The sequence below is a fragment of the Paenibacillus sp. V4I7 genome, assembly GCF_030817275.1.
In the GTDB taxonomy this organism is placed as follows: Bacteria; Bacillota; Bacilli; order Paenibacillales; family NBRC-103111; genus Paenibacillus_E.
This window is the reverse complement of the sequence record NZ_JAUSZD010000002.1, coordinates 3,111,379-3,226,721: the sequence shown is the minus strand read 5'-3', so window position 1 is coordinate 3,226,721 and position 115,343 is coordinate 3,111,379. Positions and strand designations below refer to the sequence as shown.

General features: G+C 43.2%; 107 protein-coding genes and 7 pseudogenes (1 of these 114 running past the window's edge). 16 read left to right on the top strand and 98 right to left on the bottom strand.

The features are described from left to right. Positions 1-125: 125 nt before the first annotated feature. Positions 126-356 (bottom strand): annotated as a pseudogene (locus tag QFZ80_RS15960) (transposase); the annotation flags it as partial. A 123-nt stretch (positions 357-479) separates the two neighbouring features. Between QFZ80_RS15960 and QFZ80_RS15955 the strand changes: the two are divergent. Continuing rightward, positions 480-650: a hypothetical protein gene (locus tag QFZ80_RS15955; protein WP_307559930.1), complete on the top strand. Its 171-nt coding sequence runs from the start codon at positions 480-482 to the stop codon at positions 648-650. On the opposite strand, the gene QFZ80_RS15950 is transcribed toward QFZ80_RS15955, so the two are convergent. The 5 genes and pseudogenes from QFZ80_RS15950 to tnpA form a co-directional block, all read right to left on the bottom strand. Next, positions 642-1,316, bottom strand: a complete 675-nt coding sequence (locus QFZ80_RS15950) for a hypothetical protein (RefSeq protein WP_307559928.1) — start codon at positions 1,314-1,316, stop codon at positions 642-644. The genes QFZ80_RS15955 and QFZ80_RS15950 overlap by 9 nt on opposite strands. 61 nt (positions 1,317-1,377) lie before the next feature. Continuing rightward, positions 1,378-3,240: a glycoside hydrolase family 5 protein gene (locus QFZ80_RS15945; RefSeq protein WP_307559927.1), complete on the bottom strand. Its 1,863-nt coding sequence runs from the start codon at positions 3,238-3,240 to the stop codon at positions 1,378-1,380. 250 nt (positions 3,241-3,490) lie between these two features. Next, positions 3,491-5,045: pseudogene (gene tnpC, locus QFZ80_RS15940) on the bottom strand (IS66 family transposase). A gap of 70 nt (positions 5,046-5,115) precedes the next feature. Then, positions 5,116-5,469: an IS66 family insertion sequence element accessory protein TnpB gene (gene tnpB / locus QFZ80_RS15935; protein ID WP_307559924.1), complete on the bottom strand. Its 354-nt coding sequence runs from the start codon at positions 5,467-5,469 to the stop codon at positions 5,116-5,118. Next, positions 5,463-5,807 (bottom strand): IS66 family insertion sequence element accessory protein TnpA, encoded by a 345-nt coding sequence (gene tnpA / locus QFZ80_RS15930; RefSeq protein WP_056634133.1) that lies wholly within the window; start codon positions 5,805-5,807, stop codon positions 5,463-5,465. The genes tnpB and tnpA overlap by 7 nt, the downstream gene beginning before the upstream one ends. A 594-nt stretch (positions 5,808-6,401) precedes the next feature. Between tnpA and QFZ80_RS15925 the strand changes: the two genes are divergently transcribed. Further along, complete coding sequence (locus QFZ80_RS15925; RefSeq protein ID WP_307564356.1) at positions 6,402-6,542, top strand: hypothetical protein; 141 nt, start codon at positions 6,402-6,404, stop codon at positions 6,540-6,542. Positions 6,543-6,625: 83 nt separating this feature from the next. On the opposite strand, the pseudogene QFZ80_RS39060 reads toward QFZ80_RS15925, so the two are convergent. The 11 genes and pseudogenes from QFZ80_RS39060 to QFZ80_RS15875 form a co-directional block, all read right to left on the bottom strand. Next, positions 6,626-6,892: pseudogene (locus QFZ80_RS39060) on the bottom strand (endo-1,4-beta-xylanase); the annotation flags it as partial. A gap of 95 nt (positions 6,893-6,987) precedes the next feature. Next, a pseudogene (locus tag QFZ80_RS39055) lies at positions 6,988-7,191 on the bottom strand (endo-1,4-beta-xylanase); the annotation flags it as partial. A gap of 311 nt (positions 7,192-7,502) precedes the next feature. Next, the gene (locus QFZ80_RS15915) at positions 7,503-8,441 is read right to left on the bottom strand and encodes a carbohydrate ABC transporter permease (RefSeq protein ID WP_373460100.1); all 939 of its coding nucleotides are present in this window, start codon (positions 8,439-8,441) and stop codon (positions 7,503-7,505) included. 22 nt (positions 8,442-8,463) lie between these two features. After that, a complete protein-coding gene (locus QFZ80_RS15910) occupies positions 8,464-9,378 on the bottom strand; it encodes a carbohydrate ABC transporter permease (protein WP_307559920.1) in 915 nt (304 codons plus the stop codon). After that, positions 9,375-11,927, bottom strand: coding sequence for a DUF5696 domain-containing protein (locus QFZ80_RS15905; RefSeq protein ID WP_307559918.1), 2,553 nt, complete (start codon positions 11,925-11,927; stop codon positions 9,375-9,377). Before QFZ80_RS15905 ends, QFZ80_RS15910 begins: the two co-directional genes overlap by 4 nt. Before the next feature lie 15 nt (positions 11,928-11,942). After that, positions 11,943-12,578 (bottom strand): YIP1 family protein, encoded by a 636-nt coding sequence (locus tag QFZ80_RS15900; protein ID WP_307559916.1) that lies wholly within the window; start codon positions 12,576-12,578, stop codon positions 11,943-11,945. Further along, positions 12,559-14,013, bottom strand: coding sequence for a hypothetical protein (locus tag QFZ80_RS15895; protein ID WP_373460406.1), 1,455 nt, complete (start codon positions 14,011-14,013; stop codon positions 12,559-12,561). Before QFZ80_RS15895 ends, QFZ80_RS15900 begins: the two co-directional genes overlap by 20 nt. 17 nt (positions 14,014-14,030) lie before the next feature. Then, on the bottom strand, positions 14,031-14,909 hold the full coding sequence (locus tag QFZ80_RS15890; protein ID WP_307559912.1) for a carbohydrate ABC transporter permease: 879 nt from the start codon (positions 14,907-14,909) through the stop codon (positions 14,031-14,033). Beyond that, positions 14,906-15,871 carry a carbohydrate ABC transporter permease gene (locus tag QFZ80_RS15885; protein WP_307559910.1) on the bottom strand — a complete coding sequence of 322 codons (966 nt, stop codon included), beginning with the start codon at positions 15,869-15,871 and terminating at the stop codon, positions 14,906-14,908. Before QFZ80_RS15885 ends, QFZ80_RS15890 begins: the two co-directional genes overlap by 4 nt. A 17-nt stretch (positions 15,872-15,888) precedes the next feature. Then, positions 15,889-18,789 (bottom strand): extracellular solute-binding protein, encoded by a 2,901-nt coding sequence (locus tag QFZ80_RS15880; RefSeq protein ID WP_307559908.1) that lies wholly within the window; start codon positions 18,787-18,789, stop codon positions 15,889-15,891. A gap of 94 nt (positions 18,790-18,883) precedes the next feature. Beyond that, positions 18,884-20,284 carry an extracellular solute-binding protein gene (locus QFZ80_RS15875; protein ID WP_307559906.1) on the bottom strand — a complete coding sequence of 467 codons (1,401 nt, stop codon included), beginning with the start codon at positions 20,282-20,284 and terminating at the stop codon, positions 18,884-18,886. A gap of 261 nt (positions 20,285-20,545) precedes the next feature. Here QFZ80_RS15875 and QFZ80_RS15870 point away from each other — a divergent pair, with 261 nt between their 5' ends. Continuing rightward, entirely contained in the window at positions 20,546-21,346 is an 801-nt protein-coding gene (locus QFZ80_RS15870) for a response regulator transcription factor (RefSeq protein WP_307559904.1), read from the top strand. Between the two features lie 183 nt (positions 21,347-21,529). Here the strand turns inward: QFZ80_RS15870 and QFZ80_RS15865 are convergent, their stop codons facing one another. Next, the gene (locus tag QFZ80_RS15865; protein WP_307559902.1) at positions 21,530-22,750 is read right to left on the bottom strand and encodes an RHS repeat domain-containing protein; all 1,221 of its coding nucleotides are present in this window, start codon (positions 22,748-22,750) and stop codon (positions 21,530-21,532) included. Between QFZ80_RS15865 and QFZ80_RS15860 the strand changes: the two genes are divergently transcribed. Further along, positions 22,728-23,417 (top strand): TIGR03943 family putative permease subunit, encoded by a 690-nt coding sequence (locus QFZ80_RS15860; RefSeq protein WP_307559900.1) that lies wholly within the window; start codon positions 22,728-22,730, stop codon positions 23,415-23,417. The two genes, QFZ80_RS15865 and QFZ80_RS15860, sit on opposite strands and share 23 nt — an antisense overlap. A gap of 151 nt (positions 23,418-23,568) precedes the next feature. On the opposite strand, the gene QFZ80_RS15855 is transcribed toward QFZ80_RS15860, so the two are convergent. The 11 genes and pseudogenes from QFZ80_RS15855 to QFZ80_RS15805 form a co-directional block, all read right to left on the bottom strand. Continuing rightward, positions 23,569-24,930 carry an IS1182 family transposase gene (locus QFZ80_RS15855; protein WP_307559899.1) on the bottom strand — a complete coding sequence of 454 codons (1,362 nt, stop codon included), beginning with the start codon at positions 24,928-24,930 and terminating at the stop codon, positions 23,569-23,571. Between the two features lie 128 nt (positions 24,931-25,058). After that, positions 25,059-25,325 carry an FIMAH domain-containing protein gene (locus tag QFZ80_RS15850; RefSeq protein ID WP_307559897.1) on the bottom strand — a complete coding sequence of 89 codons (267 nt, stop codon included), beginning with the start codon at positions 25,323-25,325 and terminating at the stop codon, positions 25,059-25,061. After that, the gene (locus QFZ80_RS15845; protein WP_307559895.1) at positions 25,252-25,698 is read right to left on the bottom strand and encodes a family 43 glycosylhydrolase; all 447 of its coding nucleotides are present in this window, start codon (positions 25,696-25,698) and stop codon (positions 25,252-25,254) included. Before QFZ80_RS15845 ends, QFZ80_RS15850 begins: the two co-directional genes overlap by 74 nt. 46 nt (positions 25,699-25,744) lie before the next feature. Beyond that, positions 25,745-28,006: an endo-1,4-beta-xylanase gene (locus QFZ80_RS15840; protein WP_307559893.1), complete on the bottom strand. Its 2,262-nt coding sequence runs from the start codon at positions 28,004-28,006 to the stop codon at positions 25,745-25,747. A gap of 58 nt (positions 28,007-28,064) precedes the next feature. After that, a complete protein-coding gene (locus QFZ80_RS15835; RefSeq protein WP_307559891.1) occupies positions 28,065-28,955 on the bottom strand; it encodes an ABC transporter ATP-binding protein in 891 nt (296 codons plus the stop codon). Positions 28,956-28,958: 3 nt separating this feature from the next. Then, positions 28,959-31,826, bottom strand: a complete 2,868-nt coding sequence (locus QFZ80_RS15830) for an ABC transporter permease (protein ID WP_307559888.1) — start codon at positions 31,824-31,826, stop codon at positions 28,959-28,961. Between the two features lie 48 nt (positions 31,827-31,874). After that, entirely contained in the window at positions 31,875-32,942 is a 1,068-nt protein-coding gene (locus tag QFZ80_RS15825; RefSeq protein ID WP_373460405.1) for an efflux RND transporter periplasmic adaptor subunit, read from the bottom strand. Then, positions 32,905-33,633 carry an ABC transporter ATP-binding protein gene (locus QFZ80_RS15820; protein ID WP_307559884.1) on the bottom strand — a complete coding sequence of 243 codons (729 nt, stop codon included), beginning with the start codon at positions 33,631-33,633 and terminating at the stop codon, positions 32,905-32,907. Before QFZ80_RS15820 ends, QFZ80_RS15825 begins: the two co-directional genes overlap by 38 nt. Before the next feature lie 199 nt (positions 33,634-33,832). Beyond that, a pseudogene (locus QFZ80_RS15815) lies at positions 33,833-34,848 on the bottom strand (endo-1,4-beta-xylanase). Next, positions 34,848-36,389, bottom strand: a complete 1,542-nt coding sequence (locus QFZ80_RS15810) for a glycoside hydrolase family 43 protein (protein WP_307559882.1) — start codon at positions 36,387-36,389, stop codon at positions 34,848-34,850. Before QFZ80_RS15810 ends, QFZ80_RS15815 begins: the two are co-directional and overlap by 1 nt. 25 nt (positions 36,390-36,414) lie before the next feature. Next, entirely contained in the window at positions 36,415-37,920 is a 1,506-nt protein-coding gene (locus QFZ80_RS15805) for a glycoside hydrolase family 43 protein (protein ID WP_307559880.1), read from the bottom strand. Between the two features lie 290 nt (positions 37,921-38,210). On the opposite strand from QFZ80_RS15805, the gene QFZ80_RS15800 reads away from it, so the two are divergent. Both QFZ80_RS15800 and QFZ80_RS15795 read left to right on the top strand, forming a co-directional pair. Beyond that, positions 38,211-38,450 carry a hypothetical protein gene (locus QFZ80_RS15800; RefSeq protein ID WP_307559878.1) on the top strand — a complete coding sequence of 80 codons (240 nt, stop codon included), beginning with the start codon at positions 38,211-38,213 and terminating at the stop codon, positions 38,448-38,450. Continuing rightward, positions 38,431-38,907 carry a hypothetical protein gene (locus QFZ80_RS15795; RefSeq protein ID WP_307559876.1) on the top strand — a complete coding sequence of 159 codons (477 nt, stop codon included), beginning with the start codon at positions 38,431-38,433 and terminating at the stop codon, positions 38,905-38,907. The genes QFZ80_RS15800 and QFZ80_RS15795 overlap by 20 nt, the downstream gene beginning before the upstream one ends. Here QFZ80_RS15795 and QFZ80_RS15790 read toward each other — a convergent pair. The 8 genes from QFZ80_RS15790 to QFZ80_RS15755 form a co-directional block, all read right to left on the bottom strand. After that, positions 38,904-39,161 (bottom strand): helix-turn-helix transcriptional regulator, encoded by a 258-nt coding sequence (locus tag QFZ80_RS15790; RefSeq protein WP_307559874.1) that lies wholly within the window; start codon positions 39,159-39,161, stop codon positions 38,904-38,906. The two genes, QFZ80_RS15795 and QFZ80_RS15790, sit on opposite strands and share 4 nt — an antisense overlap. An 18-nt stretch (positions 39,162-39,179) precedes the next feature. Next, the gene (locus QFZ80_RS15785; RefSeq protein ID WP_307559872.1) at positions 39,180-39,599 is read right to left on the bottom strand and encodes an AraC family ligand binding domain-containing protein; all 420 of its coding nucleotides are present in this window, start codon (positions 39,597-39,599) and stop codon (positions 39,180-39,182) included. 109 nt (positions 39,600-39,708) lie between these two features. Continuing rightward, on the bottom strand, positions 39,709-41,247 hold the full coding sequence (locus tag QFZ80_RS15780; RefSeq protein WP_307559870.1) for a glycoside hydrolase family 43 protein: 1,539 nt from the start codon (positions 41,245-41,247) through the stop codon (positions 39,709-39,711). Positions 41,248-41,259: 12 nt separating this feature from the next. Continuing rightward, positions 41,260-42,900: a response regulator transcription factor gene (locus tag QFZ80_RS15775; RefSeq protein WP_307559868.1), complete on the bottom strand. Its 1,641-nt coding sequence runs from the start codon at positions 42,898-42,900 to the stop codon at positions 41,260-41,262. After that, positions 42,893-44,641 (bottom strand): sensor histidine kinase, encoded by a 1,749-nt coding sequence (locus tag QFZ80_RS15770; RefSeq protein WP_307559866.1) that lies wholly within the window; start codon positions 44,639-44,641, stop codon positions 42,893-42,895. Before QFZ80_RS15770 ends, QFZ80_RS15775 begins: the two co-directional genes overlap by 8 nt. Before the next feature lie 56 nt (positions 44,642-44,697). Further along, entirely contained in the window at positions 44,698-46,347 is a 1,650-nt protein-coding gene (locus QFZ80_RS15765; RefSeq protein ID WP_307564136.1) for an extracellular solute-binding protein, read from the bottom strand. A 154-nt stretch (positions 46,348-46,501) separates the two neighbouring features. Continuing rightward, the gene (locus QFZ80_RS15760) at positions 46,502-46,750 is read right to left on the bottom strand and encodes a hypothetical protein (protein ID WP_307559864.1); all 249 of its coding nucleotides are present in this window, start codon (positions 46,748-46,750) and stop codon (positions 46,502-46,504) included. A gap of 372 nt (positions 46,751-47,122) precedes the next feature. After that, positions 47,123-47,482 carry a hypothetical protein gene (locus tag QFZ80_RS15755; RefSeq protein WP_307559862.1) on the bottom strand — a complete coding sequence of 120 codons (360 nt, stop codon included), beginning with the start codon at positions 47,480-47,482 and terminating at the stop codon, positions 47,123-47,125. Between the two features lie 342 nt (positions 47,483-47,824). Here QFZ80_RS15755 and QFZ80_RS15750 point away from each other — a divergent pair. Beyond that, positions 47,825-49,030, top strand: a pseudogene (locus QFZ80_RS15750) (IS110 family RNA-guided transposase). A 214-nt stretch (positions 49,031-49,244) separates the two neighbouring features. Here the strand turns inward: QFZ80_RS15750 and QFZ80_RS15745 are convergent. The 5 genes from QFZ80_RS15745 to QFZ80_RS15725 form a co-directional block, all read right to left on the bottom strand. After that, positions 49,245-49,586 carry a hypothetical protein gene (locus QFZ80_RS15745; protein WP_307559859.1) on the bottom strand — a complete coding sequence of 114 codons (342 nt, stop codon included), beginning with the start codon at positions 49,584-49,586 and terminating at the stop codon, positions 49,245-49,247. A 27-nt stretch (positions 49,587-49,613) separates the two neighbouring features. Next, positions 49,614-49,925: a hypothetical protein gene (locus QFZ80_RS15740; RefSeq protein WP_307559857.1), complete on the bottom strand. Its 312-nt coding sequence runs from the start codon at positions 49,923-49,925 to the stop codon at positions 49,614-49,616. 582 nt (positions 49,926-50,507) lie between these two features. Then, complete coding sequence (locus QFZ80_RS15735) at positions 50,508-51,044, bottom strand: NAD(P)H-dependent oxidoreductase (protein WP_307559855.1); 537 nt, start codon at positions 51,042-51,044, stop codon at positions 50,508-50,510. A 27-nt stretch (positions 51,045-51,071) separates the two neighbouring features. Then, a complete protein-coding gene (locus QFZ80_RS15730) occupies positions 51,072-51,392 on the bottom strand; it encodes an NIPSNAP family protein (RefSeq protein ID WP_307559853.1) in 321 nt (106 codons plus the stop codon). Positions 51,393-51,581: 189 nt separating this feature from the next. After that, a complete protein-coding gene (locus QFZ80_RS15725; protein ID WP_307559851.1) occupies positions 51,582-51,974 on the bottom strand; it encodes a winged helix-turn-helix transcriptional regulator in 393 nt (130 codons plus the stop codon). A gap of 116 nt (positions 51,975-52,090) precedes the next feature. Here QFZ80_RS15725 and QFZ80_RS15720 point away from each other — a divergent pair, with 116 nt between their 5' ends. Beyond that, a complete protein-coding gene (locus tag QFZ80_RS15720) occupies positions 52,091-53,302 on the top strand; it encodes an MFS transporter (protein ID WP_307559849.1) in 1,212 nt (403 codons plus the stop codon). Here the strand turns inward: QFZ80_RS15720 and QFZ80_RS15715 are convergent. The 13 genes and pseudogenes from QFZ80_RS15715 to QFZ80_RS15665 form a co-directional block, all read right to left on the bottom strand. After that, positions 53,262-53,585 carry a M48 family metalloprotease gene (locus tag QFZ80_RS15715; RefSeq protein WP_307559847.1) on the bottom strand — a complete coding sequence of 108 codons (324 nt, stop codon included), beginning with the start codon at positions 53,583-53,585 and terminating at the stop codon, positions 53,262-53,264. The two genes, QFZ80_RS15720 and QFZ80_RS15715, sit on opposite strands and share 41 nt — an antisense overlap. A 357-nt stretch (positions 53,586-53,942) precedes the next feature. Continuing rightward, on the bottom strand, positions 53,943-54,803 hold the full coding sequence (gene sigJ, locus QFZ80_RS15710) for an RNA polymerase sigma factor SigJ (protein WP_307559845.1): 861 nt from the start codon (positions 54,801-54,803) through the stop codon (positions 53,943-53,945). A 269-nt stretch (positions 54,804-55,072) separates the two neighbouring features. Then, the gene (locus QFZ80_RS15705) at positions 55,073-55,429 is read right to left on the bottom strand and encodes a DUF3221 domain-containing protein (RefSeq protein ID WP_307545499.1); all 357 of its coding nucleotides are present in this window, start codon (positions 55,427-55,429) and stop codon (positions 55,073-55,075) included. 148 nt (positions 55,430-55,577) lie between these two features. After that, positions 55,578-56,039: a hypothetical protein gene (locus QFZ80_RS15700; RefSeq protein ID WP_307545496.1), complete on the bottom strand. Its 462-nt coding sequence runs from the start codon at positions 56,037-56,039 to the stop codon at positions 55,578-55,580. 608 nt (positions 56,040-56,647) lie between these two features. Beyond that, the gene (locus QFZ80_RS39050) at positions 56,648-57,022 is read right to left on the bottom strand and encodes an IS3 family transposase (protein WP_373460098.1); all 375 of its coding nucleotides are present in this window, start codon (positions 57,020-57,022) and stop codon (positions 56,648-56,650) included. Between the two features lie 195 nt (positions 57,023-57,217). Beyond that, positions 57,218-57,481, bottom strand: coding sequence for a helix-turn-helix domain-containing protein (locus tag QFZ80_RS39045; protein ID WP_373460097.1), 264 nt, complete (start codon positions 57,479-57,481; stop codon positions 57,218-57,220). After that, complete coding sequence (locus QFZ80_RS15695; RefSeq protein ID WP_307559844.1) at positions 57,373-57,894, bottom strand: transposase; 522 nt, start codon at positions 57,892-57,894, stop codon at positions 57,373-57,375. The genes QFZ80_RS39045 and QFZ80_RS15695 overlap by 109 nt, the downstream gene beginning before the upstream one ends. Positions 57,895-58,076: 182 nt before the next feature. Then, positions 58,077-58,475 (bottom strand): annotated as a pseudogene (locus QFZ80_RS15690) (glutamate--tRNA ligase family protein); the annotation flags it as partial. Between the two features lie 11 nt (positions 58,476-58,486). Further along, positions 58,487-59,047: a hypothetical protein gene (locus QFZ80_RS15685; protein WP_307559842.1), complete on the bottom strand. Its 561-nt coding sequence runs from the start codon at positions 59,045-59,047 to the stop codon at positions 58,487-58,489. A gap of 17 nt (positions 59,048-59,064) precedes the next feature. Next, positions 59,065-59,682 (bottom strand): hypothetical protein, encoded by a 618-nt coding sequence (locus QFZ80_RS15680; RefSeq protein WP_307559840.1) that lies wholly within the window; start codon positions 59,680-59,682, stop codon positions 59,065-59,067. Positions 59,683-61,264: 1,582 nt separating this feature from the next. Beyond that, a complete protein-coding gene (locus tag QFZ80_RS15675; protein WP_307559838.1) occupies positions 61,265-61,837 on the bottom strand; it encodes a hypothetical protein in 573 nt (190 codons plus the stop codon). Positions 61,838-63,435: 1,598 nt separating this feature from the next. Further along, complete coding sequence (locus tag QFZ80_RS15670; RefSeq protein WP_307559836.1) at positions 63,436-64,581, bottom strand: hypothetical protein; 1,146 nt, start codon at positions 64,579-64,581, stop codon at positions 63,436-63,438. A 342-nt stretch (positions 64,582-64,923) separates the two neighbouring features. Beyond that, a complete protein-coding gene (locus QFZ80_RS15665; protein ID WP_307559833.1) occupies positions 64,924-65,649 on the bottom strand; it encodes a stalk domain-containing protein in 726 nt (241 codons plus the stop codon). Positions 65,650-67,266: 1,617 nt separating this feature from the next. Between QFZ80_RS15665 and QFZ80_RS15660 the strand changes: the two genes are divergently transcribed. Beyond that, positions 67,267-67,653, top strand: a complete 387-nt coding sequence (locus QFZ80_RS15660) for a hypothetical protein (RefSeq protein ID WP_307559831.1) — start codon at positions 67,267-67,269, stop codon at positions 67,651-67,653. A gap of 52 nt (positions 67,654-67,705) precedes the next feature. Here QFZ80_RS15660 and QFZ80_RS15655 read toward each other — a convergent pair whose 3' ends face one another. The 13 genes from QFZ80_RS15655 to QFZ80_RS15595 all read right to left on the bottom strand — a co-directional run bounded on the left by QFZ80_RS15655 (position 67,706) and on the right by QFZ80_RS15595 (position 79,983). Continuing rightward, positions 67,706-69,067: a fibronectin type III domain-containing protein gene (locus tag QFZ80_RS15655; RefSeq protein ID WP_307559829.1), complete on the bottom strand. Its 1,362-nt coding sequence runs from the start codon at positions 69,065-69,067 to the stop codon at positions 67,706-67,708. 1,744 nt (positions 69,068-70,811) lie between these two features. After that, entirely contained in the window at positions 70,812-71,264 is a 453-nt protein-coding gene (gene lepB / locus QFZ80_RS15650) for a signal peptidase I (protein ID WP_307564135.1), read from the bottom strand. A gap of 236 nt (positions 71,265-71,500) precedes the next feature. Next, positions 71,501-72,184: a hypothetical protein gene (locus QFZ80_RS15645; RefSeq protein WP_307559827.1), complete on the bottom strand. Its 684-nt coding sequence runs from the start codon at positions 72,182-72,184 to the stop codon at positions 71,501-71,503. A 15-nt stretch (positions 72,185-72,199) separates the two neighbouring features. After that, the gene (locus tag QFZ80_RS15640) at positions 72,200-73,183 is read right to left on the bottom strand and encodes a class I SAM-dependent methyltransferase (RefSeq protein WP_307559825.1); all 984 of its coding nucleotides are present in this window, start codon (positions 73,181-73,183) and stop codon (positions 72,200-72,202) included. Between the two features lie 336 nt (positions 73,184-73,519). Continuing rightward, entirely contained in the window at positions 73,520-73,993 is a 474-nt protein-coding gene (locus QFZ80_RS15635) for a hypothetical protein (protein WP_307559823.1), read from the bottom strand. A gap of 190 nt (positions 73,994-74,183) precedes the next feature. Further along, positions 74,184-74,588 (bottom strand): hypothetical protein, encoded by a 405-nt coding sequence (locus QFZ80_RS15630; RefSeq protein WP_307559821.1) that lies wholly within the window; start codon positions 74,586-74,588, stop codon positions 74,184-74,186. 232 nt (positions 74,589-74,820) lie between these two features. Beyond that, positions 74,821-75,111 (bottom strand): hypothetical protein, encoded by a 291-nt coding sequence (locus QFZ80_RS15625; RefSeq protein ID WP_307559818.1) that lies wholly within the window; start codon positions 75,109-75,111, stop codon positions 74,821-74,823. A gap of 105 nt (positions 75,112-75,216) precedes the next feature. Continuing rightward, positions 75,217-75,612, bottom strand: a complete 396-nt coding sequence (locus QFZ80_RS15620; RefSeq protein ID WP_307559816.1) for a hypothetical protein — start codon at positions 75,610-75,612, stop codon at positions 75,217-75,219. A 116-nt stretch (positions 75,613-75,728) separates the two neighbouring features. Continuing rightward, on the bottom strand, positions 75,729-76,208 hold the full coding sequence (locus tag QFZ80_RS15615; protein ID WP_307559814.1) for a GNAT family N-acetyltransferase: 480 nt from the start codon (positions 76,206-76,208) through the stop codon (positions 75,729-75,731). 535 nt (positions 76,209-76,743) lie between these two features. After that, a complete protein-coding gene (locus tag QFZ80_RS15610) occupies positions 76,744-77,655 on the bottom strand; it encodes an ADP-ribosylglycohydrolase family protein (RefSeq protein ID WP_307559812.1) in 912 nt (303 codons plus the stop codon). A 186-nt stretch (positions 77,656-77,841) separates the two neighbouring features. Then, complete coding sequence (locus QFZ80_RS15605) at positions 77,842-78,390, bottom strand: hypothetical protein (protein ID WP_307559810.1); 549 nt, start codon at positions 78,388-78,390, stop codon at positions 77,842-77,844. A 369-nt stretch (positions 78,391-78,759) separates the two neighbouring features. Next, complete coding sequence (locus QFZ80_RS15600; protein ID WP_307559808.1) at positions 78,760-79,260, bottom strand: DUF4367 domain-containing protein; 501 nt, start codon at positions 79,258-79,260, stop codon at positions 78,760-78,762. A gap of 153 nt (positions 79,261-79,413) precedes the next feature. Continuing rightward, the gene (locus QFZ80_RS15595) at positions 79,414-79,983 is read right to left on the bottom strand and encodes a hypothetical protein (protein WP_307559805.1); all 570 of its coding nucleotides are present in this window, start codon (positions 79,981-79,983) and stop codon (positions 79,414-79,416) included. Between the two features lie 518 nt (positions 79,984-80,501). Between QFZ80_RS15595 and QFZ80_RS15590 the strand changes: the two genes are divergently transcribed. Next, complete coding sequence (locus QFZ80_RS15590; protein WP_307564133.1) at positions 80,502-80,726, top strand: HNH endonuclease; 225 nt, start codon at positions 80,502-80,504, stop codon at positions 80,724-80,726. A 184-nt stretch (positions 80,727-80,910) separates the two neighbouring features. On the opposite strand, the gene QFZ80_RS15585 is transcribed toward QFZ80_RS15590, so the two are convergent. Together QFZ80_RS15585 and QFZ80_RS15580 are read right to left on the bottom strand one after the other, a co-directional pair. Next, the gene (locus QFZ80_RS15585) at positions 80,911-81,366 is read right to left on the bottom strand and encodes a hypothetical protein (protein ID WP_307559803.1); all 456 of its coding nucleotides are present in this window, start codon (positions 81,364-81,366) and stop codon (positions 80,911-80,913) included. Positions 81,367-81,784: 418 nt separating this feature from the next. Further along, positions 81,785-83,293, bottom strand: coding sequence for a stalk domain-containing protein (locus QFZ80_RS15580; RefSeq protein WP_307559801.1), 1,509 nt, complete (start codon positions 83,291-83,293; stop codon positions 81,785-81,787). A 304-nt stretch (positions 83,294-83,597) separates the two neighbouring features. On the opposite strand from QFZ80_RS15580, the gene QFZ80_RS15575 reads away from it, so the two are divergent. Both QFZ80_RS15575 and QFZ80_RS15570 read left to right on the top strand, forming a co-directional pair. Next, complete coding sequence (locus QFZ80_RS15575) at positions 83,598-83,819, top strand: hypothetical protein (protein ID WP_307545596.1); 222 nt, start codon at positions 83,598-83,600, stop codon at positions 83,817-83,819. Continuing rightward, the gene (locus QFZ80_RS15570) at positions 83,816-84,874 is read left to right on the top strand and encodes an IS110 family RNA-guided transposase (RefSeq protein WP_307559799.1); all 1,059 of its coding nucleotides are present in this window, start codon (positions 83,816-83,818) and stop codon (positions 84,872-84,874) included. Before QFZ80_RS15575 ends, QFZ80_RS15570 begins: the two co-directional genes overlap by 4 nt. 735 nt (positions 84,875-85,609) lie before the next feature. Here QFZ80_RS15570 and QFZ80_RS15565 read toward each other — a convergent pair. The 8 genes from QFZ80_RS15565 to QFZ80_RS15530 form a co-directional block, all read right to left on the bottom strand. Next, complete coding sequence (locus tag QFZ80_RS15565; protein WP_307559797.1) at positions 85,610-85,873, bottom strand: hypothetical protein; 264 nt, start codon at positions 85,871-85,873, stop codon at positions 85,610-85,612. Next, positions 85,870-86,130 carry a hypothetical protein gene (locus QFZ80_RS15560; RefSeq protein WP_307559795.1) on the bottom strand — a complete coding sequence of 87 codons (261 nt, stop codon included), beginning with the start codon at positions 86,128-86,130 and terminating at the stop codon, positions 85,870-85,872. The genes QFZ80_RS15565 and QFZ80_RS15560 overlap by 4 nt, the downstream gene beginning before the upstream one ends. A 328-nt stretch (positions 86,131-86,458) precedes the next feature. Beyond that, positions 86,459-86,662, bottom strand: a complete 204-nt coding sequence (locus tag QFZ80_RS15555; RefSeq protein WP_307545589.1) for a hypothetical protein — start codon at positions 86,660-86,662, stop codon at positions 86,459-86,461. 93 nt (positions 86,663-86,755) lie between these two features. Then, a complete protein-coding gene (locus tag QFZ80_RS15550) occupies positions 86,756-87,190 on the bottom strand; it encodes a hypothetical protein (protein ID WP_307559793.1) in 435 nt (144 codons plus the stop codon). Positions 87,191-87,404: 214 nt separating this feature from the next. Further along, positions 87,405-87,665 carry a hypothetical protein gene (locus tag QFZ80_RS15545; RefSeq protein WP_307545585.1) on the bottom strand — a complete coding sequence of 87 codons (261 nt, stop codon included), beginning with the start codon at positions 87,663-87,665 and terminating at the stop codon, positions 87,405-87,407. Positions 87,666-87,850: 185 nt separating this feature from the next. Continuing rightward, positions 87,851-88,135, bottom strand: a complete 285-nt coding sequence (locus QFZ80_RS15540; protein WP_307545584.1) for a hypothetical protein — start codon at positions 88,133-88,135, stop codon at positions 87,851-87,853. A 182-nt stretch (positions 88,136-88,317) separates the two neighbouring features. Then, positions 88,318-88,767, bottom strand: a complete 450-nt coding sequence (locus tag QFZ80_RS15535) for an NUDIX hydrolase (RefSeq protein ID WP_307545583.1) — start codon at positions 88,765-88,767, stop codon at positions 88,318-88,320. Positions 88,768-89,055: 288 nt separating this feature from the next. Then, complete coding sequence (locus tag QFZ80_RS15530) at positions 89,056-89,628, bottom strand: GNAT family N-acetyltransferase (RefSeq protein ID WP_307443646.1); 573 nt, start codon at positions 89,626-89,628, stop codon at positions 89,056-89,058. 224 nt (positions 89,629-89,852) lie between these two features. On the opposite strand from QFZ80_RS15530, the gene QFZ80_RS15525 reads away from it, so the two are divergent. After that, entirely contained in the window at positions 89,853-90,128 is a 276-nt protein-coding gene (locus tag QFZ80_RS15525; RefSeq protein WP_307443648.1) for a hypothetical protein, read from the top strand. A 497-nt stretch (positions 90,129-90,625) separates the two neighbouring features. Here the strand turns inward: QFZ80_RS15525 and QFZ80_RS39040 are convergent, their stop codons facing one another. From QFZ80_RS39040 to QFZ80_RS15430, 20 genes are all read right to left on the bottom strand, one after another. Continuing rightward, positions 90,626-90,814 carry a DUF3973 domain-containing protein gene (locus QFZ80_RS39040; RefSeq protein ID WP_373460017.1) on the bottom strand — a complete coding sequence of 63 codons (189 nt, stop codon included), beginning with the start codon at positions 90,812-90,814 and terminating at the stop codon, positions 90,626-90,628. A gap of 344 nt (positions 90,815-91,158) precedes the next feature. Beyond that, entirely contained in the window at positions 91,159-91,338 is a 180-nt protein-coding gene (locus tag QFZ80_RS15520) for a hypothetical protein (RefSeq protein WP_307443650.1), read from the bottom strand. A gap of 224 nt (positions 91,339-91,562) precedes the next feature. Further along, positions 91,563-91,955 (bottom strand): hypothetical protein, encoded by a 393-nt coding sequence (locus QFZ80_RS15515; RefSeq protein WP_307545581.1) that lies wholly within the window; start codon positions 91,953-91,955, stop codon positions 91,563-91,565. Between the two features lie 211 nt (positions 91,956-92,166). Then, the gene (locus QFZ80_RS15510; protein WP_307559790.1) at positions 92,167-93,945 is read right to left on the bottom strand and encodes a cache domain-containing sensor histidine kinase; all 1,779 of its coding nucleotides are present in this window, start codon (positions 93,943-93,945) and stop codon (positions 92,167-92,169) included. 105 nt (positions 93,946-94,050) lie between these two features. Further along, complete coding sequence (locus QFZ80_RS15505; protein WP_307545578.1) at positions 94,051-94,884, bottom strand: carbohydrate ABC transporter permease; 834 nt, start codon at positions 94,882-94,884, stop codon at positions 94,051-94,053. Positions 94,885-94,913: 29 nt separating this feature from the next. Continuing rightward, positions 94,914-95,807, bottom strand: coding sequence for a carbohydrate ABC transporter permease (locus tag QFZ80_RS15500; protein ID WP_373460095.1), 894 nt, complete (start codon positions 95,805-95,807; stop codon positions 94,914-94,916). A gap of 44 nt (positions 95,808-95,851) precedes the next feature. Further along, positions 95,852-97,228, bottom strand: a complete 1,377-nt coding sequence (locus QFZ80_RS15495) for an ABC transporter substrate-binding protein (RefSeq protein ID WP_307545576.1) — start codon at positions 97,226-97,228, stop codon at positions 95,852-95,854. A gap of 159 nt (positions 97,229-97,387) precedes the next feature. Beyond that, entirely contained in the window at positions 97,388-100,780 is a 3,393-nt protein-coding gene (locus tag QFZ80_RS15490) for a polysaccharide lyase family 8 super-sandwich domain-containing protein (protein ID WP_307559788.1), read from the bottom strand. 110 nt (positions 100,781-100,890) lie between these two features. Continuing rightward, the gene (locus QFZ80_RS15485; RefSeq protein WP_307559786.1) at positions 100,891-102,984 is read right to left on the bottom strand and encodes a heparinase II/III domain-containing protein; all 2,094 of its coding nucleotides are present in this window, start codon (positions 102,982-102,984) and stop codon (positions 100,891-100,893) included. Further along, a complete protein-coding gene (locus tag QFZ80_RS15480; RefSeq protein ID WP_307545570.1) occupies positions 102,981-104,636 on the bottom strand; it encodes a response regulator transcription factor in 1,656 nt (551 codons plus the stop codon). The genes QFZ80_RS15485 and QFZ80_RS15480 overlap by 4 nt, the downstream gene beginning before the upstream one ends. Before the next feature lie 527 nt (positions 104,637-105,163). Continuing rightward, entirely contained in the window at positions 105,164-105,853 is a 690-nt protein-coding gene (locus tag QFZ80_RS15475; protein ID WP_307559784.1) for a hypothetical protein, read from the bottom strand. A gap of 412 nt (positions 105,854-106,265) precedes the next feature. After that, a complete protein-coding gene (locus QFZ80_RS15470; RefSeq protein WP_307559782.1) occupies positions 106,266-106,751 on the bottom strand; it encodes an SMI1/KNR4 family protein in 486 nt (161 codons plus the stop codon). Positions 106,752-107,457: 706 nt separating this feature from the next. Beyond that, positions 107,458-107,913, bottom strand: a complete 456-nt coding sequence (locus QFZ80_RS15465) for a DinB family protein (protein WP_307545565.1) — start codon at positions 107,911-107,913, stop codon at positions 107,458-107,460. A gap of 51 nt (positions 107,914-107,964) precedes the next feature. After that, complete coding sequence (locus QFZ80_RS15460; RefSeq protein ID WP_307545563.1) at positions 107,965-108,306, bottom strand: immunity protein TriTu family protein; 342 nt, start codon at positions 108,304-108,306, stop codon at positions 107,965-107,967. A 189-nt stretch (positions 108,307-108,495) separates the two neighbouring features. Continuing rightward, positions 108,496-109,029 carry a hypothetical protein gene (locus QFZ80_RS15455; protein ID WP_307559779.1) on the bottom strand — a complete coding sequence of 178 codons (534 nt, stop codon included), beginning with the start codon at positions 109,027-109,029 and terminating at the stop codon, positions 108,496-108,498. 72 nt (positions 109,030-109,101) lie between these two features. Beyond that, the gene (locus QFZ80_RS15450; RefSeq protein WP_307545559.1) at positions 109,102-109,548 is read right to left on the bottom strand and encodes a hypothetical protein; all 447 of its coding nucleotides are present in this window, start codon (positions 109,546-109,548) and stop codon (positions 109,102-109,104) included. A 344-nt stretch (positions 109,549-109,892) separates the two neighbouring features. After that, positions 109,893-111,119 (bottom strand): immunity 26/phosphotriesterase HocA family protein, encoded by a 1,227-nt coding sequence (locus tag QFZ80_RS15445; RefSeq protein ID WP_307559777.1) that lies wholly within the window; start codon positions 111,117-111,119, stop codon positions 109,893-109,895. A 562-nt stretch (positions 111,120-111,681) separates the two neighbouring features. Continuing rightward, positions 111,682-112,272, bottom strand: a complete 591-nt coding sequence (locus tag QFZ80_RS15440; protein WP_307545555.1) for a hypothetical protein — start codon at positions 112,270-112,272, stop codon at positions 111,682-111,684. A 147-nt stretch (positions 112,273-112,419) separates the two neighbouring features. Next, positions 112,420-112,794: a hypothetical protein gene (locus QFZ80_RS15435; protein WP_307545552.1), complete on the bottom strand. Its 375-nt coding sequence runs from the start codon at positions 112,792-112,794 to the stop codon at positions 112,420-112,422. A gap of 331 nt (positions 112,795-113,125) precedes the next feature. Further along, positions 113,126-113,800: a hypothetical protein gene (locus QFZ80_RS15430; protein WP_307559776.1), complete on the bottom strand. Its 675-nt coding sequence runs from the start codon at positions 113,798-113,800 to the stop codon at positions 113,126-113,128. Positions 113,801-114,120: 320 nt separating this feature from the next. Here QFZ80_RS15430 and QFZ80_RS15425 point away from each other — a divergent pair, with 320 nt between their 5' ends. From QFZ80_RS15425 to QFZ80_RS15415, 3 genes are all read left to right on the top strand, one after another. Continuing rightward, entirely contained in the window at positions 114,121-114,969 is an 849-nt protein-coding gene (locus QFZ80_RS15425) for an IS110 family transposase (RefSeq protein ID WP_307559774.1), read from the top strand. A gap of 75 nt (positions 114,970-115,044) precedes the next feature. Next, positions 115,045-115,236 (top strand): hypothetical protein, encoded by a 192-nt coding sequence (locus tag QFZ80_RS15420; RefSeq protein WP_307559772.1) that lies wholly within the window; start codon positions 115,045-115,047, stop codon positions 115,234-115,236. 65 nt (positions 115,237-115,301) lie between these two features. Beyond that, positions 115,302-115,343, top strand: partial view of an IS3 family transposase gene (locus QFZ80_RS15415; RefSeq protein ID WP_307559770.1) — the 5' portion only. The gene runs 354 nt beyond the window's last position; only the first 42 of its 396 coding nucleotides appear in the window; it begins with the start codon at positions 115,302-115,304; its stop codon lies off the right edge, out of view.

Sequence of the window (115,343 nt, the reverse complement as noted above, 5' to 3'; positions counted from 1 at the left end):
TACTGTCATTTTATTACCAATACTATGTTGCCTCTACCGTTACGCCGACTTCGGAATGACACTTTGACGACTTATTCTTTATTCCAGAGTAAAGGGCTATTTCAGCCCCTCCGGGTAAAATATAGTTAGGCTTCCTTTAGCGCATGAGTTCGGTACTGTACCGGGCTCATGCGTTTTAGTTTTGCCTTTATTCGCTTGTGGTTGTAATAGTGGATATATTGATCAAGTTCTACTTTGAATTGCTCAATGCTATCAAATTCTTCTGTATATAAAAACTCGGATTTTAGGATCCCAAAGAAATTCTCCATAACAGCATTGTCGTAACAGTTCCCTTTACGTGACATGCTTTGTGTTATATGCAACGGAAGGGTTCATGGTAAGGGCATTCGATCCGAATCCACAAGCATATGATACCGGAGACACGGCATCGAACTCGGCTCTGAGCTGAAACACCTTCAGCAAAGAAGGAATGGACTTCGGTGAATTTCAAGAGCGAAGCCTATAAAAATTTTGCAGACACCATGTTCCGCTGGCAGAAAGACGGCATTATCCCGAAGAACGCATTGTCACAAAAAGAAAAATCATATCAGTTGTTTGAGGCAGGGAAATCCGCGGTGGCTATCTCGTCGCTCGATCAGATTTCAAAGTGACCGTAAATTAAGCATCCTAATTTGATTATCACTAGTTGATCCCAGAGACTCTGCTTCGAAACCTGATAACCCAAAAACGAGTTGATCCCATTGCTGAAGTGTCCTTGAGGCAAATAACGATTCCAAGTTCCACTTATCGTGATGGCCTGAAACTTCGAAATAGTCCATGCCGAGTTCCCTCATCCTTGGCGTGATACTCTTTGTTAAAAAGTGATCAAGCTCGTTGATAAAAGCATAATTGTTGTGGTCACCAATAAGGTAAAATCCCTTCATTCCCTTGCTCCAAATTAAAGCAGTCCTTGGTGAGTCCATTTGATCGTGAACGGATCTCGGTCGGAATTCGGACGGAATGTCTGTAAAATTCCCGCCTGCAGGAATATACTTCATGCATTCCTTGGTTTCCGGATCAGGCTTCGAGTAATCCTGTTGATTCGGCAAACTCCATAGCAGATATTTCAATTTCTCTCTTACCGTTACATGGTTGCTCTTCTTATGATTCGGACTAGGCAGGCAGCTGAGTATTGCGACATCTATCGGCAGTTGATGGATGAACAAGCCGTACGAGATATGGCCACGATCCAGCAGAAGAACACCATTGGCGAGTACCACTTTTGGACACAAGAATCTGTTGTCTTTTCCATGCTGGACTACACATAATATAGACATTTTACCTGAAATACCTCCGAACCACTCCGGTCGGAGGTATCCAGTTCCTGAAGATGCTTATTTATTTTCCTGACTGATCATGGGGAACCGTAACGGTGACATCTGCTTCCGTAACATTCCCTGCTTGATCTATCGCTTTATAAGTTATTGTATAAACTAGAGGCTCTTTACCTTTTGCTTTTTTGGCCAACAGCTTGAATTCCGTATCGAATGTGCCGAAATCGGCTTCTTGTACCATGGATTCATAGCTGCCAACGGCTACGCTCGGCGTAATGGACAGCAATTCCACCTGAGAGAGCTCATCCCCGGTTTCAACGGTTGCCGTTACCTTGACCAAACGGTTGTTGGCCGGCCACAATGTTTCCTTATCCAGGACAACATTCAGAACAGGAGCAACCGTATCTATGGTCAAGCTTCTGTACGCCCACTCCGACCAGGCGCCCCGATTATCCTTCGCACGAACCCTGATCGACCAATCTCCGTCCGCCAATCCATTCAAGGTGTATGAACCGGATGCGCCCGCCAGTTCGCCGCTGTCCACATCAACCGTCTCCCAATCGTTGCTGGAAGCTTGAACCTGATAGGCGGCTTGAACATCCGCATCGTCGGCGTCAAGGAACGTCCAGTTAATTTGCGGACTATTCAGATTGATTGCCTGGCCATCCTGATACGAGGTGATCGAGGCGGTTGGAGCCGAATTCGCCTTGACAGCCATAAGCTGCTCAAGCAGCACCTTATCATTCATTTCAAATATATCTCGGTTGTAATGTAGATTTGTAACATCCCATAAAACCGGGGTAATTCCTCGGGAATATGCGGCACTGTTCACCGACGAAAGATAGAGCCGTATCATTTCTTGCGTCTTATTTTTTGTAGCTACACCAAACTCCCCCATGATAACGGGGATACCATTGTCGATGAAACGTGTTTTCACCATATCCATGAGCCTGTTTAGCTCGGCGAAGTCTTCATCTGTTCCCCACTCCGTACGCGCTGTTCCCCAACTCACATCCTCTTCTATGAGGGCGAATGTTACAGGAGTGTAATAATGGACCGATACTGCACAGCGATTTTGAGGATCGTTTGGCAGCTTATAGAGTTCATCAACGGTCTTCTCAAAATCGGTTACATAACCGCCAACCAACAGATGTCGCCGTTCATTGTTGCCTCCAGAACCACGTACAATATCTACAAATGTCTGATTGATCTCGTTTAGCAACGCATAGGCTTCTTCCCTGCCGCCGACTTTGGCTTCGGTACCGCTGTGAAAGTCATATAAATCAGGCCATATGCCTTCTTCATTGAAAGACTCGAACATCAGATGATCGTCATAGTTTTTAAAAGCTTCTGTCAGTTGTGTCCATATGCGTGTATATTTGTACATAGTTTCTTCTTTTTCTGACGGAAATTTCTCAAACCAGCCGCCGTCCCAATGAATATTCAGAATAACATACATACCGCTATCCAGTGCCCAATCCACAACTTCTTTTGCCCGGGCCAGATAACTAGGATTGATTGTGTAATCCTCGCCCATCATATTTGACCACGCTACGGGAATTCGAAGGACGCCAAAACCTTCGTTTGCATAACCTTTAATCATTTCCTCCGTAATAACGGGACTGCCCCAGGCAGTTTCATAATTTGTAACACTGGTGCCATTAATCCAGCTGCCTGTGGCTTCAAGCGTGTTGCCCAAATTAATGCCGATTCCCATTTCTTTGACAAGCTCCATTGTTGTGATCTCTCGCATTTCGGCCGTTGCTTCGCTTCCGGTCGAATCCTCTGCGAATGCCTTATCGGGGATCGCCGTCAACGAAGAGCCCATGCTTACTGTCAACGCGGCGGCCATCAGCAGAAGTGAAGCTGACTTACATAAGGAAATGATTGATTTGGTGAATCCACGCGACTTTTTACTTGTTTTCATCAACTAGTCTCCTTTATTAATTTTTCTTTGAAAGCGTATAGATTTCTGCTTTCTGATTGATTATAAGTCATCGTTTGATTATTAAGTACCCTTCATATTATATAGAATAGCACGATAAAGACATGAAAAAACGGCGTATTTTTAAGCAACTCCCATTCAATACCATGCCAAGAAAGCCGAGGCAATAGCAGATCCCGCTTTACCATTCGGATGCGCATCGAACTCGCTCGACATATATTTTTTGCGATACCTATCCCATAACGCGACAAGTAATCGGAAGCATAGATGACCATGGCAAATAAGGCTCGAGCGCCTCTGGATTTTGTGAATCCGGAAGCTGCGGAAGCTGCTCGAACAGGTACTTTAAATATTGAAATGGAAGAAGTCCGTTTTCCTTCGCCGTCTCGATGACGCTGTAGATCGCCGCACTTGCCTTCGCGCCGCGAGGCGTATTCGCAAATAACCAGTTCTTTCTCCCGATTACGAATGGCTTGATCGAGCGCTCACTGCGATTATTATCGATCTCGAGCCGACCATCCTTCAGGAAGGCAGTCAATTTCTCCCACTGATTCAGGCTGTAAGCAATCGCTTTTCCAACCAGACTCTTCGGCAGTGTTTGAGAGCGCTGTTGCTTGAGCCATACCGAATAAGCCTCCAGGATCGGAAGGCTTCGCTTCTTTCGCTCGGCATATCGTTCTTCTGGCGAAGCATCCTTCAGCTCGCGCTCAATGGCGAAGAGAGCATTGCAGTAAGCCAGTCCTTGACTAGCTACCGAATCCTTGTTACCTCTCGTCGCTGGCGGGGCTGCTTTCAACGCTTCATCGTATTTACGCCGCGCATGTGCCCAGCACCCCACAAGAGTCACACCAGCAACCTTATGATAGCCCGCATAACCATCGACATGCAGGTAACCTTTGAACCCGGATAAGAAGATTTGTGGATGCTCGCCGCCACGTGTCTTCTGGTAATCGTAGATGACCGCCGGCGCTACACCGCGTCCGGTGCGATACAGCCACAAATACGAGGACGATTGAGCAGACTTCCCAGGCTCACGCAGCACCTGTAGCGTCGTCTCATCTGCATGAAGCACATCCTGCCTTAGCAGATATGCTTTCATCACGGAGACCAATGGCATTGAGCCATTTCTGTGCACCATAGATCATCCAATTGGCCATCGTCTGACGAGATAACGTATATCCAAGACGCGCGAAATGCTGCTCTTGCCGGTATAACGGCAAGCTGTCGACGTATTTCTGGCTCATAACGTAAGCCATGCTCGACGGTGATGCCAAACTTCCCGGATAAACAGGTTTTGGCATCGCAGCTGTGACGATCGGGGTTTCAATATCTTCACGTTCACAATGACGGCAGGCATACACATTTCGCACGTGACGGATGACCTTCACTTGTGGCGGTACAACGGCAATTTCATTGCGCGTCTCTGTACTCATCTCGTGAAGGAACCCACCGCAGCACGCACATACTTGCTCGCCTTCCTCCAGTGAATAGGTGATTGTTTCTACTGGAAGCTTGGAGAGATCCTCTGTTCGCTTGCCGGATGATTTGCGCCGCTCGTAGGTAATTTGTTCAGACCGCGGCTCTTCACCAGCAGGTGCTGCAATCATTTCGGCTATGTTGAACAACGGGAGTTCTAATTGATCCGGATGCGTCTGCTCGCTGGAAGCACCGAAACGCTTCTTCTGTGCTAAGCGGAACTGCTCTTCGTACCATTTGAGCTTGGCCGATAGTTCGATGATTTGTTGTTGTAGGGATTCGATGGTTGGCGTATCTGCATGTTTTTCCATACTTTACTCATTAGATAGAAAAAACCCAATCCCTGTAAGTGCCTATGACGAAATGATTACAAAGATGTGTCTAAATGACGGTAACGGCATTAACCTTGGGATGGGCTTGCCGCTGGCTAAGTGAAAGACCATCCAGCAGCCAGCGAAGCTCCCTGCTGGAAATGGCTACTACTTCTTCCTTGCCTGCAGGCCATTGAAATCTGCCACGTTCTAGGCGGCGATAGTAAAGCCAGAACCCATTGTGATCCCAATATAGAATTTTGAGCTTGTTGCATGCCCGGTTACAGAATACGAATAAGCAGGAGGAGAACGGATTCAGACCAAAGCTTTCCTGAACGATGGCAGCAAGTCCGTCGATCGACTTGCGCAGATCGGTGGAACCACAAGCAAGAAACACACGCTGATTGCTTGGAAAGGTCAGCATGGTGAAGTAAGCGCGTGAATCACTTCGCGCAAAAGCATTGGGTCAAAGCCGGAATGAAGCTCGATACTAGCTTCACCGATATGAAGGATTAGAGAAGGAGCAGGAGAAACGCTGCCAGGTGGATCTACAGTGGTGGCAAGAGGTACAAACTGTACGGGAGAAGTCTTTGGATCTGGAGTAGCTGAGGATGATACACGCTTTATTTTGTACAGCCAATATTTCAATTGTTCGACAGAACAATGATTTGCGTAGCACCAAGCTTTCATCGTGAGGCCACTTGCCCGATAGGCTTCGATACGTGTGTGCCAATCTTGTCTGCGTTGTTCTTTGGCATTCATGAGTTACCCTCCGTATTCAGGTTAATCTCATGATCTCATAGCTAGGTTAGTAGTTGAAGGTGTGGAGAGTTTGACGCTTACGAAACAACCAATTGGTTTTGGGCAGCTGCTTCCGTTTTTGTACTTCGTTGGATTCAGGGCTTTGTCTTCTGCTACCCAAGCAACATACCCTTCAATCCGTTTCCGGTCTGCTTCTGGAAGGTCTGAAAGCTTCTTCTTCACCAATTCCCCTGTAAACGGTTCAGCAACGGTAACTTCCCCTGTCCATACGTTGAACGTTTCCCAATCCGGTCTTCCGTGTATACCAGATTCATTGCTCCACGTTCCCCTTCACGTTGGTTTGACTTACACCAAGCAATGTTGGACGGGAACAACGTTTGGGACATTTGCCGAACCTGTTTTTTATTTACTTTGGATATTGTTTAGTTGCACATAGGAATTACCCGAAATTGCACATAGGTGATATAGCGGCGGCTTACCGATATCCTGCCGCTGTACCTGTTGGAATTACGTTGGTCTATATTCCCAACAAACAACTAGCCAACTTTTGACCGTTCAGTTGGCTATATAGTGTAGGGCTAAGGGGTTGTTACTTTGAACAAAGCAACTGCAAAGTGTATGGAACTTGGTCTTCACGACATTCAGAAAGTCTTGGAAAACAAGAACTTACCGGAACAAACGAAGGTTCGACTGATTACCCTTATCGTTGAAGGTGACCCTGCCCCGAATAGATAGACACATAGAAAACCTCTATAATCGAGCATCTCTTTCACCAGTTCATACAGACGGTTCCGCTTCTTCGGGTCATCCGTTCCATAATCGTTAATATACAGCTTAATCCCGGGTCCGCCCGCCTCCCTTGCAGCACGGAAGGCTGTCGCAATATAATCGGTTCCCGTAATTTTATACCAGTTGCTGTTCCGCATGCCTTCTGGATCAGAAGGCTCAATAACTTCATTAACAACATCCCAATATTTAATATCCTCCTTGTAGCGACTAACAATGGCCCGGATATGAGCATCCAGTCGGTCCAGCAGAAGCTTCTTATTCGCTTCCCGCTTTTTGGCATCGGTCTCATCCACCATCGGTTTGCCATTCGCGTCCAGAAAGAACCAATCCGGTACTGGTTGTGCCATACAAGCGTATGGAAGCGGACAGCCATGCCATTCTCCTTGGTGAAAGCTACAATCTGATCCGCCTGATCCCAATTGAAATGTCCCTCTACCGGTTGGATAGAAGCCGGCTTCATCGCATTTTCGGCGACTAGCATATTCACTTGCTTCTTCATCAGATCTGCCGATAATCCGCTCGTCTGGTTCGGCTCCAGGGCAGCTCCAATGGAAAAATCATTCTTGAAAGTTTCCGCCAGCAACGGTAAATCCATCTGCACAGAAGGCACTACGGCTTCAGCCGGCTGCTTCGATGGCTCCGTACTGCGTTCCGGCTCTTGTGGTGCTGTTGATTCTGTTTGATGCGTTGTTTGAACAGGATCCTCTGTGGTCTGACCGGTTTCTCCGGATTTGTTCAACGCCAGCATTATTATGATTACAGCGAGGAGAGCCACTGAGAGGATAATAGTGAAAAAAACTTTCTTCCGCACTTGCAGCATAAGAAACCCGCCTTCTTGTGAAATAAGAAACACCTAGTGAGAATGCTGTGACCAGCAAGTTCTCACCAGGTGAATCGCGAGCCCAATTACCCAACAAGTCCTGTCCGCTCGATACTTTCGACGAAGTAGCGCTGCACGAACAGATACATAATGATAAGAGGCAGAATAGCAAGCAGAATCCCTGTATCCTGCACCATACTCAAGTAGAACGGATCCTTCGCAAATGCGTCATTCCCCAGGAATATAGTCAGATTGTAAGGCAAGGACGACAGCTGCGTTGACATCACATGGCTCGATGTCAGATAGGTTGTTGTAAAGAAGCTGTCATTCCACTGCCAAACGAAGGAGAAGAGCAGTACCGTTATAATGGAAGGAATCGCGTTAGGCAGCATGATCCGCAGGAACGTCTGACCAACACCTGCTCCGTCTATATAGGCGGCTTCTTCAACCTCCCTCGGAATTCCCCGGAAGAACTGCCGGAATATGAAGATATATAATCCGGCTTTCAAGGAATTTGCCGTGATGGATGTTAAGATAAACGGCCAGTAGGAATTCAACAGATTCACAGATTTCCCCGTAATAAGCGGGATCAAGCCCATCAGACTGAAGTCTTTCAGATTCAGATACATAGGAATAAGTATCGTCGTTGGCGGTACCATAATGGTCAGAATGACACCTGCAAACAGCAGATTACTGCCCTTGAACTTCAATCTTGCGAACGCATAGCCTGCCAGTGCGCAAGATATCGCGGTCAGAATCGTGGTTGTTGACGACAACGTGAATGTATTGAGCAGCGTCTTCCAGTAATCCATGATGGATATGGCGTTCTTGACGTTTTCAAACGAATAATGCTCGGGTATCCAAACGACAATGGGTGAATATAGATCCGTTTTTGCTTTTATTGCGGTAGATATTTTTTGAATAATTGGATACAGGATAACAAATGAAAGTCCGGCAATCAGTACTAGTCGAACGAACGACCAAAGCCAGCGCTTCCAGCTTTCAATCGATAACAATCGGGCCATGATCAACGAAATCACCTTCTTTCTATTCCTGGTAGAAGACCTTCCTGGAAACGATATAGGAACTGATGAGCAGGATCAGCATAATCGAAACGAAATAAAGCCAAGCCATTGCCGAGCTTAGTCCAAAGTCAAAGTTGGCAAACCCCGTCTCTTTAATCAGATCCGTCATCTCATTCCTGGAGAAGGAATCAATAATGGTATAGATCATATTAACAAGAATAAGAGGGCTGAGCATCGGGAAGGTAATCTTCCAGAACGCCTCGTAGCCTGTTGCCCCTTCCATCTTGGAAGCTTCATACAGCTGCGGGGAGATGGTCTGAATGCCTGCCAGGAAAATCAGAATTTGTACCCCGGATTGACTGACGATCTGGTAGATTCTCTCTACCGCACTGGTCAAATAATTAACGATACTCTCACTCACGCCTGCATCCAGCATGAGTCCCGCCAGCTCATAAGCGCCTAAAGCATGAATAGCACCGCCAGAGCCTTGGTTCTGATCGTTAACCGCTTGAACCAGGCTCGATGTCTCCAGCGTCATAATGACACCGGAAGCCAGGATAACGGGAAGGAAAAAGATGGAGCGCGCAATGGAGCGGCCAATAAACTTCTGATTAAGCAGAACGGCCAGGAACAAGCTGAATATAACGATTAACGGGACATTAACAACCATGTTAATGATGGACTCCGTCAGCGTACGGTTAAAGCTTGTGTTCACGGTCAGAGCATTGATATAGTTCTCAAAGCCGATGAAACTGATTTTCATGCCGGAGGAGTTTGCTTCAATCTTGCTGAGACTATATCGGAAAGAGTTAACCAGCGGAATAATAAAGAAAAAGATAAACCCGAGCAGCCAGGGCAGCACAAACAGAAATCCCAACAGCGCCTTCTGCTCTGCATAGGTTCGATGCTTCATGCCGAGCTTTGATATGAGTTTCAAGATTGGTCACCACCCGTCATGTAGCTCTCGGCTTCGATGGTCTTGCCATCTATCGTCACTTGTGAACGGTTATAGTTAACAACGACATACATGCCATTTCCATATACCGTCTTATAGACGCCTTGCTGCAGCTTCTCATGCCCGATAATCGGCTCATTCCGGACATTCTTCAGTACCTTGTTCACTTCCTGATACAAGCCGGCAGCTTTTTCAATCCACAGCTTGTAGTTCACCGCAAATAATTCGTTATGATCGGTATCCTTCACCGTATAATTTGGTTCGTAAATCCATTCGAAGTACACATTAGAGCCGAATTCCAGACACTGCAAAATATATTGTTTCTCATTCGTATAATTCGATAGATTATAAGGAGCTCCCGTATACTCGGCATACCCACGGACAACCATCTGATAGAACGGAATTTGCTCATCTTCCAGCTTGAAGCCGCTATTTCCCATAGGGGCATTTGTTATGTCGGACAAGTAGGAAAGCGCATAAGCATTACCGCCGTTACCCATCACCTGCAAATTTCCGCCCTGCAGCTTCGCCAGCGCCGCCCGGGATATCTCCTCGGACTCCGTCCTGTCGATCTGGTTGTGCTTCCGGTAATCACTGTTCAGCTGATCGGCAAGATCCCTGACCGAAATACCTTCCGTATTAAATTTGCTGATACCTTTCAAGGTTGAATCAACATAGCTCTCAACAAGCCGAGGCGAAACGATATAAGATGGCGGCTTGTTCCTATCTCGCCTATTCAATGCCAAATCAACCGGATACAACGCTGCCGGATCCCCTCTTAACGTTCTCGATGCTGATTTGGATTCATCAAAATCCGCACCGGTATTCGCGGTTAGTACCGCTACGTCCGGATAAAGCGCAACACCGTTGCCTGCTGCAAATGATGCCAAATCCTTCAGCCCTTTGCTTCCGCCAATCTTTCCGTCTACCGAAATGGATTTGGGCACTTTATGATCAAGTCCCCCGTTAAACCACCCGGCATACTTCAGCTTAATATTATGAATATCCAGCTGCTTCATCTGATTGATAATCGTCTTGGCTTCACTGAAGGTTGTCAGTGTCTCAAGCGCTCTGTACGGTATACCCATAAAATGCTTTTTATCTGAAATACTTCCGTCCAGCTGGAGATAGAACGGGATATTATCCTTATCTGCAGCTTTCTCCTGAACAGGAAGCGCCTTGTTATTAATCAGATATTCTTTATAGTAGCTGGCCATTCCCTGATAGGTGGCATCCTCCCCGTTCAGGAAGGCATACCGGACAACAAAATCAGACTTCATCGGATTTTCCTGGAACTTCGGAAGCGAACGCTGCTGGCCATTGGCATCCAGCGTTACCTGGCCTTTATTGATGACATAAAAGCTTGGATAAACATAGTTATAGCTGTTCAGCCTGCCGCTAATATCCGCATGAATCGTTGCAGCAGACTCGCCTTGCTCAATAATGCCAAGGAAAGCACTGTTCTCGCGGATGACGCCAAATACTGGAAGCCTGACTGCTTCTTCTCTTGCAGCATCTTCCGTTCTTGCCATCGTGTTGTCCTGACCATAGACAAGCTGCTGATAGGAAGGGTATCTGGTTTTCCCGCTGTTAAAGTTAATAAGTGCACCTGAACCGTCCGGAACAAGCATCGTCCCTTTCTCGTCTTTCCCGCCGGCTCCAAAGAAATTAAGGAAAGAAACACTGTTTACCGGATACTCTTCAGGGTAGTGAATATCTTCCACCGGGACGGCGGCAACCAGACTGTTGCCATCCAGGGTGTACTCGATTGTAGCTTCAAATATTCTCGGGACTGTTTTCTCCTGGGAGAAATGGAGTTCCTCCATATCCTTCTTCAGATCTTCCTCCGAATAGCCAGCAGCTTCGATCGCTTTCAGAGCTCGGTCAAGCTGAAGCCCGTTTAACGCGCTGTCATTTCGTTCATACGCCGTCTGTTCCTTATTTTCTTTATAGGCGATTTTTAACGCACGTTGTCCCGTTTTGTCCAGCTTCTTGTTTAATGCCTCAAACCGCTGGGCACTCATCATCTTGGGCATATCTTCAAGCGTCTTCTCCGCCTTGCCGAATTGATAAGTAACGCTGAGACCATTCGGAAGCTTCTCCATGTTGATCTGTTTGTTAACAGCGCTGTCCGAATAGGAATTAATCGAGTTAAGCTGTCCGAAATTATTGTAGAAGTCCAGCTTGATCTGGGATGATAATAAGTCCTTATTCACGCCGGCAGCAAGGGTATCCCCGCTGCTGCCTGGCGGGTTGCTGCGCCAAACATCTCCGCTTTGCTTATTAAGAACTGCGATAGCGCCGGTCTGATCATCTGCGAATAACCGAAGTTGATTATTCTCGGCCACCCCTTTCATGTCGACAAAGCGGGGATCAGTGAAGGACGCGCTCAAAGCCTTTCCCTGCTTAAATGTCATTGCGGCTTGATCCGCTTCTCCCGCCTGTTTACCCGGTGTGGAATCCGAGCATCCGGTAAGCATGATCCCAACCAGACAGCATGCGGTCAGCAGGGCCATTCTGGCCTTATTCATCTTCTTGCCTCCTCCCTAACTCCTGAGTACGATTTCTTGGTGAATAACTTGCACGAAAGCAATCATCTGCTGAATCAAACTAAAGAATAATAAGCATAAGAAAGCCATAAACGCCATAGCTACAATGGTGAGAATAATAGTTCCGATTGTCTTCGACGGTGAATATTGCTGCACCGTCATATTGCCGACAAACAGGAGATAGGCACACCAGAGCAAGGACAAACTATTGAAAAAATGATAGAAAGACGCTTCTTCCAGCGAAATGAGGTTACTCAGCCCGATCCAAGGCAGCTGAATGACCAGGAGAGGTACCAAGGCAAAGCAAGTCGAGGTAAATATCTCGACAAATTTCCCTTCCCCGTCCATTAAGGTTGTCAGCGACCAATTCGCTACACACCAGAACAGGACAGGCACCACGACATATAACGTCTCCATCAGACTGTTCATACTGTCTGGATATACAATGTTGACAAGAAATCCGCTGTACTGTGTCTGCATAATCTTCATGACAATCAGCAGGATCAAGATGACAAAGGAGATAATCAGATTCAGCTTCCGGCTGCGTTCATATTTTAATTCCCAGAAGCCATTAAAGGGATGCAGTATCAAATATAATGGATATTTGTACGGCTCACTGTTCCATGAAGGCAATCTTCTTCCCCCCTTTCCGTTTCCGGTACTTGCTGATCCCAAACCAACTAACAATGAATAGAAGAACGCCTGTCATAATCCAGCGGAAATACTCGCGAAGCACTTCTTTACGGTAAAGCAGGAAGGCCTTGGAATATCCCTTCTGATTCATACTCTCCTTGAAATATTTCATGGCTTCGTGATAATCGCCTTGGCGCAGCAGCGCTTTCCCAATCCCCGCATACGCGAATTCCAGATTGGCGTTCATGCTGATTGTCTGCTGATATAAGCTATAGGCTTTATCTTCATCACCGTTATAGTAGCTTGTGACAGCCTCATTCAGCGTGCGGCCGTATTCGGTTGTCTGGAATACGGTAATCTCGCCAAGCGCCTTATCAAGTACGAGGAATTCATCGCCAAGCCGCTCAATGGCAACCGGCGTATTGAATTGACCCATTTGATTGCCCATCCCGCCGAACACATACAGCAAATGGCCATCTCCATCGTAAGTGAAAACTCTGCCGCGCTTGCCATCCAGAATGGAGAAAATCTCGCTGTCGCCAACGTCAATATCAATTAACCGGGAGGGTCCGTCAGCATTCATATAGCGGATGTCGCCCTCCGGAGCAAAGTAACCATCTCTGCGCAATATATCATTGCCCTGGGCATTCAGTTTTTTGACATTCTCGCTGTCCTGGCCGTTTGTTGCATAAATAAAGCCTTCCTGATTAATGTCCAGATTGGTAAATTCAGTTGGCGTAAACATGACCATCTGGCTTCTCTGCGCTTTGGTCGACAGCATCTTCCATAAATAATCCGTCGGATTAAAGGAAACCCGGTTCGCGCCAACAAATGAGGTAAACGTACCGTCCGGACTAAATTCCATAAATCCGTCGTACACGCCGGCGGACATGACATAAATCCGCTGCGCCTTATCAACAGCAACCCGGACCGGCTGAAAATCAAATTTCCCGGACAGCATATCGGATTTTGGAGCTTCGATAATCTTCACCAGATGGTTGCTTTGATCAAGCTGAACAATCCGTTTATTGCCTGTGTCCGCTACTACAAGCTGTTTATTGTCGGTTACGAATAACCCTTGAGGGTTATTGAAGGTCTCCTCTTTGCCGTCATGGACAAACGAGCTGATCGTCTGTACTAGCTGAAACTTGTCATCCAGCACGACAACCCGGTTATTGCCTGAATCGAGCACATAGATTTGTTGATCATCTGTCACATGGAAATCGCTCGGCTCTTTAAAAGCTCCTGCCCCTATGCTTTCGCCGTTCCACAAGACATTAGCCTGGTATGCTGCAGGAGCTGCGGTTGTTAACTCCCAATAAGAATAGTTATAGGATTCTGCGCCATCTGCTGCCTGAACCATTGTTCCTCCTGCGCTTGTGCCAACTAAGCAGCATAGGGCAATGAGGAGGTATATTTTTTTTTGTACCCACATCATGCTTCGGCTCCCTTCTACTCTTTCATCCCGGACGTTGCCATCGTCTGGATGACACTGCTCTGGGATATGATGAAGAGCGTGATTGGAACGACCATCAGGATGAGCGCAACGGCAGCCCCAACGCCAGCCCTGGCAATTCCCCCAAGCGATATTTGCCCCAATGCGTAATGCAGCGTCTTCAGATTTTCGCTGTAGATAAAGTTGCCTCCGTCAGAGCCCCACAGCATAGGGAATTGCAGAATCATAAGGGTCAGCCAGGCAGGCTTTACATTGGGCATTACAATCTGCCAATAGATCCGATACTCGCTTGCTCCATCAATCTTGGCAGCTTCCACTAGTGCATCCGGGATCTGTTCCATGAACTGCTTCATTAGGAATAGACCCAGCGGGAAAGCAAGCGATGGAATAATAATCGATAAATGCGTATTAATCCATCCCAGCCAAGACATCATCATATAGTTCGGGATGGCAGTAACCGTGCCAGAGAACATCAGTGACAAGACTACGGTGGAGAAAATGATTTGAGAGCCCGGAAACTTATGCTTGGCAAGCGGATAGGCAGCTGCTGACGCAAGAAGAATATGCCCAAACGTTCCTACAAGCGTAATAACAAGCGTATTCGCAATATAGCGGGACAGCGGAACCCAGGAATTGCCCATTAAAGCAAATAAGTCAAAGAAATTATCCAGCGTCGGATTATTTACCATTATCCTAGGCGGGAAAATAAACAGCTCATCAAGCGGTTTGAAGGCATTGTTCACTGCGTACACAAGCGGAATGGCCATAAAAAGGCCGAACACGGCAAGGAGCAGGAAGAGTAAAAAACTGACGGTAAAGGAGCGGTTAAGTTTTTTCTGAATACGGAAAACCGCCGTCCAACTGTTCAAAATCACTCACCGACCTTTCTAAGCAATTTCTGGGTCAGCTTGTTGGCACCCACCATAATCAGGAATAGAACCGTTGCAATGGCTGAGGCATAACCCATCTCAAAGCGGATCGTGCCATAATCCATCAGATGCGTGACAATCGTGTGCGCCGCGTAGTTTACACTTGGGAAGCCCGCCAAGGCAATTGAAACATCCGCAACGGCGAACGAAGCCGTAATTTGCAGGACAGCGCCGAATAACAGCTGCGGCCTCATCGATGGAAGCGTAATGAACCATAGCTCCTGCCAACGGTTCCGGATTCCGTCAACTGCGCCTGCTTCTACAAGCGTTTTATCAATCGTCTGAAGCCCTGCGATAAAAGCAAGGAAGCTGGTACCGAGGCTCAGCCACAACTGAACGATAATGACGATAGTCAGAATATACTTCTCGTTCGAAAGCCATTGGATCGGCTCCAGAACAAAGCCGATTTTGATCAGGAAACCGTTCAAGTAACCGTAACGGTCTCCCGAAAATACGATCAGCCATATAAAATACACATTTCCTGATATCGATGGCGCATAAAAAATCAAAGTCATAATCGCCCGGATCTTCGGAGACAGCTCATTAATAATCCAGGCAAACAGGAAGCAGGCGAGATAGCTGATTGGTCCTGTAATGACAGCGAACATGAACGTATTCCGCAGGGCAATCATAAAGACATCATCATTCAGAAACAGCCTGGAATAATTGTCCCATCCTACGAACCTTGGAAATTCGAGCATATTGAAATAGAAAAAGCTGAGACAGATCGAGAATACAACCGGAATAATGGTAAACAGGATAAAAATAATCATGTACGGGCTCATCAGGATATAATAGTGCTTGTTTCTCTTGATCTCTTGGATCGTTTGCGCCAATCTTGATACCTTGACAGGCTGCCTAATGAGATCAGGCACAGGCACGGTTACGGTTTGACTCGTTTCAGGCATCGGATTTCACCCCCAAGCTAGTTCGATAAATTAAATTCTTTTCGCTTAATTGCGATTTCATCATTGATATACAAGAGATAATCTGATAAGGCTTCGCGAGGATTCTCATTGCCGTTGACTACTTTTCGGAAGGCGTTGTCCAGATGGCGTCCTGTGAAATACCCGCCCGGAACCTGAGGAATTCCTTCCACCCATTGCCACTGGCTTTGAAGATTTTGATAATCCTTCACCGGCCATGGTAATTCTTCAAGCGCTTCAATATTAGCGGTCGGATAACGAGCGGCTTCTCCGAGCAGCCCTTCCATCTCACGGCCATAAGCAATTTGTGCCTCCTTGCTGGTCCACCATTTCATGAACTCCCATGCTGCAGCTTTATCCTTGGCATTCTGGAGCATCATCACCGAGGTTGTATGGCTGGCTACTTCATGATTGACAGTACCGTCTGGCATTTCTGTTCCTGGCACCATCGTAAAGTCCCATAGTCCTTTAATCTCTGGTGCCATCACCGTTAAATTGTTGTAAGTCGTATAATCTGCGATCCCGATTGGCATCTCACCGGTACGGAACCTGTTCGGGAAATCCGCCTTCAGCGGGAATTTATAGTTGGTATAGAACTGCGTCCATTTCTTAAAGACTTCCATGGAGATATCCGAATCTAATGCGCTCTTCTTATCGTCATCTGAATAAAACTTTCCACTGTTCTGATAAAGCAGCATAGAGAAGGTTGCATTCGGGATAAGATTTGCGTTGTTTGTTACATCGTCGTTTGGCAGGAAGAACTCCATATTATGCTTCTGGAGTACCGAGATCATGTTGTACACGTCCTGCCAGGTTTGTGGCGGTGTTAATCCGATTTCGGCTAGAACGTCTTTCCGGTAGAACAGCATCGGGAAGGTCTGCTGCTCCGGCAAGGCGTATATTCCATTGCTGTATTCATAAGGAACCAATGCGCTTTCGTTAAATCTGGAGGCAACTTCCTTGAAGTCAGGGAATACAGACAAATCCGCCGCAGCTTTCCTCATCGCATAGTTGACAGGTACATCTTCACCAATCTGCATGGCAACATCAGGTCCCTCATCAGCAAGCGTTGCAGGAAGCAGAATATTCCCTGGTACAAGTCTTAGCTTCACGGAAATATTCGACTCCGGTGTAAAACTCTCATCGATCAAGCTCTTTAATACTTGTGCCTGATCCCGGCCGGTCGTAATCCATACGGTAATGGACTTGTCGCTTTGCTTCGTATTGCCGATGCTGTCATAGTCCTCCGTATATGAAGCAGCTAGCCCTCCCAGCTCATGCTTAACCTTTTGGAAAAAGGTCGCCCCTGCCCGCGGAAGCTTCGCACCGGGTGAAGATACAATTAAATAGTCCAGCGTCAGCGGCTGTACGCGTACGTTCAGAATCCATGTACCAAGTCCGCCTACATTGGTCTTGAAGGAGGTCAACCGTTTAGCAACCGTCTCAGGTTTGGCAGCCATCTCTTCAAGTTGATTCACCAACATATGGAGAACCGCTACTTTATCACTTTGCTCACCTGTCGTTTGTTTGAGATAATCGGCAACACCTTTTATCGTGGCTGCCTGTGTTTTGAACACTTCCATCATCTCCGGAACCCGCTTCTCTAACTGGTAATCACGGTACGGATCAGGCGAATTGGAGGTAATGATCAGAATCTTTCTGTATATCTCATTAAGCTGCAGGACGCTTGATTCAATCGTCTGTAGCAGCGGAGCGATCTCGCCCAGGGATACGGACAAACGAAGCACATGCTTGCCTTTGGTCAAATGGAACAAATAGGGCTCATCGCCGCCCATGACGTCCATCTTCCAGTCCATATCGAAATTAAACGGAATCTGCTTCATTTCTTTAAACGGATATTCGCCGTCAATCATCAGACTGCGTGTGCTGTATACACCGCGAAGCTGATCCTGTTTTCTCTTTAATGCGATCTGATATAATCCTTCCTGTTGTACATCCACTTCCCACTCGAGCCACTGCCCCGGCAGCTTCCAGTTCACGCCGCCAATTGCGTTAATCCTGATCTTGGACACATCATACGGGATTACGGCAGGGCTTGACTTGTCAGACAATGGATATAGTGTGGGAGATGATTTAAGCACCGCGTCCTCCGCCTGAATCATCATATATTGATCCTTGGCAGGCTTTAATCCTTCAACTTCATAATCCTTCTTCAAGTCCTCATAGGATTTGACCGTCTGATCCTGATACAGCTCGATATAGTCGATGGCCATCGGCTCTCGGGAAGCCGTCAGCGTAAGCTTCTGTATACCCTTGTCGAAATGGAACAAATAAGGTTCTTCATAATACTCTTCACTATCCATGAATGGCTTGAGCTGCCAAGCCGGCTTCTCAATCTGTCTTGGACGAAGATCATTTCCCCGGTCATCTCTTTGGATCTCGGCATCACGGTTGCCCCATAACCGGTCAAACAACAGATTTTCAGCTCCTGTAAACGGCTGCTCATCATTAATAGTGAGCGTACGTTCAATGGCTGAGCTTTTCCCCTCAATCGGGTAGTAATGAATCCGAAGATTATAGAGTCCGGCTTGCTCAACAGGAACGTTCCAGCTGATTGAGCCGGCATCCGGCGTAATAATTGCTTTTCCGTCCAGTCCTTCCGGATGATCGGCCACCTCAAATCCTTCTCCATCGCTATGAGCGAAGCTTTCGCCTTCTATACGAATGACTTGAGAGGGTCTGTCATCAGCTGAATAACTTTTCAAATACTCGTTATAGCCGCCATTGTCATCTGAATCTGTAATCGCCTGAAATCCGCCCATCGCCTGCGCGTGTCCGTTATGCAGCTGACCCGAAGGGTAGAAAGTCCAAATGGACAAAAAAAATACGAGTAGAACCAGTATGGCAATTCCGTAGCGCTTTCTTCTTTTGTTGCTCAACTCTTCTCCCCTCCTGCGGCAAGAGATTTCACTTCAGCGGGCAGTCCCCATTGCAATATTCCAAATGGGGACTGCCCGGCATCAACTTCAATTGTTACTTTTTGTAAACTTCGTCAATAGCAGCTTGAGCCTTCGCTTTATAGGTATCGACCACCGTAGATACCGACTTGCCTGAGGTCAGATCGCCGATTATTTCGTAGTAAGGGAATTTCGGGAAAGTACCGCTGTCAAGCACCAGCATGCCTGCGTCTGCATCACGGGCGTTTTGGATATCGTTCTCATCCGTGAAGTTGCTCTCAAGCGATGCTTGATCCGCATAGTCGTAGATCGAATCGATATCATTGATTTTTTCCCAGATGTATATCAGTTGATCAGGATTCTCGACACTCTTCGGAATGGTCAGAGCCTGGAATGCCGCTTCACTGGAATGGTAAGCCGTTGCGCTTGGACCTTTCGGGAATGGCACAAAGCCGATATCGTAGTCCTTCATATCCTTTTTCAAACCGCCAATTTCCCACATGGCACCTGCATACATAAGCGTATTGCCTTGACGGAAGAATTGTCCTTGTTCTGTCCAGTCTCCGCCTTCTGTTGGGCGGGCGGCTTTCTCTGTTGCCAGTTTGGAGAGGAAATTAAATACCTCAACGGTTTTTGGATCGTCCAGATTTTGCTTATCTCCATTGGTCAGGCTCGTTTCATTGGAGACAAGTGCATTATCCATAAATCCGGCTGATGCAAGTCCCCATGTATCCAGCTTTCCGTCATTATTCGTATCTTTGTTCGCGTCTTTAGCAACTTGAGTGAATGTATCCCAGTTCCAGTTGTTCTCCTTCACATAGTCTTGAGGAGACTTAATACCAAGCTTGTTAAGAAGAGTACGGTTATAGAAAATACCGGTAATCAAGTTACCTTGACCCTCAGTAAAGGCGTAACCGCGGCCCTTATATGACATGTATTCGGTAACCTTGGGATTAAATACTTTCGTGTTTTTCGTGTATTCATCAACCGGCCATAACAGGTCTTGCTGCACGAGGGTAGGAATGGTGTAGTTTTTGCCCAATCTCACAATATCGCCAAGCGGTTCGCCTGCAAGCAGGGATGCGACAACTTTTTGCTGGTATTCGCCGTAGTCAACCGCTACGAATTCCATCTTGAAGTTATGCTTCTTCTCAAGCGCCTCCAGGTTCTTCTTGCGCTGGATATTGTCAGGATTGTCTTCTCCAATTGTCATATCCCACCAGGATACAACCTTGATCGTTCTGCCGCCCATGTCGAAGTCCATTTCTGGCGAAGAGGTATCCTCTTTGGTAGTGCCGGTATTATTCGGCGCCGCAGCGTTATTGGGGGCTGCTGCTTTATTGTTTGCAGTCGCATCCGGATTGCTGCCATTGACGTTCCCTTTCCCATTGCCGTTGTTGCCGCCACTTTCACATGCTGTTAATGAAGCAGCTAACATCAAAGTCGAAAGCATCATAACCGTCTTTCTTACTCTCACATTGGTCCCCCCTAAATTGGTTTACAGGAAAAGTGTAGCGCTTACATTTCTGACCAACAACCTGCCTGTAAATAGGACAATGACCTGTCAATTTATAGGTTTCGCGGAATAACGCGGATTGTCAGGCAGCTATTAAGCCAAGAGGTAAACAAATGGATGATGGATAAAGAAATGCACATTGTCACCTGTCCACAGAATGAACAATAATTAAAACTATAACTCATCAGTGTGACGATTCCTATCGAAAGGGAGGTTCATCCTTTGTACAAGGCGTTGCTAGTTCAACCTGACCATTATTCCGCAGCAGAAACCAGACTTATGTTTCATTGGGAGCAGCATGGCTTCATGCTTCAAGCCGATGCGGATTCTCTCGTTGACGCTCAAGCCAATATCCGTACACAGCCAGTCGACCTTATTCTTATCGATCTTAAACATTCGCAGGCCAGCGGGATGCTGCTCTGTGAACGGATCCGCGAGCATAGCCGGGTTCCTATTATTCTTCTTGGAGGCAGGCATGATTTCCAACTGCTGCGGGAAGCGATGGCCTTTCAGGTAAGCGATTACATTGCGGATCCGGTACAGCCGGAGGATCTGGCTTCCAGCCTTCGCAAGGTCAAGAAAGAGCTCGACGTTCAATCTGTTCACTCCCATCGGCTAATCTTAAATCATGAGAATAAAAAAAGTCAGAAACCGTCCAACATTGATCTTGTCAAGCAATATGTACAGGAGCAATTGAATCAGAACATTACCTTAAAAAAAATCTCAAGCCTGCTGCATTTCAACTGTGCCTATCTTGGCCAGAAATTCAAAGACCAAGAGAATATGTCGTTTAACGAATATCTTCTTCAGCAGCGAATGGAGAAGGCTAAAATTTTGCTCGAAAGAACAGATATGCGGATCTATGAGATTGCAAATGAGGTAGGTTATACGGAAATTGACTGGTTCTATAAGAAGTTCAAGGAATACACCGGCGCGAGCGCTAATGAGTACCGCAAGCAAAGCTCGGTTAATGCGCAATACGAAATGTCATTTTGGAAAGCGCTTGCAGTCGCAAAAAAATAAACCGGCTAAAGCTTTGGACTTATTCATAAGTCCCTAACTTTAGCCGGTTTCCTCCGCTTGAGCATATGTCAAAGCGTTAATATGGCTTCCTTATTTGACCATACTGTGAGCATCTCAACCGTCTGCCAACAGAGATACGACTACTCTTCCGTTACCCGACCCTGCCGCATTATTATGCGAACTCTATCTCCCAGCCAGCTTCAGAAGTCCAAAGCCCGAAGTGTTCGTGTAGGACAGACCGGAACGGTCATTCCATATCGCCACACGACGGCCCATAACGTCATAGCCGTATGCGGTCACGCGGACGGATCCGGTTGTGCGGTCGGTCTCCTGACTTTGCTGAAGCCGGCCGTGCTTATCGTACGCGTAGTCCGTAACGAGGCCTGACGGATCAGTCGTTTGCAGCAAATCACCCTCTGGCGAGTATTTGGAAACCGTAGTTGCCCAAGCCCCATCGTTCAGCTCGCGCTTCTCCTGCCATACGTTACCCCATGCATCGACGCTGTAGGCAATCGTTTGCGTGCGTCCGGTACGATCAACTTGCTCGACGCGCTGCTTTGTTCGTCCGTAAGCGTCGGTAACGTAGCTGATTTGCTGACCCTCTTCGTTAATTGTCAGCTTCGTATGCCCGAATGCATCATAGGTCACACTCGTCGTTCCGTTCGCTTCATTCACGGAACGTACGACATTCCCTCCCGTGTCATAAGTAGTTTGGCTCGACACAACCACACGGTTTCCGTTAAGTCCGATCGTTGGCGTCAATGTCTTTACCGTTCGACCCGAGTAGCTGTATGTTACCGTTTGCCCGTTACCGTCTGTCTCGGACACGACCCGACCAAGCTTATCGTACAAATAGGATTGGGAGCTAATCACTTGGTTGCCCGGATAAAGCGGATCGGCAGCACCCGAAGCAAGCGGGGTACCGTTCCAGCTTGGAACCAACCCGCCTTGCGACTGCTTCACGACTTGGCCATTGCCGTCGTAAACGTTACGCATCCAAGCCCCATTAGGGCTTTTCTCTTCCACGAGCCGTCCGACAGAGTCGTATCTGCGCTCCGTCACGGCAGTTTGCGCTTGCTCCGCGAGTCCGCTTAAGTTAATGGGAAGACCAGCGGGCACGTGCGCGCGAATCGTTGCTTCCTCCCGGATGACCCGGTCCCATGCGTCATAGGAATATACCGTGCGGCCGCCGTCAGCCGCTGTAACGGCCGATTGCCGGCCAGCCGCGTCGTATTCGAAGGTCGTTGTGGTGGGGTCGGGCAAAAAACGAGTGCGGATGTACGGATTGCAATCCCGTATCGACGTCCCGTGCGGCCAACGGTGTGTTTTACTCTTTGTTCGCGATTCTCTGCTGCTGGGATTACTTCTGCCCGATGTGGCCATGAAAAGCAATTTGGCTGCCAAGAAGGGAGTCAGCCTTACGGGGAACGTCAATCAAAAGGCAACTGCCCTGACAGCATCCAATAAAACGGATTCCGTCTCTGTATCGATTGATACCGTGACACCAGGTTCTCCGACACCTGCTCCATCTGTCATTGCTTCAACTGAGCAAACTGCGCCTTCTTTGAAAGCTGCTGATTCGAACAAATTGCCAACCTCAACCGTCTCAGACCCGCTGGATACGTTGTTTCCGCATGATGAATACTCGGAGGATCTCGCGAAACTGGGTAAAAAACTGTATAAGAAAGATTTCATTTCTATCGGGGAAAAAGGATTCATGGAAATCATCTCGTCCATGGACTTTTACATGGAGAATTTCATGGGGAAAAAGGTGGATATCAGCGGCTTTGTCTATAGGGAGAATGATATGAAGGAAGACCAATTTGTCGTATCCCGATTTGCCGTTCAGTGCTGTTCCGCTGATGCAGCCCCCTACGGTTTGATGGTCGAATCTGCAGCAGGAAAAGAGCTTAAGAAAGATACCTGGGTAAAAATCACCGGAATACTTGAAAAGACGAACTATAACGGAAATGAAATCATGAAAATCCATGCTAGCAAAATTGAGAAAATTCCAGCACCTAACTCTCCCTATACTTATCCGGACTTTGACTATTTCGAAAAAAGTTCCTGAAAATAAAAAAAATTGCTCGGCGAAAATGGAAAAGCCCGCTAAAATGGGACTGTTGACAAAGTGAGGCTAGGGAATTATTTCCCTAGCCTCACTGCTATTTCCGTATTTTATTTTGAATTAATGCGACTTTCGGTGTGTGTATCCTTCGCTTTTATACCACCTTTACTATACGTTTTATGTTTAATGCCAATGCGGAAAGAAGGAAATGCTCGGTGGCGTTCCGAATGCCCTTCTTGTATGTATAGGCTAGGTTATGGCATCTTTTCATCGTTCCAAAACTGCCCTCGCACCACACACGCCTTGCTTTCTGAATCGTACGGTATTCGGCTGTCTTTTTACGCGCTACATTTCGTTCTTTTGCTTCTTGAAATAACGGACGCCGAATTGTTTTATTGGCCCCTGTTTTACCAAAGCAGCTTGAACGCAACGGACATTGCTTACAATCCTTACTTTGTGAAGCATATATCTTACTGTAAGTTTGCTTTTCCGTATGCCAGCTTATGTATGAAAATCGAAGGGATTTTCCTTCAGGACAGTTATATGTGTTACTGATTTTGTCGTAAACAAAACCGAGTTTTTGTAAATGATTTTCATCAGAATCAATAGTCGTTATATATCCTTCGATTTCAAGCTTCTCAAGCGCATGATGAACAGGAGAACGATCATAGCCTTTATCTGCACCAACCTTTTGAATTGGTAAATTAAACTTTCTTTTTTGTTCTTTTAACCGAGCGGCAAATGGTTCGTGATCATTCATATTTGCTGGAGTAACATGGATATCTGTTATGATTCCATGTTTCGTGTCAAAAGTCGTATGTGCCAAATAGTGAAACCCTTTCGGTTTATTAGACCTGCTTAATAATCCTGCTTCAGGATCGATTTTACTCTGTATGATTTCTTTTTCAGAACGTTCCTCTTTTGGCTTTCTCCCGCGCTTCTTCTTATTCGGATCATCATCCAATTCGTTTTCGATCCGGCGAGCTTCTTGTTCTAACTCCTTGAAATATTCCGAAGGTTTCCTTTCCACTACGACTTTCTCTGCTTTGCTGTTGGAGGCATTGGCCTTTAAATGAGTAGAGTCTACAACGACAATTTCACCCGTCACGATACCTTTCGTGATACACTCCGAAACAATGTGATCGAAGATTTCCTGGAATATCTGACTATCCCTAAACCTCCTGCGACGGTTATGACTTAACGTAGAATGGTCCGGTACTGCCTCAGTCAGGTCCAGACCAAGAAACCAGCGATAGGCAAGATTTACAACGATATCTTGTTCTAATTTTCTCTCCGAAGGAATTCCAAACAAGTATCCAATAAGCAGCATCTTCATCAAAAGAACAGGATCAATGGATTTACGTCCAATAGGTGAGTAGAGGTGTTGTACTTTTTTGTAAATGAATGAAAAGTCGATTTTATTTTTGATCTCTCGAAGCAAGTGATCTTTAGGCACAAGATCATCCAGACTTATATACATCAATTGATTTTGTTTGTCCTTATCTACACCCATCATAGCTTAACCCTCCAAATGAAAGACCGTATAGAAATTAATTCTATACGGCCCTTTAAAAAACCTATTCAATTGGATAGATTGTCAACAGTCCCAAAATAGCGGGCTTTTATTTTCAACCAAAATACATACTATCTTTTCGTAGTGTCAGCACTATTCCACTGTTGAATCAACTGCTGGGCATCTGCATTCAGAACCGTTTTCACTTGATTAGCCGAATCATTACCAAGGGCCTCGTTGTTCAAGTGCTTCACGAAATCCTCCATATGCTTGGCGGCCTGATCCGGCTTCCCGATATCCAGCTGATGCTGTGCCTGATCCAGATTATTGGAAAATTGCGAGGTCAGGGAGCCCTTCAGCAGCCCTTCCTTCACGTAACGGTCCATAAGCTGCTTCATGTAATGAGCCAACCACAATATAAAATTTACCTTTATTATATCTTATGGCGCTTGCCCAGGAGCCTTGCCCATATTCGTTTTCTCCATTTAATAGAGCTTGTTTGTCATTAGCAGCAAGTATATCATATGCATAATTAACAATTTCCCAATTTACGAGATCCGTAGATTTCATAATCGGAACTCCCGGATTCATATGCATTGTTGTACTAGTCATATAGTAGGCATCACCTACCCTGATGATATCTACGTCCGGTACATCTGCCCATATGACCGGATTCTGAACAGTTGTACCAGTAGCAAACACAGATATACCTGGTCCAAGGCTCAGTAATAATGTAAATGTTAATAAAAATGCAATAAACTTCTTATACATTGACAATTCCTCCTCAATAATTTTACTTCCATTTACACACGTTTTTCTATAGACGTCCTGCATCCCACAGCGTTCTAACCTTTGCTTTTGCCCCATTGGTCCCTTGCACCCAGCGGTCAGTTGATAATATATTTGCCTTGCTCCATAGGGAATCCATATTGCCGTCTATAACTGGCGTGCCCACCAGAGCCTCCGAATATTGTGGACCCTCAATCAGGGTTAACACGCCATATTTTGACGTATCCGTATCTTGTGATCCCGTTCTGTCGTTCCAGGAAATATTCGTTACCGTGCTGTCAGCCTTGTTTTCAATACGGACATCAAATCCAAGCTTGTCGTTCAGCGATACGCCATCAACCGGAATTGCCGCTTCGATCCGGTATCCGTCTGCAAGCTTAACCACTTTATATGCAGCAGCCTTGCCCGGATTTGCTCCACTCCGGCGGAAGGTATATTTCTTGTCATCCGCTTCATATGCTGATGTCTTACCGTTATTGCCGTCGATAAATACTTCTACTGCATCATTTCCGTTCGTGCTTGCATCCGATACATCAACAGTAATATAGAGATGGTCTGCATCCCATAACGTTTTGAACTTCGCGACAGCTGCCCCTTCGCTGAGTATGGATACGGCAGATGCCTTGCTCCAGGCATCCTCCAGCTTACCGTCAATGTCAGCACCGGCATTTGCTGCTGTTGTATTCTGAATATCCACAGGCAGCTTGCTTGGATCTACCAAAGCCCAATAGGCGTATTTCGCCTGAAGCCGCTCATCAAACAGCAGAGGCCAGTTGTTGCGGTTGACCGGGAAGGTGCGCAGCCAAGTATTCAGATCATCCTTGCCCCAGAAAATAACAGCCGTTAACTGGTCCGCATGCTTCCTGAACACATCAAAAATATCCTTATACCGTTTCGCCTGCTTAATCTGCAGGTCAAGCGGGAATGTCTCATAGGCATCATTATCATTCGTGTACACGCTCATATCAAGCTCGGTAATCTGCTGTTCAATGTTCAGATCAGTAAAGGCCTGAATCATATCATCAAGCTCTTGAACCTGCGGATACGCAATACCGATATGGGTCTGATGGCCAACGCCGTCAACAGGAATCCCTTTATCCTTCAGCCTTTTTATCAAATCATGCAGGTCCTGCCGCTTGACTGGCATATTCGTGTTGTAATCATTGATATAGAGCTTCGCATTCGGATCTGCTTCATGTGCATATTCAAATGCCTTCTCTATAAACTCTTCGCCTGCAATCTTGTACCATAAGCTGTTGCGGAGACCGCCCGGCTGATTATCACCTGGCTCAAGCACCTCATTCACAACATCCCAGGCGTAGATTTTACCCTTGTACCGGCCAACCACGGCCTCAATATGATGCTTCATCCTAGCAAACAGCAGCTCTTTGCTTGCAAGGTTACCCAACTCATCGTAGAACACCCAATTCGGGGTTTGAGCATGCCAGATCAGCGTATGACCACGCATGGCAATGCCATTCCCAACTGCAAAATCAACGATTTTATCCGAACGTGTGAAGTTGAACTGTCCTTCCTGCGGCTCGGTAGCATCCCATTTCAGCTCATTGCCAGCCGTCAAGCTGTTGAAATGCTTCTTAATCAGCTGTGCATCCGGTCCGCTCGGATCTTCAATCTCATTGACGAGAAGAGCCGTACCCAGCTTGAAATCATCGGCAAATACATCCTTCAGGGATGGAATATCCTGCTGAATGACAATCGGCTCCGGTTCCGGAAGCCTCTCAATCGAAAAATCATCCATGTAAAAGTCCAATGCAGGGTTAGAGGAAGCTTCAAAATATACATAGAGACTTTGAACCGGCTGCTTCAATTGATATTGACCGCTAAGCTTCACCCAGCCGTCCGCTGTTACATTCCCGGCATTGACCCCTTCATAATAAGTTGTGCCATCCGTTGTACGCTGAACGGTCATCGATATCGAAGCTGCCGGCACACCGGCAGGAAGCTTGACCCATGCGGTAAGCGAATAGGTTTTCCCTTCCGTCATTATGGAGGTTACATCCAGCTGCGGGCCATTCCAGCCTTGTGTCCTTTCTGTAACCTGCAGGCCGTATGCCCCAGTGCGGGCAGCAAGCCCCAAAGTTGTCAGCACTTCATTCCCTCCGCGTCCACTCCAGCCTTGAACCGTGCCATCCTCAAAGTCCGTTGCAATCCTCTCTGTTCCCGCTTCCGCCCCTGCCTGTTTCGGCAGTATACTTAGCGACAAGGACGCCAGCATCAGGACGGCTGCCAAAACACCTGATAAAGAGCGCTTCCAACCTAATTTCTTCATTAAATACACCTCACCTATCCCTTCTTGTATATTCTATAAACGCCCCTTGCGGGGCGGATCATGGCGCCATTTCCTGCGGATAGAGGATAATACGGCCTTCCTCCATTCCCACACGCACCTTATTGCTATCCTTAAACCCTTCTCCGTCCAGATAGCATGCTGGAATCTGAAGCCGTCCGGCTTTGTCCAGGACGGCATATTCAATATGGCTCTCCTCCTGAAACGACTTCTCATCCGCGGCATCAAGCCTTGCCAATTCGTCAGCATAGGATTCCTTGCGGATCATCTCGGCGGAGGTTTTACCATCCCTGATCTGGACAACCCGGTCCACCTTGCGGGCCAGCAGCGGATCATGCGTAACGATCACAATCGTTATCCCCATCGTCTGATTCAGGGTCCGGAACAGATCCAGCACCTGATCGGAGGTCTTCGTATCCAGCGAGCCCGTTGGTTCGTCCGCAAGAAGGAGCTTAGGCTCATTCGTCAAAGCGATGGCGATAGCGACCCGCTGCTGCTCGCCGCCAGACAGCTCGCTGAGCTTATTCTTAATACGGTGGCCTAGTCCTACTGCTTCAAGCAGCTCGATGGCGCGCGCCCTGCGTCTTCTGCCCTTCAGGAGCACGGGCAGCTCCACATTCTCTAGCGCTGTCAGATAAGGAATCAGATTCCGGGCATTATTCTGCCATACGAAGCCGACCGTTTCACGCTTATATTTCACAAGCTCCTTCTCACCGAACGCAAGCAAATCCTTACCATCTACAAACAGCTTGCCTGCAGACGGCTTATCCAGTCCGCCCAGCATATTCAGCAGTGTAGATTTCCCGCTGCCTGAATTGCCGATAATCGCCATCAGCTCGCCATCCTCCACCTGCATATCCAGCCCTTGAAGAGCAACGACCTCGAGATCGGCCGTTTTGTAGATTTTGACAAGTTCTTCGCATCTGATCATGTTTTACTCCTCCCCCAGCTTTAACGCCTGATCAATCCGGGTCCGTGACAACCGGTAGCCGAGAATAAGCAGACCGATTGTAAGCGTCAGGCCAACGATGGTGTACAGCTGCACATAATCGCTTAGCTTATAAACAATCTCGAATGGCGGAACCTGCTCCGCCGTCGCAAATGACATTTCAAACAAGGGCACGAACAGCTCGCTGGTCATGTTGCCGATGAGCACACCGATGATAACCGCTGCGCCGGAGGTAAGCAGCTGCTCACTGAGCAGCATCCCGATAATTTGCGGGAACGGAATCCCCATTGCCCGAAGGACGCCATACTGCAGCGTTCTGCCTGACAAAGCCAGCACCCAGAACAGAAGGAATCCGAAGAAGCTGATCAGCATGGAAATCACAAAGCCCAGCGTCAAGACTCCATTGATCGCCATGCGGAATGGATCGTTCCTCGACGTAATCAGCTCCTGTATCGCATCTTGAAGTTCGGTCACATTGATTTTGGCAGCAGTTAGCTGATCGTAGATGGACTGGCTGGATACGCCCTCCTTCAGTTTAAGCCATACTTCATAAGGCTCAACGGCCAGCCTGTTCTGAATGGTGTTCAAATTGCCGACGATCAGATTGGGCTTGGAGACCTTCTCCTCTCCATCCGCTGCAACCGGCAGCGGATTCCAGCCCGGCCAATAATCGATAATGCCGTAAACGGTAAACATGGCTTCATCCAGTCCATCCCAATAGATACGGATCGGATCACCCGGCTTCACCTTGGCTTTATTAGCAAGCGATCGCGAGATTAATACCGCCTTCGGATTAGTTGCCATGAGATTCAAATAACTGTTGATCGAATGATCCAGCAAACCGTCCTTCATCCAGGCGGTTTGACCAAACGCCATTGTGTCTATGCCTACCAGAGTAGCTGCTCCGGATGTATTTTTACTGCCTGCACTAAATCTTGCCCCATCCTTCCGGAATACCTTAGCCGTTGCTTCAACACCTTCCAGCTTCTGGAACGGTTGAAACGGCGGTTCAGAATATTGCACCCGCTTCTCGCCTGTGCCTTGCGCCGTCTGTGTCTGAGGCTGGGCCCCTTGCATGCTTGGCGGAGGAGCATCACTCTCCCAACGAGTGGTCAAGGTTATATCTGCACCAATGTTATATTGGATTTTGCTCTCCATATTATTGTTGATTGTCCGAGCTGCATTGGCACTGAACAAGCCGGTCGACACCGTCAGCACCAGAAACACTTTGATCGTCAGATACTGCCTTGATGAACGGCTGATTTGTATAAGGGTGTTGTACAGAGCAGGCGGCCACCACTTGTGCCCCGCCCAATAAACAAGCCGGATAAACCATGGATAGACCCGCAGTACCAATAGTCCGGCCCCTAGCGCGAATAACGCAGGCATCAGGAACAGCAGCGGATCCACCTGCAGGGCATCCGAATCCAGTGCCAGACGCTTTAAATCCTCCTGCCGGTTATTGAAATTATAGAGCAGATATAATGCTAGACCGACAAGCACAATATCTATTCCCGTCTTATGCCAGAAGGACATCCTGGTGAGCCTTGCCATCTGCTGCTTGTGACTCACTATCGATACCCTGGTCGCCAAAAAAGCCGGGATCAAGATGAGTACAATGGCTCCCGCCACCGCTGCAACCGCGACCTTGTATGCACTGCTGGTAAGGCTGACCTCCAGTGCCGAGCGCTGCACAAATTCAAGGAATCCATTGGATGCTCCGAGTATTTTGGTAAAGGTAACCCCAATAAACGGCCCTGCCGCAAGAGCGCTTGCACCAAGCAGCAAGCTTTCCAGCGTATACGCAGTCATGATCTGCAGCTTACTGGCACCGCGGCTCCGCAGCACCGATATTTCCGTTTTCTGCCTCTCAATGACGAGATTCGCCGCCATAAACAAATAGAAAGCCAGCATGAGCATAACCGGTGAATACAGCGACAGCATCATGACATCAAGCTTCTCTTTCTTGCCCTGATAGGAGGCAATAGTTTCATTCGCAGGAATATTAACTTCTGCTGATCCAAGCCGTCCGCGGAAATAGCTTCGGATCGCCCGATTGGCCTCGGTAAAGGCTGCTATCTTATTAATGCTCATCTGTTTGTAATCCATTGCATAACGCCATTCCAAATCAGATACCCTTACCTTGCCGTCCTTCGTAATAAACTCACGTTCGAATTGCTGGAAGGGGATAATAAAACCGTCTGGTTCATCTGTCACCAGAAATGGCAGGTAAGCATCTGCTGTCGGATCGGTGTCGATAATCCCAACCGGGATGACCCGGAACAATTGCTTATCCGCCGATTCTGCCAGAAGCTCCTCTCCCAGATCGCGCTTGGCAGAATGAAGAAAATTCTGTGTCACCAGCGCTTCGAACAGGCCATCTGTACGGTCAACCGGCATCCGGCCGTCAATGAGACGAACCCGCTTTTCCATTTCAGACAGCGATTTAAAACCGCCTGTCGTTTTCTGCGTTTTAATCTCCTGCTCCGATGCGTCCGCTCCGTATACCTTCATTTTCTGGGTGAAGCGCTGCTGATAAAAGGACAGAGCCTCCAGCCCCAAACGCCCTGGAACCGATTGAATGAACCGGTCCGCACGTCCAATCGCATCTACTGTTTTCTGATCCATCTTGGAGGAGGAGACCGATGTACTAACCCGTATATAGCCCGGATACACGGAGTTCTTGCTTTGGACCAGCTGAAGCTCCTTCTGTAAAGTCCTCTGCAGGATGGCATCCGAATAAAGCGGCATTGAGCTGAACAGAGCTACACATACGGTGAGACCAAACCATAAATTCAACTGCAGCCATTTGTTATTTGCCATCTTGCGGAGAATCATTGTCCATAATGCCATGCGTACACCTCATTCTTGCGCCCTGTCGCCAGGGCTTTCTTAGTACCGTCAGTTGTTCAGAATAACCTGCTGTCCTTTCTCCAGGCCTTTCACAATCTCCACTTCAGTTGGCGTTGTCAGGCCAACTTCAACATCGACTTCTTTTTTGCGCTCACCGTCTGCAATTTGTACATAATTGCGTCCCATATAAGAGCGGATCGCTTTTCGTGGCAGCACAATGACATTTTCCCGCTTTTGAAGATCAATTATCATATCGGCGCTATGTCCGATTTGAATCCCTTCAGGCGGATTGTCAATCCCCATTACAATCGTTACAGCTTTGCTGTCAGCCTTAGCCTTATCAGTGCTGACAGGTGCACTTGATGGAGATTGCAGTACTTTTCCGGTATAGTCCTTCCCCTTGTACTTCAGGCTTACGGGCATGCCGGCTTCTACACCAAGAACACCCTTGGCATCCGATGCCGCATAAGTCAGCTGCATGCTGGAAGGGTCAGCTACCGTTACAATGGTTTGAAAGGCATTTACACGGTCACCGGTTTTAATCGAATCGACATAAATAACCGTTCCCGAGATCGGGGAAAACAGCTGCGACTTGTTAAGCTTGCTTTCCATCGCCTGCAGCGACATTTGTTCCTTTTCAAGGTCGATTTCCTTCAGCCGTTTCACAATGCCGGACACTCCGTTCTGCACGGCTTCACTATACAACAGATGCACCCGCTCAACGCTCAGCTTTTGCTGTCGAACCTGCAGCGCCAGATCTTCTAGCTCCAGCTCAGCCAGCAGGTCGCCTGCCTTCACTTCTTGACCAAGCTTAACGTTAACGGATTTCAGCTGTCCGCCTGATTCGGTGAATGACAGCGTCTTCACGTTCGAGGAGACAAAGATTGCCGTACCCTTCAGCGAGGTTTGAATATTGCCGCGGGTTACATCCACCAGATCCAGCTTTTCCTGAACCGGTTGGATTAGAGGGGGCTGCAGCGCTGTTTCTTCACGGGGAAGAAGCGAGCAGCCGGACAAGGCAATCACTGTGAACGCTGTAAATGTCACGACCGCAGCCCGCTTTGCGTACGACTTCCAACTAGAATTGATTCGTTGTTTTTGAAACAATTTTTCCATCCTCCAATGCAATAACATAATCGACGAGCTCCATAATTCCCGGGTCATGGGTGGTAAGAAGAACTGTCATACCGGAGTGTCTTACCAGATCCCGGAATACCCGCATCACCTGCAAGCCCATTCGGCTGTCCAACTCCGCGGTTGGCTCGTCTGCAATTAATAGCGCCGGTTCATGTGCAATCGCACGGGCTATGGCCACGCGCTGCTGCTCACCGCCCGACAGCTCCATCGGACGATGCTTCATCCGCTCGCGCATCCCTACCCGTTCAAGCGCCCGTTCGGCAGCTTCACGGCTGCCCTTGACCGGTGTCCCGGCAATTCGAAGCCCGAACTCAACATTCTCGTAAGCAGACATCAGCGGGATCAAACCAAAGGACTGGAACACTAGCCCGATCTCTTTACGCCGCAATGCATTCCGCGCCTGGCCCGATAATCCGGTAATTTCCTTGCCCCGGAAAAAAACCTGACCTTCTGTCGGCTCATCCAGCGCACTTAAAATATTGAGAAGCGTTGTCTTGCCCGATCCCGACCGCCCTTTCAGGGCCACCATCGAGCCGGCGGATACTTCAAGCCCGATATCAGTCAGAGCGGTAACGGCGGTATTGCCCTTTCCGAATACCCGCTTAATTCCCGCTGCCTTAAGCAGCGCCTGACCGCCTGCTTCTATTTGTTCTTCCTCCTGTGCCAGCATAGCTATTTCCCTTTCCTGTATGCTCTGTTTCCTAATTGCCAACACCCCCGCAATTGCTTTCTTAAAAAGTGTAGCGCTTACAGAAAGAGGCAGCAACCTGTCGCTCTTTGGTAGAACACCCGCCAAGATATAGAATTAGCCATGCATGGCACACAATAAAAAAACGCGCTCCCGCAGGGAACGCGCTTCTCTTCATTTGTTATTTGCCCGATGAAACGATGATGGTCTTGACTGCTTCCTTTGGGCACTGCCCGGTATCGAATAACAGCGGCCAGTTTTTCCGGCCTCTAACCGGAAAGTGATCCAGCCAGGTATGATCATCTGCCGCCCCCCAGAAGGTTACGCCGGTCAGAACCTCTTTATATTCCCGGAACAGCTCAAAGAACTGCTTGTATCTCACTTCCTGCAGCCGCTTCATTTCCGCCGTAGGCTCTGTCAGATCAATCCGCCTATCATCAAAGGCAAATACGGATACATCCATCTCCGTAATTTGCAGCTTTAAGCCTAGTGATGCATAACGCTCAATGGCTTCACGGATTTGGTCCAGAGACGGATCATATAAATTCCAGTGCGCTTGAAGCCCGATCCCATGAATAGGAGCACCCTTCTCAAGCAGCGATTTGGCCAGAAAGTAGATTTTTTCCCGTTTGCCAGGATTGCATTCATTGTAATCATTGTAAAATAACAGTGCCTGAGGATCGGCCTCATGAGCAAACAGAAAGGCCTGATCGATGTAATCTTCACCAATCCCATGCAGCCATTGAGATGGACGCATCCATTCTGCTCCCTCATCCGTTACCGCTTCGTTCACAACATCCCAGCAATAGATCGTATCCTTGTAACGTTTTACATCTCAATATGGGATCTCATTCGGGCAAGCAGCAGTTCGCGGCTGGCCATTCCTCCGTTACCGTCCTCGAACACCCAGCCTGGCGTCTGATTATGCCATACAAGCGTATGGCCTCTCAGATTCATACCGTTCTCGCGCGCGAAGCCGGCAATCTGGTCAGCCTCCTCAAAGGTAAAGCGGTGCTCCTCCGGATGAAGTCTTTCGAACTTCATTTCGTTCTCGGCGGTCAAGCTGTTATAATGCTCCTTCAGAAGATCGCTCTGGCTGACAATCGTCCGTTTATTTACTGCTGCTCCAATAAGGAAATCGTTCCTGAAGGCTTCAGCTAACGAAAACCCTGATCGCTGCTGTTCTTGTTCTGCCATTATGCCTGCATCTCTTCCATCGCCTCGTAATCAAACCAGTCAAAATAAGCCGGTGTTCCACTTTGCACCCCGTTACCCGTTGCATACATGGCCAATAATACACCGGTGAAGCCGCCCGCAACCTCCGTCGCTAGCATCGCACATTCACCGGCTCCGAACCATACCGGCTCCGCTTTCTCATCTCCTGAGAATCCAAAGTTGTATTGCCATTTGTCCGCTTTTATCGTCAATACGACCGTATCCGAGGACCATGGCAGCTCATTCTCCACTTTCCATAAGCTGCCGAGTCTCCGTCGGAAAATCAGCTTACGCTTGCCCATGATCCTCATTACTGCGATCTCATAATGAAAACGGTCATTCATATATACAGCAAGACCTGCTTCTTCCCCATCCTTCTGCGGTGCAAATGTTAAATGAACAGCAGCCCGGCATTCGAAATGCTGCTGCCGCCTGCCCACAAAAGCCGGTGCATCTAGATCATTCAACGTATAAGCATTGCCGCGCAGGGTTAGAGCTCCGGTCTGCTCTGTAAGCGACCAGCTTTCCGGATACGCCACCCTTAGAAAGTTCCAATGCGGTGCAAACGTGTTCGATTCGAATTCCTCCCGGACGGGCTGTTCTCCAACAGGTTGCAGCTCTAGGCTGCCTGCTGGCATCGTTTCGCTAACCATCCCGTTGACTCCGATCACCGGCCAGCCCTCTTCGGACCAGCTTACCGGCGCAAGGAAAGTCTCGCGCCCGAGATGATGACAGTTCGGATAGCCTACGGGACGAATACCAAGAAATACGGACCACCAGCTTCCATCCGGCGTTTGGACCAGATCTGCATGACCGGTGGCATGAATCGGATTGAGCATACTGCGGTGAGTCAGTATCGGGTTTGACGGGCAGCTCTCGAACGGTCCTTGTGGACTGCTGCTTCTTGCGATGGTTTCCATATGGCCGTATTCTGTGCCGCCTTCCGCCATCATCAGATAATACCAACCGCCTATACAGTAAATATGCGGAGCCTCTGGGTATTGTCCCCCGGTTCCGCTCCACAGGAACTTTACCTCCGATAACCGCTTGCCAGTCGCTAGATCAAGGCGGCTCTGATAGATGCCGGGTCCATTCTCATTGCCGCTCCAGGCGGAGGAGACATAGACGGCTCCATCCTCATCGACAAACAGATCGGGATCAATTCCCGGCTGATCGATAAAAATCGGATCAGACCATTCTCCTCTCGGATCGCGGGTATGGACGTAAAAGTTGCCTCCGCCAGATACATTGGTCGTAATCATGTAGAAAGTGCCGTTATGCACCCGGATTGTTGGGGCGAAGATTCCTGCCGAGCTCCGCGCTTCATCCAGATGCAGCTGTTCCTTCCTCGTCAAGCAGTGCCCGATCTGCTCCCAATGAACCAGATCCTTGCTGTGGAATAACGGAACCCCCGGGAAATATTCGAATGAGCTTGTCACCAGATAGTAATCCTCGCCGTCTCTGCAGACGCTCGGATCGGGGTGAAAGCCGCTAATAACGGGATTGCGATAAGTAACTGTCATAGATGATGAACCCCTTTTCGTCAGGTTATTTGCTGTAACGGAAGTAATCGAAGTCGACATAGCCGCCGGATTGCTTTGTTGCATAGTTAAACAGACCGATCCGGTAGCCCATGAAATGATCCAGTGTGTACCTCATCTGCAGAGGGCGGCCGATCGGTGTCCACTCCACTCCGTCAGTCGAATAATAGAAATAGGCAAGGTCAATGCTGTTACGAAAATCAAAATCTATCTTCACATGAATCTGGCTGCCTTCATACCGGTGCTTTTCCACAGTTTCCATACCGCCGTCGCCGCGGTTCATCCCTATCACGACATAACGCTCTCCGTTATCCTCTGCCTGAACGCCAACCGTACCATATCCGCTTTGCAGTGCGACAAGACCGGCATGATCGCCAGCTTTCATATTGGACAGATCCAGTACCGTATTTCCGCTGCATGCCGGACCTTCCGTCCGCTGGGTAAGGGTATTTCGGGCAAGCACGAGACGATCAGTGATTTGCCCAGTCTCCAGACGCAGATAACCCGGCCGGGCTGTAACTGACCACCGCGTGTTGTCCGGATTATGGTTCCATTGCCAGTTCAAAGCCAGCTTGTTCTCTTCATAATCGAATTCATCACTGATGACAATCGGCTTGGAAGCGGACTCCGGCAGATTCGCGTCGAAGGAGACCGGTGCTTTGCCGCCATTGCCGATAACCGGCCAGCCGTCCTGCCAGGACATCGGCAGCACGCATGGAATCCGGCCAACAGCATCATGATCCTGGAATAAGAAGGTGTACCATTCACCGGAAGGCGTGTCGATAATACCGCCTTGCGCAACCCCCTTGTTGTGATAGCCGAGATCATCATCGAGAATTACTTTATATTCATAGGGTCCTAGAAGCTCTGTCGAACGGTAACACAACTCCCTGCGGCGTCCATGCCCGGTTCGCGGCCAATCAATGAAAAACAAATAATAATAGCCATCCAGCTTATAAGCATGGCAGCCCTCTATGCGCAGCCCCATGCCTTCCCGCTCCCCTTCCAGCAGAAGCTGACGGATTCCGTCAGGCTTGATCCGGGCAGCGTCAGCTGTTAATTCAGTTATATAGATGTCCCCGTTGCCGCTGAATACAAAGACGCGATCTTCATCAAACAGCAGCCCCGGATCATGCTGAAGCCCGTTAATGACCGAACGCTCCCATGTGCCGTTCTCGATATCCCGTGTCCGGTAAATATAGAACTGCTGACTATCATTACAGGAGAAGCAAACATAAAAGGTTCCGTTATGAAAACGCAGGCTGGAAGCCCATGAGCCTTGCCCGTAAATGCCTTTACCGTCTGAAAGATTGTGGGCATCATTGTCTTCGATCGTATCAAATACATAATTCACGATCTCCCAATTCTTCAGATTAACAGATTTCATAATCGGACAGCCTGGCATCGAATGCATACTGGTGCTGACCATATAAAAGGTATCTTCTACGCGGATCATATCAATATCAGGTACATCCGCCCAAATAATAGGGTTTGTTATAACGGTGCTGCTCATATGCAGTTCCCCTCTCCATTTAGCTCAACAAGGAAAGTTTAGCTCTCGCAGTCGGCTCCAACAACCCGCCGGATTGCGGCTTTATTACCCGTCAAGCTATAGATTACTAGCTATTATTTAACAGAGCTGCTGCAGAAACAACAACTGTCCATATATAAGCAACGTCAGGCTATAGTCCGCTCCAAGCTTTATATGTTTAAATACAATCTGACAACTCATATTTCAAATCCAGCTCTTAAACGGGGTCACGAACATCCGCAGCCGGGCACAAGAAAGGATGTATATTACTTGTGGACAAGCAGCTTGGACATACTCCCGCCATGGGATGGAACTCATGGAATACCTTCACCTGGGACATCAATGAACAGTTAATCCGGGATGTTGCCGACCTATTCGAATCGGAGGGCTATAAGGAAGCAGGGTATGAATATATCGTAATTGATGATTGCTGGACAAAGAATGCTACACCGGCTCCTTCTGCCATAATGATATGGATATGTGGTTGTAGGCATGTACGGCGGCAGCAATAACTCGTTTATCGGTAGTAAGATAGGCGGCTGCAGCGACAATGAATACAAGACTCACTTCTCATTATGGTGCTTACTGGGTTCTCCGCTCCTGATTGGCTGCGATATTCGTACGTCTAATCAGACGACTAAAAATATGCTATTGAACCCGGATCTGATCGCCATCAATCAGGATACCGAAAGCCGCGGAGCTTACCGGATCAAGCCTGAGCCACAATGGTTCCATACTGAAGATGTCTTTATGCTGGTAAAAGTACTTACGGACGGCGACGTGGCTATCGGCTTCTTCAATCTGAGCGGGGCCGATGATAGAGCGATCTACATGAAGCTTGTCTCCAGAACGGCTCAGCAATTTTTATGCATCGATTGCCTGAGGGTAAAGCTGGACTGCGGACGGGAGCCCATTGAGAAATTAATACGCTATTTCAGGTCATCCGGCAACTGCGTCCTCTTCCGCTAATGTTTCATGTCTTGGACATGCAGCGGCATATATTCGGAAGGCGTATATGACGTTGCTTTCTTAAATACCTTAGAGAAATAAAGCTGATCCTTGTAGCCTACCGAGCATGCGACCGACTTGATGGACAAGCCGGATGACTTCAGCAGCTCGCGGGCTCGTTCAATCCGGTGTGCGGTCAAATAGCCGGAAACAGACATCCCGGCCGCTTCCTTGAACAAGCGGAAGCAGATAGCTTCGCTCCAGGCTGACAGCATTTACAATATCCGATACCGTCAAGGTTGCCTTCCATAATTAATCATGATATATTCCTTCGCCAACCGAACATAATCGATAAAATGCGATTCTCTCGGATAAAACCCCACATAATAGGAGAGCAGCATACGTAATTGCGCCTCTGTTCTCATTTTCTCAAAAGGCCTCGCATCAGCACCTTGCACCACAGGGAAATAAGGCTTCAAATCAGCCGGACATGCCGCGGCTGAAGGTTTATCCGGCTCAAGCTCCGTCATCGCCACCAGACGCTCCGCTTCATCCCCTTTAAACTCAATCCATACATACTCCCAGGGATCCTCAGGATCCGGATAGTAGTAAATCTCCGTTTGCGGAAAGATCATGAAGCTATCGCCTGCTGTTAACGGATACCGCCGATTACACGTCTGCAGTGTTCCCTTCCCGCTTACAATGAAGTGCAATCACGAACGCCCGGCCCCCACTTATGCCTGTTGGCAGGCTTATAGCCGCTGTAGGTGCAGATCAACTGACTGCTGTTAAAGGTATCAAGTTTCTTCACGAAACCCACGCTTATTGGTTGAACCGCCAGCTATGCAGCTTGAACAGCTTGCTGGCAGGCTTGCCTTTGAACACCAGGTACAGGTCATGAACGCCGCCGACACCAGTAACCTTGGTTTGATATTCCGCTGCCTCCGTCCGCGCAGCAGGAATCTGCAAGGACCCAATCAATTGGCCGTCTGCCGCATCCAGCCGCAGCTCAATGACAGCAGCCGAGCCTGCCTCCGATACAGATGCCGTAAACCCGGAAGCGCCGCTGCTGCCAAAATCAACCTTGGACAATGCGAGCCAATCGCCGCTGTCAATATCGGTGACGGCCACGCTGCCATCCGCAGAAGCTTCAGCTGCAATTCCCGCATTCCATCGGATCGTTGCCGCTTCTACACGCTCATAGGGATTGAAAGATTGAATTTGCGGCACACCTTCGTAATTTGCCGTAATTTCTTGAATGGACTGATCGGCATCCTGGAACTTAAGCTCATTCAGGTGAGTAGAACGATAACCCTTCGGAACCCCCATCGCTTTCGATAAAGTCTGGGCATGGTAGGCAATATACCAAGCATCCTTAAACTCGAAGATAACGTGATGGTTGTTGCCGCCTACCCCGAAGAAATGTCCCGGATTTTTCAGAATCGTCCCCCGGTATGTCCATGGTCCCATCGGACTGCTGCTTGTCATATAGGCGATCTCTCCTGCTGGAGGGCTTCCCTCCGGACGGACGCCGTTATAGAAGTTCGAGCAATACGTATAGTAATAAGTACCGTTATATTTGTTAATGCCTGCATCCTCGAACATAAACGGAGCCGGGATTACCTGTGCTTCGCCCATTACGCTGGTCATATCATCCCCAAGCTGCATGACCCGTGCTGTATCCGGTCTTTCATCCTTGCCTTCCGGCACCCCGCCGCCGAAGTAGATATATGCCTTGCCGTCATCGTCCATGAGCACAGCTGGATCGAATAACCAGGTAACCTTCTCAACACCGGGAGTTGATCTTAAGATCAGCGCTTTCCCAATTGGATCCTTCCAAGGGCCAGTCGGGCTGTCGCCCTCGAGCACACCAATTCCACTCGCATTATTCGCAAAATAAAGGAAGAACTTGTCTTGTCCGTTAATGACCTTATGAGCGATAGCCGGCGCCCATGATTGTGTTGCCCATTTAGCCGTTCCTTCAGGACCTGCAGCATTTATAACGCCATGATCCGTCCAGTTCACGAGATCCGCAGAGGAAATAATGCCAATCTTATTAATGTTGCCGAATGTATTATCCTTCACGCTTCCATCCTCGCTGTATTCCAGTACGTCATTCGTCGTATACAGATAGACGCGGCCATCATGTACAAGAGCGTATGGATCTGCTCCAAACTTGTGCGAGACAAGCGGATTGCCTTGTGGCGGTATTTTACCTACTGCACTAGCCAAATTAACTTGTAAATCTTCCATTGTTACTTCCTCCTGATTCGTTATCGAATGATGGGATGTGAAATATAGAGTTAGAACGGCTGCAAGGCAGCCTAGCAGTACGGCAATCTTCAGATTAATCCGTTTCATGGATCAACCTCCTCAAGTCTGATTGAGGGCGTCCCGATATTCCTGCGGTGTCATGCCGATAGCCTTCTTGAAAAACCTTGTAAAGGAGTGAGCAGCCTCATAACCCACCAGAACGGCAACCTCCCGAACCTTCAGGTCATCCTCTCTCAGCAGTTCCTTTGCTCTTCTCACACGACAATTGTCTATGTATTCAGACAAATTAATGCCGCATTCCTGTTTGAAAAACCGGGATAAATAGGAAGGATTGAAATAATTGATCTCGGCCAGCCGGACAAGAGACAGATCTTCGCTTAAATGATCATTGATATACTCACAAATGTTACCAATGACGCTCGATGCATTTTCCCTTCTCTCCGAGCTTTTGACCTGAAACAGCTGATCACTGACCTGCTTTAAGCAGTGAACCGCCTCTTTTATCGAAGAGTGCTCATCCAGGCGCATCAGCTTGCTGTAATCTTGAATCTCACGGCATAGCCCCGAACGGTTGATATAAGAGAACAGAACCAGCGCAATAGAATAGTAAACTTCAATGATTCGTTTTACAGGACTGTTAGCCTGCAGCATGATCATACTCAGCTCTTCGAATATTTCCCCGAATTTGCCCGATTTGCCAGCTTCCAGAAATGCAGCAAGCATCTCTGCTTTAGAGGAGATTTGCCCTTCCTCTTTCCTTAGAAGCTGCTCTATGGAGTAATCTAGCTGCTCACCGCGGTCTGTCAAAATAATGGTCACTCCATCTCCGTCAATCTTCATCAGCTGCAGCTGACGGAGCCGCTCGTACTGCCGGTTCATCGCATCCCAGGCGCAGGGAGTGCCGCTTATAGTAAAGGCGACTGGCAGTCCAAGAGATTGCAGGCAAGTCTCTTGAATCAATTCCAACGTGCCTTCCAAATAACGGACCAGATGATTGTAGAACTTCTCATCGGCAGACCCGGAGGGCTGCAACAGCCACAAGAGATCCCCATGCTTATCTACGATACCGATATGCCTGGTTTTCTCCGACAAATACGAATTCCAGACCATTCTTGCGTTTGTAAGCAAGCTGCTTCTCTCAATAAAAGTAGTACCCTCCGGATAACATAAATGTCCGATGACCAGAAGCACAGGCATTTCCGGATCAAGACCGATGTTCATTTTACGGAATTCATCCGTCAGCCTGTTCTCTTCTAGATTAAAGCTTTCCTGAAGCAGGTGGCGTATGTAATCCCCTTGTGCCATCTGCTCCAAGGCATAGAGCTGCTCCCGTGACTGCTCCAGCATTTTGCTTATCTGATTCTCATGCTCGATCTCCTGAATCACTTCTTGCACCGTTGCCGTAACCTTATCGTAGCCCTCTGTCTTCAGTAAATACCGGACGTCCGTCATTTGAATCGCTTTATAAGCATAGTCGAACTCACTGAATCCCGTCAGGAAGATGACCTTGCATCTTGGCCAGAAGGCTTGAATTTCATCGGACAGCTCGAGACCGTTCATGCCTGGCATGCTAATATCGGTCAATACGATATCTATCCTTGTCCGTGACATCCACTGCAAAGCTTCCTTGGCCGAATAGGCTTTGCAGACATCCAGCTTCTCCGGCATCAGCCGGTGAAAGACCTCGTACAGCGAGTCCGTAATAATATCTTCATCATCAACGATCAGCAATCTATACAATGTCACCGGCCCCTTTCAGCCTGATTCTAATCTCGACCTTCAGGCCATTTAACTCGCTTCTGGACAGAAACAGACCGCTGTCTTCCCCATAGGTTAAAATAATGCGCCGATGGATGTTGATCATGCCGGTCATTTCACCGGATTCTCCTCTGCTGTTTAATCTTGCTTGAAGGGCTTCAATCTGAGCGTCGCTGATTGGATTATCGCCGTTATTCTCTACAACAATTCTTGCTTCCTCTTGACCCCTATCGAAGGAAACACGGAGCAAGCCCTCATCTGTCATTTTCTCGAGACTATGCTCATAAGCGTTTTCGATTATCGGCTGTATAATCAGCCTCGGCACCCGTATCCGCCCCATGTCCTTAGACAGCTCGTCGAACTCTACCTTGATTCTTCTGGAGAAACGGAGCTTCTGAATTTCAGTATACATTCTGGAATGCCGGGTCTCTTCCGATAAGAGAACGTTATCCTCTCCGTTGCGGGTAATGAACCGGTAATACTCGCCAAGCATATTCGTGAAGAGCTCAACACGTTCCAAATCCCCGGTTTTCGCCAATGAGTTCAGAATAAAAAAGCTGTTGTACAGAAAATGCGGTTTAATTTGGGATTGAAGCTGCTTGAGCTCTGCCTTCTGCATCATCATCGTTTGCTTGAAATCCTGGTCGATCAGCGTCTGCAGCTTCTTAATCATCTGGTTGAACCGGTTATACAAATAGCCGAATTCATCCTTCTGCTCATGGTCAATTTGAATGTCCAATGCACCTCCTTCCATCTTTCTGAAGCTCTGTACAAGCAGCAGCAGCGGCTTATGAACAAACTTATAGGTAGATAACGCATAAATAACGATTGCGCAGCAAGAGGTCAGCGCGAACACCCAAGCCCAGTTATTAAATCCGTTCAGCGGCTTCTTCACAACCGATTCTGGCAGATAGGTAATGACGGACAATCCAAGCGACTCGGAATACGCTTTATCGAGATGATAATTACGATTATTAATCCGCATGATCATTGTATTATCTTTGGAACGAACCGTAGCAAATACATAGCTCTGCAAGGCGTCTGAAGTGCCAGCGCTGCTGGCTAGTGTAAAGCCGGTTTTATTCGAGATCAGAAAAGAGCCGCTTTCGGGATAGACACTGATCTGCTGCAGTGATTCCTTAAGCTTGTCCTTATCCAGCTCAATCTGAACAATAAATAAAGGAGCTCCTTGCTTGCCGCCATATTTGGCAGCGCTTAAATGAAGCGAATCATCCCAGCGGATCAGGCGTACCTGCTTCTTATCCACTTCTGCACGGAAATAGTTAAAGCTGAGCTGATTAAAATCGTCAACTCCATTGCTCGATGAGATGGTCTTCTGAATGGTACGTACATGCACATAAATATCTTTTATATAAGAGCTGCTGTTTTTAATTGAAGTAAAGCGGTGGAGCAAATAATCAATGCTTTCCTTCCTGTCGGCATTGTCCATTAAATCCCAGGTAACCGCTAGTTTATTAAAGTCCGTGTCCTGCAAAATATCAAATTGCTGAATTTCCAGCCATTCTATCTCATGATTCAAGTCTTCCAGATAATAGGAAAGCTGTGCAGCTGTATTTTTCGATATTTCATTGCTGGCATTTGAATAACTCCAATTATACAAATAGACCCCTAGTAAAATAATCGGCAGGATCACAATCAGATTCATTATAATCAACCGGACAAACAGTGCATTGCGCCATAAATGAGCTGGCAGTCTAAACAAGAGAATACCTCCGTTGTTCTATTTTACGAATATATAGGGCACTCGTTGACCGGCATTCACTGTTTCCCGCTTTCGCGCTTCGCATACCACTGATTAACCTCATCTGTAATTTTGTCTCCACCCAGCTTGTACCAGTTGTTTACAAATTGGGCGAATTCATTGATAGGTCTGCCCAAAATAATATTAAGGTAGGTCTCATTCTGCAAATCACTTAGAATCAGCTGCTTATCAATCATTGTATCTGTAGGAGCGCCAACAAAACTCTCGTACAGCAGCTGATCTTTTTTTTCATATTGATCGATAATAGAGAAAGCTCCCGTAGGACCGTAAGTTTTCAGCCAGCCCCAGCCACCGTAATCATTACCGGACAAATATGTATCCATTCTCTTCTTGATATACTTGGCTTCATACTTCATCAAATCATTATTTCCGATCCTGCTCGCAGCCTTAATCTGACGGAACGCCTCCAGATTTTTGCGGGTTGGGGACGGCGTAACCGGTGATAGCAGCCATACTGGATAGGTCGTATTGTAATACTTCTCATACTCCGCTGTTTGTCCCCAGTTTTTCTCCAGATGCAGATTAAACAGCTTGATAATGGCCTCCGGATGCTCATAACCTTTCTTGACCGCGAAGTAGGTGTTAGTATTGAATTTAAGCGGAACTTTGGCCGCATCTCCAGCAGCAGATACGATCGGATAAGCCTGCCAGTCAGCGTTCGGATCATTATCGCGGCTTGTATTCAACAGAAAGGAAACCCATTGCTCACCGTAGATCATGCCGATCTTCCCGGATGTTATCAGCTTGTTAGCCTTCTCTCCGTCCTTCAGAGCAAACTCGGGATCAATCTGCCCTTGCCGATACATATCCTGAATGACCTTCAAGGCTGTTTTGACCTCAGGCTGGATCCCTCCGTACACGAGCTTGCCCTGCTGATTCTTAATCCATATATTTGGAAATGCATCATACCCGGCCATAAGATCCACAAGCCCCATAACAGGGTCGCCCAAATTTTTGGTTGCCCCAATCCCGAAGGTATCGTCTTTGCCGTTGTGATCAGGGTCATCCTCTGTAAACGCTTTCGAAATGGTCAATAATTCCTGCATCGTTGTTGGCGGTTTCAGCCCCAGCCTATTCAGCCAGTCCGTTCTGATCCATAACAAGTCGGCATCGTCAATGGAGGAACTTGTCTGCGGAATGCCCATCAGCTTGCCGTCAATCGTTGCCGTCTCAAATGGACCGTCACCTTCCTCACTGAGTACTCTCTTCGTAAGAGTGGAAGCATATTGTTCATAGACATCCGTCAAATCCTCGATCAGTCCTGCATTGCTGAGCTCCCGGAGCTGCTGGACATTCACTTTGACTACATCCGGAATATTTCCTGAAGCAATGGAAGCGCCAAACTTCTGACGGTATAAATCCCCTTTAGCTGTCCAGTCGTACTTGATCTTGATTCCGAGAACCTCTTCATCCAACCTGGTCCAGCGGTTATCCTCCAGGGTTTCCCCGGGCAGGCTGTTGATCAGGCTCTCCAGTCCTTCATCGGTTTCTCTTACAAAGGATAGTTCAATCGGAGGCTCGAATCGGCTGAAGGACGGGTCACCGTTCGTTACTGCCGGATTGTTGACCTGCTCCTTCGGCAGATTGGCAGCGTTTTCTTTGTCGCATGCAGATAAGGTTGATAGAAACATAAATGCTGTAAGCATAAGCTTAGCTTTGTTTGACCATGGCCTTGGTATCCGCAACAGGATTACCCCTTTTCTCTCGGGCGCAGCTGCGACGCACGAGCTGTATGATATTCATTATCTTGGTTGATACCTGATAATACAATACACATCTCTTTATGTCGTTACCCGTTGTTTACTTATTAATATAATGAAATATACAAGAGCCGGGCCGAAGTTTCAAGTCATTAAAAAAATGAAACCAGCACTTTTGCGTGCTGATTTCATTCTTGGAACTATCGATGAACGATGGCTGCTCCTTCACGCTGCCAAGCTGCACACCATGAACAACATATTTCTGCAGGAATGGATAGGTAACCAGAATCGGTAAGGCCACCAAGCAGCTCTGATTCGTATCGGCGAGCAGCGATTTCGCGGCATCCATCCCATATCATTAAGCAGGCTAACCCCCATAATTAGACAGGTGTTCACCACCTATTCCTCAGTAGTATACTCATTCTTGAAAGCGCATTTAATTACAACCCCCACTTGAATCACCCCTTCATATCCCTTATTTTTTTCGCACCAATGGGCAGCAGGACTTGGATGGGATCAATTCTATCAGCTGTGCGCTTCCTACCCGCTGACGGACCCGCTGAACAATTACGGCTATGCTGTTCACTGGTACCCTGGTTATGGTGCCCATGATAATTATGCAACACTGCAGCAGATCTGGGATGATACAATTAAGCCTTGTGCCAACAGTTATCCGATCAATATTACCGAGACAACCTGGTTCAAGACATTGCCAGGAGACTCATCCTATTGGGAGCTGTTCAACGGTTCCAACGAAGGCTTTGGCAAGAATACGAAAGCGATCTTTACTGCGGCGGGCAATATCAGCATCGCCGTTCATATGAACGGCTTCCTGCTGAAGTCTGGTACAAGAAGTTCCTTCGCAGATCCTACTGCCGGCTTGAAGTATGACGGCAATACGGCGAGGGACGGCATGACCCGATTTATTTTCGAATGGTATTATGAGCGGGCACATATTTTTAGGCATCATTTTCATCATTGCCGGTCGCTCGTAATAAGCGTTATGTCCGCTATTAGTGTCCACATGCTTTTCGTAATCTTTGGCTAGTTTGTCGTAAGCTTCACGAATTTTCTCCTGCATCCTGACTCCCTCTCTCCGTTAGTATCCAGAACTTTTTTTAATGCCAATATAGCACCACACCATAATACCACATATTGGGATTAAACTGCCCGTTCGTATTATGAGGTTAACCAGTTTTTACTGGTTGACCTCTTTTGTATTTAAGAGGTTTAGTAAATGGTAGCCGGGGTCGAACGTAACTGCCCGTGGGACCGTGATCCCGTGCGCTAAACTGTTCACCCCCTACTTGTAGAAACATGTTTGAGGCTGGTTGAGACACGATCTCGAATAACAAGCGAAGCTATGACACTGCAAGAAGGACTAGGGGCTGCCGGCAAATTCAGTATTAGGAGGGATTGAAGTATGAATCCAGTAATTGGACTGGATATTGCAAAAGGAGAAAGTCAGGGCCAGGCCTTTTTGGATAAAGGAAAGCCCTACGGCAAGAGCTTTACGATCATTCATACACGAGAGGGATTGCAGCTTTTCCATCAGCTTTTAAAGGATCTTGAAGCCACGACTGGACAAAAACCAATGGTTATTCTAGAGGCTACGGGCCATTATAATGCTCCTGTCACTCAGTTTCTAGATGATCAGAACTACTTCTACATTGTTGTTAATCCGATTCTGTCTTATCAAGCGAAAAAGGCTTCGAGCTTACGTAAAGTAAAAACAGATGCGATTGACGCCTATGCCTTATGCGAATTCTTTTACAAGGAGGAATTCGAGCAGCATAAGACTAGAGGTGTGCAGTTACTAAACCTGCGCAATCTCACGAGACAGCATGAATCGGTAACGGGACAATTCGTTCAGATCTAACTTCAATTCCAAGCGGTATTAGATCAGGTATTCCCGGAGTTTAGGAGCGTTTACGGGGCTTTGTACTCTGCGGTGTCTTTGCAAACCTTGTTAGCCTTTCCAACGTCCGAGGACGTTCTCAGTGCCGGTGAATCTAAATTAACCGAGAAGATTGCGGTTTTATGTACAGGTCGTTCCGAAAAATGGGCTAGAGAAAAGGCTCAGAACCTCATGGCAGCTGCAATTCGAAATCCGTTTCGCAAAGCGCCATATCACAGTCACTTATTTAGTATGAATATGTACATTAGCATGCTGCTCCATTATAAAGAGCATCTATCGACCCTAGAAAAGCAAATAGATGCTCTCGCTAATGAAGTTGAGGAATATGAGATTATCCAATCCATCCCCGGCATCGGAGAAAAAATCGCGGCAACGATTATCTCTGAAGTTGGTGAGATTGATCGGTTTAATCACCCTAAAAAGCTCGTTGCCTTTGTTGGCGTAGATCCTAGTGTTCATATATCAGGCAAGTTTACAGCTACGATTAATCGGATCACAAAACGTGGCTCCAGCAGACTCAGGCATGCCTTGTACATGGCAGTACTCTGCGGGCTGAGGCGTACTGGGAGTAAGAAGCTCAAAGCTTTTTACGACAAAAAAATGGCCGAAGGAAAACCCCACAAAGTAGCGATGATCGCTTGTGTGAACAAGTTACTACATTGGATTTTTGCCATGCTTAAACGAAAAGAAGTATACCTCGAATTAATTTGATTGGCAATCAAACGAAATCCATGAAAAACTCTCCAAATCCATATTGGAGGGTTATTTGGCATGCTCAGTAATTAGTAAGCACCATCTTCCCCATTTCCTATTGAAAAATCTTGACAAGTTATTAGCTGGTTTAGCACAGTAAAGGCTGCGGGAAACATTTAGCCGGCATCCTGTTGACGATATGAAACTAACGTGTTCCTTAGATCAACGAGCATCAATATTTATTCGCGTAACTTTTTGCACTTGTTGATGGGGAAAAACTAATTTTATATTTATCACCAAGTTCTTTCTTTACTTCTTCAGTTAATTTTTCCCCTTGTTTATTGTGTTCTTCTTCCAGTTCTATCCCATTAAGAACCAGTATATCTTTATCCCAATCAATCCATTTCCCGTACCTCGTTCCCCATCCAATAAGTTCATTTTTTAAATCAACTGAAATTGGAATGTCATCTAAATCTAAATTGTAGCCACAATGATTGCACCATATAGGGTTAGTCGCAACATCTCCTTCTATTTTTAAATCATACGATTCTTTCTGTTCACCAAAACATTTCATTTAACCAACTCCTTTATTTCTCATGTCCTATATTCCTTTATCCCTGTATCGGTTCAACACTTCGTCAACCCAATTCCGAAACCGCTCATAAGCTTCTTCGTTGGTCTTAACATTACAGATGAAGACACCCATAAATTCGTCATAGTGATGTTCCTTATCACTAAATAAGGCTTGATACTCCTTGTCATCTGCAAAATCATTAAAGAACAAATCCATTGTTCCGTCACTCCTTTCCCAAGCTATCGCCTCAATAAAGAGAGTCAACTCATCTTTCCAGTCATCAACGTGTAAATGATTCCCAGTATAGTTCTCCGCTTCGAAGTAGTCGTGCTTGTTCATAAGAAATCATCTCCTTTATTGTCATTGTCTCCAACTCAGGGCTTGAAGAAAACTGACCGTTAGCACAACAGGCTACCGAGTTTATCACCGGTAGCCTCTTTGCTCTTCGTCATGAAGTTATCGTTCTGCGCTAGTTCAATGATCATTTTTAAATATATACCTACAGATCAAATGAAGGCGGAATAATTCGATCAAAGTCTCTATGTACAAGTGCAAATTTATCGTCTGAACCCCACAACGGTTTAGAAAATGAAATAACCTCATTCTCTCCTCGAGGGGTAAACTCGACGGATACTTCCACTTTAATTTCATGAATTATCACATCAGAATTTTTGTCGAAATAACTTTCCTTTGCTAGCTCGTGATCTTCATCTACATCATAATAAAGGGATGTAGTAGTTCCTCTGACATGTAGTAAATTAAGAGGATCGATATTCCAAATAAATTTTTCAACAATATTTTGGGACTTTATCTTAGTAAATTTACTCTTCAATTGTCAATAAGTGAAATCAGCGTTAGCCCACCCTGTATTTTACAGATGTGCTAACGCTGTTTATCACAAGAAGAGCTAGTGAGGTTTACTTACACAGATGCCGTCTGAACAGATCTAATATATTTCACATAATCAATTTTGCTTTTCTCAAGTTCCTCATCGGTCACATTAGATACATCGCTCAATGTAAACGGCGGCAAGAATCGAGCGCTGATATAATTACAAATGGCATCGATCGGCTTGACTAATTCCTCGATCGTAAATCGGTTAGCCCCGCCTACCTGATAGGATTCTTTTGAACCGTAAGTTGAGATCGCAATGCCAATCTCTTTGCCTTGCATTTTATCTCCACCTGGACCATAAGCCCAACCATATTGCAGTACGGTGTCAAACCATTTTTTCAATAATGGCGGTGTATTGTACCAATACAACGGGTATTGCAAAATGATGCGATCATGCGCTTCCAGGAGCGCTTGCTCCTTAGCCACATCAACGACTTCGTTCGGATAAGCTTGATATAGTTGATGAATTGTAATGTTGCTGTGCTGCTGTAATTCTTGGACCCACGCCTTATTGATACGGGATTCGTTAATGTTTGGATGTGTGACAATGACTAATGTTTTCATTTGGATTTCCCCTTTATTTTGGATTTTTTATTTTTCGAAAAATGGGACCGTCTTTAGATAAACAATGTCAATTTTCTCATAAAGAGGTCCATTTTGTTCCGTAACGCGTTTGAGCTCTATCCATTCCGGGTCATTTTGGAAATTCTCAAAGCTTTGATTCCGTGTTTCCATATCTGGGTGCTCCATGACATAATACAGGCGGTTATTCTCTTCATTAGCGTCTTCCCAGAACTCGGTAACTTTCATTCCATGATTTGCAAATATTTGCAACGTACGATCTCTAAACCTTGCTTGGATCTCCTGCATCTTCCCCGGATGAATATAGTAGATTCTAAGTTCGTATATCATATTTCACCTCCATGTTAGCCTCCTTGAAACGGTTTATGTGGTCCACGTGACTAATCATACATAACGTGCTAATTAAATGTAAGTACGCACTTTTTCGGTTAATACTCACCAGAAGGAAAGTATGGCTATGGTGACACATGAAAAAAGTGGCAGTCCAGAACATGAAATATCGTTCCAGACTGCCACTTCTTATGATCTTATCTTTTCCTCGACAACGGGTTGCGATTCATCCAGATCATCGGATTTGAAGTGCATACCCCATTGTCTCAGATGCTCGACAGCAGGTCGTAAGCCTTCACCTAAAGCTGTTAACTCGTATTCAACCTTTGGTGGAACTACAGGATAGACATATCTCTGAATGATTCCGGCGGATTCCAACTCTCGTAATTGTTCTGCCAGCATTTTATGGTTAATGTTCAATATATTTTTCTTGAGTTCACCATATCTTTTTTTTCCTTGAAGTAGTTCGCAAATAATGGTGGATTTCCATCTACCAGCAAGTATAGAAACAGAAAGTTCGATGGGGCAGTAAAACTGCTTCCCGTTTAATTCATACATGCCCTCATAAGATCCCATACCCATACTTCCCTTCTGGTAAGTATTGACCGAAAAAGTGCGTACTTACATTTCTTTAGTATATTATGTATGATCAGCCTTGTAAATCATCATACATCAACATACGGAGGATCAGAACGTTTATGCGGAAAAAATTTCTCGTCTATTTGGTATCTATCGTAGCCTTTTTCGGTCCATTCACTCAGACTATTTATACACCTATGTTGCCTGAGATTGGGCAGCAATTTCAAGCGTCGCAGGATGCTGTCAATTTAACTGTATCTATATATCCGCTTTTTTTCGCAATCATGCAACTCGTTTATGGACCGTTAATCGATAAGTATGGTCGACGTAGAATTCTGTTAATCGGATTTCTGTTTTTTTTGTTGGCAACTGTAGGCGCGGCTATGTCACATTCTGTTCAAACACTCATCTTATTTCGTGCATTGCAGGCCTGTGGAGGAGCTGTTGGATCCGTTGCTGCCCTCACTGTAATAGGGGATTTATTTGAGGGGAAATTGCGAGGTCGAGCCATGGGCATTTATCAAATGCTTGTCGCACTTGGACCGGGATTGGGGCCAATATTCGGAGGATTTGTTGGACAGCATTATGGTATCCATCATATATTTTGGGCTCTTTTTGGAATCACTGTGGTGTTATGGTTCATTTTGCTTCTATTTTTGCCGGAAACCAAAACGAAATCTAGCGGTGTTGATCGATTCCGTATCCAACAGTTATCCAATGTGCTGACTCATCGGATAGGATTGGCTATTGTCGTTCTTGGCTCTGTACAATATTCCGTCTTCTATTTGTTATTGATTCTACTGCCAAGTATCCTTACTGATCTTTATCAACTAAGTCCTAGCCAAACTGGATTGATGTTCCTTCCTATATCCTTGTGTGTTGTTATAGGAAGCTTAGTGGGCGGTCGTATTCAAGAGTATTTTGATTTGAAAAAATTACTACTTACAATGGCATTTTTGAATATGGCCACTATTCTGTTTTTTGCAGTAGCCGCTTCGGTTTCCTTGCCTATATTAACCATTAGCCTTTCTCTCTTTGGCGTTTTTCTCGGGTTATCTCTTCCTTTGCAAACAACGCTGCTCGCGAATGAACTGCCACATCATCGGGCTACATCAACAGGTGTATACAATTTCTTTCGTTACGTCTGGATGACAATCGGTCCCGTCGTAGGGACGTATTTCTACCGCTTCGGTTTCCACTTGGAGTTTTATGCTTGTGTGATCCTATTCGCATGTGCCCTCGTATTCATATATCGTCAATTTTTTTTCGTAGAGAATGCGTTGAAAAAATCTAACGGCCAAACTGCTCAAAATACAAAATCCGCTCCATAATCGTCGGATGCGAACCGCGAAACCACTGAACCAGCTTCGGCCCCGTGACAGGGCTCAAATTTTCTTTCGCGATGCGTTGAAAGGCGCGGATCGCGGCATCGCCGTCTCCTGTCATTTTCATGGCATAAGCATCGGCACGATGCTCGATCACTCTTGAGAATACATTTTGCGCAGGCGCCGAGGCAAAACTCATGATCGTCACAATAAGCAGCAAGATTGGCAGAGCAGCTAAGTCGTTCTCCCCTCGGATGCCCCAATGGGAACCCCAACGCCTGATGAACAAGCGATAGGCATGAAAGGCAAGCCAGAAACCGAAAATTTAATTCGAGATTCCTTAACAGACGAAAATTCTTTATGTTAATCTGGCTAATTTTCAAGTTTTCTGCTCCATTCTACTTCAATTGCACACCGTATCTGTTTTTGGTTATTTTTAACAATCAATAAATTCGACAACTAAATTCGACATCATTCTTTTTACATTTTTATCTTAATGCAATCTACTAACTTGTTTCGTTAGAAAAATAGAATAAACCCGCACCATAATCCATCCAAGTTGACATCCTGTATTCCTTAGGGGATAGTCCCGTGATTCGCCTATTATGGCGATTCATATACGAAAGTAATCAAAATTGCCCATCTATTAGATATACCCCAGCTTGTCGGGGTTCCGAACGATATATATCTTGTGGCTCTTCCCTTCTTCGATGTGAAAGAACACCGCCGCATGTACTGCGCTATCTTCCGAACGAAGAATTATGGCTGGTTGTCCATTGACTTGACCCATTTCGACGACATGTACTTCTCCAATCATAGTTGCTTTACGCAAACCACCAAGTAGGAACTGACCAACCCGTTCACTCGAAGCCACCGGATTGACCGTAGCAATCACTTTGCCACCACCATCGACAACTAGAACGACATCCTGATCCAGCAACGATAAAAGTTTATTCATGTCCCCATTCTTAAGCGCCCCCATAAATCCATGAACCCATTCCTGGCTCTCAGTATGGATATGAATTGGTTCATCGGATATCCGTCCCATCTTTGCACTCGCGCGACTAAACAGTTTGCGGCAGCTCACTTCGCTTTTTTCCATGAGCTCGGCTATCTCGTTGTAATCGAAGCCTAGCGCTTCACGAAGGACGAACACAACCCGTTCAGAGGTCGTCAGCCGCTCGAGCAGTACAAGCATTCCGTAAGATAGGAGATCATCCCTTTCAAATGTTTCGATTGAATCGTCATTCAGCGTGAGAAAAGGTTCTGGAAGCCATTCCCCGAAATATTGCTCCCTTTTTTTTCGTGCTGATTTCATCATGTTCTTACAGCGATTGGTGACCATTTTACAAAGATAAGCCTTCGGCTCCTCCAATCGCTCTAGCGGAACACTATGTGCTTTAACGAAAACATCTTGCACTGCGTCTTCTGCATCGGAAACTGATCCTGTCAATTGATAAGCAAGCTTGAATAACAGTTTTTTGTACTGCTTGTAAAGATCCTGCATCGACTTGCTCCTTCCGTAACTGATTTTCTATCTTCAGCTTAGAGGAATCTGGACCTTTAAACAAGAGTACAACGGGGAGCCAGGCAAGGAAACTCAGATTTATCTGCTTCGTAATGACACCAAAGCTCGCTTAAAATAATAAAACCTCCAATTAGAGCAATTAATTATATTTTGCTTCTAGAAGGTTTTAAACTGTGTATTCAACTATCGTTTCCATTAGCTTAACGACGATACGATTATTGATTTGGTTCTCATTCACAACTACCTAATTATTCCTTTTGTCTTTCTATCTTATCAGCTACAATTTGAGGGGGATCAGATTGCATCACAGCATATTCGCCTTTATCATTTGTTTTGGGAGTTACATTAACTTTTTCGCCTACTCTTAGTTCGTTGTAGAGTTGGGAATCTTCTACAATATAATAGACTAATTCAATATTACTCTTTTTGAAGGTAGTAAAGGTCTTACTTTCTGCATCCTTCTTAGAAATTTGCTTCGCCACTAAGATTCTTTGCTCTTCCTTTGCAATAATGTAATTTCCCTTTTCAGCTTCAGACGAAGCACTACAACCACTAAATACACATACGGCAAGTGTTAAGGCTACGCCTAAAACTAACTTTTTCAATATTTTCACTCCTCCTGGTAAAAAAAAGTCTTTATCCTACCCACTTTATTAGACGGATCTCTGGTAATAATTTGTTGCGTTAAACTGGACGTTACTGTACAGGCTGCCAATGCTGGCAGCCTGTTGTCATGGTGCTATCGTTCTTACGTTAGCGTAACGAAGGTTCGGTTAGATTCAATTCTGAATTGAATAACCTATTTTTCTTTAGAAAAGTCTTTAAATTGTGGTTTTTAACATAGACTGCAACAAAACCATTTTCTTTCGTAAATACCAGTAGAGTAGGAAAATATGTTTTGGACGGACTAATAAACATTACTACTTCTGTAACTGTTCCAGAAATCAAATCGTTATTAACCTTGTAAGGAGGCATTAGCGGGATCTTAATTGCTATGCCCTCGCTTGGTTCTATTTTTAAAGATCCTACGGTACCATTTGCTGAAGACAACCATTCTTTAACCTGGTTTTGTAAAGAATTTGAGTTTTTAATTGTAAGGATTATCTCACCATTTTTAATATCGAACACTTCTGCGCCATCAGATGCCCCAACTGTTTGAGAAAAAAAGAGACTAAATGCAATTACAAGGAATAGCATGCGAGCTACCGTTTTCAAGTATAATCAACCTCCATTCGAAAGTAATATTCCCCAATATAAAAAGAACATTTACATTTACATTCGGTCAATTGAACTATGCTGCCCGTTAGCGGAGCAATCAGACTAAAAAAATAAACCATTAAAAACTGCTACAAATAAACCCGCGATTATGCGCATATGTTTGTGTCGTAAAACGATTATGCACCTATGTTTGTGTCGTGGCTTCGCGACACAAACATAGGTGCTTTCAAATAAAAAATCCCCAATTAATGGGGATCTCAAAGCACATATGTTTATGTCGCCGGACACTAATGACACAAATGTGCCTACATTAATGACACAAAAGTGCCTACATTGAGAAAATGCTGCAGCTGCCACTCCAAATCAATCCAATAAATTAAATATACCTCCAAATAAATAAGTCTTTTTTTACTTCAAATTCCTTTTCCCAATTAGAAGATCTATCGATCATATTACTCGAGAAAATGCTGCAGCCACACCATGGGCACTGATAATGACTATTCTTAAACAAATAAAGTATTGTTTTGTTACAATTTATACAGACGTCTATTAATCTTACTAAGTGGTATGGGCAATGATCGATAGCTCGTAATTGATGAAAAATACTATGAAAATGATATCTTAAGCACTCCTCGCAATATGCTAGGACACGCATTTATCAAATTGGTTTGATGAATCGGACAGTTATGAACCAACGCAAATTGATGTAACCAGCTATGATATCCCATCTTCATACAGTCTGGGCACCAACTCATGAACTGTGGAAACCAGGTGGATACTGCTGCTTGAAACTTACGATTTAACAGGTTATCGGCTACCTGCTGAGGTGTCGAGTGTGCGTATTTCTTTTTCTTTCTACGTATCACGGACTGAATTCCCTTTACCTTCATAAGCCGGTACACACGCTTATGATTGATGACTTTTCCTGTCTGTTTGCGCATATGCAGGGTTAATTGACGATAGCCAAAAGATACGCTCAACTTTCTCGTAGATGGTCATCATCACCTGCGCCAACTGCTCATTTTCCATCTCACGAGCACTAGGTTTGCGAATTAACCACTTATAATAGCTTGAGCGTGCAATTCCTGCAATTTCACACAGGAGTTGAACGCTAGTTGATGTTTCTTTCTGAAGCGCTTGAATGACAAGATAGACATTCTCATGGCGATACTGACTTAACTTCGCCTCCTTTGTAATTCCTGTAGCTTTTTTAGAAATGCATTTTCCGCCCGAAGCCGCTCCATTTCATATTCCATCTTCTTCATCTCGAGCTTCTGTTGATCGGCCTCCGTTAACTCTTCGGAAGCTTTCTTGCGTCCTCGACCATCCTTTAACGCCTCATGACCGCCAGTTTCGAACTTCTTGACCCATTGATACACTTGCTGGTAAGAGACCTGAAACTGCCCCGCTGTCTTTTGGTAATTATGTTGGTGTGCCAAGCAGTATTGAACAATATCGATTCGTTCTTGATATGTTGTAGAGCGACCATCGTCATAGCTTTTGCTTCCCCTTTGTAGGCTTTTAAGCTGCTATGACCATTATACTTCTTAATCCAATCGTATAGCTGTTTTGTATTAGCAATCATGTATTTATCGATGATCTGGTACTGAGACAATCCCCCCTCAAGGTAGTCCTTCACCGCGCCCAGTTTAAGCTCAGCGCTATAACTTCGATTATGAGCACGACTCTCGAGCCCTTCGTAACCATACAGCTTGTAACGACGTTGCCACTTCATCAAAGTCGTTTTATTGATCTCATATTTCTTAGCTGCGGCCAGAAAACCTATTTGCCCACTTGATACTTCATTAAGGATAATGAGTTTTTCCGCAGCACCACATTTTCTTTTTGACATGAAAAAGCCCCCCTTACAGCAACAGGTTTTATTATTTCACCTGTCTACCGTAAGGGGAGCATATCAAAGATCGGCTGCCTTGTCTTTTTAACTCTCTCTTTTTAATGTCTTTTGGCTCCATGTATCTTATAACGGTACGACTCGGTTAAATACAAGACGGTCACCGGTTTTATCTAGACACTGTTGTTTTCAATCAACAACATCTCCACGTCATCCTCCGGATAGTTGGTTATGACTACCTTCAACGGTTGCATAACAGCCATGACGTTAACAGTTTTTTCTTTTAGATCCTGCCTGAGGCAATGATCCAAGAGAATTATGTCTACCGTGCTTTGGGTTCGGATGCTGCCAATCTCCTCTATAAAGCTGTGTATACTTTATGGCGTGAAGCCTCTTCTTCTAAATCCTCGTAGGGTAGGAAGTCTGGGATCATCCCAACCTTTCACGAGTCCCCCATCTATCAGTTGCCTCAAAAACCGTTTACTTGTACCGACACCTGTTAAGTTCAGCCGACCGAACTCCCTTTGCCGTGGAGGTTCAGGAATCTCAAGCTTTTTTAAGACCCATTCGTACAGGGGCCGCTGCTAATGCTTTAATGGTCGGCTTCATCCGCACCGATTAGATCATAAGAGGTAGGGAAATATGCAGTCCAGCCAGACATATATGCATACATATTGACGCCTATGCTATTATAAATATCGTTTAAACCAACAGCATGTCCAAATTCATGCGTAATCACCCCACGTCGTTGAGGAGATGTATACTGATCTGTTAGATATTTATTAATATTAATAGACCAGTTGTATAAATGACCTGAACTATCAGAGGCAAACATCCAAAATTCGGCCGCTACGTCTGAGTTACTGTCCGAAATCTGATTTACATAACCGGTATAGTTTCCAGTTGATTCGGTAAATGTGACTTTAGACCATCGAGAAGCCGCGCTAGTAACATCACTAACCATAGTAGAATCAAGTGTTGGACTATTATAATATAATACGTTTGTAGCACCTGCATGATTATAATTATCTAGCATCCATTTAACAGTTTCACTACCTGTTTGTGCAGTTGTATGTGCAAAAGCTTGCGTTGGAAAAATGGTAATTATTATAAGTGTTATTACTAGTAATAAATTATTAATGATCCTTTTCATATAAAGTGCCCCTTTCATTACGAATTTTGTTCTTTTACCTTATCCTTGATCTTCTTCGTAAACTTCTCGAGATCCATAACTTGCACTTCTTTATTATTTAGCTTTTTTATTTCTATTTCCACATCTTTTAATTCAACATCCATAATTGCTTGTTTAGTTACCTTGTTATCAAGTACTTTGTAAAAATTTGTTTCTTCTCCGACTAACCAGTAAGTATTATCGAAGCCCTCTGCTTCCCTTAAAAATAAAACTAGTACTTCATCTTTTTTAAAAAGATCATTGTCATTAAAGGAGAATTTACTGTTGCCATGCTGCATCACTTTAATGCTTTGTTTCCCTGAATTTTTAGCATCTTTGTATATTTCTTGAATATCTGCATTAAAAATGGTTTTTGCAACAGTAGGTGTATCAAGTTCATGATCCTTATCCTTAATTTTAATTTTGACAATCAACGTTGCCCTTTTTACAGATTCACTAAAAGGGTAATCTTGTACTTTACCGTGAATATGTCCAGTTTGAGTATTATTTTGAAGAGTCGAAACTTCTTTTGAATTGTTCCCAAATGACAGAACATAACTGCCAGTACCCACTGATAAAGCTAGTACAACTGTAAGGACCAGATATCTCTTTTTCATATGCTTTCCTCCTCAATATTTCATTGAATGGTGATTATTAAATAATCATTGACAGTTTTAAAAACTAGGAAAGCTTTTCATTCCAAACCATATAGACCTCCTTTTTCGTAGGATTGCCCGCTACTATGACATTTACAAAGTAATATCGATGAGTGATAATAAATTATAACGCGATATTAATTTTGTGAAATATCAAAGCATGAGCGTAGTGGCCGTATGCCAAGCTTCCAAATCTAAACTTGGATGCGGCTTCTATAATGGTTTGTAGCAGTTCTGTTTGGTTTATTCATAGATTACAATAATAAAGTAATAATTGGTATAGTCTGGAAGTTGGGTGTTAATTTCAAATAACGACACAAAAATCGCTCTGATTACCCCTTTTGGTAATAGCAAGTTATTCTTATTGATGAATTCCTAAACATAGACAGCGGTTTGTCCCTCAATCATGCGATGACTGAGGGACAAGCACCTGCTTGTCCCGACCACTGTATACAATTGCTAACCTTTGGAGATGAACATTAAAAGACCAATCATTAAAGATCGGTTCTTCTTCTTTAATAGAAGCGAACAAACTCCATGTTGTGAGACGAATTGTGATGAACCTCACTACTAGGGGGAATATCATCAAACGGACAGTTGGCCTTCATGACAGTTTCGCTGGTACTGGGCAATTGTATTTCTCGAAAAATATTCCGGACCTATCGCAGAAAGGAGTCTATCAAGGAAAGTCCACTATTAAAATGAAGCATCTGGAAAGTTAAGAAAATCCACAAACAAGTTTTGGAGAACTCCTAATATCACATCAGTAAAGGAATTTGGTCTATCTAGTAAGTAACAATGTGCAAATAGCCGCCTACTGATAATAAAGAGGCGGCTATTTGCTATGTTTGGGGGTACAGCACAGTCGTTAAGAATGAGATAATGTTCTTGTCAAAATCGAGAATGGGAAAAAATTCTTGTCATTTACCTTTGACAACAACATTATCCCATAATATAAAAATGCCTCGATTTACACGGCAATTAATGAGATAATGTTCTTGTCACCAGACATTTATCTCATTCCCGCATTAACCCCGCGCGAACTTAAAAAAACACCACCTTTTTTTAATGGTGATGTTTATAGAGACAACCTTTTTACATATTGATCAACGTATTTACTAATAGCTTTATTGTCATCTGTTTGGATTATCAAAAAATCTCATCGCTACACTTAGCGGTGTGAAAGATTTCATTTTTCGTAGGGATTTCTTCACGCTTTTTGAACTGATGGCACAAAAGATATTTATCGTTCTTGCTTCTTTTTGCAAAATCACTTCAATGACTTGTTTGTTACCAACATCTGAATAGTGTTTGAAAATATTTTGGGTCTCGATGACAGACGCTGAGGGTTCCGCTAATAGACCGGCTTCTTTCAAAGCTTCGCATATTAGACTTTATCTCATTGCCTCCCAGCTGAAAACAAATGAAAAAACACCGCCTTTTTCGTGGCGAAGTTTCTCCCAACTATTAGCGGTTTGCATGTATCCATATAAAAAAAGAATGCCGGAATCCCAGCAACCATCTAAATCAAGTTTGTACCCTATTATAGTTTATACTTTTTCTTAGCGTTTTCTATATCTAAGTCATTATTTACTTCTGTTATTCCATCATTATCTCTAACAATTCCATAAATCTCGCCGGTATCGGACTTTTTAAGATTAATTACATATTTCTTATCTTTTTTTAATTCGTTATATTCGTCTTGTTTAAGCAATTTTTTACCTTCCTTAGTATCTATAACCGCTATTGGTTCATATACTTTAATCACATCGGATTCTGCAAGTGATAACGTAACTGTTGATTTTTTTAATACTTTATCAACTTTCAACTCCGTTATTGTATAGAAATCTTCAATTGCTGGTGATTTACCTGAATTATCTCCCGGATCTTTAGGAAAGTATTTGACAACAGCTTGACTATCAAATATATCTTTAATTGGTTCTGCTACTACAACTGCATCAGCGTATTCACCAATTTTATCAATAGTTGTTGCATAAACCGTATTCGAATCCCAATTAATAGAAGGAATTGAAACCGAGTTATCGTTCTTTATTCCACATCCACTTACTAAAACCATTACACCAATTGTTACAATAATTATATATCTCTTTGTCATATAAATGTACCTCCTATTATTCTCCCCATGCTGAATATACATCGTTCTTGTCATATGTAGTAGGTGGAATACTCTGTACACCTGAATTCATAATCGAAGATACAGAAATAGCTGGATGATCTAATGAGATGCTATGTCCTACTTCATGTGTCGCATTACCAATAATTTGTTCGGGTGTCATAGATAATTGTCTCATGCTATTATCATACAACGTTACAGTTGAATAAGCCCATGTTTGGTAATTAGCTACTGGGGTTCCTGTGGAATCATAAAAAGATGTCAAGCCGAGATTAACTTTACCTGGTGGGTTAGTCGCTATCCCAATATAATAATCATCTGTTTGTGAAGTGCTGCTAGCATTCTTCCACAAATTTACTTGTGTTGATAAAACATTCCAATTATTGCGAGCTTGATCAAAATGAGTTCCATATCCATAACTAGAAACAGAAGAAGAATAATAAATAGGATGATCAGCTGAAATTCTTCCACCGTTATATATGGTAGCATCACTTTCTTTAGATAGTCCTAAGGTTGTGACTAATACTAGTCATTTAGACTAACAAAAACAAGTCGTAATTATTTCCATGAACAGAAAAATTGATTAGTTGGTCTTTCCAGGAAGCAACAGGGACGAACTCGCCATAATAAGACATCCACACAGCAAGGGATTTTCAGACGCTTAAGAAAACGCCGTCAAGGCGATGAGCATAACCAAAAAACCTGCTGTTAGCTTGAAGTTCATGTTTTGTCTGACCCCTTCGTTTTTGAATTTGCATCTTCTAGACGAAAAGGCCCGTCAGATTGTTGCAATTCCTCTGGTGAAAGATTTCCAAGTTCTTGTCTTACAAAAAAGACAAGAACTTACATCCTTAAAAAATAAAAACCGCGCTGTGTGCGGATCTCTATAGATGTATGTTCTTTTTCTCTTACAGATGATGTCAAGAACATTATCTCATAAATGACAAGAACTTTATCTCATTCCCGCGGCTTGGATCCATCCCGATCCAGACAAAAGAGGGAAAAACCGAAGCTGCCGAATAAGTACCATGTTCAGCCTTTGGGACAATCTTTCTTACTCTAGTGATTAAATTTTCCCAGAGTAAAAAAACCGATTGATAGATTGCTAAATATTGCTTAATTTAACCTAATTATCTTTCTTAGGAAGCAGTGGTATGAACAAGAGTAGAAAAAATAAGATAAATGAGTCGCGACCTAATCTGCCTCTTCCTGTTCTCCAGCTCCATCGATGACCTCCATTGTTTTTCTCGCGCCGTTTCATCTAATACCTCAGCTGGATACGTATATCAAACAAATGTTCCCTAAACAACTTTCAACAAAACAGACATTTTGTTGAAAGTTATTGAAGAACAAAAATTGAGCCGTTCCCTCGCCTCGTTGTTTCGTTCGGTGATATGCTGGCAAGCCACTTTTTGTCGGGTCTCATTAATAGCCGTAAATCGCTCGCAGCTGTCATTATCAATTCGTGATCTGTTTCTATAACTGAAGCGTCCCGATGTTTTTAATGCCGTTAGTTGTTTCAGAAGCTGACAACAACAATGTTGGTGTCGTCGTACATTATATTGAGCTTCTTTTTCTATTTAGAAAAATAAGTTGCTGTAAAAAACCTGATGGTTGTAATCAGCGGAAAATACGGAAGCATTAATTTTCGCAGCTGCTTGAGTCGTTTCTCCTTTTGTTATCGCTGAAGTATAAGAGCTTGTCCATAAAGTTCCGTTAGGTAAGTTCAAATCATTATAAATATATACATTTGAAAAAGTAGCATATCTCATGTATGATCCTGATTGTAGATAACCATTGTAAGTACCATCGCCACGTGCTAGATAACATATTGATGCCTGTTGAGCTAACTGAACATTTTGTCCTTCATTGGTAAAATATCTACCAGGAGCATACATGCTAATACTTGATATTTCTGAATATGTAATGCCATTAAAAATCGAGAGAATTAGTTGATCATCGTTTGCTTCTACAATCATGTATAGTTTCTGCACTTGATTTTTGTCAATACTAACCGTTGGAGATTGGTACCATCCGTCATCATCTTCCCCTGGTAGACGTTTACCGTCCCACCCGGGCAACCCTAAGTATATAACCGGGAACCAATATCTTCCGCTCGAATCTTCAGTACCTACGCCTAGATCTGCCCCAGAATAGGGCATACCTGTGCTTGGATTTTTAGTATACGCTCCGCCAAATACATATGAGGAACTATCATTTGTTTTATTTAGATATACAGAAGGTAAATCTATTTTCATAGTTGTTGTTGAATATCCCCATTGTGAGATAACATTTCTAATTACACCAGTTGAGTGTTCTTCACTAGGTGACGATGCAAGCGCTGAAACCTCATTTTTTAAATCTCTTGATTTTATTAATTCTTTAGGCTTGTACATATTAAAGTCATGCTTAGGGAGTTCTTTATAACCATCCTGCTTCTTCATTGTACCCTTTTTTACTTTTTCATCATCAGTTTCTCGATCCAATAAACCATTTACTAAATTTCTCAATTGCTCGTTGGATAGATCTTCAGACTGCAATACGTTATCAATAATACTAGTGTACTTTTTCCCAAGATTAGTAATTTCCTCTTTCGAAACTCCTTTATTGATTAGTTTCTTCTCAACCTCAGAGATTTCTTTGTTAGTAGATGTAGCAAATGAAGTAGGTAAAACCACAGAAAAGGTTAGTGTAAAACCTAATGCAACAGCTAAAAGTTTTTTCATTTTCATTGTCTCCTTTTTTTAAGATCCGAATTTTCATTACCTTTATCTCCCACTACTATATTGTAGACGATTATTTACATTTATTGGGTTTATATTTTGTAAATTTTTTCCTTTTTCTAGCTATGTAGGCTCTAAGATAATCAAAAAAAATGGATAAATCATAGAAAACTAGTCCTTATTTGGAGGCAACTGCAAAAGTACACTTTTTTAAAGAAAATAAAAAGCTGAAAAAAACAAGCCTCTAGAATCGCTTCTAAGGCTCGTTTCGCGTTTAAGGATATTCCCAAAAACTACTTCTGCAGCTGTTTCCCTTTAGAAACAATCTTGCAAATTAATAATGATTTATCTTGCGTTTATTTTCTCAGCCAGTTTTGCGCTATCAAGACTAGACATGTTCGAGGTTTTAATAATGTCCCAAAGTATACTTCTTTTAACTCCTAATTTCTCGACCTGGTTGACTGGTATACCAATTTTTAATAATCCATTCTTTGCAATCTCGTCTCTTTGCTGATCAGTCAATTGTCCAGGTTGATAATTTTTACCTAGGTTCATACCAATTCTTAAGACCACGTATTTATAGTTTGAAACATCCTCCTCAGCAAATCCTTCAATTTTAGAGGTTCCCGCTTTATACTCTCCACCGATAGAAATTTTGCTTAATAAAACAGCACTGTCATCGTAAAAATAAAGATTCCCACCTATCACATTATCCAAGTCACTCTGTAACATAAAAGAAACTTTGGTCTTATTTTCTGCTAAGTAAGTAATTAGGTTACCAAATTTCATGTTATTTTCAGCAGTGAACTTTAAACCTTCGTTATTAATAAGAATCTTAGTTAAATTAGAATCATAGTCAACATTTGCGCCGAAATTCTCACTAACAAACCTAACTGGGACGTAAGCATGACCATTGTAGTTTAGACTAGTATATTCTTCTGGTAAGGGAACCTGATTATTATTAATGACATATTTAGCTGGAAATAAAGTAACATCTAATGAAGCCGCAATCACAGTGGTACTGGCTGTAAGCATTATTCCAGACAAGAGACCTAAAGTGAATTTTTTCATTGTATTCCTCCTATATACATTATTAAATAATTAGTACTTTAAGAATTTTTAACATTATCTTGATGAGATTAACCAAAAAAACACTAGGAGTTTCAAATTTCTAATTAACTCATACTTTGAACAACTGATGACTATATGATTAATTCCCCCTCCCTCTGTTTTTTAATTCATTTTATTATAAACCAAAAAATCCCTTTTTCATATAAAAATGGATATTAACTTTTTGTAATTTTTTATTTAATAGAGCCTGTTCAAAAAACTCCTAATATTGCGTAAAAATAAGGTGTTGCAATACCTTGCAGAAGGGCTGAACATGAAATAGGTATTTGTAATGCCTCGCATTAATGTGCATCCCAAGTGAATAACGTAAAAATCCACAGATTTCTCTATGTTTCTAACGGGTATGTTGATACGAGCTACTCCTGTAATTCTCTTAATTACCTTTTGCTCAAAATTCTTACCAACTTTTTGTGAGACAATGTTTCTTGAACCATCTCAAACAACTCCTTTTTTAATATTTTTTTTGATCGCCTTAAGCGGCTTTCCACAGCGGTCTGAGAAATATTTAAGAAATGGCTAATCTGGCTTCTGATAACAAATCAATCCTATCTTCCAAGTCTGACTTTTCGCGCCCCGGTATGATGGGATGGGTTTATTGACGGGGGTTAAATCCCAATACATACCATCTAAGAGGCGCTCAGATTCCATGAACGTTGCAACTAAAAGCATTATAAGTATTAGACAGTGTAAACGCCAATATAATAAAATATTGTTCCAAATTTGCATAGCTGATTACTTTGCTTTAATCTAAAAATTAGAAATCTTGGAAATATACATCTAATTAGAGGAGGTTGGTTATGAAAAGATGCTAGGTATTGCAATTGCAGTCTCGGTAGTCGTCTGTCTTATAATAGGGACAATAATTATTTTCAACAAACCGGATTATCCAACTCATAAGTTTCTCTTACCAAAGGAATATTCGGGTGGGTAAAAGTTATATTTGATCAATCTGAATATCCTGCTTTGAAACATGAAGAAGGAAATACATTGTATATGAAGTCCCTCCCTCTGGAAAAATTAGAACTCAAGCAGTAACATTACAGGCCCTATGGTTTTTTATTATATTGAGAATAATGGACAAAAAACAAAACTTCCTGATACTGTGATAATGATACATGGCTTAGGAACTTCAACTGGGGAAATAAGGAACACTGATGGCACAACAACTAGACCAGAAAAACTTAATTTTTTGTTGGGACAGAAAAGCAATGGGAGCAAAGCCAACCTCATTAAATCTTTAAGACCCACGGCACTTAGGCCCACACTTTCTATCGTTTGAAATAAAGACCCCTGAAGCCCACATGACAGAACAGGTAATAGCACATCTGAAATAGGTGAGCGTATACGGCAACCTGCTACGCCTTAGCACTTATTCGAATGCCCTCCGATGGCGCTCAGCGTTTGCAGCAACTGCTGGGAGGTATGTCAGGGGGTAAAAACATACTTCAGCGGAAACGATAGCTCATTTAACAGGGTAGTCTTCGTTCAGGTTACAGCGATAAGTTGCTCACCATGAGTCCGGCGTTGAAATTCATTATACGAAAGGAGATATTATAAATGTTCACAAAAGTTGCGATTGTAAGGAAGATTATATCTGGTATTCTAATGTCGTTAATTCTTTCACTAATTCTATTGCTTATTCATGGGTATGCCTCATTTTTCGCTTATTTTATGTACTTTTCAGTTGGTTCCTTAATTATTGGTGTACCCTTTTCAATTGTGACAGATCTGATCCTATCCAAAAAGAAGAAGTCAATAAATTACCTTCTGATGGGACTTATTTTACATCTTGTGTTTGCAGGAATTATTGTTTTTTTGTTTACTTTTACCGAATCCGACGATATTCTTATTTTCTCAAATGTTCTGATAAATTCAGTTTTTGGAGCAGCAGCAGGATTATGGTTAGTTGATAGTTTTTTGAAAAAAATTCAGTTACTTAGATAAAGAAAAAAGGTGTTCATCCTAAGTCAAGTGACTTTGGACGAACACCTTTTTATTAACCGCTAATATCGAATGTCCAACTTGGATAAGGGGGAGCTAGAGCAGCAAAATCAACATCACCGTTTGCTTTTCGTGCGGCATCATGTTGGAAAATCGTTATATAATAACCTAGCGAACGATCATAGAGATAGAATTCGTGTGAAGGTGCTTTATCATGAGAGCCTTTGACCCTCCAATCCCCATCTCGTTCCATCCACGCATCATAATAATAAGTAATATCTGGAGATATGGAATCATAGTACGGGAGACCACAATCTCCTCCCGCACCAAATTGTTTCAAATCTGTTCCATAACTATTTGGTGACAACAAATATAAATCGTAAGCCCCATTGCTGGAAGTACAATTTGCTGTTTTTGAGCTAATAGGGTTGTTATTTGCATCAACAACATGTGTTACACCAGTTCCTGTTCGGTGACCGTATGTACTATAGTATGGTTGATCGAAAGTGACGTCAATGTTTTGTAAAGTTTTGTACTCATTAGACAATACATCATATGATCGGTTGTTACCCAAAAAATAGGTTCCTGACGAGAATGGGTTTGCAACTCTATAGTCAGGAATAAAAGTCATATACCTGAAAGAAAAGTACGGTACCGAACTGAAAGATACAACGTTTGATTCCTTAAGACGGTTTTCCTCCAGATTCGATTGCAAATTACTATCAAGAGTTTTTACAAACTTAATTGCCTCGAACGTATTTTCTAACTTAAGGAGCTCTTCATCCGAAACAGCATTCGCATTATTATATTTCGAATCCTTTTTGATTTTATTAATATCCTCAACATTGAGCTTTTTCTTCCCAATCACGTTATAACGATATTTGGTGCTAGGAGTTACATCTTGATCGGAAAATTGCCTGCCAGAAACACTCGCGATGTGCGAACCATCCCTATAAACTTCGTAAACATTGTCATCATCAGGAATTTCTGGCCAATTTAAAGTGACAGAATTTGAACCAGCTATACTTTCTATAGTCATGTCTGGTATTGTATTCTGATTTTCGTTTTTTAACGACACATTATCAGTGGAAGATTTCGCTTTTGTAGATATCCTTATGGTATCAATTAGTTGGTTTCCATTGTAAGCGACAATAAGATACTTATAAAGCTCGTCTGCTTTAATTGCAGAATCAACAAATGTGTTTTCTGGGGTTTCACCTACAAGTTTACCATCTTTGTATACCTTGTAATTTGTCCCAATCTTTTCCCAACTCAATGTTACAGATGATGCAGAAATTTCAGTCTTAGCTTTAATTTGACCTTTGGCTGGAGCAGCAAAAGAAACAGATGATTGACTAAACAATGTTACTACAATAAATGGCACTGCTAACAAAGATATTGTTTTTTTAATGCTCATTCTATTTTTTCTCCTCCTACTTATATCAATTTTAATCCATACAACCCGTATCCAGTACTCATTGAACATTCAAGTTACTTTAAGAATTGATTGATGTAATGATACCTCCTTAAACTAGAACTATATGATCATTTTTTCCCTCCAATTCCACATTTTAGCATTATTTCAATAGAATAGGATGATCACCTAGACTTATTTAATTGACATATTTTGCGCTAGTAACAAGGCATGCACAGTAAGACCATTGGCCTATTGAAGACAGACAATAAGAGGTAATTTTATTAATCTCATGCCAGCCACGCTGGGGATGCAACGACGCTTAACGTATATTTTCGTTAAAATGTTGTCGGGACCCCTATATGAGTCAAGGCTTCTATCTTAAAAGCTTATGATATTTTAAAAATGCTCATGACTATTGTCATTAGGTATTGTGATAATGAAACTGACATGGTGGGCATTCTTAGTAAGTTAAGATAGATCATATAATTTATTACAAGGGGGTATTTATATGTGGAATAGAAATAAGTCTACTGGACCACGCGGGGGCTATCAACGGGACCTGATTGGACTTTCAACGGGGCCTCGCGGAGGATTATTATCGACAGGCCAGACGGGGGACTTTCAATAGGGCCTGGTGGTGGTCTGTCAACTGGACCAACAGATTATTATGAGTAATGTCCCACCATGGCCTATTTTTTTAAAATAATTGAAAAAATATGGATTAAATCAATATGCTGAAATAATAAGAAAACATCAATTTGTAGTACTCTTGAGTATTTAAAAAAGCAACAGTGGATGTAAGTTCTTGTCCTCTCACACACTATATGAGAACATATCGAACTTATGGATACCATCGCTCCAGCGTTTATCATCTATCCATTTATCCAATGACAACATTAACGATTTATATTCTGTAAGCGCTATCTAAAAGAACTTAAAGTTCACTCACTAGATAATTTTATGGCTATTTATATGTTATGACTCGCATTATCCATATGAACATTCAAACGAAATAAGGTTGGCAAACGCCGATAACTTGAAACTAATGATATTATATCCACAATCAATCTGATTCTTGAATTTAATTATAGGATGCCCCCCTTCGAATATATATATTGTTTGTTTTGTTCTATGTAATAGCTGCGTAAATTAGTTTAAATTACCCAGTGAGAAGCGCGATTAATACATAATGCCCTTAAATTTACACAATCCTGCATTCTAACAACCAAACACAACGTTGCTTACTTTTAGATGGAAACGATCAAAAGTAAATCCCACTTCTCAAAGAGAGCGGGATTCTTTATTTCATCCAATGATGGCTTTGTCCAATTCATGCGCAATAAGTAACCCACCCCTCTCCTATTTTAACTACAACACAATAAGGCAGTGGTGCATCAAGGTCCCCTTTCAGGTTTCAAAAATAAGCTGCGTGTCGCTCAGGCATATCATATAAGTTGGACAAATTTCCTTTCATTAACATAGTTCTTGAAATATTCAGATTCCGCCAATACACCTTTTTAACTATTTGAGATAATGTTCATGTCAAAATCGGGAATGGGATAAAGTTCTAGTCAATTGGCTGTGACAACAACTTTATCTTATAAAACAAATAAACCGCGATTTTACGCGGTATTTAATGAGATAACGTGCTTGTCACCCGACAATTGTTATTAATCTCTATATGCTATATCGGTTGTTTATATTCAAGCAAGATAAAACTTATTGGAGCTAAAATTAGAAGTGCTTATTCAGTAACATATCCTACTACTTTACCTTTGATATATGAATGATCAATAGGACCTATACCGCTGCTGTCAACTGAACCTCTCCACCATTCATCAGGCATGACAAAAACATGATTTTCTGGAACTTTAATGTTTTTAGCCATCGTCAAACCCTCTTCCGACGCGACAGGTTGATTATGGAAAGTTTGATGCCCATAAAAAGTATCTAGTTTTTTATTGTTTATATAAATTTGTCCTTTACTTATATGAATTACTTCTCCGGGCAACCCGATCACCCTCGAAACTTTTCTTTGATATAATTGGATTTGCTCTTGGTCTGTTATAGAAAAATGCTCTTTGATAAAACTATCCGAAAATTCCATATAGATGATATCTCCCCTATTTATCGCGCTTTTCTCATAGTACGATTGACTAACGACTAGTTTCCTTGGAAAAGTAGTGTCTCTATTCATTGCATCCTCTAAATACTCAAAAATCATATGTTTATCTGGCAATTTGATTACATTGTACTGAGTCTGAGGTTTTTGAGTTGAGATTGTATCTGTAATGACGTTTGAATTAATCGAAGTATTACAAGCACATAAGCATAGAAGTAAAACAAACGTTATATACTTTAATTTATTCATAATCCACTACCCTTCATTTCTAATAAAAATGAAGTTGAGAAATCCTCAACTTCATTTTTTCGCTAATTCATATTTATGATATGAGCATCATTTGGTTCTACTACTAAAAGATTTATATTAAAGTTTTTTATTTCTTCGTATAATGTAATTTTAAGTGAATGCAACAATTTCCCGTCATATGTGAAACTAGACTCCATAATAATTGAGTGTTTTTTGTCAAAAATGACTTGAGTGCTGTTTTTTCCATCTATTTTTTCGTACTTTACTTCAGTTCTTTTTTTCAACTTGTTATCATTAACTTCTTGCTTTATTTTTTCAGTAGTATAGGAACTAAACAATTTGTGGGGAACCACTACATCAGTTCCTTCATTTTTAAATTCTCTTACCATTAAGTCATTTGTTACTTTTGTATATTGATATAAGTTAAGTCCATCCCACACCTCATAGTCACCAGAGAATGGTCCAGTCAATGTGTTCATTCGGTACTCACCATTTGAATTAAACCATACTTCATAATTCGATTCAACTAACCTTCCTTCTGGATCAAGAACATTCTCAGAAAATAAAATATGTTTCATATACTTCTCAGTTTTCACTAATTGTGATGGTGTACCTGCCTCAAGAGGAGTGCTTTTTTTGTCTTGAGAATTATTCTGATTGGTGGAGTCATGAGCAAATACATTAGTACCTATTAATAAAAAAATAATTACTGTAAGGATACTTAAAAATTTAGTGTTTCTTTTCATAATATTCACCTACCATTAATTAAAATTTTGTCTATACCGTTTTGGGAAAAGATGTTCCTTAAGTGGGCCGCTAGGCAAAGTTTTATCATAATTTTTAAGTTCAAAGTAACCAATTACGTAATTGTCACCTAAAGTTACTTTGGCATTCGGATAATAATCCTCTAGTAATGAAGAGTTACTGTTTGTATGTAAATGCCCATTGTGAGCACTGCTATCATACACTGTTGTATATAATAATGATGTAGGGTTTTTGTTAGTACCAATCCAAAGGCGTTCTTGTTCCCATTGATCATATACAGGATAAGTGCCGCAGCCTGTGCAATACGTGTATGTCCCATCAGTATGAACAATATTTGCTGAATTAACAAAGATTGGATCGGGATTCCAGTAGATACTGAAGCTAAAGTGTGTATCTGCATAATAATATTCACAAAATTGACGACAGGACACCACAATAAAAAAGAACTCAGAAAACGTAATATTTTCAGCTTCCATTTGTAAGAAGCGAATATTTGTTTTATTTGATTTTTTTAGGTTTTCAGTAGCGGACTTTATCATTCCTTTTGAATGATCAATGCCAACAAGAATTAATGCAGCATCGGCAATAGATAATAAAGCTTCCCCACCGCCCGTACCAATATCAAGTAATAAATCGGACTTTTTACATCTTTGAGTAACTTCATAAAGAAAATTCCATTGTTCTCCTTCAGAAGTAGTTCTTAATTTACTAAAGTCCCAACCGTTCAATTGCCCAACCTTGTCGTAAAAATCCTTGTACTCAGACCTGTTCATATTTTCTCCACCTTTAAAATGAGATAATAAAAAGCCAAGGGGGTTATGGGGCTGTGCATGAATAAGAGCAAATGAAAATTCATCTGTTCCGTCATTCAGAAGTCCGAGTGTCCTTGACTTTAATATTTTAGATATCAGCCCGACACCATTCAAAGTTCTTAGTTTCACGAGACCAAAAGGGCAGAAAATCCCTTTGGTAGCTGGCACGCGTTTTCTCCAGCCCGAAAACTAATTACTTCGAACGATAAGGAATGACATCCATTTCACCTCATTAAGAAAGATATTTCAATTTTAAATGTTATGAACCTGCCATTCAAGCTTTAATTTATTATTACTGCCCGTTAGTTTAGTCATGTTATTCTCTAACATCATGTTTCTCTCAGAGAAAAGGAAGTATCATTTATATCAAATTTATAAAGTACTGTAGAGTCTGCTATCTGAAGTGATATACCAAAGTATGCTAAAAAAAAGACAGTCAATGACTTTTGTTTAAAAGTCGATGACTGTCTTATTATTAGGCTATCGTTCTGCGTTAGTTTAACTCTAAGCAGTCGTGTACCAAGTAAATAAAAAATAATTATCCTCGTTTCTACCCATTATCTCGAGCAGGTTCCAGTCATCGAAAATAATAATATTACTCGATTCATTGGTTAATTCCCTATAAACATCAATATCAATGTCTACTTCAAGAATCTTCTTAGCTAACATCTGAGAGTCAATGCTACTAAAAACACCTTTATCTATACGATTTAAAATTCTATTAAGTACTGCGTCCCTGGAAGATAGAACTAGTTTTTCACTCCAATTCCATTCCTCTTCATGATATTCAAGTCTCTCCAAAAGTAGGATATATGCATTTATCTCCGATTGAATCATATCTCTCTTAACAGTAATGAGAAATGAACTAACCTCATCCGACGGGCGCCGATATTCGTCAATATTGAAATGTTCGATAAAAGGAAGCCCCTTAATAAGTTGTTCAGATAGGTTTTCAAACTGTTCCTTATGTATCCCCATTTATTTCACCACCTATAGGATCTTTATAAACTACAAACGCAGTGGAATGAAAATATCTCCCACTTTAAGCAGTTCGACAAAAGATAAACAGCACCCATTTTTATGTAGGATTCATTAAGGATAACTGCTAGTTATTGCAACAAAGAGCTGCAACGCGGCAGCCCTTGTGACATTAAACTATTGTTATCCGTTAGTTCAATGCACTCTTCCTCGTGAGACTCTTTCTTGTTCTTGTGATCATTGCCAATAATATCAGTGTAATAATTATTAAAAATGAGTTGATCCCATAATACAAGTAAGTTAATTTCATTCTCTTAAGCCATTCACTTACCAAATAACCAGACATAGCAATTTTTTCTACGTGAGATTCTAATTGTGGGAATGAATTAAACTTCGAATTTAATAATGGAAATTCCATTGCTGATCCAATTGCAAGGGGTGGGTAGAATTCAACCCAATCTTTATTGGTCCAACGATCAGTTTTGTATCTCATGTCACCTTCAAAATTGTTATAATTCCATCGGAAACTTGCAAGCACATTTAGCAAGACAATAATAATAGTAAGGGCAAACAAACTTACCTTTCTTTTATCCAAAATATTCTCCTCCTACCTATGTCCATGTCAGCTTTTCTGGTATTTAACTATCGTTCTCCGTTAGCTTAATCGATTGTTGCATTTATTTTCCGTATTCAGTTATTTTAAATGCCTGCTTTAAGCAATCAAGTTGATCTAATTTAACCCCCATTTTTTCGTTGAACACACTGTAAATAAGTATCGCTAAGTCTCAATGCACGCCTTTTGAACGTGCCCTCTACATGGAATTTCATCAATACACACGCCCCGGTTCCCAATCATCCGCTGGGTTATCACCGGTTATCTCCTCGATCTCGTCGAGGGTCTCATTTATCAGATAAAGCGCGCCGTGACTCTGTGCTAAGTGGTCTCCGGTAATAAATGGACCAGTCGGCGTTACCTCGATCGTTTGGCCGGCGTAAAATGCCGCAATCCGTACTACCGCTTCGATCGCTTCGGCGTCACCAGTGAGCTCGCCGTCTTCTGTCCACGATACGGAAACGCTACGATCTTCTAACGTACCGTGTACTGTAAAACTGTTCATTCGCCGATCTCCTCCATCACGTTCTCTTAGTTTCGTTTAACTAACGTCTCCCGAGGGAGTTTAACGAAGTCTTATTAGATTGACGCTTGTAAAAATCCTATTTTTCTATTTTGATTTTTTAAATTTCAATAAGTTATCAATAAAAATAGCAAGGATTACTGTAAAAAGTGGGAAAGGTGGTAATAAAACAGGGTACAGATAAAGCGTCATGATAAAAGCTTCTATGCTGTCTGTTTCCCATAAATAATATAAATACCAAAGGAAACAAACTATACCAAAATAGTAAGTTACCAAATATCCATGAAAACCGAAAAAGGATACAACTAAACAGAATAGGCTCAAAAAAATATAGGGGAATATTGGAAATCCAACATCGAATTGAAAAATAACACTATTCTTAATCCACAATATTAAGGTGGTTAGTATAACTAAACTATTTAGATTCAAAAAATTTATTTTGTGTTTTTTAGGCATAAAAAAAGGTCTGATTAATTTTTTCATGATTCCCCCAACTGCTAGCTACTATCAGATGAATATATTGCGTAAAGGTTTAAAATAGACGCTATAACTCTTATTATAGTTGCGTTATACTGCTCGTTAGCGTAATAATTTGCTTATTAGCCATTAAGTGAATAATGCATTATTAGTTCAATGCCATTTCTACCAACTTTACTGTTCCCTTTGTATAGAAACCCTGATTTTTCATATAGCCGTTTTGCTAGTAAATTGTTCTCATTAACAGCCAGAACTATCTCATCTACGTGAGGAAAATGATTTACCACAAACTTAGGTAAACTATTCAATGATAATCCTGCAAAGCCTCTTCCTTGATGTTTTCTGTCGATAGAAAATGCCCTCAGTAAAATTGCATTAACATTCTCGGTAAAAGTTTGAATTTCTTCGCTATGGTGTAAAACAAAAAATCCGACAGGTTCATCCTCAAAAAGAATAACCACAGGATAACGATTTATATCTTGGATGGACAAATCAATAACTGCACTAGGCAAGACAACAAAACTTTTTTGTGCTTCATCCAGCGTAAAATTCCTAATTCTGGATTCCCATTCTGGACTATAAAACGCAAGACGGCAATTCATCGTTATACCTCCTATAACAAACCTCTTTGGGTTCATTATATCATTTATGTCTATGAGCAAATGTTCTTCATTGCCCGTAACTTGAGCAAAAAAAATGGGATCTGCTGCTCGGTAGGCAGCGATCCCATTATTTTACTATCGTTTCCGTTAGTTCAATCTCTACCTGTAGTTATAGCCGCCTTTTCGTGGGAGTAATTCTTCAAAGTCACAAGCCGCAACTGCCTTAAAGCCTTTTGTCCAAAGGCATTCAAGAAGTAAAGAAATAGACGCCACATAACTATGGGGATTAAATTTTTCATTCGGTTCAACCTCAAGATAATACCTTGAAAAGAGAAAACCAATACTCGTATTGTACATCAGTATCAATAAAGATTTTACAGAAGAAATTGTTTAGATCCATGACTTTATTCACCACTCTTTAGAGAAATTCCAGCAATGATTATTCCATAATAAAAATTCACTAACTTACCGTATTATCCTGCCCGTTAATAAACAAAAGAGGGGCTGCCGCAAAGTATACCCCCTCAACTATCCTTTAGCTTAATAATTTGTAGATCTGGGTTGAATAATCAAGAATTAGTTCTTTCATTATAAGTGAATCCACCCAACGCTCTGGTATACATTCTAAACCGTATAATGCACCAGCTAATTGACCGTATACGGCACCGGTTGTATCAGCGTCGTTACCAAGGTTAACTGCTAATAGTACCCCTTCTTCGAAACTTTTCCCATGATAAAATGCCCATAACGCCGCCTCCAACGATTTTACAACGTATCCGCTGCCTTGAATCTCTGGAGGTTGCAGTCGTTTGTATGACCCCTTATAGACTTCATTAATATTAGCAACTAGTGGATCCTGTGCCCATAAGAAATCGAATGTCTCTGGATGTAACAACTCATCTTTATTCATTCCTTTAGCCGCAGCAGCAATCATAACACCGAGCAGCCTACAAGCATCAATACACTCTTTTGCTGAATGCGTAGTTCTAGAGCTGATACCAGACCATTTCGAAACCTCATAAAGACTATTAGAAAAAAATAACGGAACGGGAGCAAGTCGCATGATCGAACCATTGCCTGCTGAGTAACGGTTTTCAGACCCACTAAATGGTTCACCTGTACGTTCGAACCTTCGAAGAGCCTCAGCGGTAGCATTTCCAATGTCAAAGCATTCTCCAGTTGAACTTAGATGTCCGGTACGATACCATTTCAAATACCGCTCCATTTGATCCATCGGATCAAACCCCATTTTTAATATCAGGCTTTCAGCCAAGCATAAGGCCATGGAAGTGTCGTCGGTCCAACCACCTTTCGGTAGTTCGAATACACCTCCGCCAATCATTTCTGTGACTTCCGAAAATGTCCCGGGTTCCTTAAACTCGACGGTCGTACCGATGGCATCGCCAATTGCTAATCCAATAAGGCTACCTTGAAAACGGTTGGTCATAATGAACCCCCTAGAAAATGCTTAATAGTCAGATTGTATCATAAACATTGCCGGTTAATCGCTCGTTAATTCAACGAAATTCAAAAAGGAGCTGCTTCAAAAGCAAGCTCCTCAACTATCGTTTCCGTTAGTTGAACGAAGTCCATGGTTTTAATACCGTCCGTACTTTCGATAAACTATCAAATTCTAGAAGAAAGGCAAAGTAAAACCTGCTTCTTTAAGGTTCAAACTCTGCCACTGAGACCGTGTGTTAAGGTATTGACTACGAAATGAGTTGGGGTCTTTCAATGTCATGCTATCAAATTTTTTTGAAAAGATGACAAAAGCTTCATTAACGATTTGAAGGGATTTCTCCTTATCCTTTGAATTAAGGGCGTCATTCAACAACCAGCGCATTTCATAAGGTACTGTTTGATAGATATCTCCTTGGTTATCAAGATGATATTTATAATCAATTTTTCCCAATAATACTGCCGTGTCAATTGCTATTGCTAAATTTTCCCTAGCCACATTCAGATACTGGTCACTTGTTTTGGGATCTCCATGAACACTTGCATTCAAAGCTTGTTGAGTGGTGACCAAAGAAAAGGAATATCTTTCTAAAACTAACTCCGTATGTTTGACTAAGGTTTGATGGTTAAGCCAATTTATTCTCAGACTCCACGTAAAAGCAACAATGAGTACAATGATTATCCATTTCGGTCTAACTTTAACTTTTTTTATAAAATCTGTCATGTATAAGCTCCTCTAGTGTAGTGCTACACTGCTTAATACGAAATTATAACACTCCTTTATTAGCATCTATATATGCAAAATATTCCAATATCCTGCCCATTAGTTTAATAAAAAGAGCAGGCTACGTAGCGCCTGCTCATCCATGTGTGTTATTCACTATCGTTCTCCGTTAGCTTAATGACCTGACCTGTCGTCTATGGTACGGTTCACCGTAGTTGTATCTAAACACAAAGAATCATTTAACCATAAAATATATGATTCCATATAAGACAAAACCACTCCTAACATTGGAGTGGTTTCTTTATAGAACTGCTCTTTTCGTTAGCGTAACAATTAACATTGACTCACATGGAAAAGTCAGTTGCAATCTCACTCCATTAATTTAGCTAATTTCATCATTTCATCTTTTGTTAAATAAAAGCTATCCATCGTGATATAAGTACCGTCTTGCACCCAAGATAAGTACCCACCATTCTCTCCTCTAGTTTTCCACCATGGACTAAATCGCCCCTCATGATTATTGACAAAAATCTTTTCTACAATGTAATCAGGACTCACTGATTCTTTCTCAAGAATGGTATTTCTTGTTGCTTTAAACTGTTGGATACCTACCATATACTCATCATCTTGACTAAAATAATGTAGTCTGATATCGTTTATTGGTTTTGTGATATCCAACGGATAAGGAATTTTGACTTCTAGAGTCCACTTTGGTGGTAATTCATGTGGGACGAACATTTTAAAACTCGCCTTGTTCTTAATTTTGGTTAGTGTACGAAAATCTATCTTTGGATAATTTGATTTTGCAATCGCCGAAGGGATTGAAACTCCAAAGAAAAGAACTAAAATCAGTATAAGTTTTGTTTTCATTATATTCACCCATACTTAGTTTTCCTTTAATGCCAATTATTATGTAATCCTGCCCATTTTTTGAACAGGCTACCCAGTATGCAGGCAGCCTGTTTTATTTTTGTGCTATCGTTATCCGTTAGTTTAGTAAGTCACTTTTCCCAGTCATTTTCGTCAAAACCCTTTTGCCAAAATATTTCCTTGTTCGTCTAAACCTCGAAAAACAAAATTTCCAGCATCTGAGGTAGGCAAATTAATGTAATGTACAGCGTATCCATTTATTACATCCATCTCTACGTAAACTGTTGATTGTTTCTTCAATTCGTCTAACGACGAAAGATTATTATTGGATCCTTCATTAGTTACAATCACTTTCTTGATGCGTTGATCAGCAACCTCAGCCGCCAATATGGTGTCATAACGTTTATCTTTCGTTAAATGGGCAGACCATGTGATGTTAATTTTGTCTTGAGGATCACGTGCGTTAATTGAACTAGTCTGATTCACCCGATAAAGGACACCCCAAGCCTTAGATACTAAAGTGACATAGTGTGCATTTCCCGTATCCAATATCACAATTTTTTTGTTTCCAAATTGTTTTTCGTAAACTGCCTCCCCATCTTTGTAAGGGGTAGAACTGCGGATGGCATTCTGTTCCGTATAAGAATACCCCCCCATAACAGAAGGGATGAAATATAAAACTAATAACAACAAACAAAATAAGAGAAGACGTCGCGCTTTCATAATTTACCTCCCGTAAAAACAGCTCTTATAGATTAGACGGAGTGGACTAGTTCTAAGTTACTTTTACCAACGGACTTATTTGCAAACCTTATTCAGTACTCCACAAAACTGCCCTTTAGCTTAATGATAAAATCAACATCGAGTTTCAACAGAGCCAAAATCAAAAAAAGCCTTGCAGGGATGCTTTCCCATACAAGGCTTGTTCGACGTTATCGAACTGTTAAGGTATTAAAGATATCCGATACTCCTCTCGTCTTCAACATACATATCTACGTATCAAATAATCAAATTGTGTGTGGTTATACTAACTTTAGCCTTAGGAGGCGATTAACTATGATAAGAGTGCTCAATGTGGATGGCCAAAAACTAACCCCATGTTTACTTCACCGGGCTTGGAGGGAAGTTAATCGAGCCCGTGCCGTCTGGATCGACGAGCAGACAATCCAATTACTTTACAACCCATTCTCATTTCGAGAGTATAGAAAAGCTGCATTAAAACGGGATCATTACACTTGTTTGTGGTGTGGACGTCCTCAACGACTGTAGATCATATTGTCCCTTCAAGCAAAGGAGGCTCAGATCTTCCCCAAAATTTACTCGCTTCTTGCATTGAATGCAACACGAAACGAGGAAATCGTTCAGCGTTCTCCTATCTTTTAGAAAAAGTACTTTCCGTTCCGAATCCTTTAAAGCTCTGTTACCGCATCATTAAAGCTAAACATAACCATCGTCGAGCGAACTGATGTAAGTATTCTTCGCCGCCTTGAGGCGTTTTTTATTCTTTGCCTGTTTTCGAGGAATTTATTGTTTAGCAGATCGAGACCTACCTTTAAATTCAAGGTTTTGTTATTCTATAAATTTGGTTTTCAACAAAAAAACCGCCTCTTGAAAAAAAGGCGGTTAATTGAACTATCGTTCCTCGTTAGCTCAACTTCGGGTACGCCTGAAACGGTAGATAAGAAAGAAAAGAAGTACAATCAGCACGAGCGGCGCAGCGATCCACCACAGATATCCGGCATCCCTAGTCACCCCAGTGGATTGCTTAGGCATTTTATGCACCGTAGAGTCGATAAACGCCTGGAAAGCCTCACGCTCTTTTTCATCATGATGCTGTACTTTTCCGTCTTTGATTCGGACCATCCCGTTCGGCCCAGCGATAGGCGTCGGGTAACGTACTTGCTCCGCTTTCTCCAGTAACAACAGAAATTTTCCGTTTTCCCGTTGATACTCATCCGCCCACCCGGTATCGAAGCCGTCAATCCCTGCCACCAAACTAGTCGCAACGTCCCCTCGGTAGACTTTGCTCACTTTGAAGTCGTAACCTACCCACATCATCTTAGGTTCGCCGCGTCTCTTGGAAAAATCGTACGTGCCTTCCACCACGATAGACGCCTTTGAGATAACATCATCGGCAGGTAAATCGGCCCAACTTGTCGCATAAACGGGTTCAGCAGTGTTTCAACCTAACAGCAGAAAAAGTAATATTATACGCATTCCACGTTTTATATGGATAAGCATTAAATTAGTTATATCAGTCATCATATATGCATTCACGCTTTTCAACTCCGTTGACTTTTTCTCTTTCTTTTGATCAAGACGAAACAAAATTTGAATTGTTTCCACATGATACCCGTTACTTTAACGAAACCAGAAGCAGATGCTGCATGGCGAGTTGTTGCGCTATCGTTCTGCGTTAGCGGAACAGGCTACCTAAATTAAGTTCAGCGGTAACCTGTTGTGGTATTCTTATTCATCTATCTTTTTTCGTTAAAATGAAACTCGTTCATGCCACCTATTAATATCAATCCGTGGAAATTACAAATTCATTTCGAACCTCATTTGGAAGCACGAGCGAAATCGTTCCAAAAGACTGCATCGCATCTTCGCGCACATTTCTGTATCCAGTTTCTGTATACTTGCCATTGATATCAATTCGGCCTGATCTATGGATCGTTTTCCCGTAAGGTTCAACGTAGTAATAAAGGAAGGGCTTATTGATTTTTGGTGTCGATCCTGTATGATCCTTAAGCTTGTCCGCAAATAGTTGTTCAATGGCGTTGCCTTCAACCTGTTCGACATGAGCCTGCCAAGTGGCAACGAAAAAATCATCCTTATATTCAAAGAAGGTTATGGTTTCATTGTTTTCAATCATGAAAAACCGCAGCGCCTCTCCCTCTGGAAACAGGTACGCCACTTTGGAAGCAGGTTGAATAGTTTTCAACGGAGGGTGCTCATAATTGCTTAAACCATATGCGCCCATATTGCCTACTAAGATGCCTCTGCTTCTCTCCAAATCACCTGAGAGGATCTGAGCGAAATAATTCTCCGTGTACCGACCTGCATACGGCGACAGGATCGAGATGGTATTGTTATCGTAGTCCACCTTATATCCGAGCTGCTCAGAAATGAACCGCAAAGGTACATATACTCGACTATTAATAATACTAATCGGAATATTAAGCCAATAGTCGTATGATTCATTAGCCGCGTTATTCTCAACCCGTGCTGATATTTCTCCGACAGTCAGCGAAATTTTCTTTGACCATTTTGTAATGATCACGTTATTGTTTTGTTGATTCCACTCCACTGACGCACCGAGTGACTCTGAGATGGAACTAAGAGGAACCAACACCGTGCCCTCCACGATAACAGGTGGGCTGTCTGTTTGCAGCTTTTTGTCCATTACCCGAATACGCATCGATTCATATTTTTCTTCGATCAAAGGACTTGATTGAAGTGTGTTCACTTGCTTTTTCAATCGTTCAATAAAGGTAAGTGCTTCTGTTCGTGTTACCTCATCACCTTTTTGGAATCCGTTTATGCTCTTATCTGTCTTGCCTTCTGATAGTCCAAGATCAAGCAAGTATTGTATGGAATCATCTGTACTGTAATTTTTACCTGTAGCGTTTGCAAGATATTGTGCCACCATACCCCTATTTAAATATACAGGACTATAACCACCTAAAGATGAAGGAGTTACAACTTTCCATCCCATTTTATTGGCATATCTCATATATGGTGCTGACCATTTTCCCGTTTCTGATTTAGGATCATACTCACTTGGTTGGTATGCACGGATTAGCATAGCTATAAATTCTGCTTGTTCAACTTTTTGATTAGGCTTAAAAGAGTAATCTGGATATCCATCTACAATCTTATTTTCGATAGCCCATTGAATGTTAGAATAACCCCAGAAACTAGGTGACACATCGTTAAAAGAAATAGAGACTGCTTCTGCTTGGTTGATGGTAACTCCAAGTAAAGCTGCTGATAATATGGTAGTAGTAATTCTCTTAAAACTTTTTTTCATTTAAGAATCCCTTTCTTAGGTTGCATAGAGTTACGAGAAGCACCATTATTTTAACATCCATGGTTCACTTGAGCATAATGTTAAAAAATAGATAAAATATATCATCCTTAATCGAAATGATCCCTTTTTTAAGTAAAATTAATTTATGTTGCAGCAGTTGCGCAAAATAATAGTGTCCACGTTCTACTGCCCGTTAACATTCCTGTAGGTGTTAGTAGATTGAACTTGCAGAAAAAAGGACGCCTCGCTAGGATGAGTATGTACTGGGTTGCAGCCCTCAGAACTCACCTTAGGAGGCGTTATCATGAAGTCTAATCCAATTAAGTCTCAAAATCAACGCGTAGAACGAATCTCCACTACCACTCTGGTCATAGGCATCGACATTGCCAAGGAGAAGCACGCTGCACAAGCCATTAATTTTCGAGGTATTGTCCTCACTAAGCGGCCTATTCTATTTTCGAATGACCTAGCTGGCTTTGAGCATTTAGAACACAGTATTCGGAAATACAGAAGATGCACGGCATGAATGACCTCGTTGTAGGAATGGAGAGCACCGGTCACTACTGGTTCAATATTGCCAACTGGTTGGTGGGTCAAGGAATTGATGTGGCTCTTGTCAATCCAATGACAACCAAACGCAATAAGGAAAACAGAGATAACTCACCTTCCAAGAACGACCCAAAAGATGCTCTGGTCATCGCCGATGCGGTGAGTCGTGGGTTCTACACGCCCTTCTCTCCAAAGGATGAAGCATTCCGCCGCTTACGGGTTATGGTTACAAACAGAGAGCACTGGGTTGTTAAATCAGGACGGATTAAGAATAGAATCCACCGCTGGCTCGATATCCGGTTTCCAGAATACAGACAAGCATTTGATGATATTTTTAGCGATCGTTCCTTGGCCACTTTGCGCCGGTTCCCAGCCCCTTCTGACCTATTGCAGCTAACTCCGGAGCAAATGGTACAGATCTGGGGTGAGTATATGGCCAGACCTGGCGGGGTGCGAGGTAAGAACAAGGCGATGGAACTTCAATCACTCGCTAGACATAGCGTGGGAGACACTACTGCCCTTGAAGAAGACAAATGGGAGCTGAGGCACCTCATCGAAGAGTATGAAAGAATCTGCCGAATCATTGATGAAGCGGACGAGATGATTGAAAAGGTACTGCCTGAAATTCCTTGTTCAGATCTCGTTCGATCAGTCGGTGCTTCCGTTCCTGCAACGGATGCCATATTGGCATTTGGCGGGGATTTACGTAAGCTGTCTCGCGGAAATCAATTATTGCGCAAGGCAGGATTGAACTTAGCAGAACGAAGTTCAGGCAAGTATAAGGGGCAAATCAAGCTCACCAAACGAGGCAACTCACTACTGCGCAAGCATCTCTACTTCACTGTGTTTCACCTGTTATCTTTCAATGAAGCGTTCCAAGCCTTGCATGCGCATAATACCGAAGTGAAACGAATGACGAAAATGCAGTCCATGATGAAGCTGATTGGGAAACTAGCCCGTATGCTTGTAGCCATGGCAAGAGAAGGACAATCATTCTCCATGGATAAGGCCCAGCTACCATTAGCAGCATAAAAAGCGAATCGTAACCCTGACACGTAGATTGGCTCATTCGCAGGATCTAACAAAGAAAGCACCGAGTACCGAGATTTTTCAGCTTTAGGGCATAGACCCGTTCCGTTAACGTTGATCGGACTCCACACCTTGGGAAGATAGGACGAAGGAATGTGAGGGCATAGACCCGTCGAGATTTGGGAGAGTGAATCCCCAAGGACCTTGTGGAGAGAAGCGTGCAGTATAACTTTTTCATGGAAGATGTTGTAAAAATAATCAGCACCTTCTGTTCCCGCATGCTCTCTAACGGAACTGCCTGCCACACACTACCCAAACACCTGAACTCCTATTTAACATGCATATTGAAATCCTGCGAATGAGCGAGAATTCGTGAGAAAAACCTTATTCTCTGAGGGAGCTTAGTGACAATCGTTAATTGTAGCGGAGGAAAAACAACACGACTCCATAACCATAAGGGTAGTGTATTAAGGGTTCAGTTTTGAGGTGGAAAGTTATTAAATGTCACCTAATTTGACAAAGGAATTGGATATCAAATAGAAAAAAAGCCTAGTCATTAGACCAGGACATCCTTCGCATAAATCACAACCTGCATTTCCTACAGGTAATTACCTCATTTCACCCCGATTCCAAGCCATATCGCTCAAATGACCTGCATGTTGTGCAGAACAACTGCCTTCTGCCATCAATTCCTTAAAAATGACATGCACTTTTTGCATCTAGATCAGCTATAGGGCGCTACGATCCCCTAAGCTCAATTGGCACATTCACCGGAACCTTGAACAGCACCACCCAGAAGACCGTAAGCACAGCTGAAGCTAAATACGCCAGCAGGGGCTTCACCGAGAAAAGTCTCAACATAGGAAACATCGTGCAGTCAAATAACAAGGACCACCAAAACCCCCAGCCATATTGATACTGAATTCGCCCGAACATATGCAAAACGTATTCTGTACCGCCGTAAATGAGTACCCATTGGATATAGTGAAAGACGACCTTCATCCGACCCTCTGGATAGTCGTTAGGAATAGCAGCGCTGTAGCCGGGAAAACAATAAAGGTATAGATCATTTCGGTTATACTATGACTAAGGGAAAAGTCAGGCATTAACTGCCATAACAGATGGTTGGCACAGAGATAGTGGTACAGTAAGTTCCCCAGCGCAAAGTACATCATGGTCGAATGATACTTCTTCCAGTTCCGCCAATCCCCCCACCGATAAGCTGCCCCAATGATGATGAAACCTATTACAAAGTGCATAGAAGTTCCCCTTGTCATATCAAATTTACACAAAGGTCATTATTACCATAATTTACCTATCTATGCACACAATAGAAAAGAGAGCTACTTGCCAGCCCTCTCATCCTAAACTGTCTTGCTGTTCGTTGAAAATAAAGTTTTAGACTGGAGTTGCTGATCCCACGCGGGTTTTAGAATTACAAAATCGGCAGCCTTCGTAAAATAAGTTTTAGACTGACCCCAATAAAAGAAACAGCGGCAGCCTTGGACGAGAAAATAAAGTCCTAGACTACCACTGTTTTATTGAGCTATCGTTCTTCGTTAGTTGAACGACTTGAGCATTCTTGATTCATGGTGTTCGCTTGAATAAACGGTAATATAAATAAACGATAATGAAATAAATTGGGAATAAAATTAGCCCAGCAAAAGCAGAAAACAAAACAAATTCAACCTTTTTACTTTCATTATCTGAATCAAATTTATTAAATCCGTAAGCAACCAAGAAAAACCAGAATACTGTTAGTAAATATCCAACTTTATAAGGCAGTTTCATTTTTCACTTCCTTTAGAAATAAACAGGAGTATCAAAGGACATCGGCTGCCGATTGTGTGACAGTTGCCGTCGTTAGTTCAATGAACCCTTTGTTTAAGTACCATGTCCAGTATGAAACATATTCTCACCTTTCATTTCATCAATATATCCTTTAATTTCCACATAAGGGTGATCTAAATCCAAATTACTATTGCCTTCATACCCTTTTTTTAGAGCAAAAACATTAACTATTAATTCCTCATTGTCCTTTATGTTTAGCTTGTTTCCAGTTGCTTCAATTTTAAATGTATTTCCTAATATTCCATTATCCTGAGTCTTTAAAGGGAAACTCAAATATATGTTATTTTGTTTAATTACGTGTCCTGATTCATTTGTTAGCTTTATGGAATAACTAACGCCTTCTGGCTGATTTGTTTTATTAACTATTTCTAATTTAATATTATCTAACTGAGCAACAGATATTTCATCATTTTGACAACCTGAAAGCACCAATATAATGAGTAAAGATAAGAGTTTACTTTTTATCATTTTTCCATTCCCTTCCAATTATAAATTTAGAACCGAGGTAACTTCCATTATTATACATATATAGACGTACAGAACCAATAAAGTTACGTATATAATTTTGAACTATTGCGTAAAAATGCCCGTTATTTCAACGGAAAACGGCAGCCGATTGCCGGCTGCCGCGGTGTCTCTATTCAGCTATCGTTCACCATTAGCTCAATGCTGGTCTACATCCTCATTTCTGAGATATCTTTGAATCCATATAATCCAATGCTTCATTTAGACTGTTAAATGATTCATCGTGACCACTGAAGTCTAAGCCCTCTGATTCCTTCCATTTTGATATTCCTACCCCATCTTTTGGGGTTACTTGTAATATAAATGAATTGTACCCATCATTCATATTTATCCAGATTGCCACTCCAGATTGGCTTAAGTATATATTCCAGAGGGGGTATCTTCTTTTGACTAAATCTCTGATTTCATTAATATTCATAAATTCAATGTCTCCCCACAATTTCTTTCCTTGAGCTTAACATTTTCCCACTTTAAGGAAAATGATTTATTTGAATTAATCTGCCCGTTAACGTAACGAAGCTGCCGATCGTGCCGGCAGCTTCGTCCATTGATGTTTATTCAACTATAGTTTCCGTTAGTTCAACGAAATAAAAACACCCACCTTTACATGTCCACAAAACTCCCCGTTAACCCCACCAATATTGCTCCTAAAATAAAAGCAGCAATATGTATTAAAATCTTGTATCGTAATTTAGTTGTTTTTAAAGAAGAATATAATTTAAACGTAAAATATAGTAAGACACCATTTATTAATGTCTCAATTAGTGCTGGAATATATCTATTATTAAAAAAGGACGAATCATATATAAATTCTCTAAACAGAATATCAACTGAAATACCGAGAAATGAAAGTAAAACTTGATAAACAAAAAACTTAAGGTTGTTCATCTAAATCAAACTCTCCTTCAAAATTATTAAAAACTTATTCTCTGATTACACCTGATATTTGAAGTTTTTTACCCTAAAGAGTACCCAATAATTGATTAAACTATTCTCTGAGGGAGCGGAATAGGCCACCGAATTCATCACCGGTAGCCTGCTAGATCTTGTTATTAAGCTATCGTTTTTCGTTAGCTTAACGAGTTGTATGTTCGTAAGGTTTGTTTGCCTTGAAAATCATAAGGAATTACATCTGATTCAATCAGTTTCTTTAATCCACATTTATAGTAAGGCATTTTATGATTAGCCTCATCAAGATCTACCCACATTACTTCAGCTATTTCATGAGGTCGTGTAATCATAATATCTGTTTTTACTGTCTTTGCTTTAAATGTTACAAATACTACGTGTTCATTTTTTTCTTCAAAAAAGCATTCGTTTACTGCACAAATACCCAATAATTCAACTTCAAAACCTGTTTCTTCTTTGGTTTCCCTAACAGCTGCTGAAGACCACGATTCTTCAATCTCTACAGATCCACCTGGTAACGACCAACTCGAAGTATGTATATTTCTAACAATTAAAACTTTATCTTTCTCTTCATTTGTAATCAAAGCATATGCAACATCAACTCGGTACAAGGCTCTACCCCTTTCTTGACCTATTTCAATCTAATTCTAAAATACTAAAGCGTTGGAGTAAACTCCCATTAATTCAACAAACAAAGGAGAAGCCTCTTTGAATGAGCTTCTCCACTATCTTTCTGCGTTAGTTAAGTCCAATGATTATGTGCTTATAATGTGGAGGCAACTCATAATCCTTAATATGTTTGTAATCTACAACAGACATATTCCTGCCCTTTAGTTCAACGAACAACGGCATATCAGTGCCGGCTGCCGTCGTGTTGTGATTGAGCTATAGTTTCTCCGTTAGTTGATCTTTGAGAGATGCTCAACATATTCATCCTTGGTTAGCCCAAACAAAATGGAATCAAAATATCGTCCATTAGTATAGAATACCTGGCGACGAACCCCCTCTTGAACGCATCCGACCTTTCTCATCATTGCAGTGGATGCTTCGTTTCCTTCAAGTACGTAATCATTGAACTTATTTAGTCTACGTTCAAAGAAAGCGTACTTTAAAAGTATGTTTACTGCCCTTGTGCCGTAACCCTTGCCGCGGTGGTCTCTGTCAATTTGAATACCGATGCTAAACGTTCCGTTTTTTTCGTCGATGCTGTTTAGGTTGATCCCGCCGACATTTTCACCGTTCAAGTTTTCGATAGTAAACATAAGACGATTCGATGAGAAGTCAGAAAATGATTCTGCAAATGATTTTGCCTCTGTAACTGTAGGAGGCAATTCAACCGCACACTCTAAAAGGCGCCGTGCAGGAGTATCAAAACGGTTGATATAGTGATTCTCCCAATCTTCTGGTTGTATTGCACGCAATCTTATTGCTTCATCCTGCCAGAAATAATTGCTGTAATCTATATCTCGCATATGTGCCTCCAATAATTTTATGTGTTCAGACAATTTTAACCCTCAAATCAAACACGTAGGTAGTATTTTTTCGTTATAAGTATTCTGCCCTCTTGAATCTCCTTTTTTTGCTCAAAAAGAGCCTATTTCTAGGCTCCGTTCATGCAAGAATTACATTTAATTACTGACTTCAAAACTACATAATGGTATAATTTTCCTATTAATTATAGGGAGATGATGATATTATGCCAGATGACATCCAGCTCTATATTCCAGTCAAAAAAGAATCTGTTGAAAAATCCTTTAATACACTCGACGACTTAACAGAAGACGACACCAATGAAGAACTTGTTCCCTTTACTCAAGAAATCGTTGAAAAAATCGCAGCCAAGTTTACCAACTTTGAATTAAACAATCTTCAAGTATCTGTAAGTGCAAAAATAGGATCAGGCAACGCATTAAAATGGGTTGTGAGTCTAGAAGGCACTGGTGGACTTGTTCTTAACTTTAAGAAATTGTAGAGTTACCTACCTTCGGGTAGTTTTTTTGTATTACTTACCAGTGTGAATCCAATAGGGCCTATCCATCCTTTCGAGAATACATTGCGTCATCCCCATCAATAGGTCAAAGGACTCCACAATGGATCTACAAGAGTAGTAAATCTTACTCTTGAACTAATTACAAGAAAATCGATAATGAGGGTTTGCTAAGATTGGCAAAATCTTAAAGGTATAGTCCATTTTCATCCAAAAGTTTTCCAAAGAGCAAGCCCTTCACCTTTCAGGCATGGAAGCAAAACCGGTTTGCATTCCCCTTTTGTGAAGCAAAAGTGGTTGCAAACAAAATAAAGCCCTGAGTACCAAGGGCTTTATTGTAACCTATTTATGTTCACCGTACAGTACGGTGAAGTGTTTTATATATTGTTACACACAAGCCATGTGCTCTCTTAAAATAGTTTGAAGTTCTAGTTATTTTCTTCAAACGTCTGTGGATCAGCTGACTATTAACTTATTTATTATCAAATAGCAATATTGGTATCTATTTCTATTTTAGCTTCTTCAACAACTATGATGGCTGTTTGCTTTGATGAACAGCAGTATCCTAATGGAATTTTCTTACCTCCGAAGAACATAAAACCAGTTTTGAAAACTTCCCCATTACAGTCCGACAATTTATGAGTTTCTTCACAGGATATACAATAGTACAAAAGGAATCACCCTAATCTATTGTTTATATTACTATCATTATATCAGAATAATCAGACTATTGCATTAATTTAATGTTAAGTTTTCTTACATTGGTTAGTTATTCGATTCCAAAATAATGACACAAAAAATATAAGGTAACATCTTTTGTTATAATTGCGTTTAGTTTGGTTCGTGAACGTACACCTATGCTTCAAGTTCCTCGATCCGCTTCCTTGGCGCAAAGGTATCCTCAATTTTACATATTCATTGATAAATTGCATAAATTCTTCACCCCGAATTTACTTTTCTTGTTATTATTACCACTCAAAGAAAATGTGAAATAAGTGCAGTTTAACAAGGTACCTCATCTTATTACTTTGTGTTTGTTCTCTTCTATATACGACATTGGAACTTCCATTAAGTCACCTTCATCTTCCTCATTGCCTGTAGATAAGACCTCAAAAACAATTGATTTATCTTTGATTTCAACTACTTTTACTCTAATGCTTTCGAATGTTAATGATTCTCCTACTTTGAAATCCATCTTTTTTTACTTTCTCCTTCTGATACATGAACTACTTCAAGTTTTGTCCTATTTTCGAGAATATAAAACCACTTTATTGAACTATGCTGCCCGTTAGCGGAGCGAACAGACTAAAAATATAAATCATTAACAACTGCTCCCAATGAACCCGTGATTATGCGCATATGTTTGTGTCGTGGCTTCGCGACACAAACATATGCGCTTTCAAATAAAAAATCCCCAATTTATGGGGATCTCAAAGCACCTATGTTTATGTCGCCGGACAGTATGTAAGCGCACACATCCTTAATGTACGTAGAGCTGTTTCGAATGGCATTGAGCCGCTGCTGGAGTTTTAGAATGCTTTGCATTTTCTCGATATCATTCAATGAATCAGGAATAGCTCCGAGCGCGTTTAAATTGTCGTCGCTTAAGACATCGTACTGCAACGTTTGAATTCGTCTGAACTCCTCCTCCAACCCGCTAAAATATTGGGATACTTGCAAGATCATGGATTTGGATATTTCGTCTTGTAACGTACGGATCCCCCAATTGTAAATGATCATGCTGAGGATATAGAGCGGTAGAAGAATGCAAATAAACGAGAGAATCAGTCTTCTTAGCGTATTTTTTTCCACGGATGTCTCGTTAGATTCATAGTAGTCCCCCTTGACATTTTATTACCGATTCCTGCAATCCTATCGATTCCAAAATAAATTGAGGCTATTATAAACTTATGTATTGAAATTTTACTAGTGATAAAAAAAATAAGCTAGAAACCCTTATTTACTAAGGATTCCCGGCTTTATAGTTGGGGATGGATTAAATCTACATAGATGAAGACGCCGTTCAAATTTCATCCAAATTTCCTCCGATGCGAGGAATCATAAGCGTAATTCTTGTAAACGCCCCGATCTCGCTCTCCACTTTCACTGTAGCCTCACTACCATAATGAAGTTCCAATCTTCGCTGAATATTAAAGAGCGCATAGCCCGACGAATTTGCACTTTGCTCCCGTTGGACACCCGATGCACCGACAACCATCCCCTCGCCGTTATCCTCAACGGTCAGAATTAAATAACGTTCGGATTGCTTGATCGCAATTTTGATCTCTCCGCCTACATGGCGATTTTTAAATCCATGTAATATCGCATTTTCAACCAATGGCTGAATAATGATTTTTACAATCGATTGCTGAACGTCGATGCCCTCATCGAGCTCAATAAAATAATCGAATAAGTTCTCATAGCACTCCTGCTGGATCAGTAAATAGTGCTCCATATGCTGCAGCTCGTTCTTTAACGTCGTAAGTTCCCCCCCTTTATTCAGTCCGAGTTGAAATAACTTAGACAAGTCCAGCACCATTTTTTGAACAGCCTCAGATTGCTCAAGCTGACTTTTCCAATAAATCGTATTTAATGTGTTGTATAAAAAATGAGGAGCGATTTGCGCCTGCAGGGCTTTCATTTCAGAAATATGCTTCTCTTTTTCGGCAACGGAAACCTCCTGAAACAAGCGGTTGATTTCATCCAGCATCCGATTGAAGCGAAAGCCGACCTGTGTAATTTCATCCACATAATCACTTTGAAACCGGACGCTCCAATCATTATTTTCCACCTTTAGCATGACATGCTGCAAATTCAAAAGAGGCTTCATTAGGAACCTGGTCATGAACCTTGCAAAAATAAATCCGATCAGCAGGCAGGAGATAATAATCGTCATGATCGTCCATTTCAGGCTTTCCAGTTGTTCGAAAAGCTGCGATTTTGGGAGAATACTGAAGAGTGTCCAATCGCCGGCAACTTTAAGCTTAGTAAAATTAATCATGTAGTGTTGACGATTCGCTTCATACTCAAAAAAGCCGTCCTGTTGCTGAAGCGCCTGAATAAAATGGGGGTCCGCTTTTAATTTCTGCGAAAAATTGGCATCCGCATCCGACTGAAATACATCCAAGCCTTGCTGATTCACCAACATATAGCTGCCGTCACGCCAATTTAAATTGGTATAGACGAACCTCTTCAATTCATCTTCCTTGATGTTCGCTACCACGAAAACCTCGCGAGACACATCATTCAAAATACCTTCTGTCACAAAGGTGATAAATCGTTTGCCACCTTCAAAAATGGCGTCCTCATGCCCTTCGACCCAAACCTCTCGATGTTTCCCCTTTTGTGCCATGATGCGCTGATACAGGTCAGACTGATAGAACGAGTACTTCGGCTTCAAGGCCTGCGTAATTTGATAATAATTGCCGTTCGGAGTCGCCACCAGCGCGGATACGATCATAGGCTCGATTGTTCGCAGTTGAACATAGACGTCCTGCATGCTCGATAAATACGTATAATAATTGGCATCCTGTATTGAATTGGCGTTAAACCCCACCGCTTTCTGGTAATCGGGATTCATGATCATGGAAAAAATGGAGGTGCGAACCTTCCCCAACTTCTCATCCAGTGCTTGAGACGTCTTATTCAAGGTATCCTGGCTCAGCTTATAGGCGTTGCTCTCGGAGATATTCGCCGCGATACGGTAAGACAGCAAACCCGTAGCGGCTACCGCTACGGTGACGACAAAAATGAATCCGATCCAAACTCTTTGCTGAAACGATATGCGATAAATGAGCTTCATTTTTGCCCCCGGTTCCTTCTATGTCTTATGATCATTGTAACGAATTTCACCCTCGAATAGTAGACTCCTCGCTTTCTTCACATCCCTGGTAAATCTGGCCAACTCTTAGCCCTTTAGTCCGCCAACGTTCATTTGCATGAAAGTTTTATTCGCCAGCACATAAATAATCAGCATGGGAATCATGGAAATACAGGCGCCGGCCAGCATGAGGTGGCTCTGCATCGCTCCCGCAATGCCGTAGCGCAGGTTCACAAGTCCGACCGTTAACGGCTGCAGCTTCGGTTGCGACATGGTAAAGACCAGCGGAACGAGATACGAATTCCACCCACTGCGGAAGGAGAATAAGCCGACAATGCCGATTGCTGGAAGTGTTAGCGGGAGAATGATTTTCCGATAAATATGGGCAAAGCTCGCCCCATCGATCATCGCCGCTTCATCCAGATCTTTTGAAATGCTTTTTATAAAGGCATACATGATAAAGAAGGAGCTTCCGCCCGCACCGGTCATCATGATGATCATCCCGATAATAGATTTGTGCAAATGAAGGGAGACCATAAGCTCGAACTGCGGTTTAAGCGTCAAAGCTCCCAGGGAGATGAACATCATGGAGGTGTAAATACCGAGCATCAGCTTCTTGCCAGGAAATTCTTTACGGGCAAACGCATAAGCAGCAAGCGAAACGACGATAAGCGTGGTGACGGTCCCCCCTAAGCTGTAAATCAAGCTATTCACAACGTAGGATGAAAACTTAGCCTGCACCCAAGTCGTCGCATAGTTGTCAAACTGCCAGCTCGCAGGCAGGATCGACGTTCCGGCATTCAGCTCGTGGTTGCTTTTCAATGAGCCTAGAATGGCCATAACGACCGGGAATAGGATCAACACAGCGATGATGAGCAAGAACAGCCACATCGCAGTTTTGGATATCAAACGAGAAATCATCCGGATCAACTCCGTTCTGTCACGATTAGTTAGTAAATATTGTTAATTTTCCTGGATACCCAGAGATAGAGTCCTGTAATGGCGCCAACGACGAGAGCCAGAATAAAGGCAACTGCCGAGCCATACCCAATTTCCTGCGTCATCGATTCACCCGTTGATACAGGGAACAGCAGCTTAAACAAATATAAGTACATGACTTCCGTCTTCCCCGCAGGTCCGCCGCCAGTCAGCACCATGATCGACTCGTAGCTTTCCAAAGCGCTGATAATAGCAATCATCATAATGATATTTAGCACAGGGCCGAGCATGGGAATCGTAATATAAACCAGCTTCTGCAAGCCATTCGCGCCATCGATTGCTGCGCTCTCATAGACATCCTTGGGAATCCCCTGCAAACCAGCGATAAATAACAGCATGTAATTCCCGAGCCCGCCCCAGAAGGCAATAAGGATGGTCGTGAGCAACGCATGCTCTGTCCCCAACCACTCAACGGATGGCAGTCCGACCGATTTTAAGATCTGATTTAAGAGCCCGTTATACGTATTGAAAATGATATAAAACACCGTCGACATGACGGCTGTACTTAAAATCGTCGGCATGAAGTAGATGCCCCGGAGGAAATTTCGTCCTTGAAGCTTCCCATTCAAGATGACGGCCAGCAGCAGCGCCACCGGAAGCGTAATCAGCACTTTGCCCGCTCCATAGATGAGCGTATTCTTAACGGCGTGCCACAGCTGTTCATCATGCATCAGCCTTTGGAAATTCTCGATCCCGATAAACTTCGCCGCACCATATCCTTTATAGTCGTAAAACATATACCGTAATGCCCACAGGATCGGATAAATGCCGAGTGCGGCCATTAAGGTCGCACTCGGTAAAATAAACGTATAGGCCTCTGTGTAGCTTCTCCATCTTCTTGTCACAGAAAGTCGCCTCCACCAGCAGCATGCTTCGCCGCTTCGCTTACTTATTTGCCTTGCAAGGAACGCGGGTCAAAATTCGGATTCGCTTGCACTGCTTTAATCGAACCGTCTTTTACCCCTTTGTCATAAGCCTCGTTGTAGCGTTGGTTCAGACCTTTAATGAACTGATCAAGATCGCCGCCGACAAGAATGTAGGCGTTAAAATCTTCCGCCCACGTTTTGCCCTGCGGCTTCACACCTCTTGGCGGGAGCGGCCATGCTGCATCATATTTCGTCGGAAGAAAATTTTGGATTCCCGGGATCGACGGCACCTTGGCGCCTTCAAGCACATGTTTGTTCGTTGCCAATCCGAAGCCGTTCTCATGGTATCCGCGCATAATGTCATCCCCGTACATGTACTGAATGAACTTCCAAGCTTCCGCTTTATGTTTGGATTTGCTGCTTATCGACAACCAGGTTCCGCCATTGAAGTTAATAACGCCCTTCGGATCTCCGCCGCCGATGGTCGGAATTTGTACCGCATCCCATTTGATTTTCGGAGGGAATTGGTTTTTGTATACGCCAGGCTCCACGGAGTAGGACATGTACATGCCGATTTTACCTTCCGCGAATTGTGCACGCATCGGGTCCATATCGAGCGCTTCGGCGCCTGGCAGTGTACTGCCATCCGCTTTCATTTGACGCAGCGCTTCAACTGCAGGCTTCCAGCCGGTGAAATCGTACTTACCGGTTTTAAAATCAAAGCCGCTCGAGTGCATGCCGTTCAGCTCAACCATTTGCTGCAGAGAACGCGTAAGTGAGCTGGACGGATTTTTGTAAGGAAGCGCCCAGCCGTAGATGCCGTCCTTCTTGCCGATCTCTGTAATTTTTTTCGCTGCGGCCACCATTTCATCTAACGTTTTCGGCGGCTGCAAGCCGGCTTTTTCAAACATATCTACGTTATAGACAAGTCGTACTGTCGATCCCACATTTGGAAGCGACACGATATTTCCGTCGAATTGGTTGACGCCTTCGTTGATCGTAAATTTCTTTTTCATATCGTCTGTCAAATACTTATTGAGCGGCTCGAAATAGCCTTTGGTGTAGTTGTCCAGTGCGCCGTTCGGCACAAACACGTCCGGTGCTTGATCGCTGGCAAAAGCCAAATCCACGGATTGCGGATAGTTCTCCGCCATCATGGTCATTTCCACTTCAATGCTGTCTTTGTTCGCTTGATTGAACGCCTCGATTTTGGATTTAATGTAATCCGCATCGTGACGTTGATATGTCCAGTACGTCAATTTTACTTTTTCTTTCTTGGCGGCTGCCGTTGCCGAGGAAGTGTTCGTGGCTCCCTGATCGGAACTGGTACCGCATCCTGCTGTTAATCCCGTAATGATAGCGGCGCTCATCAGAACGGTCAGCGACTTTTTCATGTTCATAAGTGATCCTCCCTTTGTCTCTTGCGATCTTGTTTACACTCTCATCTTAACGGGTTTTCCCAGGCAACACAGTGTGGAGAAACTACTGTGAAGGGCGAATATCCACTTTTATTCGGAAAGAGCTGATATCGGTTTTCCCGGTATCAGCTCTTGTTCAATTTATGGCTGGATAATAAGAACAGGTCGTACCGATGCATCCGACTTCTCTCGGGAGCCATACGTAATATCCCCGGCAGAGCCCACGTCGGTTGGTGAAGAAATACGCAGCGAAATGAGATGATCTCCGGCTAAAGCAGTTTGAACCTGGCTGGTGACATCGATTTCAACAGGAACCCCCACAACCATCCCGCTCCAAGTGCCCAGCATTGTGCCAGAAGCCGGTTTATTATTCCACGTTAAGGTCGATTCTCCCCAGCTGTTGTCGCTGACGAGCTCCGCCTGATTCGTCGTCAAGGACGAACCGACGCCTGTCGGCACCAACCTGACTTTAGCGCTGGAGATTGTGCCAGTGATGGCGGATACATCAAATTTAACATAGCTTTCCCGTGTGAATCCAGATGTGCTGTTCTTCGTCACGAGTCCGGTTGCCGTGCTGTAGTTAACTCCCGCATAGGTTCCGTTGCGCACATAGCTGTCGGCTGCCGCAGCGACGCTAATCGGCTGCACGATGACAAGTACGGGACGTTTCGCAGGATCAGTCTGCTCTTTCGAACCATAAAAGGCGAAACCTTGGGTCCCCTGATTAGTCGGCGCATAAATACGCAGTGAGAGTTTTTTATCGCCGCTCAAAGCGCCCTGTACTTGAGAGGTCACATCCAGCTCAATGGGTATATTTAGCACTGGCGTCCAGGTGCCAATCACAGCGCTTGAAGCAGGCTTGTTGTTCCAGGTGAGCAGCGTTTCCGTCCAGCTGCTGTCACTTACAACCGCTGCTTCATTCGTAATTCCTGCCATGCCGACATTCACTGGCGTCAACTTCACCTTCGCGCTTGCAACAGAGCCCGAGAAAGCAGAGAGATCAAATTGCACGAATCCCTCCCGTGCATAAGAAGCGATGTCATTTTTCACCTCAAGTTGGACACTCGAGCCATAGTTATTAGCTACATAGGTGCCATTGCGCACGAAGGCATCGGACGACGGAGCTATGCCCAGTATTAGCTTTGCGTGCAGCGACTTTCCCTTTTGGCCATTCACCTGTACAGATAGCTTGATTGTAGGGCTAAGCTGAACAACCGTCACGCCTGAATCGGCAGTGACAACGGCGGCTGCGCTCTTATGAAGCTCCAGTTCTATCGTACCTGTATTGGCTTGTGTAGGATCCGAAACGCCCAGCTCAATTTCGCCGCCATTCTCTACAGCCATGACCGAAGCCTTCTTGTTGCTGGTCAAATACGGGGCGCCGTCAACGGAAACCGTTGTAACCGCATCGCTCCAGAAATTGGCGCCTACCGCACCGATCGTCGTTTCTTGAACAGCCTGCACGTCGGCCGTGTTGGCCAAAATCGTAAAGTCCGGATTGGCCGCATAACTCGCAACCTGAGCACTCGACTGATTAGGCAAGATCGCATACGCATATTGTCCATTAGTCGGGTTAGCGCCATGATCCTGCCAAAGCGTTAAGAAGTTTTTGGTGAGCACCGTAGTATCCAACGTTTTGGCGTACGTATTGACGCTGTCCCAGCCTCCGGTTCTCGCTTCACGAAGTCCTTTAATCGTCGTACCGCCTGGGAAAAAGTAGCCGATATCAGAGCCTGCCGATTGACCGGCCAGATGCATCCAATTCACGCCAGTCATCATTTCCGACCAGCCGAGCGCCGAGGATTTCGCACTGCCGTTTACTGTGAGCGCATTGTCGCCGGCATCGTTGATTTTCCGATTCTCCACAATCGTTTCAATCGCGCGATTGTCCGTGCTTGTAATACCCGAACCGAGCGCTACAACTTCATTGTCAAACATAAACCAGGATTTTTTAGCTGTGAGCGTACTGCTCCACGCGTCTAACTCCATGCCGGATACGCCATATTGGTTCGCTGCGCTTGTGCCGCCGACCCAATTATTAGCGCTTTTGTAATTGCTCCCCGAGCTGTCCGCACGCGTTCTGACGTCCACAGTTGTTCCCGGCAGCCGGTATTTATCCACGAGGGCCCAATACTCGTCACTGTACTGCCCCAAATCATTGTTATATAAATAGGTCATGCCTTCGCCGGTGTACCAGCCCTTCAGGTTTTCCAAGTTAATCGATTCATAGTTGTATATCCGGCTCGAGGACATGCTAAGCGCAAAGCCAAAGCCCGGACGCAGCTGAACCGCACGATCCATGGACGGATACTGATTATACTTAATTAATTCCCCTCTCGAAATTATGGATGTATCGTTGAGGATCTGCTTGGCTAACCCCAAATGATAAAGGGTCGCATTGGTATTGAAATTGTAGTACGTATCCTCCTGCAGCCAGTATTTGACCATACTTTTCAATCTTGCTGCATCCGCTGCCGGGGCGAATTGCGTCATCTGAAGGATCGGTGCCATCACTTTGGCACCTAGTGCATGATCTTGGGAAGCCCGTCTGGATATTTCTCTCCCCCGGGACATATCCATCATGGCTCCCTTATAGATGAGCGGTTCAAACGAATCATAGATCCAGTTATACAAATTTTGTGCAGCGGGAGTCACGACCGCCCACGTCGAGCCATTTAACAAATAAATAAAAGGGACGATCGTTTCCAGCAGCGATTTACCATATCCGCCTGTATATGGGTGAGCCGTGTGCTGGATGAACGAACCGTCTGCATAAAACCCGTCGCCCGACGTCACATAAGTAAAGACATCCGTCAGCGCATCACGCGAAGAAGCCAATTTGGCACTGTCTTTCACAATCATTCCGCGAATGCCGACTGCGGTCGCTTTCCACACCCGGTTTGCTCCCGTCGCCGTGCTTCCGTTCGTTATGGTAGCGTCGGGTGCGAATTGATTAATCGCTGCCATATAGTTCGTTTTCTGCGCAGTCGTTAATTCGGTGTATAGGACGACAGTCATATTGTTCAATGTTAACGGGACGTTAACTTCCCAATCGAACCAATTACCGACTATGGAGGCGGAAGCATTATATTGGTTCGTATACATCCAATCAAGACCGCTGATAATATCGCTGAGCAAAGCAGCGTTCTGATAGTAAGCCGATCCATGCCTCGCATACCCTAAAGCCAGTGTATATAATCGGCTGTACGTAATCGACATATAGCTGGATTTCGTCAAATTATCGACCGAGGTGTCATTGAGATCACTCCATAAATACGTTCGGCTGCTCGACTTTTCCATACTGTCCCATGTCGATTGCACAAGGGTCGATTGTTCATTCAGCTTCGTTATGACATCGGGATCCGATTCCGAGTAGGCTCCCCCGAGTAGATAGGATCTCCACTTTTCCCTTAGTCCGTCATACTCGTCATCCGCATAAGCCTTGCCCACTGGTACGACCGAGGTCACCAAGAGGCTCACGAACAACAAACAACTCAACACAGCTTTCAGTAAGGTGCTGCTCTGCAATTTCATGCCTTTTCCTCCCTATATGTGTAATTGAAAACAGAAAACGTTTTCATCCTCAGCATACATAAAATCATGACGAAAGAAAGGAGAAAAAAGCACGATTAAAGTACGGAAATTCAACTGTGTACGGCTGAAACGATGGATAACTCGTTTGAAATTGTGTATTCATGACAGAATTGGAAGTTTCTAATGAAAAACTTCCAATCCTCAGTGCCCGATTCAACTTCAAGCTTCAGAGTGTCTTGCTGAACCTGCTTCCCATAACCAAAAACATTGATGATCACAACCGTTCCCTGCGTCTTAATTCGCTCTACGATAGTTGTGCGCCGCTTCGTCGGCGGGTTATCAGGGGTTTGCGCCATATAAAGCCCTGCATCATGCGAGCACCAAATCGAATGGCACATAGGACCAGCTTTCACTGTCCAAGTCAGCGTTTCCGATGAAAGCAGCGGTTTCGACCGCTTTTCCTGAAAAAGCTCGGAATCCAAACGGCTTAGCGGTTCACTGGCAGGCTGCCATTCACTTGTTTCGTTCAGCTTCCCGCTTACGTGATAAATCAAATCGATTTCTCGTGCATCCGGTACGTGAATGGTCACGAAATCGATCAAGTACTGCTCATGCAGCAGATTCAGTCTGCGAATGACGGCGCCCTGATAAGCCTTTTCGTCCCATGGGCACATTTCCTCCGGCAGGATTGTTTTCTCCTTTAAATAATAATCGCTTTGACGCCAATCCGCTTCACTGACAACCCAGCTTCCCCAAGTCTCTTTCTGAAAGGCCACTCGGGTTGCATCAACCGGCGACTGATCGCAGCCGTCCAAGCAAATTGTATTATGCGAGTAGGTATGCTTGTACCAGGCATAGTGCATCGGCACACCATAAGCTGTCGTCCCGATATCCTCGAAAATCGGCGTATCCTTGCACCCAAAAGATAAGCCCAGCCGGTCCATATGATCATGCTCACCGCCAAAAGGGCTGTGCTTAACAACCAGATAGGCGCCATTACCTTCGACTAGCATGGTTAACCCGCTTCCTGAGAAGGAGCAGCTTGCGGCTATCGTATACGCTAAAGTCCATTTCCCAGTTTCTGTCGCATCCTTTTGCAAATCACACCCATACATCAGCGCAAATAGGGAATTGCGAGAAACAGCGGCAAACCGTTCTCCTGCGAGAAGCGGCTCTTGTATGATTCCATAGGCGCAGCGTAATAGTTCCAAATAGCGAGGGTCCCCATACCAGTTATAGGCAAGTTCATAGTAAGGAGCATAAGTAAACAGACTGCTGACGGAGCTTGCATCATTTAATCTCGGAAACGATCCGTCCGGTAAAATAAAATCGAGCGGAAAGTCAAACATGCTCCGGAGAGCAGGATGCTGATGCAGATCCCATTTGGTATTTTCAACAAGCATGCTGTAGTAAAGAATCGAATCAAAGGCATAATAATGATAGGTAAAAGCCCCTTCGTACCAGAAGCCATCTGGCAGCACGCCTCTTTCTAGCTGATCCAGCAGACCATACTCGCCCTGTAATCCTGCATTCGTAACGTCCTCATCCTGCAGCACAAAGCCCAGCATAGCGATCGCCGATGTAATTAACACGGCGTGATTGTGCAATTGGTTTTCCTTATGCGCAATGAGAAAGGCTGCGCAGCTCCGAAATAGTCTGTTCTGTATCGTTCTTCGATCCTCTTCGGAAATGCCTTCTTCTATACATCGGTAAGCTAAAATGAGATCAATAATCCAATGCGCTTCATCCAGCGTCTGGGCAAAAAGTTTTCCCGGACCATTATAGGGGATGTCACCATGGATCTCATAGCATTCATAATGCGCTGCATATTGCAGCAGCACATCTTGGACAAGCGTTCGCCATGCTTCGTGTCCGTCCATCCGGCTCGCGAACGCGACTTTTTTCATACCAACGCCGATCCCAGCATGACGGAGCGAAACCCAGGCGCCGTTGAAGGGCTCGCCGGTCCAGACTTTACCGCAGACCGGACATGGATGCTGAAGCGGTCGCTGCGGGTCGAATGACAACCGGGCTCCGTCCTCCGGGCAGTAATAGTAATGCCCCCAATTCCCCCGCTCGACAGCTCGAATTTCGATCGGCAAGCCTGCGGCTTCCTTCGCTGCCTGTCGCAACGCTTCGGCTGCCGCCTTGAGCTCCGGTTTTTCTGCATTCTCTCTTCCTATGCTCCAGCGGATCTCGTTCATGAACTCGACACCTCTCCCTGATGATTAGTGCTCACGGGTTTGCCTAAATAATGCTGTTTGAATTCGGAAGGGGTCATGCCGACCTGCTTTTTAAACACATCGCTGAAATATCTCCGCTCCACAAACCCCAGCGTATCGGAAATTTCTTGCACATTCAGATCATCAAGCAGCATCGCTTTCGCCCGCTCCATCCGCTCTTGTGTAACAAACTGATTGAACGTCGTTCCGGTATGCCGCTTAAACAAATTAGCAAAGTAACTTCCGCTTAAATGCACCTGCTTCGCGCAATGATTGACGGAAAGATTCATATGCAGGTTGCTTCGCATGTAAGCGACCGCTTCGTCGATGACCTTCGCTGATTCCGTCGAATACTTACCTGCGATTAATCGGCAGCCTTCCTCCCCCAGCTCCTTGATCTGTCTTTGCAAGTCCTTCAAGGAAGCATGCTGCGCCTGTCTCATTTCTCTGGCGTTCGATTCAATGGCCGACAGCTCGTCTTGCTGCAGCTTTTCCTGGAACACGCGGAGCATCATATAGCCAAGCTCATTCAACGTTTTTTCAATCGTTTCCGGCTCAGGTAAAGGGATTGTCCCCATCAGCTCGGCAAAGAGCTCTTCCAACATCGCCAAGGCTTGCTCGCGATTTCCCGATCTTAACGCATAAAACAGCTCTTGCTCTTTCGCTAACGCATAGCGTGGCAACTGAGGCTCTGAACACGCGATGTCTCCATACACAATCACGCCGTTGCCTCCCGTATAAAAATGGTAAGACAATGCGCTAATCGCTTGCCCATAGGAATCCGGCACCTCATGAATGCCATTTACGCATTGTCCAACACCGATCGAAACGGTGAATTTCGTATATTGGGCAATATGCTCACAGCACTTTTCAGCCAGCGAAGTCCCGCCCAAGTCTTCAGTAGCATTAAAAATCGCCACAAAGCGCGAATTCGTTTCACGGAATACAATGCATTTTGTATAGACTTGAAGGGTCTCCTCCACGATATTTTGCAGGGAAAACCGGATCAACTCAACGTCGTGCACAGGAAGCTTGCCCAAATTCTCATGAAATTGATCGATCTCCATGACCATGATGACTAGCCGCTCCGGCGCTACTTGAATTTGGAGAAAATCCCATTTCTCTCTTATGTTTTCCTCACTTGTCCGATGATGAATCAGCAGATTGAAGTACTCCTGCCGCAAAACAGGCATGCTGTCTTTCACGCGCTGCTCTAAATATTGCACTTGAACCGCCTTCACCCGCTCCACATCAAGCGCACGCTTCGCTTTCAGAACCGCTTGTTCAATTTGCTCCAAAGAGAACGGCTTTGTAATAAAGTCAAAAGCACCCAATTGAACCGCTTTTTGTGCATATTCGAAGTCATTATAACCGGTAAGAAGTATGATTTTGCTATCAGGATTCATTTCTTTCGCTCGTCGGGTAAATTCGAGTCCGTCAATGATCGGCATTCGGATATCGGTGACAATGATACCGGGGCGATGCTGTTCAACAAGCTTTAGCCCCTGTTCGCCGTTTAACCCCGTTCCGCACACATGAATGTTGTGACGTTCCCAATCAATCTTGGTCGAAATGCCTTCGATCACACTTGCAATATCGTCGATGATGCACATATCGATCGTTGATTTTATCATCTGTCTGAAGTCTCCTCGCGAAAAGTAGTATAGCCTCATAAAAAACTTCTTCTCTTTAATTTATCAAGTTTAGCCAACCCTGCGAAAGCCAAAAAAGAAAGCAAAAGGGAAGAAATGCAACTATTTTTGCATTTCTTCCCTTCTCGCGCTTGCTTAATCAACTCCATCGCCTTTGTCAATCCCGCCGATCCGTACTCTTCTTGCTTTATACATCTGTAGAATTTGCAACATCATCCTTACCCCGCCTGCTCCTCTAAATGATTCGCACATGTCCAAAAGCAAGCGGAGTATGATCCAAGTTCCCATTTGATAGCCGCTCTCAAAGAGAAATTGCGATTCACTGCCGTAGTAAGACAGGTTTGCTTCACAAATAATAAAAGATATTCAATTATTCGCGAACCAATGACAAATTACCTTTAACGCTATTCAACTAAGCTGCCCGTTAGCACAGAAGGCTACCGAGTTTATAATCGGCAGCCTGCTTGATCTTTGTTATGGAACTATCGTGTCCCGTTAGTTTAATCGCTTCATCTCATGGATTCCGCAATTTTAATTAAATCGTTAACTGTAAATTTTTTCTTCAAATATTTCTTATTACCGATTGCCACAGTGTAGTGCATTCCTTCTTTTTGAAATCTTATTTCATAACCTAAGTCGAACCTTGTTCTATATAGAACTCTTGTTCCATCTTTCAATGTATGAAATTGATCGTCTTTCCCTTTATACCTCTCCAACCCCAAAGTTACAGGTTTGATATGTATCTGAAGAAAACCGTTTATAGACTCGTTTAGGTATCGCAGTACCAGTCGCTCATGTTCATATTCAATGTTTCCACTAAAATGGGTAATTTTGAACGGAAATTCTGATGGCACTAATACTTTTCGTTGATACAAATTTTGGTAATTTTTGATAAGCCTTACTTCATCTATTAAAGGATTTGCACCATCAAAAACCGTTCTAATTTTTGTGATTTTATTGTCTTCAACCGTCAGTTCCCAAACAAGTGCAAGTCGTTCACCACCTAGTTCTTCATCCCAGAAATTTGCCAACAAAACCTTTACATGATTTGTTGGGGATGCGACTAGTTGATAACTCTTTATCGGGCTATTTTCTCTAATTTCAGGTAGTTTGACTCCATTAGCCAGACACGTTTGTGCTAAAATATTATCTTTCTTCCAAACTGCTTGTGCGAATTTTACTAACATCAGAATCGTCAAGAGCCTCTGCAATCTCAGAGGAGAAAAGAAAACCTGCAAACACCAGGAGAAATAAAATCAACCTTTTTATATGCATTTTCATCACCCATGGTTACTTTATCCAAATTTATGGGTACGTATGTACATACTCTTCAATTCTGGATACTTTTCCATGCTATTTTGCCCGTTCAACGAACAAGAGCAGGTCGCTTCCGCGCCTGCTCCTGTTGTTATCATTTCACTATCGTTTCTTCGTTAGCTTAATTCGTCAAGCCTACATAGACTAATCCAACGCTAAATAGCTTGCTTCATTAGCGTGGTTACTGTTTTTCACTTTTGAACTTTTCAACCAGTTTTAGAAATTCAGGTGTCGTCTTTACACTAACAATACCAAGATCCTTGGGTAGATTTTCATCCTCTTCTATTTGAAAACTTAGGATAAACTCCGAGATGAATTTGCTATTAAGTAAACATTATTCCATAATTCTTCTTCTGTGGGGTCGAAGTGTTCTTGGTCATGATCCCAAAAGTAAATTTTTCCCCATCCATTCTCAGTAACTCCAATGCAAAGTTGATCCCCACCTGTAATATCCGCAAACGGTATCATGCTTTCAGGCATTCGCCCTAGATAGCGTTCGATATTAGTAATTAAATCATTTTTGTCATTTTGCAAGTTATAAAAATACCCCATTCTCCCTCGTTCATTGTGCTTTGGAATGTTGGTTAATTGTGAATAGCTTATTTGATGGTTATAGTTTATTATCCCATATGTCAAAAGAAATTCTTTATAATCTTGAGGCAAGTGAAACCCATATTTCTGCTCAAATGAAATAATTAAATTACCAGAGTGAATACCACTTTCACTAGTGATGCCTACCTCTAATAATTTCTGTTTTACTTTTTCAAAACTACTCTGCATCTTTATTCACTCCACCCATATAGAGACATTTACTGGGAATATCTTACCACAAATTACTTATACTTAACTACGTTATCCTGCCCGTTAGCGCAATGACGGCTGCCCCGCGGCTGCCGTTTTGTGTTGAACTATCGTTATCCGTTAGCAGAGTAAACTTTAACTTTACCTCAACTATAATTAAAGTCCCTTGTGTCGAGACCTACTATATTCCCTAATCATTAAAATGCCCGATATAAGATATAGAACTGAAGTAATTCCAAACAATTTAAAAATACTCGGGGTCATGGCGGTATAAATGCTGATAGGAAGTGACCAGACAAATGCAATCAACATAAGGGAAGGCTTTTTGATAATGGACGCAATCAGCGCTACACAAGCTGGAAAAAAAAGCGTAAATAATGTATTTATCAAAACGTCATTATCAACATTCTCATGAGTGTACGGATTATAAAAGGTAAATATAAACCAAAGTATCATTGAACAAACTGAAGATGATAACCCAATGAGCCTCGTTATTTTCATTTTCCATCCTCCTCCTTTTAATACATTACCATAATATAGGAAATAAGGAGTTATAAATTCTTTGAACTAAACTGCCCGTTACTTCAACAAATTCAAAAAGGAGCCGCTAAGCAAGCTCCTCCACTATCGTATCCGTTAGTTTAATGCCAATCCCATTCCGAGTAATGGTGATTATTAGGCCCTGTTAGAGCCTCGCGAACGTGATGTAATCGACTTGGACTGGCTCTGCCGATTCGATCAGAAGTGCCCGGTTGATCTGTCCCCGGTGATATTGCCCATGTAAGAGGACCTGCAACAGGATGTCCCGGACGGACGTTCGGAACGGAACCCCGCTCTGGTTCGCATAGTCGATCATCTCGTCCAACTCGGATTCCTCGAGCCCTTCGATATAGACGCGATATTGCTCGGCGTTTTCTTCGAACATCGTCCGGATCACCGTCATGTCTTCCGCTTCCTCCCACAACGAATATTGCGCGCTGCCCTTGCCCTGCAATCGGGACAGCCAGACTCGTTCCGCGACCGCGACGTGCCGAACCAGCTTCAGAAGGTCCTTGCTCTTCGTCTCACTCTCCTCGAGCGCGTCCAAGATGCGTCCGTCCGCCCAGTACAGGTGGTCCATCATGCACTTGATCGTCTTCATTTCGGTTTCCCCCTCTTCGTCTCATCGATTACTTGAACCTACTGTTTTGCGTTAGTTTAACGATTTTTTGGCATCAGGTTTCAATCCTGTTTGCAGGACATGAAAATACTCAGCTAATATTTCGTCAAAATTGGGTTCAGCAGGTAACTTCTCAATATATCTCCATAAAAGCATTTCTTCCGTTGCAATGTGAACAACCTCATACTCCATCTGTGCAGATTCCCAGACAGTAACCTGACCCAAACATCGTTCAGATTCATTAATTATGCCAGTAGACGGGTCAGGAACACTGCTCTCAGGAGTATTATGCTTCACATATTCCGTAGAAATAGATAAATATGCTAAATCACTCTTATTCGATTCCACCCATAGCTTAAATTTATCTCGAATCATTTTACATTCTCCCTTACCTTATGGAGTAAACATATCAAATCGAGATAACAACTGAAATACATTGACTGAAAATATGGCCTTGTTTCACGGCGCTGCCTGTTAAAGCAACTTCGGCAACTGATATCTTGGCCGGTTGCAGTCGTGTTAAGATTGAGCTATCGTTACTGTTTACTTTAATAAGCCGATTGCTTATTTGAGAAATATTTCAAGCTTTGTTTTAAAGACTTCAATATCGTGATTAGCCTTAAGTCCATTTTCCCTTCGTAAATCATTTATTTCTGCCAGTTTAATAATAAGTTGCTCAGCAATGAGTCGGATATTTCCCCTAGAAAATAGATGCTTTTTATAAGTGGACTGTTCTGCACCCCAAATTACAATATCATCTTTATAATGAACATCAATATAGAATCCTCCACAACCAAAAATGCCACAAGAGCAAGTGAACATAGGAAATTTCCCTTGGCTCGTTAGAGAATTATAAAACTCCGTGACGACAAATACTTCATCCTCATCTTCATTAAGCCTAATATCATTGATATAAAGATATATTCTTTCGTTTATTACAGGAGTCAATATCCTTTTGTGTTTAGATACGTTTATATACTTTTTTGATACATCCACGAAAACTTTAACTGTTAATTTATCATAATCTTTTTTCTTGAAAGTCCACACATCACTTACCGCCCTTAATTTAATACCCAATATATTCAAGGCATTTACCACGTTATCCTGCCCGTTAACGTAACGAAGCTACCGATCGTGCCGGCAGCTTCGTCATTCAACTATTGTTCACCGTTAGAGCTCAATGACCAATGGTGATACTTTTGAAATGTCCAATCTTAGCAATCTACCTGTCGTTGTATCAATATAGGCATAGCCCATAAAAAAACGGAAACAAAGCAAACCATCACACCATTTTTCTGAAAGGTCTATTCCCTTGTAGTTATAAGAATTTAAAACACGAAAGTAATACAACTTTGCCCTATCTCCTGTTTTTAAATTATTGATAAATACTGTTCTTGAACCCTCACTATTACTTAAATTATCCATTTCCGGTTGTGAAGTTTCGTCTGTGAATGTTATATTTCTGATTTCAGTTCTCACAATATTGACTTTTGCATTAGGCAGATATGGTGAAATGGCTCTAACGACAGTATGATTAACATAATATTTGTATCCAACATAACCAAACCAAGTAATCGCAATTGCCACTAAAAGTATCAGTATCTTTTTGTGCTTCAAAGTTCGACTCTCCCAAACTACATAAAATCATTCTTTCATTAAAGCAATAATACCATATACTGGAACAAACGTCTTTATCGTATCGCTTCAAATTTCACTCATAGTCGAGCGGTTGAAGTGCTATGACCCTTTCATCATTCAAACAACTTCATTTTGATGAAAACCACTCCCCCACCTCTAACTACATAACAACATCAATAAGCGTTCCACCACGCTAAACTGCCCGTTTGTTCAACGAACAAAGCAGACTGCCGCGACAGTCTGCCTAATTTCACTATCGTTACCAGTTAGCTTAATCAACGTTGCAATCAAGATTAGCTCCACGGATTACAGGAAGCCTCTCTCTAAAACAACTTGTAATTTGAAGATACTAAGTCAATATATTGTTGCCGAGTATAGCCATTGTGCTGCAGATTAAAAGTATCGAGATCCATCTCTTCCGGAAATCCAAACCATTCATAGACTTTTTGTCTCTTCTGAAAATTATTCGGGTGAAGCAGGTCACTCCACTCACCAAATTGTGGTTCACAATTAAGCACCCTTAACAGCTCATACATGGGAAGACTTAATGCTACCCCGCGGTTGCTGAAATCACACTGCGGCCTATCCTCTAAAGTTGTTTTAATTTCTTCCATATCTAAGGGCTTGTCCGCGATTGCTGTACCGAGTCCCCATGAGAAGCGCAGTACGTGGGGACCATGATTTTTTCTTAAGAAACTCAGGTGCATGGGAAAATCAATATCTTTCTCTTCGAGCTGCTTATGGCCCACAATGTCATGCGTTCCCCAAATAATATCCCCATCAGACATAAATTCTGCACGCAATAAAGGGTAAGAGCATATGTCTTCAAAGGGTAAATCTTTATCTGTCGTCTTTAGTTCGTAAAATCGAAAGAGTATTGGCACTGTCATCAGAGAGTTCCAGTTGTGTTCAGCAGGTAATAAGGGTGACAATTTCTTTTTCTCACCTATGATTAAAGCGAATCCGTAATGCGCGCGATCTATCTCGAATCTAAAGATATCTCCGGGCTTGTATTTGATCGTTCGATGTGGCATTGTTCTCATCCTCTCCACTTTATTGAAATAATCAGGCGGACAGGTTTCAATATAATGTGTAATCCAATGCCGAAGCTCGTCGAGAGTATGAAGGTTATCGTCCGAATCAATTGGCAGGTTGATGTGATTTCTAGGATTATACGCATGTATGCCAGAGCCTAACCTTTCACTTGTCAGACGGAAACTAACTGTACATCCAGATGGGGTTGGAGCAATGATATTAGTTGGCGTAATTTTCTTTTCCTTGCCTTTTTCTGTTTTCGGTAAGATGGTGGTCCGATTCTTCGTAGCCATGACCGTATCGAACTCCGTGTAGTGAAACCGAAAAAACGGATCAAATTTGATCACTTTTCGTATTACGTCCTCTTGATCATAATAAACGGTCGTTCCAGATTTAACTTCAACCTCTTCCCACTCGTCACGCACCGGATCTAAGCCGAAATAAGGCCGCTGTTCATTCGTTAGCCGAAAGGTTAAAAACTCTTTCATCTCTAATTCGTCCATGCTGATCTTCATCTTTACTCCCTCTCATCTGTTAAGGTAGGCTAACTAAGGCAATCATACAAACCTCACCCGATGCTTATAAATCACCCGCTGTTCAGCGGCAGTGGTAGATCCATATTCCGATTTACTACTCAGGATAAATTCGATATGCTAGCCACTTCTTATCCACCTTTTCAGCCTCCACCCAAGCTCGATAAACCACTACACTTATTTTACCATGATTGATAACTAAACTGCCCGTTACTTGAATAGGCTGCCTAATTGCCCGCAGCCAGTTTTTATTATTTCGTTATCGTTCTCCGCTCGCACTTACTGAGCAAAAACGACTACACTAATGAAGAGAATAGCTGCAAAAAAACTGAAGTCGTGAATATGAGTATGTCACTCTTATCTTTGTTTAGAATTGCTCGAATTGTACTTAAGAAAAACAACATAAAGAAAAAGGATAATAAAGCTAAGGCAATATCCACTTATTTCATCCCTCCGTTCTAAGTATTCTTTCTACCAATTATATAAGGATCTGCTTCCATGTCACTCTTGAACTCTCGTTTCTCGTTAGTTGAATCATAAGTCTTCATCGAAAGAATATTGACTCCAGCTCCAATGACCTATCTTTTGTTCCTATAGATAACTCTTCCGTAATTTCCCTCCATTGTTGTGGATCAGGAACGGATTTACCTCCGCCTAATGCATCTATCCACTGCTTATGAATGTCATGCATGACTTGGATTTGTTTTTCTAGTCCTTTAATCTGAAAAGTATCGGTATCGGGTAGCAGTACCTTATTATCTAAGTATTGTGTCATCGTATACGCAATCACCGCAGGTTCCATTGAAAACTTCTCTGAAGGTTTTCCCGAGCGTTGGATTACCAAACCATGTAGATCACTGTACGATTTCGAAAAAGTAAGGGTCCCTTCCCGTAGTGTACGCATTTCCTCAATAGGCAATGTTTCGCCAGCGACTAACCGCTCAATCAATTTAACGTTATCGTGGGCCGCTTTGAACAAAACCGTTACTTGATTTCCTAACATCGCGTCGTAATTGCCTTCGTATCGGACAACCTCCTGCCGGGTTACAATCAACCCCCACGACACAATTATTAATACAATAAATTCTGATAAAGCGATGAATAACCAAAATCGCCGTTTCCTCAACATTTGCAAAGTTCAACACCTCCCCTTGATGGGAATTTTGATTTATTATACCATAAATTGGATCTATCTGCTGCCCGTTAGTTGAGAAAAGGCAACCAGTCGTCTGACCGGTTGCCTTGATGCTAACTTGTTTCCCGTTAGCATAATAAGAATATATTATCCTTCACGCAAACCTAAATATCGTATTTCTTTGTTGTCAACAATTGCGATATAGATATCGCCTTTTTCAACTGGTTTATATATTAAAGTTCCGACTGGTAGTTTGGTAGCAATATAATTCTCGAATTCACCACTTTCTTTAGTTTGCTTCTTAATCTCCCCGACTTCTTCACCTAATGTTAATTCCAGTTCATTTACCCACTCACTATCTTCTGCATTACTATATATAATGCCATTTAACATAAAAATATCTGCATCTTTATTATTTGTTAAAATATCTTTAGCAGTTGGATTTCCTATATATCGAGAATTACAAGAAGCAATTATAAAAGTGATGGACAGTATTCCAAAAAGTAAGCACAATTTTCTCATTTAAATCCCCCTTTTATTTTTTGACGTTATGAATATTAAAAAAGTTTCTCGCTTTTCCACTATCCTGCCCGTTAGTTCAATCGTTGCCCCTGTTTAGCTTATGTTATAAATTCATCAAATTTAACTAGCTGCTGAGAACGGTTTTCAGTTACGTTTAACAATACAAGTTCTTGTCATCATTCGGCAAACGATATATGTTCTTGTCTTTGGCTTTTGACAAGAACATATATCGTTAAAACAAAAAAAGCCGCAACTACGCGACTTTTAAGCTTATATGTTCTTGTCACCCTACACCTGTCTAATTGTTCGGTTTACAAAACTACTTTTCAATTCAAGTCAGCAGATCATGCGCAACATCATCTATACCAAGCTTTTTACGAAAACTCCATTGGATATCTCTATTCTCTGGATTATTAAAATCCCAAATATCGTCGTATAAAGTGATAACAACGGAACCATCTTCTAATTCTTTTGTTTCAAACCCATCCCGAAATGCAAGTAATGATTCTTTCGAAATGAAATTGAAATACTCATTACCAAACCACATTGTCCAACATGATCCAAACCACAGCCCTCTTTTGACATAATGATTATGTCCTGGTAAACATTCTTTATCAACAACTAGTTCTTCTTTTTTAAATACATTTGTCTTAAGTTTAAGAACCAAGTTTTCCAATGGCTTATTTGCATCTTTGTATCTTTCAATATTAGTGGTGTTTTGCCATTTTTGATCCTCATCTGAAACGGCAAAACCAACAGTTCCATTGTACGATTGAAAGAATTTTGAGAACTTATGTTTTATTTCATACATTGTGTACTCATCTATAAGAGACTTCTGGTATATACAAAGAATAGATGGAAGCGCAAGAGCGCCTTTTGTTAAGGTAAATGAACTAATCTCATCCTTTAAATCTAATTGAAAAATATCCTCGTTTGAAATTATCTTCTCTAGCTCTCTATATAGTTGTTTTTGATTGAATTTGCGTTCGGTTAGCTGTGTCCTCAATTGGGAGTAAACAAAACTAACTCATCGATCCAGTTCTTTATGTTTTGGAGAGTAATAGCCTCCTCTGAAATATAAAACTTCACAAACAATCGATCTTCCAACTAGCTCACCCCTTGCTTGGAAAAATGACTACAATAGACTAACTAGAAAGTCACATTTACATATCAGTGACGTTAAATTTCGATATAAACATTACTTTATCCTGCCCGTTAACATTCCTGTAGGTGTTAGTAGATTCAACTTGCAGAAAAAAGGACGCCTCGCTAGGATGAGTATGTACTGGGTTGCAGCCCTCAGAACTCACCTTAGGAGGCGTTATCATGAAGTCTAGTCTAATTAAATCTCAAAATCAACGTGTAGAACGAATTTCCACTTCTACTCTAGTCATAGGCATCGACATTGCCAAGGAGAAGCACGCTGCACAAGCCATTAATTTTCGAGGTATTGTCCTCACCAAGCGCCCTATTCTATTTTCGAATGACCTAGCTGGTTTTGAGCATTTAGAACACAGTATTCGGAAATTACAGAAGATGCACGGCATGAATGACTTCGTTGTGGGAATGGAGAGCACCGGTCACTACTGGTTCAATATTGCCAACTGGTTGGTAGGTCAAGGAATTGATGTGGCTCTTGTCAATCCAATGACAACCAAACGCAATAAGGAAAACAGAGATAACTCACCTTCCAAGAACGACCCAAAAGATGCTCTGGTCATCGCCGATGCGGTGAGTCGTGGGTTCTACACGCCATTCGCTCCAAAGGATGAAGCATTCCGCCGCCTACGGGTTATGGTTACAAATAGAGAGCACTGGGTTGTTAAATCAGGACGGATTAAGAATAGAATCCACCGCTGGCTCGATATCCGGTTTCCAGAATACAGACACGCATTTGATGATATTTTTAGCGATCGTTCCTTGGCCACTTTGCACCGGTTCCCAGCCCCTTCTGACCTATTGCAGCTAACTCCGGAGCAAATGGTACAGATCTGGGGTGAGTATATGACCAGACCTGGCGGGGTACGAGGTAAGAACAAGGCGATGGAACTTCAATCACTCGCTAGACATAGCGTTGGAGACACTACTGCCCTTGAAGAAGACAAATGGGAGCTGAGGCACTCATCGAAGAGTATGAAAGAATCTGCCGAATCATTGATGAAGCGAACGAGATGATTGAAAGGTACTGCCTGAAATTCCTTGTTCAGATCTCGTTCGATCTGTCGGTGCTTCCGTTCCTGTTACCAATGGATGAAGAAATACCAGGACAGCGGGCAGGATGCCCTACAGGATGGCCGAGAGCGAAAAAAGGCAGATGAGGAGTTAACCGACGCAGACCGCCAAAAGCTTGCGATGAAGAAGCTGGAGGCTGAAAATGAACGTCTACGGACAGAGATTGCATTTTTAAAAAAGTTAGAGGAACTCGAGAGAAGGCGACGCTAAGTTCAATCCGGCAGGAGAATATCTATCTTACGATTCAAGTCTTTCAGCAGGAAACCAAATCCAACGTGAAGGTGCTATGTGAAATTGCAGAGATTCCACGTTCCAGC

What these genes read in the sequence shown, in the direction of transcription:
- QFZ80_RS15915 (WP_373460100.1), bottom strand. Translation starts at nt 8,441, where the DNA reads ATGGCCCGATTGTTATCGATTGAAAGCTGGAAGCGCTGGCTTTGGTCG.
- QFZ80_RS15730 (WP_307559853.1), bottom strand. Translation starts at nt 51,392, where the DNA reads ATGATATACGAACTTAGAATCTACTATATTCATCCGGGGAAGATGCAG.
- QFZ80_RS15745 (WP_307559859.1), bottom strand. Translation starts at nt 49,586, where the DNA reads ATGAAATGTTTTGGTGAACAGAAAGAATCGTATGATTTAAAAATAGAA.
- QFZ80_RS15665 (WP_307559833.1), bottom strand. Translation starts at nt 65,649, where the DNA reads ATGAAAAAATTCACTTTAGGTCTCTTGTCTGGAATAATGCTTACAGCC.
- QFZ80_RS15760 (WP_307559864.1), bottom strand. Translation starts at nt 46,750, where the DNA reads ATGGATGCCGCGAAATCGCTGCTCGCCGATACGAATCAGAGCTGCTTG.
- QFZ80_RS15575 (WP_307545596.1), top strand. Translation starts at nt 83,598, where the DNA reads ATGAAGTCTAATCCAATTAAGTCTCAAAATCAACGCGTAGAACGAATC.
- QFZ80_RS15825 (WP_373460405.1), bottom strand. Translation starts at nt 32,942, where the DNA reads ATGGAAAAATTGTTTCAAAAACAACGAATCAATTCTAGTTGGAAGTCG.
- QFZ80_RS15670 (WP_307559836.1), bottom strand. Translation starts at nt 64,581, where the DNA reads ATGAAAAAACTTTTAGCTGTTGCATTAGGTTTTACACTAACCTTTTCT.
- QFZ80_RS15620 (WP_307559816.1), bottom strand. Translation starts at nt 75,612, where the DNA reads ATGAAAAAATTAATCAGACCTTTTTTTATGCCTAAAAAACACAAAATA.
- QFZ80_RS15850 (WP_307559897.1), bottom strand. Translation starts at nt 25,325, where the DNA reads ATGAAGCAGCTTATGGACCGTTACGTGAAGGAAGGGCTGCTGAAGGGC.
- QFZ80_RS15805 (WP_307559880.1), bottom strand. Translation starts at nt 37,920, where the DNA reads ATGAGCAGCACCGTTATAACAAACCCTATTATTTGGGCGGATGTACCT.
- QFZ80_RS15840 (WP_307559893.1), bottom strand. Translation starts at nt 28,006, where the DNA reads ATGAAGAAATTAGGTTGGAAGCGCTCTTTATCAGGTGTTTTGGCAGCC.
- QFZ80_RS15885 (WP_307559910.1), bottom strand. Translation starts at nt 15,871, where the DNA reads ATGCCTGAAACGAGTCAAACCGTAACCGTGCCTGTGCCTGATCTCATT.
- QFZ80_RS15520 (WP_307443650.1), bottom strand. Translation starts at nt 91,338, where the DNA reads ATGGATTTCAAAGTAGGAGAATCATTAACATTCGAAAGCATTAGAGTA.
- QFZ80_RS15425 (WP_307559774.1), top strand. Translation starts at nt 114,121, where the DNA reads ATGAAGTCTAGTCTAATTAAATCTCAAAATCAACGTGTAGAACGAATT.
- QFZ80_RS15830 (WP_307559888.1), bottom strand. Translation starts at nt 31,826, where the DNA reads ATGGCATTATGGACAATGATTCTCCGCAAGATGGCAAATAACAAATGG.
- QFZ80_RS15855 (WP_307559899.1), bottom strand. Translation starts at nt 24,930, where the DNA reads ATGATGGGTGTAGATAAGGACAAACAAAATCAATTGATGTATATAAGT.
- QFZ80_RS15545 (WP_307545585.1), bottom strand. Translation starts at nt 87,665, where the DNA reads ATGAATATTAATGAAATCAGAGATTTAGTCAAAAGAAGATACCCCCTC.
- tnpA (WP_056634133.1), bottom strand. Translation starts at nt 5,807, where the DNA reads ATGAATGCCAAAGAACAACGCAGACAAGATTGGCACACACGTATCGAA.
- QFZ80_RS15625 (WP_307559818.1), bottom strand. Translation starts at nt 75,111, where the DNA reads ATGAACAGTTTTACAGTACACGGTACGTTAGAAGATCGTAGCGTTTCC.
- QFZ80_RS15725 (WP_307559851.1), bottom strand. Translation starts at nt 51,974, where the DNA reads ATGGGTATGGGATCTTATGAGGGCATGTATGAATTAAACGGGAAGCAG.
- QFZ80_RS15740 (WP_307559857.1), bottom strand. Translation starts at nt 49,925, where the DNA reads ATGAACAAGCACGACTACTTCGAAGCGGAGAACTATACTGGGAATCAT.
- QFZ80_RS15820 (WP_307559884.1), bottom strand. Translation starts at nt 33,633, where the DNA reads ATGCTGGCACAGGAGGAAGAACAAATAGAAGCAGGCGGTCAGGCGCTG.
- QFZ80_RS15720 (WP_307559849.1), top strand. Translation starts at nt 52,091, where the DNA reads ATGCGGAAAAAATTTCTCGTCTATTTGGTATCTATCGTAGCCTTTTTC.
- QFZ80_RS15485 (WP_307559786.1), bottom strand. Translation starts at nt 102,984, where the DNA reads ATGAACGAGATCCGCTGGAGCATAGGAAGAGAGAATGCAGAAAAACCG.
- QFZ80_RS15845 (WP_307559895.1), bottom strand. Translation starts at nt 25,698, where the DNA reads ATGTATAAGAAGTTTATTGCATTTTTATTAACATTTACATTATTACTG.
- QFZ80_RS15735 (WP_307559855.1), bottom strand. Translation starts at nt 51,044, where the DNA reads ATGAAAACATTAGTCATTGTCACACATCCAAACATTAACGAATCCCGT.
- QFZ80_RS15615 (WP_307559814.1), bottom strand. Translation starts at nt 76,208, where the DNA reads ATGAATTGCCGTCTTGCGTTTTATAGTCCAGAATGGGAATCCAGAATT.
- QFZ80_RS15605 (WP_307559810.1), bottom strand. Translation starts at nt 78,390, where the DNA reads ATGACAGATTTTATAAAAAAAGTTAAAGTTAGACCGAAATGGATAATC.
- QFZ80_RS15490 (WP_307559788.1), bottom strand. Translation starts at nt 100,780, where the DNA reads ATGAAATTGCAGAGCAGCACCTTACTGAAAGCTGTGTTGAGTTGTTTG.
- QFZ80_RS15580 (WP_307559801.1), bottom strand. Translation starts at nt 83,293, where the DNA reads ATGAAAAAAAGTTTTAAGAGAATTACTACTACCATATTATCAGCAGCT.
- QFZ80_RS15510 (WP_307559790.1), bottom strand. Translation starts at nt 93,945, where the DNA reads ATGAAGCTCATTTATCGCATATCGTTTCAGCAAAGAGTTTGGATCGGA.
- QFZ80_RS15695 (WP_307559844.1), bottom strand. Translation starts at nt 57,894, where the DNA reads ATGTCAAAAAGAAAATGTGGTGCTGCGGAAAAACTCATTATCCTTAAT.
- QFZ80_RS15525 (WP_307443648.1), top strand. Translation starts at nt 89,853, where the DNA reads ATGCCAGATGACATCCAGCTCTATATTCCAGTCAAAAAAGAATCTGTT.
- QFZ80_RS15645 (WP_307559827.1), bottom strand. Translation starts at nt 72,184, where the DNA reads ATGAAAAGAAACACTAAATTTTTAAGTATCCTTACAGTAATTATTTTT.
- QFZ80_RS15810 (WP_307559882.1), bottom strand. Translation starts at nt 36,389, where the DNA reads ATGACAGTTACTTATCGCAATCCCGTTATTAGCGGCTTTCACCCCGAT.
- QFZ80_RS15950 (WP_307559928.1), bottom strand. Translation starts at nt 1,316, where the DNA reads ATGTCTATATTATGTGTAGTCCAGCATGGAAAAGACAACAGATTCTTG.
- sigJ (WP_307559845.1), bottom strand. Translation starts at nt 54,803, where the DNA reads ATGCAGGATCTTTACAAGCAGTACAAAAAACTGTTATTCAAGCTTGCT.
- QFZ80_RS15780 (WP_307559870.1), bottom strand. Translation starts at nt 41,247, where the DNA reads ATGAAACGGATTAATCTGAAGATTGCCGTACTGCTAGGCTGCCTTGCA.
- QFZ80_RS15835 (WP_307559891.1), bottom strand. Translation starts at nt 28,955, where the DNA reads ATGATCAGATGCGAAGAACTTGTCAAAATCTACAAAACGGCCGATCTC.
- QFZ80_RS15495 (WP_307545576.1), bottom strand. Translation starts at nt 97,228, where the DNA reads ATGAACATGAAAAAGTCGCTGACCGTTCTGATGAGCGCCGCTATCATT.
- QFZ80_RS15600 (WP_307559808.1), bottom strand. Translation starts at nt 79,260, where the DNA reads ATGAAAACAAAACTTATACTGATTTTAGTTCTTTTCTTTGGAGTTTCA.
- QFZ80_RS15945 (WP_307559927.1), bottom strand. Translation starts at nt 3,240, where the DNA reads ATGAAAACAAGTAAAAAGTCGCGTGGATTCACCAAATCAATCATTTCC.
- QFZ80_RS15550 (WP_307559793.1), bottom strand. Translation starts at nt 87,190, where the DNA reads ATGATAAAAAGTAAACTCTTATCTTTACTCATTATATTGGTGCTTTCA.
- QFZ80_RS15470 (WP_307559782.1), bottom strand. Translation starts at nt 106,751, where the DNA reads ATGCAGAGTAGTTTTGAAAAAGTAAAACAGAAATTATTAGAGGTAGGC.
- QFZ80_RS15905 (WP_307559918.1), bottom strand. Translation starts at nt 11,927, where the DNA reads ATGAATAAGGCCAGAATGGCCCTGCTGACCGCATGCTGTCTGGTTGGG.
- QFZ80_RS15420 (WP_307559772.1), top strand. Translation starts at nt 115,045, where the DNA reads ATGAAGAAATACCAGGACAGCGGGCAGGATGCCCTACAGGATGGCCGA.
- QFZ80_RS15765 (WP_307564136.1), bottom strand. Translation starts at nt 46,347, where the DNA reads ATGCTTACAGCATTTATGTTTCTATCAACCTTATCTGCATGCGACAAA.
- QFZ80_RS15480 (WP_307545570.1), bottom strand. Translation starts at nt 104,636, where the DNA reads ATGATAAAATCAACGATCGATATGTGCATCATCGACGATATTGCAAGT.
- QFZ80_RS15555 (WP_307545589.1), bottom strand. Translation starts at nt 86,662, where the DNA reads ATGAAACTGCCTTATAAAGTTGGATATTTACTAACAGTATTCTGGTTT.
- QFZ80_RS15795 (WP_307559876.1), top strand. Translation starts at nt 38,431, where the DNA reads ATGTACGGCGGCAGCAATAACTCGTTTATCGGTAGTAAGATAGGCGGC.
- QFZ80_RS15565 (WP_307559797.1), bottom strand. Translation starts at nt 85,873, where the DNA reads ATGAAGGTCGTCTTTCACTATATCCAATGGGTACTCATTTACGGCGGT.
- QFZ80_RS15685 (WP_307559842.1), bottom strand. Translation starts at nt 59,047, where the DNA reads ATGAAAAGGATCATTAATAATTTATTACTAGTAATAACACTTATAATA.
- QFZ80_RS15660 (WP_307559831.1), top strand. Translation starts at nt 67,267, where the DNA reads ATGTTCACAAAAGTTGCGATTGTAAGGAAGATTATATCTGGTATTCTA.
- QFZ80_RS15505 (WP_307545578.1), bottom strand. Translation starts at nt 94,884, where the DNA reads ATGATTTCTCGTTTGATATCCAAAACTGCGATGTGGCTGTTCTTGCTC.
- QFZ80_RS15860 (WP_307559900.1), top strand. Translation starts at nt 22,728, where the DNA reads ATGAAAAGCAATTTGGCTGCCAAGAAGGGAGTCAGCCTTACGGGGAAC.
- QFZ80_RS15540 (WP_307545584.1), bottom strand. Translation starts at nt 88,135, where the DNA reads ATGAACAACCTTAAGTTTTTTGTTTATCAAGTTTTACTTTCATTTCTC.
- QFZ80_RS15680 (WP_307559840.1), bottom strand. Translation starts at nt 59,682, where the DNA reads ATGAAAAAGAGATATCTGGTCCTTACAGTTGTACTAGCTTTATCAGTG.
- QFZ80_RS15635 (WP_307559823.1), bottom strand. Translation starts at nt 73,993, where the DNA reads ATGGGGATACATAAGGAACAGTTTGAAAACCTATCTGAACAACTTATT.
- QFZ80_RS15675 (WP_307559838.1), bottom strand. Translation starts at nt 61,837, where the DNA reads ATGACAAAGAGATATATAATTATTGTAACAATTGGTGTAATGGTTTTA.
- QFZ80_RS15895 (WP_373460406.1), bottom strand. Translation starts at nt 14,013, where the DNA reads ATGTGGGTACAAAAAAAAATATACCTCCTCATTGCCCTATGCTGCTTA.
- QFZ80_RS15435 (WP_307545552.1), bottom strand. Translation starts at nt 112,794, where the DNA reads ATGAGAAAATTGTGCTTACTTTTTGGAATACTGTCCATCACTTTTATA.
- QFZ80_RS15610 (WP_307559812.1), bottom strand. Translation starts at nt 77,655, where the DNA reads ATGACCAACCGTTTTCAAGGTAGCCTTATTGGATTAGCAATTGGCGAT.
- QFZ80_RS15445 (WP_307559777.1), bottom strand. Translation starts at nt 111,119, where the DNA reads ATGAAGATCAGCATGGACGAATTAGAGATGAAAGAGTTTTTAACCTTT.
- QFZ80_RS15460 (WP_307545563.1), bottom strand. Translation starts at nt 108,306, where the DNA reads ATGATTCGAGATAAATTTAAGCTATGGGTGGAATCGAATAAGAGTGAT.
- QFZ80_RS15465 (WP_307545565.1), bottom strand. Translation starts at nt 107,913, where the DNA reads ATGAAGACGATCAAGTGCATGATGGACCACCTGTACTGGGCGGACGGA.
- QFZ80_RS15755 (WP_307559862.1), bottom strand. Translation starts at nt 47,482, where the DNA reads ATGCAGGAGAAAATTCGTGAAGCTTACGACAAACTAGCCAAAGATTAC.
- lepB (WP_307564135.1), bottom strand. Translation starts at nt 71,264, where the DNA reads ATGAATAGAGACACTACTTTTCCAAGGAAACTAGTCGTTAGTCAATCG.
- tnpB (WP_307559924.1), bottom strand. Translation starts at nt 5,469, where the DNA reads ATGCTGACCTTTCCAAGCAATCAGCGTGTGTTTCTTGCTTGTGGTTCC.
- QFZ80_RS15655 (WP_307559829.1), bottom strand. Translation starts at nt 69,067, where the DNA reads ATGAGCATTAAAAAAACAATATCTTTGTTAGCAGTGCCATTTATTGTA.
- QFZ80_RS15560 (WP_307559795.1), bottom strand. Translation starts at nt 86,130, where the DNA reads ATGCACTTTGTAATAGGTTTCATCATCATTGGGGCAGCTTATCGGTGG.
- QFZ80_RS15570 (WP_307559799.1), top strand. Translation starts at nt 83,816, where the DNA reads ATGAATGACCTCGTTGTAGGAATGGAGAGCACCGGTCACTACTGGTTC.
- QFZ80_RS15595 (WP_307559805.1), bottom strand. Translation starts at nt 79,983, where the DNA reads ATGAAAGCGCGACGTCTTCTCTTATTTTGTTTGTTGTTATTAGTTTTA.
- QFZ80_RS15530 (WP_307443646.1), bottom strand. Translation starts at nt 89,628, where the DNA reads ATGCGAGATATAGATTACAGCAATTATTTCTGGCAGGATGAAGCAATA.
- QFZ80_RS15790 (WP_307559874.1), bottom strand. Translation starts at nt 39,161, where the DNA reads ATGCTGTCAGCCTGGAGCGAAGCTATCTGCTTCCGCTTGTTCAAGGAA.